This window comes from Xanthomonas sp. A1809, from assembly GCF_017746015.1.
Lineage (GTDB): Bacteria > Pseudomonadota > Gammaproteobacteria > Xanthomonadales > Xanthomonadaceae > Xanthomonas > Xanthomonas euvesicatoria.
Genome location: NZ_JAGHWZ010000004.1, coordinates 192,895 through 306,276 on the forward strand (window position 1 = coordinate 192,895; position 113,382 = coordinate 306,276).

Sequence of the window (113,382 nt, forward strand, 5' to 3'; positions counted from 1 at the left end):
GTCCTCCTGCAGTGGCACACCCGCTATTCATCAATCACACCACGCCTTAGCAGAATCGAATGAATGGCATGCGCATATTTATCGCGCTCGCCCGGCGTTTCGGAATGGTAGGCGCCTACTGCAGCCCAGGTATTTCCATATTTATTGGTCATCTCGCGCAACCTCCAAGCTGCCACATACACGCTGACGCACGGCTGCATCAACGCGTCCTTGGAGATTCCATAGCCGGATAGCCGCCGCAGGTGGATGGAGTTGATCTGCATCTTTCCGTAATCCACCGTACCGTTGTTGTTGCGATGGATCGCGTCGGCGCGACCGCGCGATTCCTGCCAGGCAATGGCCCGCAGCACCCAAGGGTTGACATGCTGATATCCGGCAGCTTCTTCGAAGCAATCCGCACGTGCGAAAGGCGCTGCGCATGCCAGCGCTGCCGCAAACAAAATGCGCTGCGGACCAGCCCCTGCCCGACGACCACGTCCGGACCATTGCGCGCGCATGCGCCGCTTTGGCGAAAGCCCGGACGAGGCCTCCCACTGCCAATTGGATGCTTTATCGACATACTTGCATGCGATCGTTGAATTGATCATGTGTCGTTACCTCGATCTCGATTGAATACAGGTCTCCAGGTGAGTAGAGCGCCGGCACACAACGACCCACGACGCTCGACGGCGGCAACATAACGCCACCTGTACGCGATTTACTCAGGACCGACGAAACACTTAACAGGCAAGCGAAAAAACCTTTTTTCAACAATGCCGCGCGGATTTACTTATCGATCCTAGAACATTTTTTCACTTGCGCTCTTCGCGCGGACAAGCGCGATTTCGCAAACTTTCTGACGATAATGGGTTGCCGCTTCTACTGTTCGATCGGGGCGCAAAACCCGCCCCGCAGCCACCGCCGTCTAGGCACGGCGGTTGATACAAAGACAAATCCCAGTTAATCAGAGAGGAATCGTCATGATGAATTCTTTGAACACACAGATCGGCGCCAACTCGTCCTTCTTGCAGGTCGATCCCAGCCAGAACTCGCAACCCGGTTCGAACCAGGGCCAAGGCATCTCGGAAAAGCAGCTGGACCAGCTGCTGACCCAGCTCATCATGGCCCTGCTTCAGCAGAGCAACAATGCCGACCAGGGTCAGGGCCAGGGTGGTGACTCTGGTGGTCAAGGCGGCAATTCGCAGCAGGCGGGGCAGCCCAATGGTTCCCCCTCGCCATACACCCAGATGCTCATGAATATCGTCGGAGACATTCTCCAGTCGCAGAATGGCGGTGGCTTCGGCGGCGGGTTCGGCGGTGGCTTTGGTGGCGGCCTCGGCACCAGCCTGGCCAGCGACACCGGATCGATGCAGTAAAAAACTGCTGGTCGCCCCTACCGGCCACGGCCTGCAGGTTGCCGCTTCATGCGTCAGCCTGCAGGTGCCTTGGTTGCTGTCACCGCAAACATTCGCTACCCACTTCAGGCGCGCTTGTCAGCTTTCGCGCCGCAGGTGCCTGACATATAGCCATCGGCATGCGAGCCGAGCCGTTCCGGCTTCAACGCAGACGAAATATCCGGATTTTCTTCCGGCACACGCCTTCTCAACTGGGTCTCCACTGCCGGCGTGACGTTGGTTGGATGTTCAACCGCACACCATCACGCCACGTCGCTCCACTAGAGCCTGCCGCGCCCACGTACCGGCCATGCACACTGCTGCCGGCCCAGCACTTCTTGACACGATTGCGCGCAACCGCCGCCCGCTGAAGGCTTGGATGCCGCTTCGCCCTCTTAGCGTCTACCGCAGATACCGAGCTGACTGCAAAAAACTTGTCTTTCGCACGCGACAAGGCTGCCATGTGATGGCCAGGTCAGGCTCCGGCAACGCATCAGAACCAGCATGTGCGAGTGACACATGCTGATTCCGGGCACCGCCCGATGATCATCCAGGCGGTGGCGTCAGGCGCTCCGGGTCAATACGCATACGCGCCAATTGCATGGCCCCGTTTGATGCTTTCCCAAACAATCCCGGCAGTATTGGGCCAATGGCATGCGCCGAATGTCAGGCGATCGCAGCAAGCCCCTCATCGCCTAGCGATGGCGTTCGCGAACCATCAGGGCGACACCACATGCGGGGTCAGCAGAAACAGCCGTTGCATGCGGGTCCCGCTTTTTTGGCGGTGCTTGAACAGATTACCGACCAATGGAATCTTCGACAGGCCCGGTACCGCATTCAGATCGGTCTCGTCGGCATCGTAGGCGTATCCTGCAATCAGCAGGCTTTGTCCTTCATTGACGAACGCCTGGGTCGTGATCTCGCTGGAGGTAATGACCGGAATGCCGTCCACGGTGTTAGATCCAAGCTGGCCATCCTCGATACGCACATCCAGACGCATCTGACCGTTCGGCGAGCCCGGCACCACGCTGGGCAGGACCCGCAACGACACCCCGGCGGAGAGGTTATAAAGATCGGCCGATGCGTATCCGCTGACCCGGACAAATGCCTGTTGCTTGTGGTCCATGACCGCTTCGACGTTGTCCAGCGTCGCAACCTGGGGCGAAGACACGATCTTGGCCTTGTTGGTTGTCTCCAACGCCGACACGCGCGTCATCAGGTAGCGTCCGGCGTCTCCCAGCACGGCCGTCAAGGTGCCCCCAGCCGGCGTGGTCGCGCCATCGGTGGCAGCGCCGCTCAATGCGCCGTTGAAGCCCAACTGACTGCCACTGCCGTTGCCGGTCTGTATGTCCGTGTGCTGGCTGTGGAAGCGCCAATCGACACCGAGATCCTGCATGGCGCCATCGCGGACCTCGATGATGGTGGCATCGATCTGCAGCAACTTGGGCCGGTTGTCCAGCTGTTGAATCAGGGTGCCATAGCTCTGCATCCGCTCCGGTCGATCGCGGATCAGGATGGCATTGGTACGCGGATCGGCTTCGATCACCGGCGCATCGGAGGCCAGCTCTGCGCCACCACCGACGTCGATCGGATTGGACTCGTCGCGCCGTGCCTTGCTGAGCTCCGGCCATACGCTGGCCGGCGACCCCACAGCCGCAGCAGCTCCACTGCCGGGCAACGGCGGGCTGACCGGCACGCGATCGGACGACGAGGCGCCCCCGAACCAGGACGAAGGCAGCCCGAGGATGCCGCTGGCTCCGCCACCTTGACCCTGTGCGGCATTGCCAAATGTGTTGGAGGACCCACCGCCGATGGGCTGTACCCGGCCAAAGTTGGCGCCAGGCCCGGGTATCGCCGCGACCGGGGCGCCGCGTGCGCCGTACATGCTGCGCAACAGGCTGGCCATGCCGGGAATCTGCACATCCTGGCCGCCGATGCGCGTCGTGTGGTCGGCCGCTTGCGCATAATGCAGCTGGAACACCTGCACTTCGGTGGCATCGCGCTGACGCGCGCCCTGCTCGACCTGCTTGGCAATCGCCGAAACGGTATCCACATACCCTGGCGGCCCGGAGACCACCGCCACATGCGCGGCCTCGTCGTAACGCACCGGGAAGCGCGGATCGTCCAGGCGCATGCGTGCAAGTGCGTCGCGCAGTGACTTCGTCGATGCAGTTCCCAGGCTCAAGGTCGCGCTCTTGGATTCGTTCGCACCCCAGATCCTGAGCACGGCACCGTCGTAGTACCAGACAAAGCCGTAGGTGGCCGCCAGATCGTCGAGGAATTTCTGCGGGGAGGTTTCGAATTTGCCGCTCAGGGTGCCGGTCACCTCTGGCGAGATCCAGGTGGCGATGGACTGGCTGGCGGACAGATCACGCAGCACTTCTTTGAGATCCTTGTTGTCGGCGACGTATTTGAACGTGCGCGAATGCCACGGGACCTGGGCGGCGTCGGCATGTGGCGACAACAGCGGCAGCAGGCTGAGCATCAGTACGGCGGCCAATGGAGCACGTCGGCGGTGGGCGGTGGTACAGGCAGGAGCCATGGCGTTCCCTCTGCTAGGCAAGTGAAAAAGTCGGTAGCGACCAGTGTAGGAAGTGCAAAGCCGGGAATGTCTCAATAAAGATCAGTGCGTCGCGCCTCCCTTGCCAGCCAGGTTGGCGGCATCGTGCAATTGCTGCTGGAAATGCAGGAAACCGAGTGCTTCGCCGAATTGCGCGATGAAGACGCTGGTCAGCAAGGCGAGCAGCAACAACGCCAGCACCCCACGGATTGGCTGACTCAAGTTCGACGGTTCGAGTTTGTCGGCCGCTCGCGCCACCAGGCCGATCGCAAGATCCACCAGCACAAGCACCAGCATCACCGGTGCGGACAGTTTGACGACGGCGGCCATCATGCTGTCGGATTGCTGGATCACGAACGATTCGGCAACCGCCCCCATGTTCGGCCCAAGCTGGGTCAGCGGCCACCAGCGAAACGATTCGAACAGCGCGCCGAGCAACATCAGCATGCCGCCCAATGCGTAGAACGACACGATGGCCAGTTGCAGCAGCACCGTGGACACCGGCGTGCTTTGCTGGCCGCTGAGCGGGTTGGTCATCTGCACGTTGTTGTAACCGGCAAGGTCGTCGATCAGCAGGCCAACGCTCTCGGCGATCCAGAACACCGTCGATGCGGCAAACCCGATCAGCAGACCGACGAACGCCTCCTTCAACGCCACCCCGACCAGGCCCGCCGCCTGGATCTTCGCCAGCGCATCGGCCGGCTGCCCATAGGCGATGAACGAGCTCAGGACGTAGATGACGCCATTGCGCGCGATTCCAGGAAGACTGTCCTGCGCTGTTGCCGGTAGCACGATGAACATCACGAACACCCGCACCCCGCACAGTGCCAGCAGGGTCAACAGCGACACGCCCTGCGAGGAAATGGCCAGCAAGGCATCGGTGGCGTCGTTCATCGGGCGCCCCCATGTGCGGCGCGGTGCGAACGCAGCGCGACCAGTGCCTCGATCGCGTCTTCTTCCTCCGCTGCGTCGCGTTGCGCCTGTCGGGCGCGGCGCGCACTGGCGGCCTTGTCTGCGTATACCTGCGCCTGTGCCTGCAGCTTGCTCAGTGCCTGCTGCACGGACGCGAGCTCATCGCGGGCGCTCTGCAATGACTGATCCGCCGCTGCCTGCGCCTGCTCGGCAGCACGACAGGCCTCCAGCAGCACGGTGCGGAAGCGTTCGTGCTGCAGGATCGTGTCGATATCGATCGAACCCCCCACGCCGGTTTTGTCCATCAGTGCGGCATCGCAGTTGGCCAAGCGTGTGGTGCAGGCCTCTGCCTCCTGTCTGCACCTGGCAAGTTCGCGGTCGCAGTGTTCCAACGCACGCCTGCAGTCACTCATGCGTTCCTGCATGCGCTCGCAGCGGCGTGCCTTGAGCTGGTGCAGCACCGACCAGGTGTGGGCAGGCTCACGCATCGTCGGTCACGCTGGCCAGCAGGTCCAGCGTACTTTCGTAGGCACTGAGCTGGTCGGTCGGTTGGCTGAGAAAGTCGCGGATCGCATCGATCCTGTCGATCGCTTCGTCGGCAACGGCATCGCTTCCCTGACGGTATTCGCCCACCTGCACCAGGGTTTCCACCTCGTTGTACTTGGCGAGCAGGCGCCGCAACCGGCCGGCGGCCTGGGAGTGGTCGGACGGGACGATCTGGCTCATCACCCGGCTCAGGCTGGCCAGCACGTCGATTGCCGGGTACTGGTTCTTGGCCGCGATCTCGCGAGAGAGAATCAGGTGCCCATCGAGGATGCCGCGCACTTCTTCGGCGATCGGATCGCTGCCGGTATCGTCCTCGGCCAGCACGGTGTAGAACGCGGTGATCGACCCGCTCTCGCCCATGCCCGCGCGTTCGAGCAGGCGCGGCAACTCGGCAAACACCGATGGCGGAAAGCCGCGGCGTGTGGGCGGCTCGCCGGCGGCCAGACCGATCTCGCGTTGCGCGCGGGCAAAGCGCGTCAGCGAGTCCATCATCAGCAGCACGCGCAGGCCCCGATCCCGGAAATACTCGGCGATGGCGGTGCCGACGTAGGCGGCCTTCGCGCGCTCGATCGATGAGCGATCGGAGGTTGCGCAGACCACGACGCTGCGTGCCAGACCATCGGCGCCGAGAATCAGCTCGATGAACTCCCGCACCTCGCGCCCGCGCTCGCCGATCAGCACGATCACGTTGACATCGCACTGCGTCCCGCGCGCGAACATTCCCATCAAGGTGCTCTTGCCGACGCCTGCTGCGGCGAAGATGCCCATGCGCTGGCCTTCGCCCAGCGTCATCAGGCCATCCACGATCCGCACGCCGGTCGGCATGGGGTGTTCGATCAGCCGCCGACGCATCGGGTCCGGTGCCTGCGCCTGGATCGGCACCCAGGTGTCGCAGGCGATGGCTCCTTGCCCGTCCGATGGCTCGCCCAGGCCGTCGAGCACGCGCCCCAGCAAGGCCGGTCCCACAGGCACCGCCAACGGGCGCCCCAATCCGATCACGCGCGTCTCGCGCGACAGCCCGATCAGTTCCCCGAACGGCGCCAGCAACGCCAGATCGCGACTGAAGCCCACCACTTCGGCCCGCTGCAACAAGCTGCCATCGCGTTGGCGCAACTCGCACACCTCGCCCAGGCTGACCTGCACGCCGGCCACCTTGAGCATGGTGCCGACGACTTCAACCACCTTGCCATAACGACGACCGACCGCGAGCGTGGCCAGTTCGCGTTCGAGGGTTGTCTCCAGCAGGGGCGTCTCAGCCAGCATCCGCCGGCTCCTGGGGTGCGGCCAACACGCGGCGAATGACGCGCCGCAGACTGCGCAGCTGATCGCGCAGATCGGTCTCGAACACGCCCGTATCCCATTCGCACACGCAGGCGCCCACGGCCAGGTCGGCATCGCCGCATAGCTCGACCTGCTGGGTCCAGCCCGCCTCGGTGGCGGCCGCAGCGAAGGCGCGCCGCGCAGCGTCCACCGCGTCGGGGTGCACGCTCACCCGCAGGGCCTTGGCCTCGTCCAGGGCACCTTCCAAGGCCTGCGCCGCACGCGCATACAGCGCCGCGGGATCGTGTCCGAGGATGATGTGCTCGCAGGTGCGCGCCACAATCTCGGCCAGACGCTCGCGTGACCGCTGCGCGGCCGCTTCGGCGGCAAAGGCATGGCGCAGGCCCGATTCGTTCCACTCATCGAGCTGACGTCGCAGGCCGGCTGCATATCCCAGGCGTGCGCTGCGCTCGGCCTTCTGGCGCGCATCGTGCAGGATCGCCTCGGCCTGCTGCTGGGCCTCGTCGACCAGCGCCTGTGCACGTGTCTGCGCCTGGCTCAGGGCCTGTTCGCAGCGTGCGTGTACCTCGGCAGTGGCAGCGTCCAGCGCCAACACCGAGGCCAGCGCCTCGCGCGGAATGACATCGCAATCCAGACCGATCGCATCGGGCGTTGACCTCAACCACAGACGCATGACGCCTCCGGTATCAGGGTGGGAAGCGCGGTCAGGAAGGCATCGCTCGCACCGTCTGCTGCGACGGTGGCCACCTGCGCGGCGCCCAACGGCAAGGACAGCGCCAGCAGCTTGGCAACAACCGGGTTGGACCAGACGCCATCGGCCTGCATCCGCCGCCAACCGTCGCCGACCCACGCCGCCTGATCGGCATCGCGTGGCAACAGGGGCACGGGGAGGCCGGCCGACGCGTTCTGGCGCACATGCTCAAGCACGGCCGGCCCCACACACTGTTCGAGCCAGTCCAGACGTTCGCGCTCGATACAACGACGCACCGCCAACCCGCGCGAGAACAACGCCCGCGCGATCAGGACCTTGGCCAATCGCGCGGGCATCAGCAGGGCAAGTTGGTTCGCATGCAGGCCGAGTGCAGACGGCGACAATTCCGACCATCCAGACCACGCCTGGATTACCCGCATACGACGGTGGACGGGCGCCGCTGCCCAGCCCGACGCTGCCACCGGGCCAAGCCAATGCGCCACCCGTGCGGCGTCCAAGGACTCTGCCAGTTGCGCCAACGCGTCCGTCCAGCGCTGAACACAGCGTGCCGCATTGTCGATCCGCGTGTCGTCCATCCCGCGCTCACCCGGCTTTGCCTTTCGTCAACTCGCGCAGGCGCTGCCAGCCGCCCCACCGGCCCGCCTGCGGGTTTGGCCACCAATACAGCGCCGCCGCACCCGCCAGGCACAACGCCAACGCACACCCGGCCAGCCACGGCCATGGCGAAGGTCTCGGCGGTGCCGATGCGGTGAACTGCGCATCGCTCTCCGCTCCGCCCGGCACCAGCGTGACGCTGACGTTTTCGTAGGTGAGTCCCTCCACGCTGTGCATGACCAACGTCTTGATGTTGGGCACCAGGCTGGTCAGATCGCTACCGACGCGAAACTTGATGAACACCGCAGCGCTGGACGGTTTTACCGAGGTGGACAGCGGGTCGTTGTTGGGCAGCACGATTTCCACATCGGCCGAGATCACCCCATCGATATTCGACAAGGTCTGCGATAGCTGCTGCGACACACCATAGATGAAACGTACGCGCTCTTCGGTGGGTGTCGAGATCAGCCCGTCCTTCTTGAACATCTCGCCGAGATTGGCGTGCCGCTCATGCGGCAAACCATGCGCGCGCAGCACCTCCAGCGAATAGGACACCTGATCGTGCGGTGCGTTCACCGCCCAGGTCTTGCCGTCGTCTGGCGTGACCTTGGACGCATCCACGCCCGCATGCAGCAACACCTCGAGCATGTCGTTGGCATCATTTTCGGTGAGCCCGGAGTACAGCTGCTGACTGCACGCAGACAGCAGCAGCGCCACCAGCAGCACCACCAGGCATCTCGGCGCGCGCATGCTACTGGTTCTTCACCAGCGTCTGCACGGCGTTCTTTCCCGATTGCGCCACGCCCACGCTGACATTGAGGTTGAAGCCGACCATGGTCAGCTCGTGCATCAACTTGATCTGCTGCGCTGCCATTTCCTGCAGCCCCATGGTCGGTGCCTGCATGCTGAAGGCATCGATATGCTCGGCGATGGTACGCACGCCATCGTTCTGCACATCGACCACCCGGCTCATCATGCTCGGGTTGCCTACGCGCTGCATGGCGGGCGGCAAGGGGCTGGAGGATTGCATCAGCGCTTGAAAGCGATTCACCAGCGCTTGGTTGGGCGTCGCTACCGGCGACAGCGCTTGGGTCGCGGCAGCACTGGTGCCGGCAATCGCTTGGACAGGAGGAATGAGCGTCATCACATACTCCTATGGGGTCGGGACTGGCGTCACTCAGGCGCGCAGGTACTGCGAATTCGGAACTTCCATCGGTGCTGAAGATTCGACCGGTACTTCCGCCGGCGCGGACGTTGGGGTGCTTCGCCCGGACAGCGCCTTGACCAGGGCCACCGCATCGGCATCGGCGTCTTCTTCGATCAGCCCGTCTGCAACGCCATGCCACGACGGGTCCCCCATCGCGAACAGGCAGCAGGCGTACAAGGCCCTGCACAGCGGCTTGGAGCCGGCGTCGCTCTCCAGTTCGCGCAACAGGCGCGCACCTTCGACGTAATTGCCGCGCTTGATCGAAATCCATGCATCGAAGGTGTCCAGCGCCTTCAGCTCCGGCCGCAGGACGCGGACTGCGGCCAGCACAGCGGCAGCGTCCTGAATCTTTTCATGGGTGAGTCCGACCGTGATCAGTTCGATGAGCCCACTCACGACCGACCCGGGACATTGAATCTTCTCCACACTGCACCTCGTTTTTAATGGCATGCGGACCGTACACGTGGGGAACGCTACGCGCGCCACGCCGGCCGGATCCTTTCGGAAGCGAATATCGGAATTCGCTGGCGAACAAATCATTCCGGCTTCGCCAGCCCATCCACACATTCGCCTGGAAAACGGATCGCTCCACCACAGCTGCCCACAATCGGGGGCGCAGCGATCGCGGAAGGAGAAGGCAATGTCGGAAGAAAAAACCGAGAAGCCGACCGAGAAGAAACTGCGGGATGCGCGCAAGGACGGGGAAGTTCCGGTCAGCCCGGACGTCACTGCAGCGGCGGTGCTCTTCGGCGCGTTATTGGTGATGAAATCGGCCGGCGATTACTTCTCCGATCACATGCGCGCATTGATGACGATCGGCTTCGATTTTTCAGAACATACACGCGATGCAGCGGCCATCAACCGCGCACTCGGCCATATCGGCATCCAGGGATTGCTGTTGATGCTGCCGTTCCTGGCTGCCTGCCTGTTGGCTGGTATGGCGGGCGGTGCGTTCCAGACTGGCCTGAATGCCTCGCTCAAGCCGGTGGCGCCCAAGTTCGATTCCCTCAATCCCGCAACCGGGGTCAAGAAACTCTTTTCGTTGCGAAGCCTCATCAACTTGCTGAAGTTGATCATCAAGGCCATCTTGATCGGCGTAGTGCTGTGGGTCGGTATCCGCGCCCTCATGCCGATGATCATTGGGCTTGCCTACGAGACACCGCTTGATGTTGCGCAAATTGCCTGGCGCACCCTGGGCATGCTCTTCGCACTGGGCGTGCTGCTGTTCGTCCTGGTCGGCGCTGCAGACTGGAGCGTGCAGCGCTGGCTGTTCATCCGCGACAAGCGAATGAGCAAGGACGAGCAGAAGCGCGAATTCAAGGAAAGCGAGGGCGACCCCGAAATCAAGGGCAAGCGCAAGGAATTCGCCAAGGAGCTGGTCTTCGGCGACCCGCGCGAGCGCGTGGCCAAGGCCAAGGTGATGGTGGTCAACCCGACCCATTACGCAGTGGCGCTGGCCTACGAGCCCGACGACTTCGGCTTGCCGCAGGTCGTTGCCAAGGGCGTGGACGACGGCGCACTGGAACTGCGCGCCTTCGCGCATAACCAGGGCATTCCGATCGTTGCCAATCCGCCACTGGCGCGTGCGCTGTATCAGGTTGAATTGGGCGATGCAATCCCCGAGCCACTGTTCGAAACGGTTGCGGTGGTGTTGCGCTGGGTCGATGAACTCGGTCGCGACCACGGCGACGGCGATGGAGCCCTGCCATGCTAGGAGACCGCGTGCGAGCGACAAGGTATTTCGCTTATAGCGGCGAAGTGGCCATCGCCGCCCTGGTGGTGGCGGTCATCGGGCTGATGATCCTGCCGCTGCCAACGCCCATGATCGATACGTTGCTGGGCATCAACATCACCCTGAGCGTGGTGCTGTTGATGGTCACGATGTATGTGCCCGACTCGATCTCGCTCTCGTCGTTTCCTTCCCTGCTGCTGTTCACCACGCTACTGCGGCTGTCATTGAATATCGCCTCGACGAAGTCGATCCTGCTGCATGCCGAGGCGGGCCATATCATCGAGAGCTTCGGCGAGCTGGTGGTCGGCGGCAATCTGGTGGTGGGCCTGGTGGTTTTCTTGATCATCACCACCGTGCAGTTCATCGTGATCGCAAAGGGTTCCGAACGCGTTGCCGAGGTCGGTGCGCGCTTCACGTTGGACGCAATGCCCGGCAAGCAGATGAGTATCGATGCCGACCTGCGTGGCGGCAACCTGACCGCAGATGAGGCACGCCGCAAACGCGCGCGGCTGGCCATGGAAAGCCAACTGCACGGCGGCATGGATGGCGCCATGAAATTCGTCAAGGGTGATGCGATCGCCGGCCTGGTGATCACCATGGTCAACATCCTGGCCGGTATCGTGGTCGGCGTGACCTACCACGGCATGACGGCCGGCGACGCCGCCAACCGCTTTGCGATCCTGTCGGTGGGCGATGCGATGGTGTCGCAGATCGCCTCACTGCTGATATCGGTGGCCGCCGGCGTCATGATCACCCGCGTGGCCAACGAGAACGAGACCAGGCTCAGCTCGCTCGGGCTCGATATCGGCCGTCAGCTCACCAGCAATGCGCGGGCCCTGATGGCAGCGAGCGTGCTGCTGGCCTGCTTTGCGTTCGTCCCCGGCTTTCCGGCCGTGCTGTTCCTGCTGCTGGCAGCGGCCGTCGGCGCCGGCGGCTATACGATCTGGCGCAAGCAACGCGACATCAGCGGCACCGATCAGCGCAAGTTGCCTTCGGCGAGCCGTAAAGGTGCCAAAGGCGAGGCGCCACATATCCGCAAAAACGCCCCGGATTTCGCCTCCCCTTTGTCGATGCGGCTGTCGCCGCAGCTGGCCGCTCTGCTCGACCCCGCGCGGCTGGATCAGGCGATCGAAAGCGAGCGGCGGCAATTGGTCGAACTGCTGGGCTTGCCGTTTCCCGGGATCGCGATATGGCAGACCGAGTCGCTGCAAGGCATGCAATACGAAGTGTTGATCCACGATGTCCCCGAGACACGCGCCGAACTGGAGAACACCGACGACATGCAGGCCGCACTGGCCCGGCAGGCCATCGCACCCCTGCATGCACGGGCGCACTTGTTCGTCGGCATCCAGGAGACGCAGTGGATGCTGGAGCAGGTGGCCGTGGACTATCCCGGGCTGGTTGCGGAGGTCAACAAGGCGATGCCCGCCCAGCGCATAGCCGATGTGTTGCGGCGTCTTCTGGAAGAAAGGATTCCGGTGCGCAATATCAAGAGCATCCTGGAGAGTCTGGTGGTCTGGGGGCCGAAGGAAAAAGATCTTCTGATGTTGACCGAATATGTGCGCTGCGATCTGGGCCGTTATCTGGCGCATACCGCAACCGCAGGCACCGGGCAGCTGCCCGCGGTAATGCTCGACCATGCTGTCGAACAACTGATCAGGCAATCGATTCGCGCGACCGCGGCCGGCAATTTCCTGGCACTTCCGCCCGAGCAGGCGAACCAGCTTGTCGAACAGGTGGAACGCATCGTCGGCGACCATGCGCAGCATCCGCTGGCGGTGGTCGCGTCGATGGACGTGCGCAGATATGTGCGCCGCATGATCGAAGCACGGCTGACCTGGCTGCAGGTCTATTCGTTCCAGGAGCTGGGTTCGGAGGTGCAGCTGCAGCCGATCGGTAGAGTGGTGGTGTGATGCGCAAGCCGCCCCTCCGCCATGTGCGCATCCTGCCGGTCAGCGGCGCACTGCAGCGGCCGGCGGCTCCAGCCACGCCGGCCCGGTCGGCGCTGCGCTCCAGCTTCCTGCAACTGCGCCAGCGCTTGCGCAGCGCACAGCTCGCGCTTCCCTGCATGGTGTTGCCACCGCAGTGCGACGAGGATCGGCCCCAGCCTGATGCCGAGGAGGGCTTCACCGAGGCGCATGACAGCGTGCCCGTGCAAACCGACCCGCCCTTACGTATCGAGGTGACGAAACACCAAGAGCCGTCCCAAGGCAACGACGATGGCGCAGTGGGGCGACAGATTGCGACCGAGTGGATACGCACGCAACGCGCCCAAATGGCGATCGACCGCATCGCGCTGCGGGTGGCCGAGTTCTGCAATGCCCAACCGGTGCGCAGCGCAGGGAGCTGGGAAGCGTGGCTGGATATCGACCAAGAGGTCGTCGCACAGACGACGTTGTTTTTGCGGCTTTCGCCGGACCAGCTATCGCTTCGCTTCAATACCAGTTCGCCAGATGCGCGCGAGGTACTTTGGTGCGGAAGGCAGCGCCTGGAGGCTGCACTGACGTCCACGCTGAGTAGCACGCTCCAGATCAGCATCGAGGTTGTCTAACGCGGCACTGGCGACAGAAAGCCATTTGGAGGAACTCCATCTTGCTAACCGAGCAGAGCCAGACTCCACCGGCACGTGCACTCTCTCAGGCATTGACGCGCGTTGCGGCCGAGCGCGCCCAGCTGGGCAGAGTGTTCGGCGACCCACGCGCAGCACGCCAATGCGGCTTTGCCACGCATTGCCGTCGCATCTGGCCCGACGATGCGGCCCGCCTGCGCCTGCAGCTGGATGCCGGCCAGATGGATTTGCGGATTGCCGCGCGCGACGGCCTGGCCCTGCTATTGAACGAGGACGACGACGCACTACGCGTTTCGATCGCGGGAATGCTGCTGGCCGATCGCCTGGGCGCATTTGCGCCGCTCGGCCTGGGCGCTGCCGAGGTGATTGCCTTCGAGCGCGATGCAGAGCCAGACGACTGCCACGGCATCGGCATGACACTGGGCGATCTCGATGCCGTTGCGCTGACGGCGAGCGCGTCGCTGCTGGCCACGTTGCAGGCCGCAGTCGGCGGACTTACGCCGCCCGCGCAGCTGCCAGCCTGGCTGGCCGCACTGCGCGTCAATACGCGCCTGCGCATCGGCGGGCGCACCGCATCGGCGGCATTGCTGCAGTCGCTGCGGCCTGGCGATGTCTTGCTGCATTGCACGGACTCGGCTGCGGTGACCAGCGGCGATGTGCTCTGGGGTATCGCCGGAGGCGTGGTATTGCGCGCGCCGGTGCGCTTGAACCTGCAACAGATGATCCTGGAGGCCAGCCCCACCATGCAGCACGATACGTTTGAGCCGGAAGTCGCGCCGTCCACCAGCAACGTGGCAGAACTGGAACTGCCGGTGCAGCTGGAAGTGGATCAACTTGCGCTGTCTCTATCGACCTTGTCGGGTTTACAGCCCGGGCAGATCCTGGAGTTGTCGGTGCCGGTCGATCAAGCCGACATCCGCCTGGTCGTTTACGGCCAGACCATCGGCACCGGCAGGCTGCTGGCAGTGGGCGAACATCTGGGTGTGCAGATCCTCAGCATGTCGGAGAGCACGCATGCAGATGCCTGACGTCGGCTCGCTGCTGCTGGTGGTCATCATGCTGGGCTTGCTGCCCTTCGCAGCGATGGTGGTCACCTCCTACACCAAGATCGTGGTCGTGCTCGGCCTGCTGCGCAATGCGATCGGGGTACAGCAGGTGCCGCCCAACATGGTCCTCAATGGCGTTGCATTGCTGGTGTCGTGCTTTGTGATGGCCCCGGTGGGCATGGAGGCGTTCAAGGCCGCACAGAACTACGGCGCCGGATCGGATAACAGCCGCGTGGTGGTGCTGCTCGACGCCTGCCGGGAGCCGTTTCGGCAATTCCTCCTCAAACACACACGCGAGCGCGAAAAGGCGTTTTTCATGCGTTCTGCACAGCAGATCTGGCCCAAGGACAAGGCCGCCACGCTCAAGTCGGACGATTTGCTGGTCTTGGCACCGGCATTCACGCTCAGCGAATTGACCGAAGCCTTCCGTATCGGCTTTCTGTTGTATCTGGTGTTTATCGTCATCGACCTGGTGGTGGCCAACGCGCTGATGGCGATGGGCCTTTCACAGGTCACCCCGACCAATGTGGCGATCCCGTTCAAGCTGCTGTTGTTTGTCGCCATGGACGGCTGGTCGATGCTGATTCACGGCCTGGTTCTGAGCTATCGGTGACGCCATGGACCATGACGATCTAGTGCGATTCACCTCCGAAGCCTTGCTGCTCTGCCTCAAGGTGTCCTTGCCGGTGGTCGGTGTCGCTGCGTTGGCCGGGCTGCTGATCGCCTTCGTCCAGGCGGTGATGTCGCTGCAGGATGCATCGATCTCGTTCGCGCTCAAGCTGGTGGTGGTGGTGGCCGCCATTGCCGTGACGGCGCCGTGGGGTGCCTCGGCCATCATGCAGTTCGGCCAGGCATTGATGCAGGCGGCGTTCCCATGATCCGTCGCATCTCGCCCGGCACCTTGCGGCCCTCGGTTTCCATCGAGCATGGCGGCTCGCATCACCATGGCGACCATCATGCCGATGCGGCAGGCACCAGCGCGGGATCGCCTACCGACATTGCGGCACGAGCACCGCGTCTGCGCCCTGCTCCACCGCGCAGGCGACGCCGCGGGATCCGGTCGCTGGACGGCCAGGAGGATGAATTCGACGCCAACGAGCAGGAAGAGATCGAAGCCAAGCGCGAGTGCGCACTGCGCGGACGGGTGAGCGTGGCGATCACGCCGGCCCAGAGCCGGGAGCATGGCCAGGGCGACCAGCACGGCGGTGACCGCAGCACGCATACCGACGATCCGCAGGCCGGTCCATGGCACAGCGCCGCTCCAGCGCAATTGAGCGACAGCATCCGCACGTGCATCGACGCGATTGTCGATCGCTACGTGACCAGGCGCGACGCCGATCCAGTGGCAAAGCGACACGCGCTGGCTGCTGCGCTTGTCGAGCTGCGCGCCGTCGGCGTTTCGCATCCTGCCGTCGCCCCCTTGACCGCAACGATCTGGAGGTTGATGCGCGAGCATCTACGCGCGTACGACAAGGCCAACGCGGCGGAAAACCTGCTGGCCTTGCGGACCCGATTGCTGGAGTTGATGCCATCGGAGTTGGAGCCGGTGCCAGCGCTACGCAATTTTCATCTCCTGCTTCCACTGATCCTGCTGAATGCGGAAAAACCGCGCAGACGCATCGACCGTACACATGCCATCACACGTCTGACCACACTGCTGATTGAGCAACCACAACAGGCGGCTCAGGAGGTTCGCCCATGACCATGCAGCTTCGCGTACTGACAGGAACCCACGCAGGCGCACGATTAGATTTGGCGCAAGGTCGCTACACCCTGGGGAGCGATCCACAAACCGATATCCGAATAGACGATTGGCCTGGTTGCTCACTCATTATCGAGGTAGACCAAGATGGTCAGATCCGCTATAGCAGCGACACGGTGCAAGAAACGTTCTTTGTTGCATTTCAGCCGGTCCGCTTCGGCCCGCTGGTGCTATGCGTTGGCGATGCTGCTGCCGATTGGCCGGACGATGTGGCGCTGCTGGAGCGGCTGCTTTCCCCAGCACCGCCGCCGGCGCCGCGCACGTCCAGGCGTAAAGTCCTGCGTACTGCGGTGGGCGCCGTGCTAGCGCTTGCCGCCGCAGCGTTGCTCCCCTCGTTGCAGCCGGCGTTTCTGTCCGATGCGGCCACCCGGCAACATCCGGAAAATGCCCTCAATCAGGCCAAAGCCTTATTGAAGCAGCTGGGCTTCCGCGAAGCGCACGCAGAACAGGTCGGCACGCGTGTGCTGATCGAAGGTCTGGTCCCCAGCAGCGCCGATGCCGCACGCTTGCGTGCGCAGGTGCATCGCTATCACCCAGGCGTTGCCGTCAACGTGGCGGTGGTGGACGAGGTCGTGGCGACGCTGCGCGACACCCTGGCCGATCCCGCCCTCACCGTCCGTTACGAGGGCAATGGCGTTTTCTCGGTTTCCGGCAGCAGCGACTACGCAGAACGCGCAAGCCGCCGGATTGCCGACGTCCGCAGCGACCTGGGCCCGGAGGTCCGCGCGCTGCACGTGGAGATCAGCCAGCAAGACCCGTCCATCAAACCACCGGACAATTACGACGCGGCATTGCTCGCCGATGGCCTGCACTATGTTGAAACGCCGGATGGCACCAAGCACATGACATCCCTGCCGCAGCAAGCGGCGCAATGAGAGATCACACCATGTTCGATGCAATGACCGATGCGGTCACTCAGGATATGAGCAAGATTCTGCAGACCAAGGCGATGGATCTGTCCGGCGAGCGGCTGCGCAACGTGGAGACAGCGCTCGATGCCACTGCGCAACAGATCCGCGTGCACTGGTCTGCAGCGAGCGACCAGGTCGCGCGCAACGACTTCAACACCTTGTATGACGGCATCACGGCCGCGCGCAACATCGTCGCGCACATCGCAAGCATGCCGTAAATCGATTTCTTGGTCGCTCGGACCAAGTAAAACGCGCCGATAGGCGCACCATTACATGCTCACTACGAAGGAGTACTGGTATGCAAATTTTACCTGAAGTAAGCTCGATCAGGTCGCGTTTTGGCCAAGGCATGGATGGCTTCACCGGAGGTGTGTCCGGTGGAATCTCCGGTGCTTCTGCACTCGCTGGTGCGAACGGACAGATGGGTTCGTTGATCAGCGACATGACCGCCTCGGACGAGGCGCAGAAGTCCATGAACAACAAGATCACGATGCTCAAAAACGATCTGGACTTCAACGTGGCACTCAACAAGTTCATCGGCAAGGCGGGCGACAACGCTAAGCAGCTCGTTGGCCAGTAATGGGCTCGGACATGCGCAGGGCTTGTAGGGGGTCCTGTGCATGTCTCACCACAGATGAGCAGCGCGCGATTCGAAACCATCGTTCGACAGATGTGCGAGGCACTGGACTTGCCGGATGTGGAGTCGGTGCTGAATCGGCGTGTGCTTTGGGTGGAGGGCTTTGAGGTCTATCTGCACCTGCCGACCCCACAGCCCGAAGACGACGTAAAGGAAGAAGCACTGTATCTGCGCATCGCCTACGGGTTACCACCTGCCGGGCGGACATTGACCGTTTTCAGGCTTCTGCTCGAAGCCAATCTCTCGGTGTATGCGCAGGACCAGGCACAGCTTGGACTGAACGATGACGGCGTTATCGTGCTGATTGTGCGGGTACCGCTGGACGACGACGTGGATGGGGCGTGGATCTGCGATCTGCTTGCCCACTACGCCGAGCATGGCCGCTACTGGAACAACAATATCTTCGTGGCGCACGACGAGATGTTCGAAGGAATCGCGACGGGTAACTATCTGTGGTTACGCGCCTGATACAGGCTTGTTGGCAGCTTGCCGAAGCCTCAATCACGGCCGCAGCGGCGCCCATCCGCCATGGCACAGCAACCTGGCTTGCCGGCCAATTCCGCCGGCCTGGCACTCCTCTGCCCGATGGCGCCGGTGGCGCTGAGTGAAACCCACTTGCCATGTCGAAGCCTGACACGCCTGCATCTGCGCTGGCTTGCTCCCCGATATAGGTTTGGCGGGAGATCGCAGGTCTGTCGTGCCAGCTCACCGCGATGGCCGACACTGCACAGAACAAAGGCAGGCGCAGACGCATGGTCTACACCGTGCACATCCGCGACGGCAGCTGATGCACCGGTGCTGTTGGCGCTGACGAGGGACACGACCGCCTTGCTGGCGAGTTCTTTCCGGTGTTTGACGTGCGCGTCAAGGTCGACGCGTTCCGGAGCGGCGACGCCATCGAGTCGCAGATGCAATGCCTGCCTCGTGCAGTGAGCGACCTGCGCAGGTCGAGGCATGAGGCCGTGGTGTTCCATGATTGCTGGTAATGGCTAAGCTGCCAGACACCACCAAGCCACAGACGCGACGACAGCGACGTCTGTGGCGGCGGTGTACAACACTCCTGAGTATCAACGCGGCAGCTGAGCGCTCATGCTCGCCCGCTCTGCCACTGACGAAGTGCTTCGCTGTCATGCAGGGCACGCTTGAGCGTTTGCAGCTGACCGTCCAGTGCCTGCGTGGCCGCGTCGCGGGGGACGCCGCTAAAGGTTTGACTCCACCCCTCGCGCAGTGCAGTGCGTACCGCATCGATGGTCGCGATCGAAACGGACTGCGTGCCGATCTCCGTACGCAATGTCTGCAGCGCAGTACGCAGTGTCTGGCCAAGCGGCCCAGGGCCAGGCGCGGCGCGCATCCCCTCCTCCATGGCACGCTCTGCCTCGGCAGGTGTCGGCCCCGAGAGCCTGGCGATCGCCTGGTCCACGGGCTCGGCCAGGGCCTCGAGGGTTCGTTCGATGGTGCGTTGATGCTCGGCTGCAAGCGCGGCACGCTCGTTGTCCAGGCGCGCCGCCTGGGAGGTATTGGCGCCGTTCTTGGCCTTGAGCGCATTCCAGAACGTATCGTTGAACAGGGTTTGCACGGCCTGCTGCACGACCACAGCCGTGGAATTGACGGCTTCGCCAGCAACACGGATGTGGCTCCCCCCACGCAACGGCGCTGTGATGATGCGCCCGGCCCCCATCGAGCCGAAGCTGGCCATGACGTTGCTCAGCATGTGGCGGGTCAACAGGTCGCGTGCCGTGGTGGCGACGGCGTTTGCGCTGTTGAAGCCCTGCCTTGCCAACGCCAACGCTTCCTTTCCGGTGTCCAGCAAATAGCTAGGCGGGAAATGCACGGCGTCGGACCATTGTGCAGGCCGGCGCGCTTTGTCGGGCAACGCCAACGCAAACAGGTTCAGCCGTTGCTCTCCGCCAACCAGATCCGGGACACGCATTTGGCCGGTCCGTGCCACGGCTTTGCCTGTTTCCAGCAGTGCCTTCTGCACGACCCCGGCGCCGCCAATGGCCAGCGCGCTCAACCCCCACTGGCCGACAGGCGTCAGTAAGCCCGGTTCACCACCAGTCCGGCGCGCGGCGTTGAACCCTGCGTTGATCACTGGCTTGAGCAACAAGGTATCCAGTGACTTGTCGTCCAGGGTCGATTGGCGCTGCGTGATGCCCAGGCGGCGGTCGTAGGTCTGCGCCTTGAGGTCGGCAAGCGTCGGCGCATTGTTCTCGCCCGGACGCGTGAAGCGCTTGCCCTCGGCAGTGATTTCCAGAATGACCGGTGGTGGATCGGGCACCAGGATTTTGGGGTCGATGGCCTGAAACCTCGGCAGGTTGGAAACGCGCGCGCGCCGGTCCATTGCCGGGATCAACAACGTATCGCTGGTATAGGACGCAGACCCCGCCGCGACACCTGCAACCATCGCCGTACTCAGCTCCTCCGCGTCGGCCGGGCGCCGGGACGCATAGGCCGCACCCGTGGCAAGACCGACCGGATTACGCATCGCACCGATAATGAACGACCGTAGGCATTCGTAGGCAATCGGCAATGCCGCTTTCGTGCCCGCTGTCTTCATGTCACCGACAGCCTGGTACCCGGCATCCGGCCCGAAGGCATTGATGCGTTCCTGCACGCGCGCGTCAGCCCATTCCAGATAGCTGGCCTGCAGGGCCGTCTGCTCTTCCGAGGGCGCAGCAAATGGCAGAGCGTCCAGACGGGCACGTAGCTGCGCTTTCACCTCGGCGGCCGCCGCCGTGCTGCGTTCGGCATAGGTCGCCGCGGCGGCAGGCACATCCGGTGTGTCGATTTCCCGGGCAGGGGACACGACCTGCGCGGTGTAAAACGTTGCGTCCGACGCTTGCGACGACTGCGACGAGTCGGACCGATGCGAGCCGCCGAGCATGGCCCCTTCTTCATCTGCATGAGGACTGGCGCGACCGGCCAATGATGCGCGACGACCACGCAGCGCCGCGCTGGAAGAGGCCAGGCCCGCAAGCGGGCCAGTGGGTGCGCGTTCTTCCCGCGGGGCAGCAACGTCTTCGGCCTGCGTTGGTTGGACGGGAGGATGCGAGGCTGCGCCGCGACTGGCAGCGGTGCCGATATCGCTGGAGAGTTTCATGAGGCCACCTCCTTGGCCGTATCGACCTGCGTCGCCAGCGCGTCCAGCACGACGCGGGCAACCACCTGCCCACGGTCCAGTGCAGCGGCCACCTCTTCAGGCGTGCGCACCAGCAACAGCGGGCAGACGCAGAGCAGGCCGAGATCCGACAGCGCGAGCCGCCAGCCATACTCGGTCAGCAGTTGCTCCTGCAGCGACAGCAGCATCACCACCTCCTCGCCTCCAAGCTCGCGTGCCGCCAGGGGCAAGATCACTTCCGGGAAGGCCATCAATGCGTCTGGCTGCGCCTGCGTGTGGACGCGGCACAGCATGCCGGCAGGGCCCAGAATGGTCTCGCCTTCGCCGATCCGCTGCGCAAGCTCACCAGGTAGCCCAAGGCATGCGCTCAGGCCGATAAAAAAAGCGGTATTCGCTGTTTGTTGATTGTGCGATTCCAACGTCATCTGAAGTACTCCGTGAGGAAATTCGATGGGTTGCTACGCGCCAGCAGCGCGCGGCACATTGTCTTGCCCACAAATGCGCGCCCAAGCGAAGTGGGGCGAACCACCTGCGCCATACACGAAGTGGGGTGCCGGTAAATTGCCCAACCAAAACCTGCGCCACACATTAATAAAACGGACACAATCAGAAGGACTGCGCCCCTGACCTGGCGAAGGAACCAAGGCTGATAAGTGCGCCTGCAGGCACCGCCGGCAATTTCGCGTCCAGGCGGGTCTACTGACGCAAGCGAATTACCGAGATATTAACTAACTGCGCACTTCATCCGTGTCAGCTCCAGCGTTGGCCAGCGCGGTGATTCGGTGCAAGCCCCATCTGGCGACCCAGATGATCCCAACACGTTCCATGGCCGTGATTCACGGCTCCAGCCGGGCAATAAAAGAAATGTCATGCAACCAGGTTCCATGACATCCCCTGGTTTCTCAGCAACTCCAGGGCTGTAGTCAGAACAGCCCTCAATTCCGATACTGGGGGGTTGGGCCGCCGCGCGACGGAACGCTGGTGATCGCTGCACACGCCGCCGGAACACCGCGATGATCTGCATCTCCAAGCACGTATCGTAGCGATGTACATGAGTGCGCCGGCCCACAGCAGGAACGATCGCCGCTCAACTATCGGCGCCAAGCAGCACCGGCAGGCAACGCATCGACGGGCCGATTTTTGCGCTTTTTTCGCCAAAATAGTTCGTCGGCCAGGGTGCACCTTGCGCAGATTGGCAACATACGTCTACACCGCATGGGCGCATCCGTGCGGCCGTATAAGAATCAACTTATACGAAGGTGCTCTGCCAATTCTGTCATTCGCGAGGCCGCCTCTATGTCGCTCAACACGCTTTCTACCGGGAGCAACCCCAGCCAACTGCTGGGCACCTCTTTCAACGAGTCGTCTTCATCGGAGCTGCTTGGGTCCGATTCGTCCAAGGACGGCTCCGACCTGCCATCGACGATGGACGACATCTTCCTGCTGATCTACCAGTTGCTGGCAGCCCTCCAAACCAACACGCCAACGAGTACAGCAAGCAATACGTCGGCCGATGCACCGGCAAACACGCCAAGCGGCGATGCCAGCACCCCGTCCTCCGCATCGGACGATCAAGCCACCCAGCCGATCGAAAAGCGCACCTCCTGGCCATCGCTGGGCTACGACTTCGATCCCAAGCACATCAAGGGGAAGGATGCGCCGCCGGCGCTGGAAGGTTCGACGGTGACCTGGAACGATGGCACCCTGACCAAGTCGGAGCTTCAGATCGTTTCGACGCTGAATGCGCACAAGGACCAGATGCCGCTCGAGTACAAGAATCTCGACGACAAGATCAACGACCCTTCCACACCCGCCGACCTGAAGGCTGCATTGCAGGGTCTGAAACAGGACCCGCGCTTGTTCTTTGCGATCGGTTCCCAGGGAGACGGCAAGTGCGGCGGCAAGATCAGCGCGCAGGATCTTTGGGATTTCTCTGATTCACATCCGCAGGTCAAGGAACTGGGCGGGAAGAACGACGAGTTCAACCCCAAGAACATCAAGGGATCCAACCCGCCGCCGCCGGCGGAGGGCTCGACGGTCACCTGGAACGAGGGCCAGCTCAATCAATCCGAACTGGAGATTGTTTCGGTTCTGGATCGGCACAAGGACCAGGTCGACTCGCTGTCCTTCGATCAGCTGGACGCCAAGATCAACGACCCGTCGACGCAGCCTGACTTGAAGAAAGCGCTGCAAGGATTGCAGAAGGATCCGCGGTTGTTCTTTGCCATCGGCTCGCAGAAGGACGGCAAGTGCGGCGGCAAGATCAAGGCGCAGGACCTCACAGACTTCTCGTACTACCATCCGCAGATTGCCGAATACAACGACAAGCAGGCAAAGAGCTACACGCAGAACTACATCGCATCCGATAGCCCCGACAAAACCAAGGCGTCGGTCATGACCAAAAGCGATGCCCTGCGCGAGTTGTATCGCTATTCCGACTATCTGCCCGGCAACCTGAGCGAGGACGAATTCGCCAAGATCGTCGATGGCGACAGCAAGACCGGCAAGTGCCCGCCGCAGGTGATCGCGGCTGCTCAATATTTTCGCGATCATCCGGACGAGTGGAAGGAATTTGCAGGGGATTCGGGCTCGATGAGCACGCCGGATTTCCTGCAGAAATCCACCTCCGAGATGCACCTGACCGCGGACGAGCAGAAGACGCTGGACACCATCAACAGTCATCAGGACGCGTTCTACGGCGACGGCAAGGAAATCACGCGCGACAAGCTCGACGCGATCTCCAAGGACGACAAGGCCGACCCGGCCGTCAAGCAGGCCGCGACGCAGTTGTTGGCCGACCCGCTGCTGTTCGGCTTGTTGAACAACTCCATCACCGGCTACAAGAAGCCCCATCACTTCTTCGGCGGCGGCCATGTCGTCGATTCGGGCAAGATCAGCCAGGACGATTTCCGGCAGTTCTATGACCACATGAGTGCAGCCAACAAGACCGTGGACACGCCGGCCACGCACGAGGCGAGCTCGCCCGATCAGCAAAAGGCTGTCGCGGACATGCTGGTGGGCAAGGACGATCCGCCCGCGATCAAGAAGCCCAAAAAGGACGTCGGCACCTTCCAACACGGCCTGCACGAGTTCCTCAAGTGGGACAGCAAGATCCTGGACTGGATGTCCGTGGGGCTCAGCGCATTGAACGGGATCCCCATCATCGGTGAAATTGCCGATGCGGCGTCGATTGCATTGGAGAGCGAGGCGCAGGCGGCGCAGGTGGTCGACACTGCGATTCAAGGTGGCGACATGTCGCTGGCCTTGAAGCTGGCCGGCATCAATATGGCCGGGGCGGTGGTTGGAGCAGTCGGCGGACCCACGGCTAGAATCGGAGCCAAGGGCGTGGCCAAGGGCGTCGCCGAAGCCGCGGCCAAGGAAGCAGCCGAGGGCGCGGCCAAGGGAGCTGCAAAGGGAACTGCCAAGAGCGTGGCCAAAGGTGGCGGTAAAACCGCGGCCGAACGGCCGAGCGCCGCTGAGTTCGCAAAAGGCTACGTGGGTGGCACCGCCATCAGTAAATCGACTGAAATTCTCAAGACGCCCGTCTTGGCGGGCTTGCATTACGAAGAATATCAACTGGACAAGCAGAAGGACGGAGAAATCCACCAGAAGATGGAAAATGCCGGCGGCGTCCCGGTGGGCAAGCAGATTATCCCCAAAGGCATCGCCGACAACTTCGAGGGCGACCTGCGGCAGAATCTGCGCAATGTCCGGATCCGTCGCAGATAACGCGCATGCCACAGCGAAGTTTCGTTTCGGCGCCTTGCCGCTGGCGTTGGTGCTCGAAGGCAGGCGTTGAGGCAACGCCGGTCGATGGGCCACGACGTGCGGCAGCATCGCGCTGATGCGTTGCGGTATCGCTCGGCGACCTTCGTATGAACGTGCCTCCAGATGCTTGGAGGCACGTTCCGGCGCCGCTGCAGCCATGTGCCTTGGCGAATAGGCGACGGGATACCGGAAGCTCTCCCGCGAGCATCGACATCCTGACAATGAAGACCGGCGATACGCGTGGAGACTGCGTCGCGAACGATGCGGCGCGTCACCTGATCGATCGCCCGTTGCCATCTTGTACATCGCGCCGACAGCCGATGACATCGAATGCCGAACAATCACCGCTGTCGGTGAGCAGGGATGCAGCACCGGCGCGCTTCTACAAAAACCGATTCGCCAGGCGATGCAGCCTCTTCGCGTTGATGCGGCGATGGCAGTCGCATCGCAGTAGCCTGCACGCTTGAACGCCGCAGCCAGCCGACCAAGCAGGGTGTATCTCCATGTTCAATGTCAATCGCCTACTCCGCTCTCGCCCGCGAACGGACAACGCCGATCAAGCGCCCGCGCAAGACAGTCCTTCACGGCAACCTTCGAACGCAGAGGGCTTGTTGAGCCCCCTGCTCGCGCGGCCGCGACGGCGCGAAAGCACGTCAGCGGCCGGCACGTCGACGCCTGGAAACCCAGTGCACGGGAGCCCTTTCCGTTCACCTCTGCGTCCGTCGGGCCAGCCGGCTGCACTTGCGGGTGCCTCTTCTGCGCCACCGCGCAGCATCGAGCACGACATCGATGATTGGCTTGCGCAAAGCCTACCGATGGCAGAGCGGGTTCGAACGGGCTACAACCTGCACGACGGGTCGAGAGATATGTCGCGGGAAGTACTGCAAAACGCCGCAGACGCCACCCGCCGTGCAGCGAGCCGCCGCAGCACCGAACTTGTCGTCGATTGCCTGCCTGCCACGACGCTACCTGACGCGATCGGCCGGCTCGACGCGCTACAGAAATTGACGCTGCTCCATACCGGGCTTCAGTCGCTGCCAGACAGCCTGGGGCAGCTGCGCCAGCTCCGCCATTTGCAGATCACTGGCGCGCCGGACCTGAAGACGCTGCCGCCCTCGTTGACGCGCCTGTCCAATCTCAGAACCCTTCAATTGGCGATGGTCCCGTTAGACGAATTACCCGCAGACCTTGGGCGCATGCAGGGTCTGCGCGGCCTCGCGCTAGGCCGCGGGCACTATGCGCGCCTGCCGGACAGCATCGTCGAACTGAGCCGGTTGAGCGAGTTGCGCGTGTCGCACTCGTCGCATTTTCGCCAGTTGCCTGAAAACATCGGCCTCATGCAGGGGCTCAGGTCACTGGAGGTGGCATCGAATTCCAAGCTGGAGCAGCTGCCAGGCAGCCTCACGCAGCTGCATCTGCTGGAAAAACTCGACCTCTCATCCAACCGCCGGCTGGCACACTTGCCTGAGGACATCGGGCAACTGCGCGGCTTGACGGAGCTGTCGCTGAGAAGTTGCACTGCGCTGCAGCAGCTGCCCGACAGCGTGGGGGATCTGGCCCAGCTGCAACTGCTGGACCTGCGCGACACGGGCCTGCAGACTCTTCCACAGTCGCTGGCACGACTGCCCGCTCAATGCGATATCAAGGTGCCGGATCATCTGGCAGACCGATTGCTGCAGATCCGCGACCCGGAGCGCGCGCAGCGCCAGGCACAGCGCGCGGCACAGCGGCTGGCCGAGCGGAGACGACGCGCGCCCGTGCCGGCGGCGCAACAGGCCGGGTCGTCGTGGAACCGCGTCCCCGAGTTCACGCGCGTGTTGCGCAGTGTCGATGCCGACCTGGGCGAGCGTTTCGAGAAATGGACGCAAGGCCTGATGCAAAATGCCAGGATCTTCGGCGCATCCATCACATCGGCCGACATGCCCCTGCTGGACCAGGTGGTAGCCGAGGCCATTCGGTCACCCGAATTCCGCAGCAGCTTCGGCCAATTCTTGAGCGACCACACCATCAAGACGCTCAACCTGGATGGCATGACGCAAGTGGGTGGGCGCGGGCCCGCCGTGCGAGGAGACGCCAAAACCGCGTTTGCCGAGATGCTCAAGCACAAGCTCATGCACACGCAGGACCACCAGACCGCACTGGGCCTGCTGCTGGAAGCACTGAGGAATTCCGACCTGGGGCTGTCCAGGGAGACGCTGCTGCGCAGCAGGAATGAACTCACCGGGCGTGTGGAAATGTGGCCGCCACTGAAGGCCTACATCTCCATGCACGATGTGGAAGGAAAAGCGGCGCAGGATGCGGCGATCACGTGGGCGATGGCTCAGTTTGACGAAGCGCATGAGGGTGTCATCGGGGAAGCGGAGGCCAAGCAGGAGTCCGAGCAGGCGCAGGCCAACGCGAACCGCTTCATCGAGCGGCGGGCGCGTGTACTGCTCCAGGAATGGGGCATCCATTAGACCCTGGCGCCCGGCGATGCTACTCCCGCAGTTGAGAATGGACAGGCATGCTGATGGTGTTGATCGCAGAACTCGGCGGGTGTTTGCCCGCCGCGTCCATGCAGTCGTTATCGGCTGCAGGCAACCAGCCAAGCGGCAGCGGTCTGTTTGCTCGCGTCGCTCAAACTGCGGAAGCCACGCATATCCAGGACGCCGCGTTGGTCGCTGTCGTTGCGGCGTTCCATGAAGCCGCTTGACTGCATGGGGCATCCATCTTCTGCGCTTCTGCGTTGAGGGCAGGTGCGCCCATCTATGCCCGATCAGCCTGGATGCCAATGGCTCCGGGTGGACCGTTCGCTGTGCAGGCAACAAAAAACCCCGATCTCTCGAGGGTTTTTTTTAATCCCAGCACAAGCTCTGGAACTGAACTGGTGCGCCCGGAGGGATTCGAACCCCCGACCAATGGCTTCGGAAGCCACTACTCTATCCGGCTGAGCTACGAGCGCCTGGCCGCGCATTATGCCAGAACAGCCGGCGTGCGCGTGATGGGGCCGGGCGACACGCGACCTGGCCAGCCACGGCGTCACTCCAGATGCAACGACACCGGCCTCTCGGCCCGGGCAGTCGTCGGGCGACACCGGACGCCCAGGTTCAAGCGCACAGGGTCCAGACGTGCAGCGGTGTGGCCATCTCAAGCGGCCGTCGCCAGAGGCAGCCTGCTCAACGTCCCCACCTGACCGTCAGCTTGGGCACGCGCCTGAGCGCGGTCACTGCCGAGCCTGCGTGGCAACCGCACCACCTGCCGCAGCCCACCCGCGCCAACGCCCGGCCCTGGCCGCTCGCAACCTTGATCGCTGCGGCCAGCCGCACCCCATGACAGCCGGCCATCATGGATGGCAGGGCATTGCCAGGATTGCCGCCCGCACAGCGCCCACCCCGCGCCCACATGACCACGGCCGAGCCGCGCTGCTACCCTTTGCCGCATGAGCAAGCATGGTGTCGAACAACTGCCCGCAGCGCGCGCGCTGACGTGGCCGCAGCGATTGGGCCAGTACTGGAAGCTGGTCCGTGGCGACCGCCCGATCGGGAGCCTGCTGCTGCTCTGGCCCACCTGGTGGGCGTTGTGGCTGGCTGCCGATGGCCTGCCGCCGCTGTGGACGCTGTTGGTGTTCACCGCCGGGGTGTGGCTGACCCGCTCGGCCGGCTGCGTGATCAACGATTACGCCGACCGCTGGCTGGATCCGCACGTGGAGCGCACCAAATCGCGTCCGCTGGCCACCGGCGCGGTCTCCGGGCGCGAGGCGCTGTGGGTCTTCGTGGTGCTGATGCTGGTGGCCTTCGCGCTGGTGCTCACGCTCAACTGGCTCACCGTGGCGCTGAGCGTGCCCGGCGTGTTCCTGGCCGCCAGCTACCCCTATCTCAAGCGCCATACCCACCTGCCGCAGGTCTATCTGGGCATGGCGTTCGGCTGGGGCATCCCGATGGCCTTCGCCGCCGTGCAAGGCCGCGTGCCGTTGCTGGGCTGGCTGCTGTATGCCGCCAACATCCTGTGGGCCACCGCCTACGACACCTGGTACGCCATGGTCGACCGCGACGACGATATCCGCATGGGCAGCAAATCCACCGCCATCCTGTTCGGCAGATTCGATCTGATCGCACAAGGCATCTTGTATGCGCTGATGGCCGCGACGCTGGTGCTGGTCGGCCTGCGCGCCGATCTCGGTGTGGCGTACTGGGCCGGTCTGGCCGTTGCGGCGCTGCTGGTCGCCTACGAATTCCGCATCGCCCGCCACCGCGAGCGTGGCCCCTGCTTCCGCGCCTTCCTGCACAACAACTGGGTCGGCCTGGCGATCTTCGTCGGCATCGCCGTGGCGGTGGCGGGGCGTTAGATTCGGGATTCGGGATTCGGGATTCGGGAATCCGTCGATTACAGACCAGATGTTGGGATGACGGGTGAGGGTTCGAAGCATGCGCGCATCTTTGACGGCTCTACTCCTCGTCTCGTCCTCCGCCGTCCACCCACCGAAGCCGCATCGCCATCCACCGCGCTGTCCTGTCAGGCAGCGAGCCCCTCTCCTGCGGGGCGAAAAGACACGGCTTGCGCGCCACTGGCGCGCGTGTCTTGGAGCGCCCGCGCCGCAAGCGTGGGCCGGGGCGCAGAGCGGGGGTTGGGGTGAGGGTAAGGGCGAAGCCTCGCGCACCTGACGCCGGCAGGCCAGATCACGGCACCCGCGCGCAGACCCACGCATCCACCCGTTGAACACCCGCCTTGCGCAAGGCCTTCGCCGCGGCGTGGAGTGTCGCGCCGGTCGTCATCACGTCGTCCACCAAGGCCACATGCGCCGGCAAGGCGCCGCGGGCCTCGAAGGCATCGCGCAGATTGCGCTGCCGCTCGACCGCGTCCAGTTCGGATTGCGGTGCGGTTGCGCGAACGCGTCGCAGCAACGGCAGGCACGGCAGCTGCAGCGCGCGGCCCAGCGGTCGGGCCAGCTCCAGCGCCTGGTCGTAACCGCGCTGGCGCAGACGCTGCCGGTGCAGGCTTACCGGCACCAACGCCTGCGGGCGCGGCAGCCCCACGCAGCGCCGGGCCATCAGTTCGCTGAGCAGGCGGCCTGCCGCCAGGTCCTGATGGAACTTGAACCGCCGCAGCAGCCCATCCACCGGCCAGCGATAGGTAAAACAGGCATGCACCCGCTGCAGCGGTGATGGGTGCTGCAGGCACTGCCCGCATAGCGCCACCGCGTCGGAGACGAACAGTTGCGTGGCGCAGCACAGGCAGGCATGGCCGTGATCGGGCAAGGCGGCGCGGCATGCGGGGCATAGATCGCCATCGGGCGTGCCGGCCTCCGCGCAGACCAGGCACAGGCTCGGCAGCAACAGCCGCAGCACCCGCTGCGGCCATCTGTAAACCGATCGAACCTGATTGAAGTTGACAGCCTCTTCCATGCTCACCAGACTGCCTGGCTTCCAAGCCGCTGACTGTCAGGAAACTCCGATGTCTGTTGTCGTCCGCCATGACTGGGATCGCAAAGAGCTGCAGGCGCTGTTCGATTTGCCGTTCCCGGAGCTGCTGCACCGCGCGGCCAGCGTGCATCGCGCGCACTTCGACCCGGCGCAAGTGCAGGTGTCCACCCTGCTCTCGGTCAAGACCGGCGGTTGCCCGGAAGACTGTGCGTACTGCCCGCAGGCGCAGCGTTACGACACCGGCGTGAGCGCGCAGAAGCTCATGGAGACCGAAGAGGTCGTGGCCAAGGCGCGCCAGGCCAAGGCCGCCGGCGCCTCGCGCTTCTGCATGGGCGCGGCCTGGCGCTCGCCCAAGGAGCGCGACATCCCCAAGGTCGCGGCGATGATCCGCGAGGTCAAGGCCATGGGCCTGGAAACCTGCGCCACGCTCGGCATGCTCGACGCCGGCCAGGCGCGTGCGCTCAAGGATGCCGGGCTGGACTACTACAACCACAATCTGGACACCGCGCCGGATTATTACGACTCGATCATCCACACCCGCCAGTACCAGGACCGCCTGAACACGCTGGAGCATGTGCGCGATGTCGGCCTGAAGACCTGCTGCGGCGGCATCGTCGGCATGGGCGAAACCCGCGAACACCGCGTCGGCCTGCTGCTGGCGCTGGCCACGCTGCCGGCGCATCCGGATTCGGTGCCGATCAACCAACTGGTGCAGGTACCCGGTACGCCGCTGCACGGCACCCAGCAGCTGGATCCGTTCGAGTTCGTGCGCATGATCGCCGTCGCCCGGATCGCCATGCCGAAATCGATGGTGCGCCTGTCCGCCGGCCGCGAGGCGATGAGCGACGAACTGCAGGCACTGTGCTTCCTGGCCGGTGCCAACTCGATTTTCTACGGCGAAAAACTGCTCACCACCGGCAACCCGGACACCGAGCGCGACCAGGCCCTGTTCCAGCGCCTGGGCCTGCGCCCGATGCAGATCACCGTGGATGCGGCCGAGCACGATCATCCCGGCACCGTCCATGCGGAGATCACCCGCAGCGCGGCCTGCGAGCACGCCGCCTGACCCGGCGCCGGGCGCCGGTCGTCGGTGGCGGCTGGGCGCCCCGAGCCCGGCACGCTACGCTAGCGGGCCTTCCCTGCCGTTGAACGCCCCCATGGCTCGCCCCGATCTGCACGAACGGATTTCGTCGCTGCGTAAATTGCGTGTGGCCCAGGAACGGGTGCGGGTGCGGCGACAGGTGGGGCGGCGCGATGGCGTGCGGCTGGAGATCGATGGCCGTTGGCTGACCGGTTTCTGTTCCAACGACTACCTGGGTCTGTCGCAACAGTTCGAAGTGGTCGCCGCGCTGCAGGATGCCGCTGCCCGCGATGGTGCCGGCGCCACCGCCTCGCATCTGATCTGCGGCCACCACACCGCGCACGAAACGCTCGAACGCGAAATCGCCGACTGGTTGGGTTATCCGTCGGCGTTGCTGTTCGGCAGCGGCTTCATCGCCAATCTGGCCGTGCAGCAAGCGTTACTCAGCGAAGAAGACGACGTCTGCGTGCAGGACCGGCTCAATCACGCCAGCCTGCTCGATGCCACGCGGCTGGCCGGTTGCCGGCTGCGGCGCTATCCGCACCTGGACGTGGAAGGCGCGATGCGCCAGCTCAAGGGCGCGCCCGAAGGCGCGGCGATGCTGGCCACCGACGGCGTTTTCAGCATGGATGGCGATGTCGCGCCGCTGCGCGCCTTGAGCCTGGTGGCACGCATGCAGCACGCGCTGTTCTATGTGGACGACGCGCACGGTGTCGGCGTGCTCGGTCCGCAGGGGCGCGGTTGCGTGGCCGATGCCGGGTTGGGCGTGGCCGAAGTGCCGTTGCAGTTGGTCACGCTGGGCAAGGCGCTCGGTGGCTACGGCGCGGTGGTGGTGGGCGAAGAGGCGTTGGTGCGCCATCTGGCCGAAACTGCGCGCCCCTACATCTACACCACTGCACTGCCGCCGGCGCAAGTGGCGGCCACCCTGGCGGCCGTGCGCCTGGCGCGTCGCGACGATTGGCGGCGTACGCGCCTGGTCGAATTGATCGGTGCCTTCCGCGATGGCGCGCGCAAGCACGGCTTCGAACTGATGGCCTCCGACACGCCGATCCAGCCGCTGCTATGCGGCGAGGAAGCAACCGTGATGGCGATGTCGGCTGCGCTCGAACACGCAGGTTTCATGGTTGGCGCCATTCGTCCGCCCACCGTGCCCGAAGGCAAGGCGCGCTTGCGCGTCACCTTGTCTGCGCTGCATACGCCGCAGCAGGTGCAGGCATTGATCGAGGCCATCGTGCAGGCGCGCGACGTGGTCAGTCGGCAGCCGCTGCGTGCCTCTGCCTGAGACACGCGGCAGTGCGTGGCTGGCCTGCATGCGAGCACGCGTTGGCCACTCAGCCAATGCAGCGATTGCACGACGCAGCTGCATGGCAGGCGACAACGGCGCGCTGACCGTGCATTGCGGGATGGATCGCCTGAATTGGACCCGCCGTGCAACCGGTGCGCGCCTGCATCCAATCGCACCCGGCCACTGACATGCCACTGGCGACACCTGGCACGGATACGGCGGCGCAACGTCGCGTGTGGGAAGCGTTGTCGCGGCTGTACCTGGACAGCGACAGTTGCGATGACGACGGCATCGCGCGCGTCCTGGCTGCCTCGCCCTTCACCCTGGACCAGTTGCGCACGATGTTGTTGTACGAAGTGCACCCGGTGCTGATCGGCAATCTGCGCAGCGTTGCCGGCGTCTGGGACGGCTTCGATCCCGACTGGCTGGCTGCGGCGATCCAGGCGCGGCGCGCACGGCGCCGACACTGGCCGGCGCGCTGGCACTGGTGCGGCCATGCGCGCGCGCAATGGGCACTGCTGGCTCCAAAGATCGTCGCACTGCGTGCAGCCGCCACGCATTGACGCCTGGGCGCTGCACCCACCATCGGATCTGCGTGCTTCCAATCGCCAGCGCGCATCCCACGATGCGTGCCGGCACGCCACAATCGGCGACAATGCGCGCATGCATATCGATGTCATCGGCCACGGGCCTGCGCTGGTTCTCCTGCACGGTTGGGCACTGCACGGCGGCGTGTTCGCACCGCTGGTGGAGCGCCTGGCGCCGCACTATCAATTGCATCTGGTCGACCTGCCCGGGCACGGCTTCAGTCGCGACGACAGCACGCCGCTGGCATTGCCCTATGTGGTTGCAGAAATTGCGGCCGCCACACCGCCGGCGGTCTGGCTCGGCTGGTCGCTGGGCGGGCTGTTTGCGCTGCATGCGGCCGCCACCCTGCCGCAGGTGCGTGGGTTGGCGATGATTGCCGCCACGCCGCGTTTCGTGCGTGGCAACGATTGGCCCAGTGCCGTCCAGCGCGAGGTGTTCGTGCAATTCGGGATCGAGTTGTCGCGCGACTACCGCGGCACGCTGGAGCGTTTTCTTGCGCTGGACACACTGGGCTCGGCGCATGCACGCAGCGAACTGCGCAGCCTGCGCGAGACGCTCACCGCGCGCGGCGAACCGGCACCGGAGGCGTTGCAGCAAGGGCTCGCCCTGCTCGAACGCACCGATCTGCGCCGCGCCGTGCCGCAACTCGCACGCCCCAGCCTGTGGATCGCCGGGCAACGCGATCGCCTGGTGCCTGCCGCCGGCATGCATGCCGCCGCCGCGCTCAGCCCACACGCGCAGGCGCTCACCATTGCCGGCGGTGGTCACGCGCCGTTTCTGGGTCATGCAGATCAGGTGAGCGAGGCGCTGCAACGCTTCGTTGCGTCCGTACCATGAGCCGATCGTCGATCATGCGACATCGCTGATCGAGGACACCTCGCATGGATCTGGGAATCGCTGGCCGCTGGGCGTTGGTCTGCGCCGCAAGCAAAGGGCTGGGTTTGGGCTGCGCACGTGCATTGGCCGGCGAAGGCGCCAATGTGGTGATCGCCGCGCGCGGCCGTGAGGCACTGGAGCACGCCGCCGACGCCTTGCGCGCACTGCCCGGCGCTGGCCAGGTGCGCAGCGTGGTTGCCGATATCGCCACGCCGGAAGGACGCAGCGCCGCACTTGCGGCCTGTCCGCAGGTCGACATCCTGATCAACAACGCGGGCGGCCCGCCGCCGGGCGATTTCCGCCAGTGGGAACGCGCCGACTGGTTGCGCGCGCTGGACGCCAACATGCTGGCGCCGATCGAACTGATCCGCGCCACCGTCGATGGCATGCGCGCACGCCGCTTCGGCCGCATCGTCAACATCACCTCCAGCGCGGTGAAGGCGCCGATCGACATCCTCGGCCTGTCCAATGGCGCGCGCGCCGGCCTGACCGGTTTCGTCGCCGGGCTCGCGCGCAGCACCGTGGCCGACAACGTCACCATCAACAACCTGCTGCCTGGGCAGTTCGCCACCGACCGTTTGCGCGGCAACTTCGCCGCCATCGCGCAGCAACAGGGCAGCAGTGCCGACGAGGTCGCCGAACGCAAGCGTGCGGGCATTCCGGCGGCGCGTTTTGGCCAGCCGGACGAGTTCGGCGCGGCCTGCGCCTTTCTGTGCAGCGCGCAGGCCGGCTATATCACCGGACAGAATCTGTTGATCGATGGCGGCAGCTATCCCGGCACGTTCTAGCGCGGCGCCTTGCACGCCCGATCGATTCCCTCCGCCCCTGCCAGGGGCGACAATAGCCTTGCCATGACCAGTACTTTCGATCCCCGCCACGTCCGGCGCGCCTTTGCGCGTGCCGCCAGCACCTATACCGCCGCCGCCGCGCTTCAACGCGAAGCGGAAGCCCGCCTGCTCGAATCCCTCGACTACCTGGGCGAGCAGGTGCCCAAGGTGGTGCTGGATGTCGGCGCCGGCCCCGGCCATGCCAGCGCTGCAATCAAGAAGCGCTGGCCCAAGGCACAGGTGATCGCGCTGGATCAGGCCATGCCGATGCTTCGCCAGGCGCGCAAGGCCGCAGGCTGGTGGAAGCCGTTCACGCAGGTGTGTGCCGATGCGCGCGCGCTACCGGTTGCCGACGGCAGCGTGGATGTGATCTTCAGCAATCTGTGCCTGCAGTGGGTGGAAGACCTGCCGGCCGTGTTCGCCGGTTTCCGTCGCGCGCTGCGCCCGGGCGGGTTGCTGCTGTGTTCCACCTTCGGCCCGGAAACGCTGATCGAATTGCGCGAGGCCTTTGCGCAGACCGACCCGGCCCCGCACGTCAGCCGCTTTCCGCCGATCGCCCAATTCGGCGATGCCCTGCTGATGTCCGGGTTCCGCGACCCGGTGCTGGACCGCGACCTGTTCACCCTGACCTACAACGACCTGCCCGCACTGATGCGCGAGCTGCGTGCGATGGGAGCAACCAATGCACTCAGCAACCGCCGCGCCACCCTGACCGGACGCGGTCGCTTCGCGGCCGCCAGCGCGGCCTACGAACCGCTGCGGCGACCGGACGGCACCCTGCCCAGCTCCTGGGAAGTGATCTACGCCCATGCCTGGGCACCGGCGCCGGGCGCGCCCATCCGCGAACACGGGCATGAGGTCGCCAGCGTGCCGGTCAGCGCCATCCCGATCCGCCGCCGCATCGACTGAACGGCGGTGCAGAACGCCGGTCCGCGCGCATCCACTGCCGGTGAGACACAGCGTATTGCGCCCATGCCACTGCTCAGCGGTCAGGCTCGGCGGTGACAGTTGCTAGAATTCTGAAGTGACCGGCCGCACTTCCTTCGTTGCGGCTTACCTTGTTCGATGGTGGCTACCGACACGACGCAGCAGTGCTGCGTGCGTTTCTTGGCAGCCACTCTCACGTTTGCGGCCCCCCGCCCCCAATCGGCCTCCCTCATGTTGAAGTGGCTCCTCATCGCGCTGTTCATCGCATCGGCGCTCTACATCCATTATCGCGGTCGCGTGCGGCACCGGCTCAGCCGGCAGTTGCTGGACCATTCCACCTTCATGGCCCCCATCAACACACTGATGTACCTGTGTTCGCGGGTGCCGACCACCCCGTTCATCGACCCGGGCAAGGAATTTCCCGAGCTGGCGCCGCTGCGCGCGAGCTGGCCACTGATCCGCGACGAAGCGGTGGCGTTGCAGCAGATGCAGAAGATCCGCGCTGCCGAAGGCTATACCGACATCGGCTTCAATTCGTTCTTCCGGCGTGGCTGGAAGCGCTTCTATCTGAAGTGGTACGGCACCGCGCATCCGTCTGCCGCCGAATTGTGTCCGCAGACCACCGCCTTGCTGAAATCCATTCCCACGGTCAAGGCCGCGATGTTCGCCGAGCTGCCGCCGGGCAGCGAACTTCGCCCGCACCGCGACCCGTTCGCCGGCTCCATGCGCCTGCACCTGGGCCTGGCCACACCGAACGACGACCGTTGCTTCATCGACGTCGACGGCCAGCGCCACAGCTGGCGCGATGGCGAGTGGACCATGTTCGACGAGACCTATATCCATTACGCGCGCAACGACACCGACCAGGACCGCATCATCCTGTTCTGCGATATCGAACGCCCGATGCGTTGGCGCTGGGCGGCGGCGGTGAACCGCTTCGTCGGCCGCAGCCTGCTCTCGGCCGGCGCCTCGCCCAATCAGGAAGGCGACAAGACCGGCGGCATCAATCGCGTGTTCCGCTATTTCTACGCCGCCCGCCTCAAGGCCAAGGCGCTGAAGGAACGCAACAACCCGCTGTACCAGGTGCTCAAGTGGAGCATCTTCATCCTGGTGGTGGTCGGGATCGTGTTGCTGTAATTCCCGCCTACCCGCGTAGAAGCGCACCCGGGCGCGAGCGTCGTCGTCGATAACGCTTCATCGCACCCAGGTGCGCTGTTACGCAGCGCTGGTCGATGCGCTCAGCGCGATACCTGCGCAATCCATTCCTGCAGGTTGTAGTAGTTGGTCACGCGGGTGATCTTGTCGCCGCGCACGTCGAAGAACGCACCGCCCACCAGCACATAGGTCTGCCCGTTGGCCTCCGGCAGGCCTTCGTCGGTGGTGTGATAGACGCCATGCACCACGTACTCGGCACCGACCCGGGTGCCATCGTCGTTGGCGATGACGACCACATCGCGCAATTGCTCGCGGTAGCTGTCGTTCATGCGCTGCAGGAACGCGGCGAATGCGTTGCGGCCGATTTCGCGCGGACCTTGATTGAGGTCGTGGGCGACGTCCTCGGCCAGAAACGCCAACATGCCGTCCCAATCGCCACGGTTGAATGCTGCGTAGTAGGCCTGCACCAGGCCAATGGCGTGTTGCCGATGGGTCTCGCTCATGCTCGAACCTGCCCGCTGGGAAAGCCGCATCATAGGCCTGCGGTCACGGCCCTTGCACCACCAGATCGCGGTGGAAGTAGTACACCTCCTGTAACAGGAAGCGCCAGCTGGTGTGGAAGCTGCGAAACCGCGTGCTCGGCGTGGACGAAGCCAGCGCGTCGATACCCAGTTCCTGGCTCAGCCGCAGCGCGCGCGCCATGTGCAGTGGGTCGCTGACGATGATCGCCCGATGCAGGCCGTGCCGCTCCATCAGCGTGCGCGCCTGTTCCAGGTTCTGCCGGGTGGTGCGCGAGGTGGTTTCGATCACGATGGCCTCCGGCGGAATGCCGTGGCGCAGCGCGTAGCGTCGGGCCACCTGCGATTCGGCAAAGCGTGCGCCGTTGCCGAAGCCGCCGGTGAACAACAGCCGCGGCGCGTAGCCCTGCGCGTACAGGTCCAATGCGTGCCGGATGCGTTCTTCGAACACCGGCGAAGGGCGCGCATCGTAGGCGGCCGCACCCAGCACGATGATCACATCGGCCGGTGCGGCCTGATCGCGGTCGCCGATCCACACGATCCAGCCTGCCACGGTCACCAGCCAGATCAGCGCCAGCATGCACAACCGCCAGCCCCAGCCCCACAGGCCGAGCCCGCGTGAGCGCCTGCTCACGCCACGGCCCAAGGCAAGGCATCCAGATCGACATTGCCGCCGGACAGGATCAGCCCCACCCGCTGCCCGGCAAACCGTGCCGGCTGGGCCAGGACCGCGGCCAGGGCGATCGCCGAAGACGGCTCGACCACTTGCTTGAGCAACTGCCAGACCAGCCGCATCGCCTGGACGACCGCCGCATCGTCCACCGTGATCACCTGTGCCCCGGCGCGCTGCAGCACTGCAAAGTTGGGCGCGCCCAAGGTGCCGCGCAGGCCGTCGCAAATGGTGTCCGGCACGAAATCGACCAGCCGCTGCCCGGCCGCCAGCGAACGCGCGGTGTCGGCTGCGCCGGCCGGCTCGGCCAGTACCAGCCCGCAGTCCGGCGAGGATTGCAGCGCCAGTGCGGCGCCGGCCGCCAGCCCACCACCGCCGACCGGCGCCACCAGCACATCCAGCCCGCCGCTTTGGTGCAGCAGCTCCAGCGTGGCGGTGCCCTGCCCGGCGATCACTGCACGATCGGTATACGGGTGCACCAGCGTGGCGCCGCTGCCGGCCTGCACCTCGGCGCACATCTGTTCCCGCGCCGCGATGGTCGGCGCGCAACGCCACAACGTGGCGCCGTTCCGGGAGATATTGGCCAGCTTGGCCGCCACCGCGCCCTCGGGCACCACCACATGGCAGCCGATGCCGCGCGTGCGTGCGGCAAGCGCCAGCGCCGCGCCGTGGTTGCCGGAGGAATGCGTGACCACACCATGCGCAGCCAGCTCATCCGGCAGCGACCACACGGCATTGCAGGCACCGCGGAACTTGAATGCGCCACTGCGCTGCAAATGCTCGGCCTTGAAGAACAACTGCGCACTGCTGAGCGCGTCCAGACTGTGCGATGTCAGCAACGGTGTCGGCGCGCAGTGCGGCGCAATCCGCGCAGCGGCCTGCAGGACGTCGGAATGGGCAAGGGGGACCGTCTCGATCATGCCTGCAAGATTAACGTATCGCCTCCTCTTCACGGGTCGCACGCAGTGCCGCCGCGCATGCTGGATCGATGACAAAGCGTCGCAATGCCGCACAATTAAGGACCGATTCAATGCATCGGTTCGACAGTGGCATCATGGTTGCAGGAGGGCACCATCCATGAAATTCCGTCTGATCTTCGCCGCCGGGCTCTTGGCCCTGGGCGGCTGCGCAACCTACGACTACACCGGCGGTGGGTCGGGCGGCTATTACCGTGGTGCGCCTGCCGTGCAGTATCGCTATCCGCCCGGCTACTCCCCGTACTTCTACGGCAATCCGTATGGTTTGCCATATGGGTATGGCGCCGGGTCGATCGGCCTGTACGACTACCCTGTGTATCCGGTCTATCGCGGTGGTGGCGGCTACTACTACCGGCAGTACGATCGCCGTCCGCAGTACCGTCCGCCGCGCCCGAACGGCTCGTTCAACAATGGGCAGCGCCCCGGCGGCTCGCGGCCCCAGCAACCCAATCGCCCGCCGGCAACCGGCGCGCCGCCGTCGCGGCCGCCACCGCGTATCGGCGCGCCGCCGCGCGTCATTCGCGAGATCCAGCGGCAAACCGCGCCGCGCAACACACGCGAACAGATTCCGTGAGAGGCTGACTGCGACCTGGCCCACACTTGGCGACATTGGGGGCTTGCGTTCAGCTGACGATTGGCCGCAAGCTAGGTGCTCTGTGTGACCCGCCACGTCATTTTTTGACCGGGCCAGCCCCACTGACGACTTATGTCGATGTCCGACAGGGAAATCTGGATCCCCCCTGTTCCGGCCCTGTCGGATATCGGCGCCTACAACACAGAAAGCCCCGGCATGCCGGGGCTTTCTGTTTTTGTTTCGATGGTTGCCAAGCAGGCTGCAGCGGAACGGGCGCGTGCTCCATTTCGCAGAAACCTTAAAAAATAAGGGTCGGCAGTCCCCCGACTACCGACCCTTACGCTACCCCATCGCACGCGCGGCTGGCCCCTGTTCCAATTCCAGCCTTTGCGCCCATGTCGCAATGCCACGACGGGTGCAGTAGGGATATCCGCACGAAACATGCCAACTTGAGGGTCACTTACGTAAATTGTGATTTTCATCACAATTTATAGCGAACGAGTGACCTCGCCCGCCCTTCAGCCGATACTTTCGCGGCCGTTTTCCTTTTCCCGCTCCTGGTCCACGCCCATGTCCGACTCCTTCTATCGCTACGACGTCATCGTGATCGGTGGCGGTCATGCCGGCACCGAGGCCGCCCTGGCGTCTGCACGCACAGGGGCGCGCACCTTGTTGCTCACCCACAACATCGAGACAGTGGGCGCGATGAGCTGTAACCCGGCCATCGGCGGAATCGGCAAGGGCCACCTGGTCAAGGAGATCGACGCACTCGGCGGGGCGATGGCACGCGCCGCGGATCTGGCCGGCATCCAGTGGCGCACGCTCAACGCCTCCAAGGGGCCGGCAGTGCGTGCCACGCGCTGCCAGGCCGATCGCAACCTGTACCGCACTGCGATCCGCTGCATCGTCGAGGCCCAGCCCAACCTGACCGTCTTCCAGGCGGCAGTGGACGACCTGATCATCCACAACGGCACGTCCGAAGCCGACAGCGTGCGCGGCGTCATCACCCAGACCGGGCTGCGTTTCCAAGCGCCTTCGGTGGTGCTGACCGCCGGTACGTTCCTGGCCGGCAAGATCCATGTCGGCGAAACCCAGTACGCGGCCGGGCGCATGGGCGACCCGCCGGCCACCACGCTGGCCGCGCGCCTGCGCGAGCGCCCGTTCGCGATCGACCGGCTCAAGACCGGCACCCCGCCGCGGATCGACGGGCGCACCCTCGATTACGGCGTGATGGCCGAGCAACCCGGCGACGACCCATTGCCGGTGATGTCGTTCATGGGCCAGGTCAGCGACCATCCGCGCCAGGTCAGCTGCTGGATCACCCAGACCACCGAACAGACCCACGAGATCATTCGCAACGCGCTGCACCGCTCGCCGCTGTATTCGGGGCAGATCGAAGGCATCGGCCCGCGCTACTGCCCGTCGATCGAAGACAAGGTGGTGCGTTTTGCCGAGAAGACCAGCCACCAGATCTTCGTCGAACCCGAAGGGCTGGAGGTGGCCGAGATTTATCCCAACGGTATTTCCACCTCGCTGCCGTTCGATGTGCAGCTGGCGCTGGTGCGCTCGATCCACGGCTTTGCGAACGCGCACATCACCCGCCCCGGCTACGCCATCGAATACGACTTCTTCGACCCGCGCGGGCTCAAGGCCTCGCTGGAGACCAAGGCGGTGGGCGGGCTGTTCTTCGCCGGGCAGATCAACGGCACCACCGGTTACGAAGAGGCCGCCGCCCAGGGTCTGCTGGCCGGACTCAATGCAGCGCGCCACGTGCAGGGGCTGCCGGCGTGGTCGCCGCGCCGCGACGAGGCCTACCTGGGCGTGCTGGTGGACGATCTCATTACCCACGGCACCACCGAGCCGTATCGCATGTTCACCAGCCGCGCCGAATACCGCTTGCAGCTTCGCGAGGACAATGCCGATGCGCGGCTGACCGGCGTCGGGCGTGCGATGGGCCTGGTGGACGACGCGCGCTGGGCGCGCTTTGCGGCCAAGCAGGAGGCCGTGCAACGCGAAACCGCGCGGTTGTCGACGCTGTGGGCCACACCGGGCAATGCGCTGGGCCGCGAGGTGGCCGACGCGCTGGGCGTGACGGTCAGCCGCGAAACCAACGTGCTGGATCTGATCAAGCGCCCGGAGCTCACCTACGCCACCTTGATGCGGGTGCCGACCCTGGGCCCGGGCGTGGACGATGCGCAGGTGGCCGAGCAGGTCGAGATCAGCGTCAAGTACGCCGGTTATCTGGATCGCCAGCGCGACGATATCGCGCGTCAGCAACGTCACGAAACCACGCCGATCCCGGAAGGCTTCGATTACGCCAGCGTGCGCGGCCTGTCGATCGAAGTGCAACAGAAACTCGAACGCGTGCGCCCCCAGCACATCGGCCAGGCACAACGGATTCCCGGCATGACGCCGGCGGCGATCTCGCTGCTGCTGGTGCATCTGGAGCGCGCGCGACGCAGCCAGGTGGCGTGATCGACGCGACGATCGCTGCCCGTCGGCAGCGATCGCCGGGCCATCCATCCCTCTGAAGGCAGCAGTGAGCGCGCCAGTCATCGCGAAACGATGGCGTGTGCCGATTAGCGAACATGCGGGCGAGCAAAGGCGACCTGAGCCGACCGAACGGTCGAAGCGGACTCAAGCGTTATTGCTATGATTTGCCAACGACGACACATTTCGACACATGAACGCATCTCGCACGTTACTGCCGGCGATGTTTCGCAGCGCCTGCGCCCTGCTGCTGTTGACCCTGGCATGCAGTTGGCCGGCGCATGCCAGGACCGAAGAAGACGGGCGTTACTGGCTGAGCGTCTATGCGCAAGGCAAGCTGCCGGTCGAAAACCTGTACTGGAGCATGGATGTCCATCCGCGCTGGCGCGAGGAAGGCGAACAGTTCGATCAACTGATCTTGCGCCCTGCCGTGTTCTATCGGCTCAATCCCAAAGCCAGTGTCTGGATGGGTTACGACACCATCATCAGCCATCCGGCCGGGCAGCCATCCAACCGCGAGAATCGCTGGTGGGGGCAATTTCAATATCAATTCGATCCGATCGCCGAGATCACCATTACCAGCCGCACGCGCCTGGAACAGCGTCACCGCGAAGGCTTCGGCGATGAAGGGTATCGCGTGCGGCAGATGATCCGCGCGGTGCGCCCCAGCGGGTTCAGTCCGCAATTGTCGTGGGTGGCGTTCAACGAAGTGTTCGTCAATCTGGATCAGACCCGATGGGGCGCACAACGCGGTCTCGATCAGAACCGGGTGTTTGTCGGCATCAACTGGAAATTCAATGCCATTGCCAACGCCGATGTCGGTTACCTGAATCAGTTCGTCAACGCGCGTACGGTGGATCGGGAAAACCACGTCCTGATGACCACGTTCCGCTTCAATTTTTGAGCATCACGTGCGCGTGGGCCAATGCAGGGCGAAGTTGAAAGCGCTGCGTTCAATCGACCCCGGCGACATGCTGACTGGTTTCGATAGGACCTGCGGGTTGCCGACGAGCCACCGATGACGACCGTGACGGTTCGCGTGGTGCACAGCGCCCTTGGCGCCCACACAGCTGCCGGCGCACGGCTGCACCCAGGTGTTCTTTTTGCGAGGCGAGCCCGCACGCGGTGACACACGCCCCGACGCTGCAGTGACACCGCCACAGGTGCGGCAGCGCGTGCCTCGGCACGGCTGCCGCAGGCTGTCAGGCGGCCCTGCGTTCGATCGCGGGCAGCAGGCGCTGGCGTAGCGTCAACGCCGCCAGGTCCAGCGTTTCACCGGCGGCACGCAAGACGCTGCCCATGTTGATGAAACCGTGGATCATACCCGGGAAACTATGCAGGGTGACCTCCACTCCCGCCGCACGCAGGCGCTCGGCATAGGCGCGGCCTTCGTCGTACAGCATGTCGCGGTCGCAGACCACGACCAGCGCAGGCGCAACGCCGGCGACATCCGGCGCCAGCATCGGCGAGACACGCCAGTCGTTGGCCACCGCCATATCCGGCAGCAGATGGCGGTTGAAGAATTCCACCGCTGCCGCAGTCAACGGTGGCAGGCCGGCATTGAGCGAGCGCGATGGATACACGCCGCTGTCCTGGCGCGCGTCGGTCAGCGGATAGACCAGCAGCTGGCAACGCAAGGCGATGCCGGCATCGCGCGCGGCCAGTGCGGCAACCGCGGCCATGGCGCCGCCGATACTGTCGCCGCAGACAGCAAGGCGCTGCACATCGGCGCCGACCATGTCCGGGTGCGCAGCCAGCCAATGCAACGTCGCGATGACATCTTCCACGCCGGCCGGCGCCGGATGCTCGGGGGCCAGACGGTAATGGATCGCCAGCACCTGACAGCCAGCACGCGCCGCCAGTTGCCGGCACACATCGTCATGCGATTCCAGATCGCCCACCAGACCGCCGCCGCCGTGCACGAACAGGCAGGTCGGGGCTGGGCCGGCCGCGAGCCCCGTGGGGCGGTACAAGCGCAAAGGCACTGCACCGGTGGCGGCGTCGGCCTGCAGATCGCGTACCTCGGCCATCTCGATGCGCGGGAAACCGAACTGCGCGCCCACCGCGCGCATCATCGCGCGCGCGCCTTCGATCGGCAGGGTTTCCATGGGCGGCTGCGCCGCCTCTTGAAGCTGGGCGAACAGACGCACGACATCAGGATCAAACGACATGACGAACTCTCCGATAAGCGATGGTCGAGCTTGCCAGATTGTTATGAACCATCACTATTCAAATCGTTAACCAGTACCGACGAAAAAGGCCGGCGGGCCGGGCACGCACGCAAAAAAGCCCAAAATTGCTGGAAAAGTGGCCGCACACGCGCAGATTGGCCGCTCGGCGATGTCGCAATGACTGCAGCGTGCGCGCTGAATTTGCTGCGCTGCATCGCAACCAATGCGCTGCTGCTGCGGCCTGGCGGCCGGCGCAGCGGCCTGTTGGCACTTCCTAGTCGTTGTCTTCGGCAGCCGCTTCGCGGCCTTGCTGGCGAATGAGGTTTTCCTGGCGCGCATCTTCGATCGAGGCACGGACGGCGCGTACATCGGCGCGGCGGGTGTCGAATTTGAAGCGACCGGTGAGCACGCTGTCCGGGCGCAGTTCGCCCTTTTCGAACAGCGCCCACATCTCTTCGCCGTAATGGGTGTCCAGCAGCTCGGGCGCGAAACGGCCCAGGCAGTCGCGCAGGTTGTGCACGTCGCGCAGCAGCATGTCGCGCGCGGCATTGTTGCCGGCGGCACTGACCACCTGCGGAAAGTCGATCACCACCGGGCCATCGGGCGAAACCAGCACGTTGTATTCGGACAGATCGCCGTGCACCAGGCCCAGCGACAGCATCTTGACCACATCGCCGATCAGGCTGGTGTGGAAGGCGCGCGCCTGCTCGGGTTCCAGGTCCACCTCGCCCAGCCGCGGTGCGCTGTGGCCGGCGTCATCGGTGACCAGATCCATCAGCAGCACGCCGTGGAAGTAACCGCGCGGTTTGGGCACATGCACCCCGGCATCCACCAGTTGATAGAGCGCGTCGGCTTCGGTGTTCTTCCAGGCGGTTTCGGCTTCCTTGCGGCCGAACTTGGTGGCCTTGCCCATCGCGCGGGCCTGACGGCTGCCACGCACCTTGCGGCCTTCCTGGTACTGCACGCGCGCCTGGAAACTGCGTTGCGCCATGTCCTTGTAGACCTTGGCGCACAGGATCTCGGCGCCTGCGCTCACGACGTAGACGGATGCTTCCTTGCCGCTCTTCAGTGGTCGCAACACTTCGTCGATGACGCCGTCGTCGATCAGCGGCTGCAGGCCGTTGGGGGTTTTCATGGACTAAGCGCACCGATCCGTCACAAACCAGCGGCGATTATGCGGCAAGCAGGGTGAAGCGCTTACATGCCCACGCACAGAGTGTGAGCCGGGGCATACCATGGCGCGAGCGCTTACCATGCACGGACCTGTCCGCTGCCGCACTCCTATGCCCGAGCCCGCCTCCAGCCGCCGCAAACGTCCCGCCACCGTGGTTGCGGCCGGCAGCGATCGCGGCCTGCCGCATGAGCTGATGCAGCAGATCGCCGCCGCCCAGGGCGATCCGGACTTCATGACCTCGCTGGGGCGCGGGCTGGTGGTGCTGAGCGTGTTCGCACAGCATGCGCGCGAAGTGACGATGTCGCAGATCAGCCTGGAAACCGGCATCTCGCGCGCAGCCGTCCGGCGCGTGCTGCATACGCTGGCCAAGCTGGGCTATGTGGGCGAGCAGGGACGTGGCTACGTGTTGCTGCCGCGCGTGCTGGGCATCGGTGGCGCGTACGCGGCGTCTTCATCGATGACCGCGGCCGCACAGCCGGTCCTGGACGGCCTGCGCGACCAACTGCACGAATCGTGTTCGCTGGGCGTGCTGGATGGCGACGATCTGCTGTACGTTGCGCGGTCGGAAACGGTGCGCATCATGTCGATCGGGCTGCGCCCGGGGACGCGGCTGCCGGCCTACTGCACATCGATGGGGCGGGTGTTGCTGGCTGCGCTGCCCGGCGACACCTTGCAGGCGTATCTGGAACGCACCACCTTGCGTCCGCGGACCGACCGCACGGTGACCCAGGCCTCGGCGCTGCTGGAGGTGCTGGCGCGCACGCGCCGCGAAGGCATGTGCCTGACCGATCAGGAACTGGAAATCGGCCTGCGCTCGATCGCCGTGCCGGTGCGCAACCTGCGCGGCGAGGTGATCGCCGCGCTCAACATTGGCGCCCAGGCCGGGCGGGTGAGCCTGCAGACGATGCAAACGCAGTTGCTGGAACCGCTGAAGCAGGCGGCGCAGCGGCTGGGAACCTTGCTGAGTTAGCGCAGCACCTTGCGTTGGCGCGGGCGTCGCCCGCGGGGCATCTGACCTGCCCCTGTGCTGCATAAGCGCTAGTGGCGCAGTGGTGGCTGGCAGAGGTCAAAAGCAATCGCGTCCACGCATTGCGCGCGTGCCCGACGTGCATGCGAGGCTGCACATCGCAAAGCGCCAGGCCAGGCCTGTTCGAATTGATCGCCACTTGCTGTTGCACGCGTCCCGACCCAGGCGGCAAACAAGACGTAGCGAGCAGTCGGCAGATGGATGCGGATGACGCACAGGAACCGCAATGCACGAGGTTGCAATGCCGCACCGGGCACCGACCACGCCCGCCTGACGGCCGCGCAGTCTTTTGTTGACGGCTCCTAGCGCGGCCGGCGCAGAAAGCTCACTACCGCATCCACCCACGCTGCGTGGCTGTCTTCGACCTGGGCCACGTGGTCGGCGTGCGGCAGGGTCACCCAGCTGCGATCTTCGCTGCGCAGGCGTGCGTAGAGATGCGCGTTGTCTGCCTGGGTGGCGATCGGGTCGTCGACGCCGCGCAACAGCAAGACCGGCACCGTCGCGACTTGCTCGGGATGGAAGGCGAACTGCTCCATGGCGCGCCAGTCGGTGCGCACCGGGTCCGCTGCCAGCGCCTGGGCGACGTAAGCCGCACGCACGCCCGGTGGTGCCGCATTGGCGGTGATGAAGTCCTCACCGGCCGCAGCGGCCGTGGTGGGTGCGCGCAAGGGCCGATCTGCCGGAACCGCCGGCGCAGGCGCTGCATCCACGTCATCGGGGAAGCCAAACAACACCAGGGCAGACATCGCCTGCGGTTGCTGCTGCGCGAGCAGCAACGCCACCCGCGCGCCGTTGGAATAGCCCAGCAATGCCGGCGGCGGCAGGCCGGGATGGGTCTGCGCGACCCAGGCCAGCACATTGCGGACATCGGCCACTGCACGGGCGGGCGTATTCCAGCCCGTGCGGTCGCGTGGGCTGCCACCGTAGCCGCGCAGATCCACCGCATACGCGGCAAACCCGGCTTGCGCGAGCGCTGCAAGGACAGAGCGCGCGTCACGCGGCTCGCCAGGCACCTGCAAATCGAAGTTGGGCAATGCGCTCCAGGTGCGGCCGTGCACCAGCACGATCGTGCCACGTGGCTGCGCGGGCACGCGCGACCACACCGCCAGCGTCTGGCCATCGTCGGTACGCACCTGCGCCAACACGGTGCCGGGGCCGGGCTGCGGTTGTGCGTGCAGCGCCGCGGTTGCCAATGACACCACCAGCAGGCAGACCAATCGATGCAGCATGCGATGTCTCCGGTTGCGGTGGGCTGAGCGCCGCCAATACGCGTGTGCGCGCAGTCGGCAGGCGATTTTGGACGGCGCGCCAGGCACCGCAGTGTACGAGTGGTCCACGCCGCACCGGGTACCGACCACGCGCGCCGGACGCTGAGCGCAGTCGGTTTGCCCGCCGCCCTGAGACCACTCTTACCGCGGTTGCGCCGCCGATGCTGCGCCAGCGTCTGCCGCCTGTTCTTCCAGGATCGGCCTGGCCAGCACGAACGCGTGGTTGGCGGCCGGCACGCCGCAGTAGATCGCCGCCTGCAGCAGCACTTCCTTGATCTGCGCAGGCGTGACGCCGTTGTTGCGCGCCGCACGCACGTGCAGCTTGAATTCTTCGTCGTGGCCTAGCGCGATCATCATCGACAGGGTGATCAGCGAACGGGTGTGGGCCGGCAGGCCGTCGCGGGTCCAGATGCTGCCCCAGGCATAGCGGGTGATCAGGTCCTGAAATTCTTCGGTGAATTCGCTACGCCCGGCCAGCGCACGGTCGACGTGCGCATCGCCAAGGACGCGTCGGCGTTCGCGCATGCCGGCTTGATAACGTTCGTCTTCGTGCATGGGGTGTCCTTGCAAGGTGGGAAAGCTCACTGGCCCTGAAGAAAGCCGAGTACCGCCTGGTTGAACGCGGCCGGCGATTCCAGGTTGCAGATGTGGCGGCCAGGCACCTGGGCGTAATGCCCGTCCGGCGCGGCATAGGCGATCTCGCGCAGGTCAGGCGGCGGGCACACCGGGTCGTCGTCGCCGGCCAGCGCCAGCAGCGGCAGGCTCAGCCCGTCCAATGCGCCGCGGAAGTCCGCATCGGCCACCGCCTGGCAGCAGGCGATGTAGCCGGCAGGCGAAGTGGACACGAAGGCAGCAGCGATCATGTCCAGCCGCTGCGCATGGCTGATGGCAAATTCGGGGGTAAACCAGCGCTGCAGCGTGGCATCGATCAGCGTCGGAAGGCCTTCGCTGCGCACCTGTTCGATGCGGGTTTCCCAGGTGGCGGCACTGCCGATCTTCTGCGCGGTGGCGCACACCACCAGCCGGCGCAAGCGCTGCGGTGCATGCAGGCCCAGCCACTGGCCGGTGAGCCCGCCGATCGACAGGCCGCAGAAATCGCTTTGCGCGATCTCCAGGGCGTCCCACAGTGCCAGCACGTCCTGACCCAGGTCGGCGACGCTGTACGGGCCGGGCGGCGTCTCCGAATACCCATGGCCGCGGCGGTCGTAGCGCAGGATGCGGTAGTGCGCAGCGAAGGCTTCGAGCTGCACGTCCCACATGTGCAGATCGGTGCCCAGCGAATTGCAGAAAGTCAGCCAGGGGCGTCCTTCGGTGCCGTCCAGGCGGTAGTGCAGGCGATGCGTGGGCAACTGGAGATAAGCCATCGAGGCACCGTCAACAGGAAGAAGATCCAGCCAGCACGCGGTCGATCCACACCGAGGACATGCCGCGCCAACTTGCGCTATCGAACACTGCCTGCAGTTGCGCGTGCGTGAGCACCGCGCTCACCTGCGCGTGCTCGCCAAGCACCTCGCGCAAATGCCGTTGCTGCGCCTGCGCGCGCAGCGCGGCCTGTTCCACCAGGGCGTGCGCCTGCGGCTTGCCCAGGTGTGGCGCAAGCGCGAACACGGCCGCCTCGGCGTAGAGCAGCCCGCCGTGGCTGTCTAGATGCGCCTGCATGCGTGGGCGATCCAGTTCCAGACCCGACAGGCACAGCTGCATCTGCGCCAGGCTGCCGGCGGTGAGGCAGACGATCTGCGGCAAGGTGTCCCACTCGGCATGCCATTGCCCGGCTGCGCGCTCGTGCGGCTGCGCCATGGCGCTGAACAAGGTGGCGACCAGGCCCGGTACGCGGGTGGCCGCAGCCACGGCTGCCACGCTGGAGACCGGATTGCGCTTGTGCGGCATCGCCGAGGAGCCACCTTTGCCGGCGGCGGCCGGCTCGAACGCTTCGCCCACCTCCGTTTGCATCAGCAACACCACATCGCCGCCGATCTTGCCCAGCGTGCCGGCCAGCAGACCGAAGGCGCAGCCGACCTCGACGATGCGGTCGCGCGCGGTATGCCAGGGCAGCGCGGGCAGCGGCAACGCCAGGGCGCTCGCCAGCGCCTGCGCCACTTCCAGGCCACGGCCCTGCAACGAGGCCAGGGTGCCGGCCGCGCCGCCGAACTGCAGCACCAAGGCATCGTGCCGCAAGGCGTGCAGGCGCCGCTGCGCACGCTGCAGGGCGTCCAGCCAACCGGCGACCTTGAGCCCGAAGGTGACCGGCACGGCCTGCTGCAGCAGGGTGCGACCGGGCAGGCCGGTGTTGCGCTCGCGTTCGGCCAGCACCGCCAGATCGGCGCACAGGGCGTGCAGACGCGGCAGCAGCAGATCGAGAGCGGCGCGCAGCTGCAGCACCATGCCGGTATCGATGACGTCCTGGCTGGTGGCGCCCCAGTGCACCCAGCGCGCGGCGGCGTTGTCGTGCGCGGCCACCTGCGCGGTCAACGCCTTGACCAGCGGAATGGCGGGATTGCCGGCCAGCGCCGTGGCCTGCGCCAGCGCGGCCAGGTCGTAGTGCTGCACATCGCAGGCAGCGGCAATGGCCTGCGCGGCCTCGGCGGGAATCACCCCGCACTGCGCCTGGGCGCGCGCCAGCGCCGATTCGAACTGCAGCATCGCCTGCACGCGCGCGGCATCGTCGAACAAGGCCTCGCACGCAGGCTCGCCGAACAAGGATCCCAACAACGAAGATGTCGCACTCATGCATTGCATCTCTAGGCGAGCCGGCAGCATCGCACCGATGTACCAAGGTGCCAACTAGACCAAAGGGCAATGCATCGTGCGCGCCTGGCACTGCCGGGATGAGGTGGATGAGGCCATGCGTGCTTGCGCTGCGTGCACGCGAGTGCACGTGTGCACCTGCCTGCCACGATGCGCGCTGCCCCGGATGCATGTGCGTGAGGCGTCACGGCGCATTGCTTGTCGCCGGAGATACCCTGGCGATGTTTCGGCAGCAGGCGCTCGTGCAGCGGCGCCTATGGCCCTGTGGACGTGGCCGCGTGCCGGCAGGATGCAGCGCTGTCCCTGTACGCATACGGCGTTTCAACATCGGCATGCGGATCAATAGCGGAAGAACACCGTTTCCGCGTCGCCCTGCATGTGGATGTCCCACGTGTACGCACCGCCTGGATGCGGCTGGGCCAGCAAGGTGGCGCGCCGCTCGGCCGGCACCAGCGCCAGGATCGGGTCGCTGCCCAGCTGTGGGTCGTCGGCGAAATACAGCCGCGTCGACACCCCGCGCAAGAGGCCGCGCATGAAGACCAGCACCGTCAGATGCGCCGCCTGCTGCTTGCCGTCCGGGCCCGCCACCCTGCCCGGCTTGATGGTGCTGAAGGTAAAACGCCCGTTGGCATCGGTGGGCACGCGGCCCCAGCCGTCGAAGCTGGGGTCGTGGGCCTCGCAGCGACCGTCGGCCACATGCGCATAGATGCCCGCAGCATCGGCTTGCCACACTTCCAGCACCGCATCGGCCACTGGCGCGCCGGCGCCATCGAAGATGCAACCGCTGATCTGCACATGCGTGCCCGCGGCCTGCGCAGGTGCGATCTGTTGGCGATACAGCGGCTCCAATCCCAGCCGGTAATACGGGCCGACGGTCTGCGACGGCGTTGCATGCAGGCTCATCGTGTCACTCCCAGACCGTTTGCTTGCGACCGCGCAAGACGATGTCGAAGCGGTAGGCCAACGCGTACTCGCTGACGGCGTTTTCCCAGTCGAAACTGGACACCATGCGTTCGCGCGCCAGCGCATCGTCGACACAGTTGAAGATGGGGTCGTGCGCCAGCAGCGGGTCGCCGGGGAAATACATCTGGGTGACCAGCCGCTGCCCGATGCCATCGCCGTGCAACGAAAAATGGATGTGCGCCGGCCGCCAGGCGTTGTAGTGATTGCGCCACGGATACGCGCCCGGCTTGATGGTCTTGAAACTGTAGCGGCCGTGCTCATCGGTCAGCACCTGGCCGGTGCCGCGGAAGTTGGGGTCCAGCGGTGCATCGTGCTGATCGCCAGCGTGCTGGTAGCGACCAGCCGCGTTGCATTGCCACACTTCCACCACGCTGTGGCGGACCGGCCTGCCGTTTTCGTCGAGCACGCGGCCGGAGACGATGATGCGCTCGCCCAGCGGCGCGCCACTGAACCCTGCAGTGAGATCGGCCGCGTGCGCGCCCAGCGTGAGCCGATCCAGGCGCGGGCCGGTGACTTCCGACAGCGTGACCGGCAGGTCGATCGGATCACGCGTAGGCCCTCGCAATGTGGTGGAAGCGTATGCCGGATGCAGGTACGCCGGCTGCGTACCGGGCCGGCTGCGGCGGTAGCCGAGCAGCGGGTCGGCGATGGCAGGTTGGTCAGCGGTGGGATCGCGCATCTTGAATCTCCGTCGGCAACAAGACGACCAGAACGACATGGGTGCAAGGGAAGGACGAGGGAGGTTGCAACAGCCGGTTCACAGGCGCTCGATCGCCAACGCCACGCCCTGCCCCACTCCGATGCACATGCTGGCCAGCCCGAGTCGCCCGTTGCCCGCCTCCAGCTGCCGCAGCAAGGTCAGCGCCAGCCGCGCACCGCTCATGCCGAGCGGATGCCCGAGCGCAATGGCGCCACCGTTGGCATTGACGTGTGCGGCATCGTCGGCCAGGCCCAATGCACGCGTGCAGGCCAGCGCCTGCGCAGCGAAGGCTTCATTGAATTCGATCGCATCGAACTGCGCGATGCGCAGGTGCAAGCGCGCCAGCAGGCGCTGGGTGGCCGGCACCGGGCCGATGCCCATGTACGCCGGCTCCACGCCCGCCGAGGCGAACCCCAGCACGCGCGCACGCGGCGTCAGCCGGTGAGCCTGCACGGCCTGCGCCGAGGCCAGCAGCAAGGCAGCGGCGCCATCGTTGAGACCGGAGGCATTGCCGGCCGTCACGGTGCCGGGCTGGCGGAACACCGGTTTGAGCTTGGCCAGCATGTCGGCGGTGGTGTTGGGTCGCGGCGCTTCATCGTGTTCGACCGTGGAGGCATCGCCGCCCTTGCGCGCTGCCACGGCCACCGGGGTGATTTCCGCATCGAAGAAACCGGCTGCCTGCGCCGCCGCCACGCGTTGCTGGCTGCGCAGTGCGAACGCATCCTGGTCTTCGCGCGCGATGGCGTACCGCTGCGCCACGTTTTCCGCCGTTTCCCCCATCAGTTCGGTGCCATAGACCGCCTGCAGGCGCGGATTGATGAAGCGCCAGCCCATGGTGGTGTCTTCCAGCTGCTGGGTGCGGGCGAAGGCGCTGTCGGCCTTGCCCATCACCCACGGCGCGCGCGACATCGATTCGACGCCGCCGGCAATGGCAAGATCCAGTTCGCCGGCACGGATGCCGCGCGCTACCGTGCCGATCGCGTCCAGGCCCGAGCCGCACAGGCGATTGAGCGTGCTGCCCGGCACCGAAGACGGCAGGCCGGCCAGCAACAGGCTCATACGCGCGACATTGCGATTGTCTTCGCCGGCCTGGTTGGCGCAGCCCAGGTACACATCGTCGATTGCGGCCGGCTCCAGCTGCGACTGCCGCGCCAGCAATGCGGCGATGGGCACTGCGCCCAGATCGTCGGCGCGCACGCTGGACAAGGCGCCACCGTAACGGCCGATCGGCGTGCGGATGCCATCGATCAGGTACACCTCGCTCATGCCTGGGCTCCCATTGCCTGCACACCATGCGCTGCATCGGTGCGTGCCTGCAGCGCGCGCAAGGCATCCAGCTCGGCGGTACTGGGCGGCGTGGTTTGTGCAAGGTCGGCGGCGAACCGGATCGGCCACCCGGTCGCCGCGCTGACCTGCTCGCGCGTGGCGCCGGGATGCAGCGAGGTCACGGTGAGTTCGCGGGTCACGGGGTCGGGTTCCATCACGCACAGGTCGGTGACGACCACGGTCGGGCCGGCGCCGGGGAGGCCGGCGCGCGCGCGCGCATCGCCACCGTCCAGATGCCCGACCGTGGTGATGAAGTCCAACCGCGACACGAAGCTGCGTTCGGATTGGCGCATGATGATGAACACCCGCTTGGCGCTGGCGGCAATTTCCGGCGCGCCACCGGCGCCGGGCAAGCGCGTTTTCGGCGCAGCGTAGGAGCCAATCACGGTGGTGTTGAGGTTGGCGTACCGATCGATCTGCGCCGCCCCCAGAAAGCCCACATCCACGCGCCCGCCCTGCAGCCAGTAGCGGAAGATCTCTGGCGTGGAGACCACGGTGGCGGCGGTTTCGGCCAGCTCGCCGTCGCCGATCGAGAGTGGCAACACCTGCGGGCGCGCACCGATCGGGCCGGATTCGTAAATCAAGGTGACGTCCGGTGCATGCGTCAGCCGAGCCAGGTTGGCGGCAGTGGACGGCAAGCCGATACCGACAAAACACACTGCGCCATCGGGCAGGCGGCGCGCGGCAGCCACCGTCATCATCTCGTTGGTGCTGTAGGCGCTCATGCGGCCACCTGCTGCTGGGACTGTGCATACACGCGCTGAAAACCGGCGAAATCGTCGGTGTCGAGAATATGCGTCTGGATCCAGGCCTGGAACTTCGCACGGTCGCGCGCGATCGTATCCCAGGCCAGATAGAACCGATTGTCGCGCGCGTAGTAGCCATGCGCATACGAGGGCGCCGCGCCACCAGGGACAACGCAGACCGCATCGACAACCCAACGCGGCAGGATGCAGGTATTGGGCGGCGCGTCCAGGCTGTCGACGATCTCTTCCACCGTCACGATCACCTTGCGCGCTGCCAGCACCGCTTCCTTCTGCACGCCCAGAATGCCCCAGAGCAACACGTTGCCGCGGCGGTCGGCCCGCTGGGCGTGGATCACCGTGACATCGGGGTTGACGGCCGGCGAGGTGGCCAGCGTTTGGCCGGTATACGGGCACTGCAGGAACTTGATGCTGTCGTTGACGCGCGGCAGATCCGAACCGACATACCCGCGCAGCACTGCAAACGGCAGCCCCGACGCACCGGCCACATAGGCATTGGCCATATCGGCGTGGCTGTGTTCGCGAATCTGCAGCGGCTGCGGCCAGGCGTGTTCCACTGCATCGCGCAGCCGGTGCAACGAACCGACGCCGGGATTGCCGCCCCAGGAAAACCGCAGCGCTGCCGCGCAACCGGCGCCGATCAGCTGGTCGTAGATCAGGTCGGGGGTCATGCGCACCAGCCGCAGCGCGCGCTTGTGCTGACGGATCACCTCGTGCCCGGCCGCATGCGGAATCAGATGGGTGAAGCCTTCCATCGCCACGCAATCGCCATCGGCGATCAGCTGCGACACCGCTTCCGCGAGAGCGACGATTTCGGCCATTGCGTTCCCTTCCAGCACAGCGAGCGTGGGCTCACGGTAGGCGCAGCCGGCAGGGTGGTCAATCCGATAATCGGTGATTCAAATCGATATTCGCACAATTTCGGCAGAGCCGTAACGCGCCCACATTGTCTCCGGTGTATACATAACTTCGCGCGCAAGCAGACGCCAGCGTTGCATTGCGCGCCCACTAGCTGCAGGCCGGCGCACGCCGCGTCGCATCCAGGTTGCCTACACACCCAGGAGTCACGGTCATGTCGCAGTCCAAGCCGCTGTTTCCCCTCAATGCGTGGTACGCCGTTGCCTGGGACCATGAGATCAAGCACGTGCTCAGCCCGCGCAAGCTCTGCAACCTGGACGTGGTGGTCTACCGCACCACCGCCGGTACGGTCGTCGCGCTCGAAGACGCCTGCTGGCATCGGCTGGTGCCCTTGTCGATGGGCAAGCTGCGCGGCGACGACGTGGTCTGCGGCTATCACGGGCTGGTCTACAACACGCAGGGGCGCTGCGTGCACATGCCCTCGCAGGACACCATCAATCCCTCGGCCTGCGTGCGCAGCTTTCCGGTGGCCGAAAAACACCGCTACGTATGGATCTGGCCGGGCGACCCGGCCAAGGCCGATACGCGCCTGATTCCCGACCTGCACTGGTCGCATGATCCGGCCTGGGCCGGCGATGGCCGCACCATCCATGCCAAGTGCGACTATCGGCTGGTGCTGGACAACCTGATGGACCTGACCCACGAGACCTTCGTGCACGGCTCCAGCATCGGCCAGGACGAGGTGGCCGAAACGCCCTTCGATGTAGTGCATGGCGATCGCAGCGTTGTCGTGTCGCGCTGGATGCGCAACATCGACCCACCGCCCTTCTGGGGCGGCCAGATCGCCCGCCATCTGGACTACCACGGCAAGGTCGATCGCTGGCAGATCATTCGCTTCGAAGCACCCGCCACCATCGCCATCGATGTCGGCGTGGCCATCGCCGGCACCGGCGCGCCGGAAGGCGATCGCAGCCAGGGCGTCAACGCCTATGTGCTCAATACCGTGACCCCGGAAACTGATCGCACGTGTCATTATTTCTGGGCCTTCATGCGCAACTATGCGCTGCACGATCAATCGACCACCACCACGCACACTAACACCATCGCCGGCATCTTCGGCGAGGACGAAGTGGTGCTGGAGGCGCAGCAACGCGCCATCGATGCGCATCCGGATCACACCTTCTACAACCTCAACGTCGATGCCGGCGGCATGTGGGCGCGACGCGTGATCGACCGCCTGATCGCGCAGGAACAACGCGCGCAGGATCTGTCGCTGCGCATGGTGGGCTGAGCACTTCGCATGCGGCCAGCCATGTCATCGCTCACAGCGCCGTATTGCGGTGCCATCACAGCCGGCGCCGGCCGGCAGACCTCATTGCCCGGAGCCCTCCATGCGTAAAGACACCCAGTGGCATCGTGCCCGCGTCGTCAGCATTGCCGACGCCTGCCCGGGCGTGCGCGAAATCGTGCTCGATCCCGGCACCGCTGCGCGCAGCTTCGAGGTGGGCAGCCATGTGGATTTTCGTGTGCAGCTGCATGGTCGCGACGATGTGCGCTCGTATTCGTTGGTGGGCGAACCGCGTGCCGATGGGTACTACCAGATCGCAGTGCGGCAAATGCCCGACAGCCGTGGCGGCTCGCTGCATATGTGGACGCTTGCGCCGGGCGATGTGGTGGAGATGTCGCCGCCCAGCAACAACTTCGCGCTGGATGAAAGCGGCGAGGAAATCCTGCTGATCGCCGGCGGCATCGGCATCACCCCGATCGTCGGCATGGCGCAGCGGCTGGCGCGTGGCCACCGCGCGTTTCGTCTGCTGTACGCCGGCCGCTCGCGCAGCGCAATGGCGTATGTCGACACGCTGGAAGCACTGCTGGGCGAACGTTTGCAACTGCAATGCGACGACAGCGCCGGCCCGCCGGATCTGGCTGCCGAACTGGCGCGCCTGTCGCCCAATGCCGAGGTGTATGTGTGCGGGCCGCTGGGCATGCTCGAGGCGGTACGCCAGCACTGGCACGCCGCCGGCCGGCCGCGTGCGCGCCTGCACTTCGAAACCTTCGGCAATAGCGGGCGGGTGCCGGCGCAGGCGTTCGTGGTGAAATTGCCGGGGCTGGGCCTGGAAGTGCCGGTCGCTGAAAACGAATCGATGCTGGACGCACTGGCCGACGCCGGGGTGGAGCTGATCGCCGAGTGCCGCCGTGGCGAATGCGGCCTGTGCGCGGTGGACGTGCTGGACAGCTCCGCCGATATCGATCACCGCGACGTGTTCTTCAGCGACGAGCAGCGCCGGGAGAATCGCAAGCTCTGTGCCTGCGTGTCGCGTGCGGTAGGCGGCAGCATCAGCATCGACACCGGCTATCGCAGCAAGCTGGGCTGAGCCGGCATCCGGCCGGCTGCGCATCGTCCGGCGGTTGCGGTCGATACTGGGCTTCAGCGAGCAACGCGTTTGCGGCGCCCGCGTTTCATCGGCACGACCCACTGCGTGTCCGCGCGTTGCTGGCCACCTTCTCGTTGGCGCTTCAGCACGCACACACCGAAGGCGGCGATCTTTACCGAGCCCTGACCGAGCCTGCCGGGTAATCGTATGCGTCCAGAACCGTGAAGCCTCAGCGCAGCGCGTCCGGCATGTCGCCTGGGGTGCACCGCTTCAGGCCGATGTTCGCCGGCAAGCCCTATCGCGCTCAGCGTGCACCCCGCCGTGTTTGCATCCTCACGCGTATGCGCGATCATCTGCGCATGGAGTCGACTCACTACAGGACGGTCCCGGCGCCGGCGTTGAACCCGCGCCAGGAGCAATTGGTGGCGCTGGTGCGGCAGCAGGGCTTTGCCGAGGTCGAAGGTTTGGCCACACGCTTTGAGGTGACGCCGCAGACCATCCGGCGCGATCTGACCTTGCTCTGCGATGCCGGCGTGCTGCGCCGCTATCACGGCGGCGTCAGCATGCCCTCCAGCGTGGAGAATCTGGCCTACACCGCACGCAAGGCGCTGCAGGCCCGCGAAAAGCAGCACATCGCCGCACGTGTGGCGCGTTTCATTCCCGACGATGCCTCGCTGTTCATCAACTTGGGTACCACCAACGAAGAAGTCGCACGCGCGTTGCTGCAGCACCGCGGGCTGCGCGTGATCACCAACAACCTCAACGTGGCGGTGATGCTCAGCGCCAACCCCAGTTTCGAGGTGATCGTGGCCGGCGGTGTGGTGCGCGGGCGCGACCAAGGCGTGACCGGCGAGGCGACGGTGGAGCTGATCCGCCAGTTCAAGGTGGACTTCGGGGTGATCGGCATTTCCGGTATCGATCTGGACGGCACCCTGCTGGATTTCGATTACCAGGAAGTGCGCGTGGCGCAGGCCATCATCGAGCACTCGCGGCACGTGCTGCTGGCCGCCGATCACAGCAAGTTCGGTCGCAACGCCATGGTGCGGCTGGGCGCTCTCGCCCAGGTGCACGACTGGTTCACCGACCGGCCGCCGCCGCAGGAGTTGGCAAGCGTCCTGGCCGAGGCCGGTACCCGGGTGCACTTGGCGGACGCGGACGGAACCGCCTGAGTTCGATGTTCGTTTTTGAGCGTTTTTACGCGATAGCCGCCGAAGACCATCGGGCCTGATAGGGACGCCATCTCTTAATCCGCTCTTACATAGCCGATTCGCGCTTACGTCACTGCTGATACTAAAGCTGTCCATCTTCACGCCCCCGCAAGGTTCTATGTTCGAATATGTTCGAACATGACAACTTGGGTTCGCTCATCAGCGCGCCCGGACGGAGGCACCGATGGGCGAGATATACGATCTTCTGGTAATCGGCGGCGGCATCAACGGGGTCGGCATTGCCCGTGATGCGGCCGGGCGCGGTCTGTCGGTGTGCCTGTGCGAGCAGGACGACCTGGCCGCGCATACCAGCAGCGCCAGTACCAAACTCATTCACGGCGGCCTGCGCTATCTGGAGCAGTACGAATTCGCGCTGGTCGGCAAGGCACTGGCCGAGCGCGAAGTGTTGCTGCGGCTGGCCCCGCACATCATCTGGCCGTTGCGCTTCCTGCTGCCCCACCAACCGCACCTGCGCCCGGCATGGATGATCCGCGCCGGGCTGTTCCTGTACGACCATCTGGGCGGCAGCAAGCGCAGCCTGCCACGCTCGCGGCGGCTGTCGCTGCGGACGCACCCGATCGGTGCGCCGCTGCAGGAATCGCTGCGCACCGGCTTCGTGTATTCGGACGCCTGGGTGCAGGACGCGCGGCTGGTGGTGCTCAACGCGATGGACGCCGCCAGGCGCGGCGCCAAGATCCACACGCGCACGCGCTGTGTCGGTGCCTGGCGCGATGCCGGCTTCTGGTATGCCGAGCTCGAAGACCGCGAGGGCCGCCGCCGCACGGTGCAGGCGCGCGCGCTCGCCAATGCGGCCGGCCCCTGGGCAGTGGCGTTCCTGGACACCGTGGCCTCGGTGCCGCACGAACACGCATTGCGGCTGGTCAAGGGCAGCCATATCGTGGTGCCCAAGCTGTTCGATCACGACCATGCTTACATCTTCCAGCAACCGGACCGGCGCATCGTGTTCGCCATCCCCTACGAGCACGACTTCACCTTGATCGGCACCACCGACGTGGACTACGAAGCCGACCCCGCCGCGCCGAAGATCGATGCGGCCGAAGTGCAATACCTGTGCGACGCGGTGAACCTGTATTTCCACCAGCAGATCTCCCCCGCCGATGTGGTGTGGAATTACAGCGGCGTGCGGCCGTTGCTGGACGATGCCGAAGACAACGCAGCCGAAGTGACCCGCGACTACCAGCTGGAAGTGGTCACCGAGGGTGCGCCATTGCTCAACGTGTTCGGCGGCAAGCTGACCACCTATCGCAAGCTCGCCGAAGAGGCAGTGGACCGGCTCACCCACGCGCTGGGCGCACGCAAGCCGGCGTGGACCGCACGTGGGGAGGCATTACCAGGCGGCGAGCAGCGCGATATCGCCAGCCTGCTGGAACGCGTCGGCCGCGCGCGCCCCTGGCTGCCGGCGGCGACTGCGCAGCGGCTGGTGCGCAACTACGGCACCTGCGCCGAACAACTGCTTGGCGATGCGCAGAGCCTGGCCGATCTGGGCACGCACTTCGGTGCGGACCTGTACCAGGCCGAGGTGGATTACCTGCGTCAACACGAATGGGCGGTGGCTGCCGACGATATCCTGTGGCGGCGCAGCAAGCTCGGCCTGCGGATTGATGCGGCTGGGCGGCAGCGCCTGGAAGACTATCTGCAGACGCAGCCGATCCGGCAACGCGATGCCGTTTCTGCTTGAACACACCGCGTTTCCGGCGAGGACGGGTCGCCCGGCAACGTATTCCGGCGCTTCAGCCAGCGTCACCCAAGTCACGTGGAGGGCACCCCAGATGAGCATCACCGACCACCGCTGCGCGCGAGCAAGCGCGCTGCACGCTGTTTTCTGCATCTTCGACCTTGCGGGCATGCACGCATGAGCCGGCAACTCGTAGGTGAGTTGATCTCCGAGGCGGTCGCGATGTTCATCATCATCGCGCTCGGCGATTCGGTGGCGGCGATGTACATCCTGTACGACCCCAGCCCTTATCAAAACGCCTATTGGGGCGTGTGTATCGCCTGGGGCCTGGCGGTGACACTGGCGATCTACGTGACCGGCTCGGTATCCGGGACGCACGCCAATCCGGCGGTCACGCTGGCGCTGGCACTGTTCCGCGGGTTTTCCTGGAAGAAGGTATTGCCCTACTGGTTTGCGCAGGTGGTCGGCGCATTCCTGGGCGCGGCCATCGTCTATCAGTTGTACGGGCCGGTGATCGATCACTTCAACCAGGTGCAGCAGCTCACCCGCGAAGCCGGCGGCGCAGCCGGGGTGTTCTTCACCGCACCGGGGCTGGCGGTCACGCCGATGCATGCGCTGGTCGACCAGATCATCATCACGGCGTTCCTGATCTTCGGCATCTTCGCCATCACCGAGCAGTTCAACGAGGCCGCACCCACTGCCAACTCCGGCGCGTTGATGATCGGCTTGCTGGTCGCCACGCTGGGCGCGTCGATGGGCTATCTGGAGGCCTGGGCGATGAACCCGGCGCGCGACTTCGGCCCGCGCCTGTTCGCGTATTTCGCCGGCTGGGGCGAGGCCGCGTTGCCGGCCAAGGACAACTATTGGTGGATCCCGATCGTTGGCCCGTTGATCGGTGGGCCGATCGGCGCGCTGGCCTACCAGTGGCTGATCCTGCCATTCCTGCCGGCGCGGGTGCGCCATCTGCAGGGCGGCGGCAAACCGCTCGATCCACTGTGATGGTGCTGCGCCAAGCCAACAATCACGCTGACGACGCGTGAGGTTACCTGTGGCCAAGCCCTGATGGCCACGCGGCGTCATCGCCTGCACCGACCTTTCTCGCCGTGCGCCAATGCCGGCATTGTTCGAGGAATCTTCGATGGAAAAGCAGTACGTCCTTGCGATCGATCAAGGCACCACCAGCTCACGCGCGATGTTGTTCGACCGCCAGGGCAAGGTGGCCGGCGTGGCGCAGCGCGAATTCGGCCAGATCTTTCCGCAGCCGGGCTGGGTGGAACACAACCCGCGCGAGATCATGACCAGCGTCTATACCACCATCACCGAACTGCTCAACAACGCGCAGATCGATGCGCGCGCGATCGCCGGGATCGGCATCACCAACCAGCGCGAGACCGCGGTGGTGTGGGACAAGGCCACCGGCCAGCCGATCTACAACGCCATCGTGTGGCAATCGCGGCAGACCAAGGACATCTGCACCCAGCTCAAGGAGGCCGGGCATGAGCAGATGGTGCGCGAGAAGACCGGCCTGCTGATCGATGCGTATTTTTCCGGAACCAAGGTCAAGTGGATTCTCGACCACGTCGAAGGCGCGCGCGAACGCGCGCAGAAAGGCGAACTGGCGTTCGGCACCATCGACAGTTGGCTGATCTGGAATCTCACCGGCGGCAAGGTGCACGTCACCGACTACACCAATGCCTCGCGCACCATGATGTTCAACATCCACACGCTTGAGTGGGATGCTGAACTGCTGGCCATGTTGGACGTGCCTGCGCAGATGCTGCCGGACGTGCGTTCGTCCAGCGAGATCTATGGCATGACCCAGACCCAGTACTTCTACGGCGAACAGGTGCCCATCGCCGGCATCGCCGGCGACCAGCAGGCCGCGTTGTTCGGCCAGGCCTGCTTCGAACCGGGCATGGCGAAAAACACCTATGGCACCGGCTGTTTCATGCTGATGAATACCGGCGACAAGGCGGTGGCGTCCAAGGCCGGTTTGCTGACCACGATTGCCTGGGGCATCGACGGCAAGGTCGAATACGCGCTGGAAGGCGCGATCTTCGTTGCCGGCTCGGTGGTGCAGTGGCTGCGCGATGGCTTGCGCATGCTGGGCAAGGCCAGCGACTCGCAAGCCTATGCCGAGCGTGCCGGCGACAACGATGGCGTGTACATCGTGCCGGCCTTCGTCGGCCTGGGCGCGCCGTACTGGCGCAGCGACATCCGCGGCGCGGTGTTCGGGCTGACGCGTGGTACCACCAAGGAACACTTCGTGCGTGCAGCAGTCGAATCGATGGCCTACCAGACCCGCGACGTGCTCACCGCGATGCAAAGCGATTCCGGCATCGAGCTGAAAGAACTGCGTGCCGACGGCGGTGCCATCGCCAACGACTTCATGGCGCAGTTCCAGAGTGACATTCTCAATGTGCCGGTACTCCGCCCGGAAGTCGCGGAAACCACTGCGCTCGGTGCGGCGTATCTGGCAGGGCTTGCAACTGGATTCTGGGGCAGCCGCGAAGAAATCGCCAAACAGTGGGCCGTGGATCGTCGCTTCGAGCCGGCCATGGCCGACGACAAGCGCCAAGCGCTCTACGCCGGCTGGCAGCAAGCAGTGGAAGCGACGATGGGATTTCGCATCAGCTGACACTGGGGCCGCCAACACGGCAGCGCCCACCGTGAGGTGGGCGCTGTGATGAGCTCATCTTCGAGCGTCGAGGACACACGCAGGGCCACGCAACGCAGCCTGGTGTGCAGCGGTGGTTACTGGCTGCCGGTGCTGGCACGTCCGGCGATGGTGTCCGGGTCCCAATGTTCCTTGATCAGGCCCTTCTCGATCCGGAACATGTCGAACCAGGTGGTGGTGTACGTGGTGCCGGGCTTATTGGGGTTGGGTAAGGTGCGCACCGACACCAAAGTGACCAGATCGCCATCGGCGGTAATGGCGACCAAGGGCAATCGCACCCGCGGCTGCACCGGCGTCGGCTTCACGAACGCGGTCAGGAAGGCGATAAACGCATCGCGCCCATTGGCCACGTTCGGATTGTGCTGGATGTAGTTCTTGTCCATGTACATCGGCGCGTACTGCACCTGGCCAGCTTCGAACACGGTGCGCCAGAAATCGTAGACCAGCCGCTTGTTGGCAGTTTCATACCAGGTGCTGCCGAGCAGCATCTTCTGATGATTGGGATTGGCCGTTACCGCGGTCTGCGCGAACGCAGCCATTGGTGCGATGAGCATGACCAGCAACAAGGCACGGGAGAGCAACTTCTTCATGGAGTACTCCTGGGTGGAGAGTGGCAGTGCGCTCATCGGGGACGCCAGCAACGTGTCCGTTGAGCGGGGGGAAGACGCGCGTGCGCACAGCTGCATTAACGCGTCATCGCCACCCTACCGGTGCCGTTCACCGGCCCGCTAGCCGCCTGAGCATGCACCTGGGCACTTGTGCAACCGTTGGTGAGAAAAACATCACCCATGCGGTGAGCGGCAGCGTGCTGCTGCACCGTGTACAGAATGGACCCGGGTGTCGCGGTCGAGTGGGCGATGACCGCAGTGGAAGCAATGCATGTGCGCTGACGCGCATCATTCAAGCCGGTTTGGGGAAGCGCTGTTGTGCGCACGCATCGCACTTGCGCAGCCAAGGCGACATCGAGCCAGGATATCCACCTAGAAATCCGCTCCGCGGCGTCTGCTATTACGCAATCACGAATGCGCCATCAGTCCGATAGCGCGGCCAACGGGAGACCTGCATAATTTTCCGCCAGCGTCGCGCGGCCCGCCTCGCTACCGAGCAGATAGTCCAGCTCCGCTCCGTGCAGCCGCGCAGTGAATGCGTCTTCGTCATCGAAGCGGTGCAACAGGGTGGTCATCCACCACGAGAACCGCTCGGCCTTCCACACACGCTGCAAGGCCAAGGTCGAATACTGTTCCAGCACACCGGCATCGCCGCTTGTCTTCCAACGCTCGAACAGCTGCGCCAACAAGCCGACATCGCCAAGCGCCAAGTTCAGGCCCTTGGCGCCGGTGGGCGGCACGATATGTGCAGCATCGCCAGCCAGGAACAAGCGGCCATACTGCATCGGCTCGGCGACGAAACTGCGCAGCGGTGCGATGCTCTTCTCGATCGATGCGCCGGTCACCAGTTGCGCCGCCAACGCAGGCGGGAGCCGTGCACGCAACTCGTCCCAGAACGCCTGATCGCTCCAGGCCTCCACCTGCGCGCTGGCCGGCACCTGGATGTAATAGCGCGTACGGGTGGGCGAGCGCATCGAACATAGTGCAAACCCGCGCCGGTGACGTGCGTAGACCAGTTCTTCGTGCACGGGTGGCGTATCGGCCAGCACCCCGAGCCAACCAAACGGGTACACACGCTCGAACAGGCGCAGCCGCTCGGCGGGGATGCTGGCACGGCTGACGCCGTGATACCCATCGCAGCCGACGATGTAGTCGCAGTCAAGACGCCTGCGCTGGCCGTCCTGCGTGAACTCCACTGCAGGCGTGGGGCCTTCCACATCGCACAGGGCCACGTCCTGCGCGTTGTAATGGGTAGGTGCCCCGCTGCGCTGGCGCGCATGCATCAGATCGGCGGTGACCTCGGTCTGCCCATAAACGGTGACGCCGCGGCCGCAGCCGCGCAGCAGATCGATACGCTCGCGCTGACCGTCCAGGGACAATTCGAAGCCGTGATGCAGCAAGCCTTCGCGCTGCAACCGCTCGCCGACGCCGGCGCGCTGCAGCAGTTCCACACTGCCCTGCTCCAATACCCCGGCGCGGATGCGCGCCAGCACATGCTGGGGCGTCTGCCGCTCGACGATGACGCAATCGATGCCGGCGAGCCGCAACAGTTCTCCCAGCAACAGGCCCGATGGCCCGGCGCCGATGATCGCAACCTGCGTTCGCATGCACTGCTCCTGGCCTGGATGGCGATGCGTGCAGTGTCGGTAGCCAAAGCACTGCGTTGAAGGGATGATTGCGTGCAGTCCTTGGACTTTTCGACGATGGCCACATCCGTGCCCGACACTGCCGCAGTCCCTGCCTTCGGCTTGTACGGCGAGCAACACGCCGATGCCGCCGAATTGCTGCATTGGGAATCGATTGCCGCACGCAGCCGGCTGCACGACTGGCAGATCGTGCCGCACCGACACGAGGATTTGGCGCAACTGGTCTATGTGCAGCGCGGACCGGCCACCCTGCAGCTGGATGGGCGCACCCAACGCCTGCGCGGTGCCAGCGTGGTGTGGCTTCCGCCGCTCTGCGTGCATGGCTTTGCCTTCGACCCGGCAGTGCGTGGCCACGTCATCACCATGTGCATGCCGCTGGTCAGGACGGCGCTGAACGCTGCGCCGTTACTGCAACAGGTCATGGCCGCGCCAGCCGTTGTGCACGCCCAGCATGCGCGCAAATGGCTGGATGTGTTGTTTGGCAGCATTGCGCAGGACCACGCACGCCGGTCGATCGGCGATGACCTCGCAGCGCAGGCCGCAGCGGCGCAGCTGGTCATCTGGATGGCGCGTACGGCACTGGAGCGGGCCCGGCATGCCGCAGCGATCAGCCCGCAGGCAGACCCGGCGCTGCGCCACCTGCGCGCCTATCAAGGCTTGATCGACCAGCACTACCGCGCCCACTGGCCGATTTCCCGCTACGCCGATCAACTCGGGTTGACGCCCGGTCACCTCAACGCGTTATGCCAGCGCCTGGCTGGCGCCTCCGCACTGCAGTTGTTGCAGCGCAGGATCATGCTGGAAGCACGCCGCACCCTGCGTTACACCAGCCTGAGCGTGCAACAGATTGCCGCCAGCCTTGGATTTTTCGACGCCGCCTATTTCAGTCGCTACTTCGCACGGCACGCCGGTTGCTCGCCGACGCGCTTTCGGGCCGGTCAGTAGGAGCGACCAGCAGAACGACTTCGCTCACTCGCTGCGCGCGTAGCAGGGAGAACGTTCTGCAGACCAGCTGCAGGGTCCTTGCCCGCCCACCATCGCAGGACACGCTGCACGTGGCGAGGGCACCGCGCGCTCGACCAGTGAAGCCTTTGCCTGCATCCAGAACTGATGCAACGCCGCACCAAAAATCCAAGGCAATGGCCGGGCACGTGACCGCCATCCATACAGCGATGGAGAGGCCGAGCCAGCCGCCCCATCCCCAACCCGTTGCGATCAGAACGGATACTGCGGTACTTCGCTCTTGATCGTCAGCCATTGCCAGTGCGTGTACTGCTCCCAATCGGCGGGGCCGCCGACGCTGGTGCCGTTGCCCGACGCACCGGTGCCGCCGAATGGATTGACGACTTCGTCGGCCACCGTCTGGTCGTTGATGTGCAGCAGGCCGGTGTGCAACTTCTCGCCCAGGGCCAGCGCGCGCGAGACCGATGCGGACAGGATGCCGGCCGCCAGCCCGTACTCGCCCTGGTTGGCCAACTCGGCAGCGTCGTCGTCGGTGTCGAACACGGTGATGTTGATCACCGGGCCGAACACTTCTTCGTCGAACGCGCGCATGCCAGGACGCACGTTGGACAATACGGTCGGCGCATAGAACAGGCCTTCATGGGTGGCGCCGGCCTCCACGACCGCGCCGGCTGCAACGCTATCGTTGACGATGTCGACGACGCGCTGCAGCTGGCGTTGATCGATAATCGGGCCCAATGCCACGGTGCCGCTGACCGGGTCGCCTACCGGCAAATGGCGCGCTTTTTCGGCCAGCCGTTGGGTCAGTGCCTGCGCCACGCTGCGGTGCACCAGCACACGCCCGGTCGCCATGCAGATCTGGCCCTGGTGCATGTAGGCGCCGAACGCGACCGCCGAGGCAGCCTTGTCCAGATCCGCGTCGTCGAGCACGATCACTGCGTTGTTGCCACCCAGTTCCAGCGAGACTTTCTTCAGATGGCGGCCGGCAATTTCGCCGATGCGGCGGCCGGCGGCCGTGGAGCCGGTGAACGCAATCATCGGGACATCCGGTGATTCCACCAGCGCCTGGCCAATCTGCGCATCGCCATGCAGCACGTGCAGCAGGCCCTTGGGCAGGCCGGCTTCTTCGAGCACCTGGGCGATGATCACGCCGCCGGTGTAGGGCGTGCGCGGGTCGGGTTTGAGAATGACCGCATTGCCCATCGCCAGCGCCGGCGCCACCGAGCGCAGCGACAGAATCAATGGGAAATTGAACGGCGAAATCACCCCGATCACGCCCAATGGCAGGCGGCGCGCAAGGCTGAGTTGGCCGGACGCGGTCGGCAACATCTGGCCGCTGGCCTGCAACGGCATTGCGGCAGCCTGCTGGTAGAACACCAACGATTCGTCCACCTCGCGCTGGGCCTTGGGCAGGATGCCGCCGGTTTCGCGCGCAATCAGCAACGTGGCTTCGGCACTGCGTGCCTGCATCGCCTGCGCAGCACGATGAAAGACGGCTGCGCGTTCGCGCGGCGGTGTTGCGGCCCAGGCACGCTGCGCCTGCTTGGCCTGTGCGATGGCAGCGGCGACATCGGCCAGGTCGGCCTTGCCCACTTCATGCAGCAAGGCGCCGGTTGCCGGCTCATGGATGGGCACGCTGCCACCGCGACCGGGCACCCAGTCGCCATTGAAGATGCAGCCATGCCACGCGGGCGTGTCGGTCGCAGCGGCGGTTGCGCTGGTAAGGGCATTCATGGTCTAGCCTCCTGCTAAAAACGTGTGGGGATTACAGCGTGGTGGAAGCCAGCCCGCCATCGATCGGCAGGGTGATGCCGTTGATCCAGCGGGCTGCGTCGGATGCCAGAAACACGATGCCCTCGGCCACTTCATCGGCATAGGCCGGGCGGGTCATGCGCTTGGCGTCTGCCTTGACACGTTCCTCGCCGAGCATGGCAGCAAAATCGCCCAGGATCGGGGTGAACACCGGGCCCGGAGAGACGTTGTTCACGCGCACGCCGTGGTCGGCGAACCAGGGCCGCGATTGCAGCAAGGTCCACACGATCAAGGCCTCTTTGAAGTATTGGTAGCAGGTGTCGTGCGCCACCGGATGCGCCGCCAGCCACGCGCGGCCGCTTTCGAAGCTGTCGGTTGCCGCCAGCTGCTTGTGCAGGTCCAGACGCTGCGGCCATTCGGCGCCCAGGATCGAGGCGACATTGATGATGGAACCGCCCGGCACGATGCGTGGCAGCAACCCCTGGGTCAGATGGCGCAAGCCCAGATAGTTCACCCGCGCCACCACATCCAGCGGCGCGGTGCCCGGCACGCCGGCAATGTTCGCCAGGGCATCGATGTGGTCCGGCAACGCCTTCACCAGGGCATCGATGGATGCCGGGTCGCCGAGATCGGCCTGGTGAAAGCCGTGCAGGGTCATCTGCACGGGCGTGCGATCGACCCCGATCACCTTGGCACCATGAAACCGCGCCAGCCGTGCGACCTCCGCGCCAATGCCCGACGCCACGCCGGTCACCACGATCGTCTTGTTCTGCAAATTCATCGCCATCCTCCAAAGGAGCCAGCCGTGCCGGCGCTAGAACACATGGACATACTCGAAATTGACATTGTTGCCGGACGCGGCATTGCGCACCTCCACCGGTAGATAGACGTTGGCGAACAGGATGTTGTTTGCATCAAAGCGCCACACGCCACCCGGCCCTGCATAGAACGCGCGTTGACGGCTGTCCGGCACGCGCTGGTCGTTGGTGCGGTTGTCGCGGAACTGGGTCAGGTAATACGCATTGATGCCCAGCCGCAGCTTCGGTGCCACCTCCCAGGAGGTGGCGAAGTTGATCCATCCCGCATCGCCTGCCTGACCATTGCGGAAGTCGAAGCCTGGCGGCAAGTTCGGACGGCGCTCGCTGTGAAAGTTGTAGATGTAGTTGATGCGTGCGCTAAGTTCCCAATTGGGCGTGGGCAGTACCGTGAATGCGTAGCTTGGAATGAGCGACCAGTAACCGGAGCTCTGGTTGAGATCGCGATTGCCGTCGTACTTGCCAATCGGTGCCACGGCGTCGAATTCGAAACGCTGCGAGAACACCGCTCGCCCGTTGCGTATCAAAGGTGGCATTTGCAGATACGGCCCGAACGTCACATCACCCACGCCGGCGCCATTGTCACGCAGCGTGGCAATGCTGTTGCGGCCGAAGGAGGCATCCAGATTGACCAGCGGCACCAGCGCAGTGATGCCGAGCGCGCCGCCGAATACGTGATAGGGCGTGACGTAAGCGAACTGGGTCAGCAACACGGTGGAATCGATCCGCGGGTTGTCGAACACCGGGATATCGTTGCCACGTGCGTCCTTGATGGCATCCAGCCCGTTGTGCCGCAGATAGGTGACCACCGCCAAGCCGGGCGTGGTGCTGGTAAAGCCATCCAGGAAACTGGTGCCCCCGGTATTGATGCCATTGGTCAGCGCCGCGCTCTGTGGCGCACTTTGCGCAGGCGCCGCACCCGCTGCCAGGCATGCCGCCAGGCCGAGCAACGCGCGCAGCCGCCAGCCTGCTGCCACACCCGCACCACGCATCACCGATGATCGAATCACTGCAGATATCTCCAGCGTTGGGAAGCAACAGCGGTGCGTGCCACATCAGCGACGGCAGGCAAGCGCGCGCGCCGCGCGACGCACAGCACGTGCAGTGGAAACGTTCGTTGGGAATGGCTGCCGGGCGGCAGGCCGCCGACCGAGGCGGGTTACGGCGTGTCCAGACGGTCCAGACGGTCCAGGGCGCGCAACAACGGTGCTTCGCTGGAACCGAGCACGGCACTGAGCTGCTGTTCCATGCGCAGCACTTCGGCCTCGGCGGCGGCCAGGAGCGCGGCACCGGCCGCGGTCAGCGAAAGGTGCTGCATGCGCCGGTCCTGCCGCCCACGCACCTGCCGCAGCAGGCGACGCTTGACCAGCCTGGCCACCACGATCGCCAGATTCGGCGGCGACACGTGCAGCACATCGCCGATCTGGCGCTGGTTGATGCCGGGGTTGCCATCCACCAGCATCAGCAGCGAGAAGTCGACCGGCTTGAGGTCGAAGGCGGCCACGCACTCCTGGAACATCCGCCGCACCATCAACTCGGTGCGGGTGATGCGATACCCCAGCAACCGCAGCAGCCGCGCCTGATCCACCGTGGTGACGGCATCGGGCAAGGGCGCAGCAAGGGCGGTGACGGGCATGGCGGTTCTCGCGACGAGGGCAGCGGGCGGACCGGTACGCGCAATGCGCCGCATCCGCAACGCCGATCCACGGCGTGCACCGCATTGTAGACGCCACCGGGCCTGCTGATGTGGACAGGCACGCCGCGGGCGCACGCGCCGCGGGTGCGTCAGCCCCGACGCCCTGCCACGCACGCAGCCTGCAGCGGCGGGCCAGCGCTGCGGCTGACGGGGGGCGACGGTGATCCGGGCAAGGCTGAGACATGGTTCCGGCCGGCAAGTGATTGCGTTCCGGAATAGTTATTGATCATAACTACATTGCCAAGCTGCAGCGCAGCATGGTCGCGTTCGCTAGCGGGGTGGCGCTTCTGTGCAAGGAGTGTCGCGGTGATCGGCGCGCATGACGCACCGCGCGCATTGCCGCGGCGGCTGCCGATTCAACGCCTGTATAGCCCGTCTAGGGCAGCCAGAGCTTTTCCAGATCGCGGAAGCCCCATTCGGCAGGGCTTTCCATCTGCGCAATGCGGTCATGGCAGTCCGGACGCGACAGGTCGATGTCCTGCACCAACACGTGGCTGCGCAACTTGGCCGAATAGAACACGCGCACCTTGGGCTTGAGCAGCGCATCGGGCGTCTGTTCGATCACCACCGCAAGTTTTTGCGACTCCAGCCGCACCAGCGAGCCGACCGGATAAATCCCCAGCCGGCGCACGAAAGCCTGGAACACCACCGGGTCGAAATGGCCCTTCCAGGACGCCATTTGCTTGAGCGATTCGGCCGGATCCCAACCGCGTTTGTAAGGGCGGTCCGAGCTGATGGCGTCGTAGACATCGCAGACCGCACCCATGCGCGACATCAACGAAATATTCTCGCCCACCAATTGATTCGGATAGCCGCTGCCATCCATCTTTTCGTGGTGATGCAGCGCGATTTCCAGCACCACCGCGTTCTGCACGCCGCCGGCCACCAGCAGCCGATGGCCATCCAGCGGATGCTGGCGCATGATCTCCATTTCGTCGTTGGTGAGCCGGCCGGGCTTGTTGAGAATTTCCAACGGTGTCACCGCCTTGCCCATGTCGTGCAGCAGGCCGCCCATCGCTGCTTCCACCACCTGCGATTCGGGCAGGCCGAGCTGGCGCGCCAAACCGCTCATCAGCCCGGCCACGGCCATCGAATGCAGATAGGTGTAGTCGTCGGCGGTCTTGAGCCGCGCCACGCTGATCAAGGCCTGCGGATGCCGCAGCACCGAGTCGTTGATGGCTTCCACCAGCGGCATGGCCGCTTCTGTGTCGACGGTGCGCCCCAGCCGCACATCGCGGAACATCGCCTCGACCATGTCGCGGCCGTCTTCGAAGATGCGGCGTGCGCGTACCACCTCCGCTTCGATGCCGACCTGGGCGGTCACGCTGTTGGTGCGCACGCTACGCGGCGCGGCGGCAGGCTCCGGCGGTTCGGGCGCAGCAGGCGCCGGGCTCGGCGGCGCGGCTGGTTCGGCGGACACGCCAGGGGGCGCGGGCGCCTCCACATCCAGCCCGCGCGCGGTATCGATCACCAACTGCTCGATGCGGCTGTCATGGATCTTCTCCACATCGTCGGAATCGACCAGAAACGACGTCTTCCAGAACGGATGGTGCACCCACGCGCCCAGCAGCTTGTAGACGTACATGCCGGGGCGGAGTTGATCTGAGTCGATGGTTCTGAGCATGCCGGCGCTGGTCTGCACAATGTCCAGGAAAAGTTCGCCACGACTTGGCGGTCTGCGGTGTTATCGGCACATGGCACGATTTCTTTGGCCCGCGGCCGGGTCGGGGAACGGCCCGGATGTGATGCCGGACGCGGCTGTAGGCGGGCCGCTCAGCGGTTGGGCAACCGCATCGCCAGCACGGCGACGATGGCCAACAGCAACGGCACGCTGCAGGCCAGATACAACATGGCCGGTGACCATCCGGCGTCCAGCAACACCCCGGCGCAGAACGGCGACAAGATCGCACCCAAGCGCCCCACCCCGATCGCCCAGCCCAGCGCAGTCGAACGCACCGCAGCGTTGAAGACGATCGGAACAATGGCGTACATGCCGCCCACCGCAGCAAACATCGCTGCCCCGGTGAGCAAGGCGACGGCGAACGCCCAGCTCAACTGCGTACTGCACAGGCCGGAGGCCAGCATCGCCAGGCCCATCAGCAACAGGGACCCGATCGTCAGGCGCGCCAGCCGCACGCACGATGCCAACCCGCTGAACAGCAAGCCGCCGCCGATGCCACCAAGATTCAACAGCACCCCGCCCGTGACGCCGTCCGTGGCCGACGCGCCGGCGGTCACCAGCAGCTTCGGCGTCCAGCTGATCACGAAGTAGAACGCAAACATCAGCGAGAAAAAGCCAAGCGCGATCAGCAGCGTGTGCCGCCGCATGGCAGCGTCAAACAGGGCCCGATAGCCTTGTGCCTGCGTGGCAGATTGCGGCGGCAGCGGCGGCAATGCGTCGTGCGGCGGCATTCCCATCCGCGCCAGCACGGCGTTGAAGCGCGCGACGGCATCGGGTGGCCGGCGCATGATCAGGAACTCCAGCGACTCGGGCAGGAATGCAAGCACCAACGGCACGCACAGCAACGATGCCACCGCCCCGAGCACGAACACCGCGGGCCACGACCACTGCTGCATCAACAGTTCGGCAATCATGCCACCCAGCGTGGCACCGACCGGGTAGCCGGTCACCTGCAGCACGATGGCAGTGTTGCGCCAACGGGGGCTGGAAAACTCCCCTGCCGTGACCGCAACGCAGGCCAACATACCGCCGATACCCAGACCGGTCAGCAGCCGTAGCGCCCCGAGCTGCCATGCAGTGCTGGCCACTGCCGAAATGCCCATGCCGACGGTCAGGATGGCCAGACATGCCAGCGTCAGCGCGCGACGGCCGATGCGGTCGGCCAGCGGCGCCAACCCCAATGCGCCAAGCGCCATGCCGATCAGGCCCGCGCTGAACAGCATGCCCAGCAGCTTGCCCGACAGCTGCCAGTCTGCCGACACGTGCGGTGCGGTGAACGCCATCGCCATCACGTCGAAGCCGTCGAGCATCGTCAGCAACACGCACACCGCCACGGCCCTCCACTGAAACGGCGTCATGCGCTCCAGCACGAAATGCCCAAACGATGCAGTGTGCTGAGGCATTGGCATGTCCTGTGGTGAGCGAGGGTTGAGGTGAAGGCACTGCAGTGGCCGTTGAACGGCGCAGTGTGCGAGACCGGCTACACCGCGGTGCAGCGATGCGTGCAATCGCCGATGCGCAGTGGCTTGCGACCGCCTGCACACGCTAGCCCATTGCGCTGCCGGTTCAAGGCCGATGACCGCAACGCTGTGCGCTTATCGGAAATGCGCCAACACACTTGGCCAGCGCTGCGATGTCTCCGGATGCACCGCGTCACGTGCTGCCCGCGGCTTTGGAATCTCTGGCGACGCGACACACTCCATTGCACGTCGGCCCACCCGGCCACCTCTGCCAGCCACCTCGCACACATTGCATCCGTGCGTTGGTGACTGCAGCCCGGTGCGCTGCCGCAGCGGCAACCGCAGCGCAGGTATCATCCGCAGCGTGTCCGCAGTGGGCGGCACGCTGACCTGACGGAGATGCCGTGACCCCGATTCGCTCCTTTTTGCACCACACCCCGCAACTGGGCGCCCGCGTTTACGTGGATCCTGCCTGCACCATCATCGGCGAGGTGAGCCTGGGCGATGACGTCTCGGTCTGGCCGGGCACCGTGATTCGCGGCGACGTCAATCATGTGCAGATCGGCGCGCGTACCAACGTGCAGGACGGCACCATCATCCACGTCAGTCACCACAGCCCGTTCAACAAGGCCGGCTACCCCACCGTGATCGGCGAGGACGTCACCGTGGGCCACGGCACCATCCTGCATGCCTGCACCATCGAAGACCTGTGCCTGATCGGCATGGGCGCCTGCGTGCTGGATGGCGCAACGGTCAAACGGTATGGCTTTGTGGGTGCCGGCGCAGTGGTGGGCCCGGGCAAGGTGGTGGGCGAAGCCGAGTTGTGGCTGGGCAATCCTGCACGCCTGGCGCGCACGCTCAGCGACAAGGAAATCGAAAGCCTGCATTACTCCGCGCAACATTACGTGCGGCTCAAGGATCAGTACCTGGGCGCCTCACCCGCCGGCTGAGCCGCAGCACCGGCGCACCTGTCTGGCGCGGGCGCGACGGTACCAGGCGCGCGCGGCTACGGCTGCGTGGCGTGCTCCAGTGCCGTCAACATGGCCAGCGCCTGGGCGCGCGATTCACCGCACATGTCCTGGGACGGGCGCAGGCTGGTGCAGACCGCCGGCCGCGTCGGCAGGCCGAACAGGCGGCAGCGGCCCTGCCCGTCCAGTTGCACGCACGGCACCCCCGCCGGCTTGCCGTGCGGCATGCCGGGAATCGCCGAACTGATGGATGGGGCGATACAGCAGGCCGCGCAGCCAGCGCGGCAGGGGATGTCCATGTGCATGCCGCAGTGTAAACCGCCGCCACCTCCCCGTAGCGGCGGCGATGCCCGCTAGCGGGGCGGAACGTAGCTGGACAGGCGCACGTCGAAAAACGCCTGCACGGCCGCCAGATTGGCCTTGGCCTGGATGTCCGCACCCACGTCGCGGCTCATGCCAAGCACGTCGTCGTCCGGCCACCCGGGGCCGAAGCACCACTGCGTGCTGGGAATGTTGTAGGCCTGCAAGTGCGCCAGCATGCGCGTGGTGGCGATCTCCGCGCTGCGATTGCCGGCCGGATAGCCGTGCTCGCCCAGATAACCGCGCTTGCCGGCCTGCTGCAGCGCTTCGATGAACGGGCTGACCATGTCGATGCCGGTATCCGGCTTGATCACCTCGTTGCGTCCACCGGGCCCGATCCAGTTACCGCCCCCGCTGCCATTGCTGTCGAGATAGTTGTGCGCCTCGTACACGATGCAATCGTATGGGTCCGGGATGTCGAACAGGCCCATCGAATCGTCCTGCCAGCGCCGGGCGCTGGCATAGCCGTTGCCGCACACGAACACGAAATGGTTTCGATCGCGGTCGATGATGGCCTTGGAGCAGGCGGTGGCGGTCTTCTGCCAATGTGCGGCCATCGACAGCACGCTGCCATCGGCGTTGCGCTCGGCGCCCTGGTACGGCTCGTTCATGACGCCCCAGCCGAACACCGCCGGGTGCTGCTTGAACCGGTTGACGAGACGCGCCCACAGATCCGGCAAGCCGGCGTCGTTGTAGAGCGTGCACCCCGGCGTGCCGATCACCCGGTATTCGTAGAGCTTGAGCAGTTGGTCGCGACTGTCCAGATAGCCCACGTAATTGAAGTTGCGCAGCGGGTAGGTGTCGGCCCACAACCCGGCCGCCGCCAGGTCGCCGACACGGTTGCCACGCGCATCGACCACTGCACCGCTGGCATCGCGCCGATAACCGCTTTTGGCCGCCACCCGCTGCGGCAGCCGCATGTAATCGTGCAACTCCACGATGGCGCGCTTGCCGCGCGCAGCAATGTTGTCCAGCGCGTCCTGCACCTGCCTGCAGTAGCTCTCGTTCAACGGCGCGCCCTGTCCACGCGTGAAGCGCGCGGCAGTGGTCGGCAGACGGAAGAGCGGGCAGCTCCCCGCCGCGGCCACATGCTGGGCAGTGATGGCGCGGTAATGCGTGCCGATCTCGGCGTTCTCCACATAGCTATTGGAGGCCAGACCGGACAGGTTGAGGCCAGCGAACGGCAGGCTGGCGCTTTGCGCGGCCGCATGGCCTGCCCAGCCGGTGGTGGCCACGACCGCAGCGCCGGCCGCGCCTTGCAGCACGCGACGGCGGCTGATGCCGCCGGCGACCGGTGGCGTGGTGGAGTGAGATGATGCCGCTGGTACGCGGCGTGGAGAGGGATGGTCGGACATCGGGGCGCCTCCTGCGGTGCCGTTGGAAAGATCCTCGCCGGCGCAGCTCCCCTCGGCCGCAGCGGTCCGGTTCGATGGTGGCCGCGCCCCAGCGCCCGGATCTGCGCGCCGGTTCGCACTCCTGCCACTGCATGCCCGGACGCATACGTTTACATCGCATTACATGACAGGCAGAGGCGCCGCGCACGTGCGGACCCCGCGAGGCGATGGCGCACGAGCGGTCACTGCACGGCATGCCGGCAGCGCCCGCCGCTGCACTGCAGGTGCACGCCGGCGTGCGTGCTACCGTGCGGACCCTGCGCGTGCGGTGACGGTTGCAGCAGCAACAGTCACGACGCGCTCTAATTGCCAGCCACCGCTCGCCAATCAGCCGTCGAATTCGCCATGCCCGAGTACCGTTCCAAAACCTCTACCCACGGCCGCAACATGGCCGGCGCCCGCGCCCTGTGGCGTGCCACCGGCATGCGCGATGGCGACTTCCACAAGCCCATCATCGCCATCGCCAACTCGTTCACGCAGTTCGTGCCCGGGCATGTGCATCTGAAGGATCTTGGTCAGCTGGTCGCGCGCGAGATCGAACGCGTCGGCGGCGTGGCCAAGGAGTTCGACACCATCGCCGTGGATGACGGCATCGCGATGGGCCACGACGGCATGCTGTATTCGTTGCCAAGCCGCGAGATCATCGCTGATTCGGTCGAATACATGGTCAATGCGCATTGCGCCGACGCGCTGGTGTGCATTTCCAATTGCGACAAGATCACCCCCGGCATGTTGATGGCCGCGCTACGGCTCAACATCCCCACCGTGTTCGTTTCCGGCGGCCCGATGGAAGCCGGCAAGACCAAGCTGACCGAGCACAAGCTCGACCTGATCGACGCGATGGTGATCGCCGCCGACGACAGCGCCTCCGACGAAAAGGTGGCAGAGTTCGAGCGCAGCGCCTGCCCCACCTGCGGCTCGTGCTCGGGCATGTTCACTGCCAACTCGATGAACTGCCTGACCGAAGCGCTGGGCCTGTCGCTGCCCGGCAACGGCACGGTTGTGGCCACGCACGCCGACCGCGAGCAACTGTTTCTGCGTGCCGGACGCGTGGCGGTGGAACTGTGTCACCGCTGGTACGGCGGCGAAGATCCCACTGCCCTGCCGCGCGGCATCGCCACCTTCGAAGCCTTCGAAAATGCGATGACGCTGGATATCGCCATGGGTGGCTCGACCAACACCATCCTGCATCTGCTCGCTGCCGCACAGGAGGGCGAGGTTGCATTCGGCATGCACGATATCGACCGCCTGTCCAAGCGCGTGCCGCAGCTGTGCAAGGTCGCGCCGAATACGCCCAAGTACCACATCGAAGACGTGCATCGCGCCGGCGGCATCATGGCCATTCTCGGCGAGCTGGCACGTGGTGGCCTGCTGCATACCAACGCCGCCACCGTGCACGCACGCACGCTGGCCGAGGCCATCGCGCAATGGGATGTCACCCAGACCGACGATGAAACAGTACACACGTTCTACAAAGCCGGCCCGGCCGGCATTCCCACGCAGATCGCCTTCAGCCAGGCCACGCGCTGGGACAGCCTGGATACCGACCGCAGCGACGGCTGCATCCGCGATGTCGCACACGCGTTCTCGCAGGAAGGCGGCCTGGCCGTGCTGTACGGCAATATCGCCCGCGACGGCTGCGTGGTGAAAACTGCAGGCGTGGACGAATCCATCCACGTATTCGAAGGCACGGCCCGCGTGTTCGAGAGCCAGGATGCGGCAGTCAAGGGCATCCTTGCCGATGAGGTGGTCGCAGGCGATGTGGTGGTCATCCGCTACGAGGGCCCCAAGGGCGGCCCCGGCATGCAGGAAATGCTCTACCCCACCAGCTATCTCAAATCCAAGGGCCTGGGCAAACAATGTGCCCTGCTCACCGACGGCCGCTTCTCCGGCGGCACCTCGGGGTTATCGATCGGCCACGCATCGCCGGAAGCCGCCGCAGGCGGCGCGATCGGCCTGGTGCGCGACGGCGACAGGATCCTGATCGACATTCCCAAGCGCTCGATCAACCTGCTGATCTCGGACGAGGACCTCGCCCTTCGTCGTGCCGAGCAAGACGCCAAGGGCTGGAAGCCTGTGGAAGTGCGCCCCCGCAAGGTCACTACTGCATTGAAGGCGTACGCGTTGCTGGCGACCAGTGCGGACAAGGGTGCGGTGCGGGACAAGGCGTTGTTGGACGGCTAGGGACAGCGAGCGCAGCGTGGCCAGCTGGTTTCGGATGGCCAGCGCGGTGCAACGCATTCGGTGGAACATGCTGATGCAACGCAGTCATCGCAACTTGCCTGCAGTCGAGTACTGAGTCGCTGCAAGCAAGTGCCGCGATTGGCCGCCCTCATCGCACGCTCTGGTGTGTCAGAACATGCGATTTCACTGGCGTGGTCGCAAGCATCCATTCATTGCATCGCGGCCCTGCGCGTTAGACGTCGCCACCAGAACCGCTGAGTCCGTCCAGCGGACTTCATACTGCCGACGCACCGCGTCCCAGCACATGCGCATAGATCTGCTTGGTTGTCACGTCCTTGTGGCCGAGCAGCTCCTGCACCGTGCGAATATCGTGGCCGGCCTCCAGCAAGTGTGTTGCGAACGAATGCCGCAGCGTGTGGCAGGTTGCAGGCTTGGCAATGCCAGCCTGGCGCCGTGCCGATTGCACCGCACGCTGCAGGACTTCTTCCGATACGTGATGCCGACCAACGCGGCCACTGCGCGGATCCACAGAGCGACGCGCGGCGAGGAAAAGATACTGCCAGCCGGGCTCGACATTGGCATTGGGATACTTGCGCGCCAGTGCATGTGGCAGGAATACCCGCCCTGCGCCCTCGGCGAGATCAGCGGCGTGCAATAGCAACGCCCGTTCGCGCTGCTGCATCAATTCTCCACGCAGGCTGTGCGGCGGCGGCACCCGCCGATCCTTGCCCCCTTTACCATCGCGCACCACAATCTCGCCGCGAACCACGTCCACGTCCTTGATCCGCAAGCGCAGGCATTCCAGCAGCCGCATCCCGCTGCCGTACAGCAGCCCCGCCATCAGCCGGCAAGACCCCTCCAGCATCGTCAGCAAGCGCGCGACCTCCTCCGCCGAGAGCACCACGGGAATGCGCCGCGGTCGCTTGGCGCGCACCAGATTCTCCATCCAGGGCAACTCCACGCCCAGAACCTCGCGATACAGGAACAGCAGCGCCGCCAGCACCTGATTCTGCGTGCCGGCCGACACCTGGCCCCGCGTCGCCAGGTCGGTGAGAAACGCCTCGACCTCTACTTGCCCCATCTGTCCTGGATGCCGTTTGCCATTGGCCAGAATGAAGCGCCGGATCCAGCCCACATACGCCTGCTCAGTCCGCAGGCTGTAATGGCGAAGCCGCAGCCGACCACGGACCTGATCCAACAGCTTGGGGGTCAGGCGCGTCATTGCGCCTGCAGCTTCACGGGTGTAATTCATACGCCTGCTCAAACGTCGGATAACGCCCCCAGCATCGATGCCGAGACTGTCGGTTGCCATTCGGCAAGTCATTGCTGCGGAATAGGAATTCCCCTTCCTAGTTATCCGGGCTTAGTCGATACTTGGCGCAACACCGCTTTTAGGCGGTCCAATAGTAGTTAGCCCATGACCCCAGATGATCGTTGGTCACACTTGGCAGCACTTGACGAGGAACTGCTTAAGGGTGGCGTCATCCTCTCCGAGTGGTGTAGCGTCATAGTCCGTGAGACAGACATTGCATTTGTGCATTCAGCTCATTTGGCATCGATTCTCACCGCGATGTCCGGCATTGAGACCTACCTTCGATCTGAGTATGCGCAGTCAAAAAAGGGTCGATTGGTAGACCTGATAGATTTGTCCCCAATTCCGAACACTTTGAAAGAAAACCTGCATACGCTACGCAAGTACCGCAATAAATGGGTGCACATCGACGAGCCATGGGATGACGCCATGCTCCTTGAGCAGCCTCAAACCACCGAGGCAGAGCTTGAGCAAATGGCATTTTTTGCGGCCCGATTACTGCGGGAGACTATCTATGAGAATCCGTGGGTGTAGCGTGGGGCTAACAAATCGTCCAAGTCGACGCCGCTTCGCGGCGAGGCTTAACTCAAGCGTTAGGCAGTGGGGGAACAAATCTAGGGGTGGGCAGCTTCGGTGAGTTTGCTGGTCGGCGTGTGATCGGCTACGTGGCGCAGTAATCGCCACTGCTCATGCCGGTAGGTTTGGTGCTTCGCCGTCAGACGTTGTTACCGCGCTGCGCTCATTTGCTTTTGACTTCGATGACATCACGCACCACTGCATCGCTGGGCAAGTTCCCTCCCACAAGCTATGGCACACTCGGTCCAGGCGGCAATGCTGGGGAGCATGGTTGCACCATCCAACCTTCGCGGCCACTCACTGCCTAACAACTCATTCAAGCCGAATTTGCTTCGCAACTCGGCTTAATTCAAGCGTTAGATATCATGAGACAAATAATCGCACTTCTCATAATTGCCCTAAGCGCCTGCACGCCCAAGCTTCATATTCGTGATGGTGGCCGCACTTTGATCGCTAACACAGAACCAGAGGTGCTCACCTTTCCATCGGTTCAATGCGACGTGCCCAGCAATGCCGGAAAAGAGATTGGCCCCGTATTCCTGATTTTTAGCCAAGCACCGTGGGAGTCTCCCCGCCACCTCTCGATTTCCAAGACGTCGGCTGATCGTGGCTGCGACATGAGTATCTATAAGTTCATCTCTGCACGTGACGCCCACAAGTTCAAACCAGGAGCGGTATTCAGATATATAGCGAAATGCCAGTGCAAGATATGATGTCTAAAAATTCATTCAAGCCGAACCCGCTGCGCGGGTCGGCTTAATTCACGCGTTAGGCGCCACATGGACCTATTAGAATACTTTGCGAACGATGACGGGTCACTTCCAGAAGTGCAGGTAGCCTTCTCGGACTCTTCGCTTGTTCCACTCGCTTTCAAGCATCTTTACGACAGAGGCGCTCGAAACGTCACAGTCAATGGTGGCCACCTCTGGATCAAGGCGTCTGATAGTGAAAAGCCATTCTCTGGTTATGAGGACGCGTTACTTGTCGCGTCGGGCGACGCGGAGGCATTCCACGTGGTCCTCGGCGGCATCGCTGGTTCTTCCTCTCCTATCCCGGATCTTGGAGTGTTCGTTTTGCGGATAGCCTCGACTTTGATTATAGGATGGGCGCCGTATGGGGCCAGAACGAGATCCAATCATTCCTTGCACTGCTAGACCAGCTCCGTGAGCTTGGCGGGCAAGTATCTGTTCCTTGGTGGGGTGCCGACGGCGAGCAGGATTTCCTTACTGCATTGGGTGGCGCCTAACAATTCATTCAATCCGAACCCGCTCCGCGGGCCGGCTTAATTCAGGCGTTAGGTGGCGGGGATAGATTTCCGCGTCAGACCCATGCGGCCGGTCGCTCTCTCTTGATCAGCGCAGCGACTAGATCGATCGTTTCAGAGCAGTAGCGCAAGAAGGCACTATCCACCTCCACGAGCGTCGCTAGCTCTGATACATCACCCTCATTAAAGAACTCATCGTCCCCTCGGACACGGAAAAGCAGCTGATCTCTACGAGCCATGAGCTCATTGTGGCTGCGGCCTGCACCATGCTTGAGCACGTTAACTGCGAGTTGGACGTCTTTAAACCTCACAAAGAGTTCGTCCTCTCCGGCCTGTTCGATGATGTTCAGTGCTTCCTTAAACCCATCCCCGCAATTCAAAGCATCTTGTAATGCGGCATCAAACATCGCGACCATCCCAACGGCCACAATTGCCCCTTGCAGCTCAATCGCCTGCAAAGCTTTGACACGAACAGTTGTGCCGTGCTCTTGCAGCTCAGCAAGCACATGTGCTCTATTTTCTTCCAACAGGCCATTGGTCAACGCGGCGCATCGCGTGGCTAGCTCGGAAAATGGGTGCATGGCAGTAATCCTAGCCGCCACCTAACAATTCATTCAAGCCGAACGCGCTTCGCGCGTCGGCTTAACTCAGGCGTTAGGCCCCACACTGAGCAATTGAACAACTGGAAACTGCAATGAGCGTCTCGCAGGAAACACTTACTCGGTGGGCTGACAACTGCCTTCACATGAACCACCTTGGCACTCTGGTGCGACTTGAACTCCAAGCCGGCAACATCCTCCGCGCGGGAGACTTGGCGGAACGCGCTCGAGTTCGGGCGTGGTCGATGCTCAATGAACTGTTTGAAGCAGGTGCTTCCAAGCCCGAGTCGTATGCAGAGCCGGGCGAAGGTGGGCCTAACAATTCGTCCAAGCCGACGCCGCTTCGCGGCCCGGCTTAACTCAGGTGTTAGGCTGTCATGGAAAGTGCAATGCAGTTTCAGCTAATGCGTCTCGCAATTCTCGGGCTGGGGCCGTTGGCTTCATTGCCATCACGCTAATTCCGCTGCGGGGTTATCTCGTCCTCCGTCACTACCGTCAACTCCTTAGCTCCAACTCTACGGGAACGAGCGTCTACCTGCTAATGATGGCGGTTGTTCTTTCTGCTATTGTCACAGCAGGATTTCCGTTTATGCGCGTCTCAGGGTGCTTGCTAGACTCTCAGGCATGCCATCCAAATCGGTCAGGAGGCTGGTTCTTCCTAGCCGCTATTGGCTTCGTATATCTTGTTTTTGAGCTACTTCTTTTTCTATTAGGCAGGCTGGGTCATCGGTCGCAGCCTAACAACTCATTCAAGCCGAAGTTGCTTCGCAACTCGGCTTAATTCAATCGTTAGGTAGCTATGCGAGATCCCGCAAGAATTGACGAGATGTTGGAGTTGCTCGGAGAGGTCTGGCGACTCGAGCCAGATCTGCGCCTTGGCCAGTTGGTCCAGAATGCGGCGCGCTTTCTAGATCCAGACCTTATCGACATACACTTGACTGAAGATGGGAATCTGAGGAGGGGGCTTGCGAGATACCTTGAGCTACTCAAGAGCCAGAGGCCTAGCGGTATTGCTTCTTAGCCACACGGCAGGGCCGCATCCAATTTCTCATCGGCTTCGTAGTGTCGTATGCTGTCTAACAACTCATTCAAGCCGAAGTTGCTTCGCAACTCGGCTTAATTCAAGCGTTAGGCACGCCAATGAAGCACCTTGACCTGATCGGAACGGCGTTGAAAAGCGATGTTCTCAGTGATCTGTTTGAAACCTACGAGATCGATGTCGTATACCGATACGACCGCATCCACGAGAACCAACCAGATCAGTACGTCGCTGAAGTTCCGCAGCTTGGACTGGAGTTCTTGTTCGATTCACAGCAGAGGCTATCAACCCTCTTCATAGAAGATACCGAGATCAATGGGTTCAATCCGTTCGAGGGTGACCCGGTAGGCCTACCCAGGTTTGGCTCGAAGGGCGATGCCATCACACATGCAAAGCGAAACGCAATTGAGCTTTCAGAGGGTCGCGCCAACTTCCTCGGAATCATTCGAGATTGGGTTCGGTTTGAGCACGAGAAATACTCAGTTCACTACGAATTCGTTGACTCAAAGCTGGAAAAGATTACGGTGCAGGCGCGCCATGCCTAACCCTTCCATCGAGAGGACCCGCCCCGGTAAGCCGGCTCGGGCTTCTCATGTCAAACATTAGGCCGTGGTGGAGCGAGCCAATTGGTGCGTCCGACTTCGGTCGGTTCGCTGGCATGCAAGCTTTCGGCTCAGAGCGGTAGTCATCACCGGCGTGGGTTGCGGCAAGTGTGGGGCCTCGTACTCGTCCGTTGTTACCGTACTTCGCTCATTGCGCTTAGCCTCTTTGGCATCCCGCGCCGCAGAGTCGCTTGGCCAGCCCCATCCCGCAAGCTGTGGCACACTGGGTCGAGGGGGGCAGTGCTGGGGATCATGGTTGCACAATCCAGCCTTGGCAGCCACTCACTGCCTAACAACTCATTCGAGCCAAGGTCGCCTAGCAACTCAGCTGAATGCAGGCGTTGGGCCGACACGCAACATCCTCGGGATATGCAGATGAAAACGTCCGATTCACTCGTAAGGATTCTTGCACCTGCCAGTAAAGTCTGGAGGGCGTTGACCGTGCCTGAGCTAGTCAAGCAATGGCAATATGGCTCTGATCTGCTGACCACGTGGGAAGTGGGCACCCCTATCATTTTTCGGAACGAGTGGAACGGGCAAGTCTTTGAACAGAAAGGCACGGTTCTTGAGTTCTTGCCGGAGTCGCGCCTTAAGTACTCGTTGTTCTTCCCGCGCCCCGATCTGCAAGACATTCCAGAGCACTACTTCTTCATGACCTATGAGCTGACCGAGCGTGACGGAAGCAGCTCTTTGCTTGTGCGTCAGGAAGACCCTCGCCCTTCCCCACCAAATAAGTCGTCAGGCGAAGATGCTGGGCCTGACGTATTTTCGTACTTGAAAGAACTTGTCGAAAGCAAAATGCCTTGATGGTAGTTTTTCCTAAAAATTCATCAAGGCCGATGTTGTTTCGCAACCTTGATTAACTGAGGCGTTGGGTGATGAGCAGATGCAAATGCATCAAAGACTCTTTAGGAGAACTATCAACTTTTTGCACCGCCCCCATGCCGCTCCGTTTCGACCGATGGCCGTACTGGTCGCTTAGAGATCTATTGCGGCTCGACACCGACTGGACTCTTGAGGCTCTTGATGAGTTCGATAACTCCACCGTCTGTGATGACCTATTCGCAACGGACCAGATCGCACGCGACGAGGCGTTGCGCACCATTCGGGATGAGGGCATTGACTCCCTCATAGGTCCACCCAGCGGTATGCATGAAAGTGTAGGCCGCCTAATGGCTCATTCATGCCGATGCCGCGTCGTGGCGCGGCCTAACTCAGGTACTAGATCCCGCAATGCCAATCTCTGAGTTCGACCTAGTTCGCGTTATCGCAAACATCCCCGACGCTCGGATAGACCATGACTTCAGCCAAAGGTCTCCCCAGATCGGTGACCTTGGAGCGGTCGTTCTGATGCATGCAGCTAAGCCAGGCGGTGAGGCCGCTTTCGCCGTCGAGTGTGTCGGCTCGGAGGGCCACACCATCTGGCTAGCGGATATATTTACGTCAGAGTTAGAGCAGGCTCCAGCTACTTCGGCTGGCGTCTAGAAATCCATTCAACCCAAGCCCGCATCGCGCGCGGCTTAATTCAAGCGTTAGGCGCTTCATGAGTCATACGACGGCTTGGGATTATCTCCACGACGTCTCCCTGGATCGAGCCGAGGGAACTGTGCCTGGCGATCTGGCTCTCTCCATCTCAATCCCTTACCTGCGCAGGGCTTTCCAGCCTGAGGGCGATGGGTTCGTGCTTCTGCTGAGAGGCTGCACCCTGTTTCAGCTCGAAGATCATGATGGCACGGTGCTTGCAGATCCACGCGAAATCGCTGAGCGCTCACCTGAGCTGCTCTCGATCGTGAGTGAGGAACCTCTGACCATATACACAACGCTATGCACGCTCACACTTGCCTATCGGGCACTGGAGCTCGCGCTCGACACCGGCCAGCCACTGGCAACTGCGTCCCTCGATCAGGCAAGCTCCACTTATTGGCAGGCGTGGTCCGAGGGGCGCGGCGGAAGTGCCTAGCACTTCGTACAAGCCGGCGTTGCCCCCAATGTGGCTCAACTCAGGGTTAGTTTCATGCCAAAATTCTGCAGCGAGTGTGGCTCGGAGCTGAGAGAGATTGGCGACTTTCGCCCTCACTGGTTCAGCGTGTACGAATGCGAGAGTGGTGCACCTCTACACGACTTCATCCAGATCGCAGACTCAAAGCATGTCTTTCCTCTGCTTCAGCTCAGCCTCGGAGTCAAGGAGCGGCTAGTCGGTGCAGAACAATCACTGGTAACGCTGGCCGCCTCACGAATCCAGACGATCGATCACAAGACCGTGTCCATTGTTCAGTTCGAGCATACGCTCTTGGGCTGCTACAAGAAGCCAAGTCCCTTCGGCGCAGCGCCGTAGATCCTAACCATGCGCTCATACAAATCTGCGTGGAGTAAACTGCCCGCTCGGTCACCACCCAGACCGCGCAGCCCGCTTAGCTTAGGCGTAGGTCATCCGGCATGAGCCAACCATCGGCCACGATCAAAGAAAAAGTCCTGCACGGGATGGCCGCAGCCATCGCCAACAATGATTGGCAGGCCACATACGATCTCGTTTGCCTTGCTCAAAGCATTGCGGATCAGGAACAGAGGGCTGAGGTTTTCAACAGGCTGTTGGTGATGCCCGGCCATGAGCTCCATCAAGAGATCACGCGGGAAATCCAGTTGCTTCGTCGCCCATCCAGCGTTACGTACATTCGACAGGTGCTTGCGAACGGGTTTCAGATGTTCGAGTACACGTGTTCTGAGCCAGGCGTCATCGCGAAATGGTTTAGCCATGCGCTCGCTGATATCGATACACCCGAGTCCATTGCGGTCATTGAAGAGTTTGCGAAATGCAGTGACCCGGAATCGCGGAAGAAATGACCTACCCCTTGAGGCGCATCAATGCCTGAAACCTCCGCCAAGGTGTCCTCGAACGTTCGCCGGCAGAGGGAGCCACGGTGCATTTAGACAGAAAGCAACGAGGCGTGGTCCTCGGCATGGCATCGGGCCTTTTTGCTTCTCTACTCGTTGTGTTCCTGCTATCACGAGCGTTCTTGCGCTGGGACACACCAGAGCGGACAGTTATCAGCTTGCTGTTGCCGGCCACGGCGATGTTTGTCGCTATCGCACGCATGGCCAAACACCGCTTCGTTACGCCTGCAGACATTGACGGCAGCGCGATGAGTGATGGGACCGTTCGTGCTAAAACGTTGCAATCTTTGCTTCAAAATACGACAGAGCAGCTAGCGTTTGCGCTGCCGGTCTACGTCGCCGCCCTCATGAACCCGCACCGCGGCATCCAAGCCGCAGTTCCGGCATGCGCTTGTGCGTTCTTGCTTGGAAGGCTGACGTTTTTTGCGACCTACAGTGGCGGTGCTGGCGCCAGAGCGCTGGGGTTCGCACTGACCTTCTATCCCACTGTGCTCCTGCTCATCTGGCAACTCGTGCTGCTTGCAGTTAGTGTTGCCGTCTAACAATTCATTGAGGCAGTGGGCCGTATGCAGACGTTTCTAGAACCTGTCGGCTCCGAGGTCCAATGGCATGAAGGCGCAGACGTTACCGAGATCATCAGCACCAGCTCTGGCCTGCGCATTGTTGTGGCGGCGCCGGCGGGAGTCGACCGCCACCTTGAGATCCACTTTCCTTTCGTTCGGGCATTCCAGGCGATGGACGAAGGGGACATGCTTGAGTACTGGGAAAGCCCGCTCACTACAGGCCACGTCCTCTACAAGGTCATTTCCGGCGGCTGGCGGGATCGCACCGCAGGTCACTTCCTGCACGTCACCGCATCGTTAGACTCGATGCAAGAGTGGCTCATAGTCTCCGAGTGCCTCTGTGTGTCTGTGCTCTCAGCGTATGTGCCGCATCTGCGCGAGTTCGGCGATGCGTCGTAACCATTCATTCAAGCCGAACCCGCTTTGCGGCTCGGCGTACCTCAAGCGTCAGGCCGTATGACCAGCTGCCCCATTTGCTCACTTCAACTGCAAGAGATTGATGTGGCCCCGTGCTTCGACTGCGGGCATGTGCCTGGCGAGCTAGACGAGTGCATTCGCGGAGAGCACGAGTACCACGCCTTTGAAATTTGGGGCCAAGAGATTGTCCTCTGCGACTTCTGTGATGCAGATTTTGGATCGTACTTTCCGGATTACTGGGGCCTGCCGGAGCGGCCACTGCCAGATTACCCGCTGCATCTTGTTCGCAAGGTTGAGCGCCCCGGCATCGGACGGGACCTATACTGCGCCAACTGCAATCACCGCCTGGAGTTTCTACTGTTCCGGTCGCGTGTGGCGGCGCAGAATGCGGCCTAACAACTCTTTCAAGCCAAGTCCGTCTCGCGGGCAGGCGGCAGCGTAATTCAAGCGCTGGCGCTCTTCAGGAATCGGTGCATGGATCAGTCACAAGCAGAGGCAATCGCGCAGGCCATACTTCAGCCGGACCTGGAAGCACGAGAAAAGATTCGTCGCAGGCGTGCCGCGAAAGATCGGGCCTTGGCGGGCCGTCGGATGGTTGCCTGGTTCTCGCTTTCCGGCTTCGTCATCGGTGCCGGTGTGGCACACCTTACTGGCTATCGCTTCACCGATGGCATCATTTGGGGTGGCATCGCTGGCGGCGGGGTTGGCTGGGCTGCACTGACGCTGTGTCGTGGCCGGCTGGCGCCCTGACACTTCATTCCATCCGACAGTACTTCACAGCGCGGCCTGACTCACGCGTCAGACCGCACATGAGAGAGATGCAAGCAGGGACACCACGAGTGCCTTCTGCAGTCACGGCCGACCGCCCAGCCGATGCGCACGCGGGAGCGCCGCTGCACCACCTCAGCGCATTGGCTTGAATCGCGGTGACGCAGCACTGCGCCTATGCCATCGCTTCGTCGGGATCCAACGCCACTGCTGCCTGCTGCGCGCGATCGAATCGCTCGCGCGCGGCGCGGATGCTGCCGTGGTTTTCGCCCGCCCACGTGAGCAGTTGCGAGACCGGGCCGAGGAGTGAAATTCCCAGCTTGGAGAGCGCGTATTCCACGCTCGGCGGCTTGGTGGCGTAGACCTTGCGGGTGATCATGCCGTTGCGCTCAAGATTGCGCAGCGTCTGGGTCAGCATGCGCTTGGAGATGTCCGGCACGGCGCGCTGGATGGCACTGAAGCGGGATGGGCCGGGGATCAGCGTCAGCAGGATCAGCAGGGTCCACTTGTCGCCGATCTGGTCGAGTACATCGCGCACCGGGCACTTGGTGGCGTCGAAGGGTCCTTCCAGGGACGGCGGCAGCGGGAACAGGGCAATCGCATTCACGTGGGGTATCTCACGGTAACCAGGGGGAGCGAAACTGCCTCCTTGCGGAGGCCGGGGCGGGGCTGACACTATGCGGGCGACCAATTAGGTCTAGATAGTAGACCAAATCTCTTATGCAAACCTACCGGAGCCCGTCATGACATCTACATCCCCCCTGATTCTTGTCACCGGCGCCAGCGGGCAGTTGGGTGCGCTGGTTGTCGAAGCGCTGCTTGGCCATCTGCCTGCCAACCGCATCGTAGCAACGGCCCGGGATACCGCGTCACTTGCCGAGTTCGCAAAACGCGACATCGCGGTACGTCAGGCCGACTATGCGAACCCGCAAAGCCTGGACACCGCCTTCGCCGGCGTGGGCCGCGTGTTGCTGGTCTCGTCCAATGCGGTCGGCCAGCGCGTGCCGCAACACCGCAACGTGATCGAGGCTGCAAAGCGCGCCGGGGTGGAGCTGCTGGCGTATACGAGCATCCTGCATGCCGATACCAGCACGCTGTCGCTGGCCGCCGAGCATGTGGCCACCGAGGCGCTGCTGCGCGAGAGCGGCGTGCCGCACGCGTTGTTGCGCAATGGCTGGTACACCGAGAACTACACCGGCTCGATCGCCGCAGAAGTCGCCCACGGCGCGGTGATCGGCAGTGCGGGCGACGGCAAAATCAGCGCCGCCACGCGCGCCGACTATGCTGCGGCGGCGGCTGCAGTACTGGCTTCGGACGCCCCACAGGCCGGCCAGGTGTACGAACTGGCAGGCGATGCCGCTTTCACGATGGCCGAGTACGCCGCCGAGGTGGCGCAGCAGTCGGGCAAGCCGGTGGCCTATCACGACCTGCCGGAAGCCGATTACGCGGCAGCGCTGGTGCAGATCGGCCTACCGGCCGGCTTTGCGCAGGTGCTGGCGCAGTGCTCGGCCGCCTCGCGCGACGGCGCCCTGTTCGATGAGAGCCAGACGCTGGGCCGGTTGATCGGCCGCCCCACCACGCCGTTGCGCGACGCGGTGGCGGCGGCACTCGCGGCGCGCTGAGTCACGGCGCGACCACTGCGCTGCCCAGCGGTTCGGCACGCAGTGGTTCGCGCAGCGTTGAGCAAGTGCGACGTGCCCCCTTGGAACCCGGCGAACTTCGTGGCGCTTCACCGCATGCAACCAGCGGCGGTGGCTGGCTGGTCGGCGTGGCTGCGTGTGTCGGGATGATCTCCAGTGCGTTGGACCAGTGGCACTGGTTCAGGCGATCGGGTGTGGCGCTGCTCTGAACGGCCGATCAGCAGCCGTGCGCGTCTCGGTTGGTCAACGCGTGGCGCGGTGAGCGCGCCGATGCGGCACTGGGTTGCTGCCAGCGCTGGAGACCTGCACAGCCTGGCGCTGCGCGACATAGTCCCCCGCGCAGCAGACGGCCGCGTGACCGGGCCGATGTCGCCGCCGGTGACACGTGCCTGCGGCTACCCAATGGTGGCGCAGACGCTGCCCACGCTGGCGAGTCCAGCAGAGCATGCCGCGCAGCCATCGGCGATGGGCCACGTCGAAAGCTTGGACGGCCCGTGCGCAATCTCCGCCATGCCCACGACCACACCTTCCGAATCCAGTTCTGTACGAGCGTCTGCACCCCATCGTGCGCAGCTGGGCCCGCCTCACGTTGGTCGCATAACTGCCATCGCCCCGACTCGACCGTGACACAAGGGCCACGACAGCGAGGTCTGCCAGTGTCACCAAACTGACATCAAATCTAAATATAACTGCTGCCATTGCCGCTACGTCAGGACGACCGGCGCCTGGCAGGCGCTTCCACGCCGTGCAGCCGCCTTCTTGGCAGCACCGGATCGACGCAGCCGCCGACCCGTTTCCCTTGCACGAGCCGGACCAATGAAAAAACGCAATTTCGCCACTGTTCTGTGCGCCCTCAGCGCGACCGCCAGCGGCAGCACGCTGGCCGCCGAGCTGGAGCTGTACGTCGACCGCAAGACCAAGCAGATCTTCGCCGAGCCGGCGCCAGGGCGCGACAAGCTGGGCACCTTCGTGCAGGTGGACGAAAACGGCAAGCTGCCGGCGTCGGCAATGCCGGCAAGGCCTGCGCAACCGCTCGCGCCCGCGCCGGGCGCCGCCACGCCCGCCGACACTGCCGTTGCCCAGGCCGCGCCTGCGCCGGCGCCGGCTGCAACGCCAGCGCCGGCCAAGTCCGGCGACGCCGGCAAGAAGTGGTACGACAAACTGAGCCTGCGCGGCTACACGCAGATCCGCTACAACCAGGGCATCGGCGGCGATGCGCAGGACCTGCGCGCGCCGGGCGACCGCTTTATCGGCAACGACCAGAGCCTGGGCATCCGCCGTGCGCGTCTGGTGCTGAGCGGCGATCTCAACGAGCACGTGTCGCTGTATTTCCAGCCGGATTTCGCCAGCACGCCCACCGGCTCCACCACCTCCAACTTTGCGCAGCTGCGCGATGCCTACGCCGATATCTTCTTCGACAAGAAGCGCGAATACCGCGTGCGTGTGGGTCAGTCGAAAATGCCGTACGGCTGGGAAAATCTGCAGTCCAGCCAGAACCGGCTCTCGCTGGATCGTGCCGATGCACTCAACTCCGGCCTGCGCGACGAACGCGATATCGGTGCGGTGTTCTATTACAGCCCCACCGTGGCCAAGGGCCGCTTCCAGGACCTGGTCAAGTCGGGGTTGAAGGGGTCCGGCGATTACGGCGTGATCGGTGCCGGTGTGTACAACGGCCAGGGCGCCAACCGCGCCGAGCGCAACGACAGCATGCACGCGGTGGTGCACGCCACCTACCCGTTCAAGTTCGCCAACGGCCAGTACCTGGAAGTGGGCGCCGACGCCTACGCCGGCCGCTTCGTGCCGACTTCGGCGGCAGTGAATATCGGCGGCCGCAGCTTTACCCCGGCCATCACCGAGCCCAATGGCTATACCGACCAGCGCGTGGCCGCGCACATCATCTACTACCCGCAGCCGTTCGGACTGCAGGCGGAGTGGACGGTGGGCCGTGGCCCGGAACTGGATGTGGCCCAACGCCGCATCCGCACCCGCTCGTTGAGCGGCGGCTACGTGCAGGCCATGTTCAAGCACGACTTCACCTACGGCACCTTGCTGCCCTACCTGAAATGGCAGACCTACCGCGGCGGCTCCAAGTTCGACACCAATGCCCCGCGCATGCGTCTGGACGAAGTGGAAGCCGGTGTCGAATGGCAGCCGATGGATGCGCTGGAACTGGTGTTCGCCTATTCGAAGATGAAGCGCACCGACGTCAGCACCGCGCCGTATCCGGTGGTGGAAGGCGATTTGCTGCGCCTGCAGTTGCAGGTCAATTACTGAGCAAGGTCGGCAGCGCCGGTCATGGCCGGCGCATTCGTGTGCGGCTGCGCACGTTCGCGCCGGGATCTTCATGCACGCAGGTGCCTGCGCGATGCTGCCAGCCCCGCGCGTGGTGACGCGCTCACTGGAACGCAGATGCACATCAAGGCCACGGTGGAGCGACTTCCCGGCGGGATGATGCTGGTCCCCCTGTTGCTTGGGGCGGTTTGCCACACGCTCTGGCCGCAGGCCGGCAGCACCTTGGGATCTTTCAGCAACGGGCTGATCAGCGGCACCGTTCCGATCCTGGCGGTGTGGTTTTTCTGCATGGGGGCAACCATCCAGCTGCGCGCCTCCGGACGAGTGCTGCGCCGTTCGGGCAGCCTGGTGCTGACCAAGATCGCAGTGGCCTGGCTGGTGGCAGTCCTGTGCGCACCGCTGCTTCCCATCGGCGGCGTGCCGAGCGGGCCGCTGGCCGGGCTGTCGGTCCTGGCGCTGGTGGCTGCGATGGACATGACCAACGGCGGGCTGTACGCCGCGTTGATGCAGCAATACGGCAGCAGCGAAGACGCAGGGGCGGTGGTGCTGATGTCGCTGGAATCGGGACCGCTGATCTCCATGCTGATCCTGGGTGCCAGCGGCCTGGCCAGCTTCGACCCACTGCTGTTCGTCGGTGCGGTGCTGCCGCTGTTGCTGGGCTTTGCGCTCGGCAACCTCGATGCGCAATTGCAGCAGTTCTTCGCGCAGGCGACCAAGACGCTGGTGCCCTTCTTCGGCTTCGCGCTCGGCAACACGCTGGATCTGTCGACCATCGCCCACACCGGCGCAAGCGGGGTGCTGCTGGGCGTGGCAGTCATCGTGATCACCGGGCTACCCCTGCTGCTGGCCGACCGTTGGATCGGCGGCGGCAACGGCACGGCCGGGGTGGCGGCCTCCAGCACCGCCGGTGCCGCCGTGGCCACTCCGGCGCTGATCGCCGGCATGGCACCGCAGTTCGCACCCGCCGCGCCGGCCGCGACGGCGCTGGTGGCCAGCGCGGTCATCGTCACCTCGTTGCTGGTGCCGTTGCTGACGGCCTTGTATGCACGCCGTGGCGGTGCACGCAGCGGCTGAGAGCGGGGCCGGTGTCATGCGGCCTGCGATGGGATGCGTGGGCCATGCGCGTTGCGCCATGCATGGCGCCGGCGCGATCAGGCGCCGGCGACGCCCGTGCGCAGCCGCTGGCGATGATATGGACGATGTCCACGAACCGGCATCTGCCGCGTTTGCGCGCACCCCGGGCCCGCCCGACGGCACGGGGCACACTGCTGTGGCAATGGGACTAGAAGCGGCTGACAAAACGTAGCGAGCAGCCGTGAGGTGGGCGCGGACGGCGCGCTCAGAACTGCAATGTACAAGCGGCACATGAGAATTCCGAGCACCGACCGCGACCGCCTGACGGCTGCGTAGGAGTGTTGTTAGTTGCCCTAAGCCGACAGCTCGTCACGCACGATCTGCGCGCCTGCACTGAGCGCACCGAGTTTGCCGCGCGCCACGTGCCGGGCGAGCGGCGCCATGCCGCAGTTGGTGGAGGGATAGAGCTTGTCGGCATCGACGAAGCGCAGCGCCTTTCGCAGCGTCTCGGCCACTTCCTGCGGTGTTTCGATGGTGGTGCTTGCCACGTCGATGGCACCGACCATCACCTTCTTGCCGCGAACGAGTTCGATCAGATCGATCGGCACGTGCGAGTTGTGGCATTCCAGCGAAATGATGTCGAGCGAGGACGTTTGCAGCTTGGGAAACGACTCTTCGTACTGGCGCCACTCCGAGCCCAGCGTCTGCTTCCAGTCGGTATTGGCCTTGATCCCGTAGCCATAGCAGATGTGGACGGCGGTCTCGCACTTCAGCCCTTCCACCGCGCGCTCCAGGGTGGCAACGCCCCAGTCGTTGACCTCGTCGAAGAAGACATTGAAGGCCGGTTCGTCGAACTGGATGATGTCCACGCCGGCCGCTTCGAGTTCCCTGGCTTCCTGATTGAGGATCTTGGCAAACTCCCATGCCAGTTTTTCGCGGCTTTTGTAGTGCGCATCGAAGAGGGTGTCGATCATCGTCATCGGGCCGGGCAGCGCCCACTTGATCGGCTGGCGGGTCTGCTGGCGCAGGAACCTGGCGTCGTCCACGAACACCGACTTTGGGCGGCTGACCGCGCCGACGACGGTCGGCACGCTGGCGTCGTAGCGGTCGCGAATCCTGACCGTCTGCCGCTTTTCGAAATCGACACCGCTGAGATGTTCGATAAACGTGGTGACGAAATGCTGACGGGTCTGTTCGCCGTCGCTGACGATATCGATGCCGGCGTGCTGCTGTTCCTGCAGCGACAAACGCAGCGCGTCCTGCTTGCCTTCGATCAAGTCGGCGTCCTGCAATTTCCAGGGCGACCAGAGCGTTTCGGGCTGGGCAAGCCAGGACGGCTTGGGCAGGCTACCGGCGGTTGAGGTGGGAAGCAGCTTTGTCATGATGAGTAATGGGATGTGTTCTGGTTGATTAGGAAGCGTGGCTGGACGCCCACTGCGCAAGAAGGTTGCCGTAGGGCCGGATGAAGTGCTCTTCGGTGAACTTTCCCTGCGTCACGGCGAGCTGGCTGCGCTCTTGGCGGTCGTAGACGATCTGGGTGGACGAATAGTCCTGATGCTTCAGGCTCGGCCGATAGGTCGGCCCTGCTGCAGCGTTGGCGTTGTAGATCTCTGGCCGGTAGATCTTCTGGAATGTCTCCATCGTGGCGATGGTGCCGATCAGCTCCAGGTTGGTGTAGTCGCCGAGCAGGTCGCCGAAGAAGTAGAACGCCAAGGGCGCAACGCTGTTGGGCGGCATGAAATAGCGCACCTGCAGGCCCATCTTTTCGAAATACTGGTCGGTCAACGAAAACGCGTCCTGGCGGTATTCGATGCCCAGGATGGGGTGCCGGTTCCCGGTGCGGTGATAGGTTCTGCTGGTGGAGACGCTGATGCAGATGACCGGCGGCTTCCGGAAGTGCGCGCAGTACGCGGGCGAATGCACGAAGTGCTTGAACAGTTTGCCGTGCAGCTCGCCAAAATCGTCCGGGACGTTGAAGCCGGACGCATCCTGGTTGTGCGCGGGCAGCAGCACGCTGAAATCGTAGTCGCGCACGTAGGAAGAGAAATTATTGCCGGCAATGCCGTCGATACGCGCGCCGGTGTGGCGATCGACGATGGTGGGCTTCAATATCTCGATCAACGGAAACGCATCGTCCAGCGCGCGTTCGCCGATGTGCATCTCGACGGAGATGATGTCCAGTTCCACCGCATAACGGTCGCGGTCGGGGTTATCCCAGTGCGCCAGCTCGTTGCAGCGGTTGTCGATCATCGCCAGCGTGTTACGCAGGTTTTCCTGACGTCGCTGCCCCCTGGCCAGGTTGGCGAAATTGGTCGTGTTGCGCGTCGTGGCCGAGGGACGGTAGTCCTCATCGAAGCGCAGGCTCTTGATGGTGAAATTCAATGCGTGAGTCATTGCGAACCGATGCCTTGTTTCTAAGATGGGAACGCGCGCATGCGCTGTGTAACGGGTCATGCCGGCGGCATGCAGGCCGGGAAGTGGATCAGCGCGCGCTTGCCGACCGATCCGGTTCCCTGGCTACCACGAGCTGGGCCATCAGGCCGCAGCCACGCCCGGCGCGGCGATGGACCGTGCATGCCCGGTCAGCTCGATCAACGGCAATGCCCGCTGCACCGCCAGCCTGGCCCGTTCGGCCAGCGCGTCGTTGTGCACGCGGTAGTCCAGAAAGTCGCGGTCGGTTGCGTAGACGCCCAGCGGCAGGGTGCGTGCCTGGAAGAAACTGAAAAGCGGGCGTAGCTGATGGTCGATCACCAACGCATGGCGGTCGCTGCCCCCGGTTGCGGCGAGCAGCACGGGCGTGTCGATCAAGGCATCCTGATCGATGAAATCAAAGAAATGCTTGAACAGTCCGGTGAAGGAGCCGCGGTAGACCGGTGTTGCCACCACCAGCACGTCGGCCTGCTCCACCAGGCAGAGCGCCTGCTCCACCGTGTCGGGCACTTGGGTACGCCAGAGCGCGCCCGCGAAGTGCGGCGCCAACGCTCCAAGTTCGACCAAATGGCGCTCGCACGGCACCTGATCGGCGATCAACTCCAGCAGGTGCTCTGCCAGGGCGACGGCCTTGGAGGGGCGTTGCATCCCGCCGGAGACCGCAACGACGCGGAGTGGGTGTTTGACAGTCATGCTGGGCAACCTTACGCAGTGGGGACGTCGTGCAGTGCGCCAGGACGCTTGCGGCCCGACCCATCGGCCGCGCCTTGGTCCGAACCCGTTCGCACGGCAGCGGCTGAACGACGAGTCCCGATGCTAGGGCTCGCATTCGATGAAGTAAAATGGTGTTATTTCAACAATCCATGAATTCGGATCATTGAATGCTTGAGCGCATCCATCTCACCATCGTCCAGCAGGTCGAGCAGCAAGGCTCGCTGACTGCCGCCGCAGGCGTGCTGAATCTGACCCAGTCGGCGCTGAGCCACAGCATGAAGAAGCTGGAACAGCAGCTGGGCACCGACATCTGGTTGCGCGAGGGGCGCAGCCTGCGCCTGACCCAGGCCGGCCAGTACCTGCTGGCGGTGGCGAACCGGGTGCTGCCGCAACTGGATCTGGCCGAAGAGCGGCTGGGGCAGTTTGCCCAGGGCGAGCGCGGTGCGCTACGCATCGGCATGGAATGCCATCCCTGCTACCAGTGGCTGCTCAAGCTGGTGGCGCCGTATCTGGCCACCTGGCCGGATGTGGATGTGGATGTGAAGCAGAAGTTCCAGTTCGGCGGCATCGGCGCGTTGTTCGGCTACGAGATCGATCTGCTGGTCACGCCCGACCCGCTGTTCAAGCCAGGGCTCAGGTTCGAGCCGGTGTTCGACTACGAGCAGGTACTGGTCGTGGCCAAGCGCCATGCGCTGGCGTCGGCGGCCTACGTCAAGCCACAGCAGCTCACACGCGAAGTGCTGATCAGCTACCCGGTGGATCTTGAGCGCCTGGATATCTACAGCCAGTTCCTGTTGCCGGCCGGCGTCACGCCGCGGCGCCACAAGGCCATCGAAACCACCGACATCATGATGCAGATGGTGGCCAGCGGCCGCGGCGTGGCCGCCATGCCGCGCTGGCTGGTGGAGGAATATGCGGCCAGGATGGACGTGGTGCCGGTGCGGCTGGGTGCGCGCGGCATCCCCAAGCAGATCTATCTGGGCGCGCGCGAGGCGGACATCGCGATCGATTACCTGCGCGCCTTCATCGAACTGGCGCGCGCGCCCGCCAATGCCACTGCCTACACGCAAGGACCCCACTGATGGATTCCACTGCCCAACGCATGCCACTTCCACTGCCTGATGGCCACGCCAAGGTCTTGCTGCATTCGTGCTGCGCGCCGTGCTCTGGCGAGGTCATGGAGGCGATGTTGGCCTCCGGCATCGACTACACCATCTTTTTCTACAACCCCAACATTCATCCGCGCAAGGAATACGAGCTGCGTAAGGATGAGAATGTGCGTTTTGCCGAACAATTCGGCGTGCCCTTCATCGATGCCGACTACGATCGGGACAACTGGTTCGAGCGGGCGCGCGGGATGGAAAACGAACCTGAGCGCGGCGTGCGTTGCACCATGTGCTTTGACATGCGCTTCGAACGCACCGCGCTGTATGCCCACGAGCACGGCTTTCCGGTGATCACCAGTTCGCTGGGCATCTCGCGCTGGAAAAACATGCAGCAGATCAACGACTGCGGCATTCGCGCCGCGTCCAGGTATCCCGGCTTGATGTATTGGGAGTACAACTGGCGCAAGGGCGGTGGCGCCTCGCGCATGATTCAGATCAGCAAGCGCGAGAACTTCTATCAACAGGAATACTGCGGCTGCGTCTATTCCCTGCGCGACACCAATCGGCATCGTGTGGACAGCGGCCGCAAGCGCATTCAACTCGGTGTGAAGTTCTACGGCGATGACGCGCCGGAAGACTGAGCCTTTCGCCAGTCCAGCGGAGACCACATGGGGATTTTGGCTCCTTTCCGCTGGATCAGTGCGTCGTGGCGATGCCACCCGATCATCATGACAAGACGGCAAGACCCGTGATTTCTACCGACACGCCGAACTTCGCGAGCACCGTGACCGAGGCCTATTCGCTGGAGGTCAGCGCCAAGGACATCGGCGCGCTGACCAATGCGGCCCCACGCATCCTGCCTGGCTGCGCCATGTTCATCCCCTACCTGCCAGGCCAAAACCAGGCGGTGCGGCTGGCCGCAGCACAGATGGTGCGTAGCCTTGGTTTCGAACCTGTGCCCCATCTTTCCGCGCGTCGCATCGGCTCGCTCGGGGAACTGCAGGCATGTATCGCGCGCCTGGTCGATGAGGCCGGCGTCACACGCTGCCTGGTGATTGCGGGCGATCCCTCCACTCCGAAGGGACCGTTTCCCGACAGCGTGTCGCTGATCGAGACGGGTGTGTTTGAACGCTCAGGCATCCGCACCATCGCCGTGGCGGGTCACCCGGAGGGGCATCCGATCCTGCGCACGACAGAACAATGGGAAGTGCTGGAACGCAAGTGTCGCAGCATCCAGGAGCGTGGCATGGCGCCCCTGATCGTGACGCAGTTCGGGTTCGACGCCGACATCGTGGTGACATGGCTGGAAGCGTTGCGCGCGCGTGGCATGACGCATCCGGTGCGGGTGGGCGTGCCTGGTCCTGCCAGTGTCGCCGTTCTCGCACGCTATGCGGCAAGCTGCGGTGTCGGCGCCTGCGCGTCGGTGCTCTCAAACTATGGCATTTCCATTGGCAAGTTATTCGGCAACGCGGGACCGGATCGCTTTGTCGATCGCCTCGTCAGCCGCCTGACAGAAGCCCATGGAGATGTCCGCCTGCACCTGTTTCCGTTCGGCGGCATCGCCCAGTCTGTGGAGTGGGTTGCGCACTATCGCTCGCGTGCTTCGCAGCAAGATCGCATGCGTTCCGTGCGCGCCGATCAGGCCTGACAGCAACCTGTCCGTGTGCCAATCGGCGCGGGCTTGAGACGGTCACACTGCTGCTGATCTGGCTATCCAGCCGTGGCAAGGCCGACGAGGATGAGAACAGCTGAATGCGCCGTATGTGTCATGGGTCAAGGCCATCTTGGCCGCTCCAGCTAAATCGCATGAGGTTGAAGAGAGAATTGCGTGTTCCTGCGCTGCACGCGCTTCTCTAAACAACACCGCGCCAGCGACCCCGATCACCATCAGCATTGCCTGATTTCTAACGACTTGCGCGCGGCACCGCGAGTGTTGCAGCGCACAGCAGACCTGTCACAAGAGCGCGGTATAACCGTCGACGAATCGCGGCGAGGGGGCGCTGCATCCGATGTCGTTGCCGTGCGCGATGGCATCGCTTCTGCAATGCTCACGGAGAGATCTGCCATGCCGAAGCCGTCGCCGTTGTCGCTGTTGTGCTCCCTCTCATTGCTCTGCGCGCCGCTTGCGGCAGCCGAGTTGCAGCCCAAACAATTGGCTGGCCCACCGGAAGAGTTCGCGCAGATGCGTGCGCCAGATCCGGCCGAGTCGGCGATCCTGTCCAAGAGTGCATTGCTGCCGGTGGAACTGGCACCGGCCGGTCAATCCGCGCGCTGGCAAGGCAGCTTGCCGGTGGAAAACGGGCACCTGCGCTTCATGGTGCTGTCCGGCGATCAGGCCTGGGAGGCGGCAGTGGCTGCACCTCAGCTTGCCGGCGCGCGCACCGCCGCCGTGGCGACGCCGCTGCAAGCGCAGCGCACGCTGCTGGGCAGCGCCGAGCACGGCACCAGCGGCATGCGCTACGCCGTGGATTCGGCGCGCAACGGCGCCTGGGCATTGACGCTGCAGTCGTCCTCGCCGGTGGCGCAGCGTGGCTACGTGCTGATGGAAGGCGATGCGCGCACGCAGCTTGCTTCGTACCTGCGCACACGTCAGCAGCAGGTTGGCCAGTCGCTCACGCTCAACGCGTTGCTGAGCGGCAACGATGTACGCGGCGCCACGCTGCTGACGGCACAAGCCGGAACGATCGACGAAGCAAGCCTGCGTGTGATCGATCCGCAAGGCGGTGTGCGCAGCCTGCCGATGGCCGACGACGGCAAGCACGACGATGGCGCCGCTGGCGATGGCGTGTACGGCGGCACATTCCAACCGACCAGCGAGGGTACCTGGATTGCCCAGGTCGTCGTGCATGGGCATGACCAGGCCGGCCAGCCGTTCGTGCGGACCAGCGAGCATGTGGTGCCGGTGGTGGCTACGTCGCTGCGTCTGCTCGGCAATGCCCTGGGCGCACGCGCTGCAGCCGGCACGCGGCTGACGATCGCGCTGCCAGTGGCTGCGCGAGGCAACGCGCCGTCGCATTACCGTGTGTTCGGCCAGGTCTGGGGCACCGATGCCAAGGGCAAGGACATCCCGGTGGCCTGGATCGGCGGCATGCTGACGCCGCAACAAGGCCAGCTCCCGCTAAGCCTGGACGAACGCTGGATTGCGCGCGCCGGTGCGCGTGCGCCGTTTACGCTGCGCAGCCTGCGCATCGAAGACCCGGACCATTACATCCCGCTGGTGCAGGCCGCCACGCTGCCGTTGCAAGTGCCTGCGCTACGCCGCGCCAGCATCGCGCGCGCCAGCACTGCAATCGATGAAAGCATGCGCATGGGCCCGCGCCCGACTGCGTTGGCGTCTGCGATGACAACGGCACAGCCTCAGGCTGCCGGTTCGCAGTTGGTGCTGGTGCACGGCTATTGCTCCAACGGCGTATGGCCACAGGCGCAATTCACCAACGCCTCGACCTTCCTGGATGCCAAGCAGAACCGCAGCAACGACCAGTTCGCGCAGCGAATCGCGCAGTTCGCCAGCCAATGGTCGTCGTTCTCCACGGTCGCGCACAGCCAGGGCGGCATGGCCGCGCTGCACCTGTATGCCTACTACTGGAGCGGGCTGGATAACGCCACCGGTGGGCGAGTGATGCAATCGGTGGGCACGCCGTATCAAGGCACCAATCTGTCTGGGGTGCTGGCCGCGGTGGGTTCGTGGTTCGGCGTGGGCTGCGGCACCAATAGCGACATGACCTACGACGGCGCCAAGGCCTGGCTGGCCGGCATCCCGGCCGATGCACGCGCCAAGGTCAACTACTACACCACCTCGTTCGCCAAGACCAACTGGTACACCAACGACTACTGCAACGCTGCCTCGGACCTGGTGTTGAACGACCCGGAAGACGGCACGGTGGAGCAGGTCAATGCGCAGCTGCCGGGTGGCGTGAATCGCGGCCACACCACCGGCCAATGCCACACCACCGGCATGCGCGACCCGGCGCAGTATCTGGATGCCAATCGCAACGCGGTGATGAATGCGAATGCGGCGCGTTGAGGGCCGGGATGATCAGCCATTCGGCTGCTGAAAAGCCAGGGAATCGGGATTAGGGATTGGGCAAGGCGCTGTCCCGGGCACGTCCCCGGTGCAGCGCCGATTTGACCAGGTGCCTAAGCTGACGCTGGTGCAGTTTGATCGGAATATGTTTGTTGTAGGAGCGGCTTCAGCCGCGACAGGCATGACCGACAATGTCTGTCGCGGCTGCGCCGCTCCTACGAGCGTGCGGGCAATACGCTAACGCGCCGCACCCGCCACAGACGCGCCGCTCTGCGCATCGGCGCCACCACCGAGTACCTTGTACAAGGTCACCCGATTGCTCGCCTCGGTCAGCCGCAAGCTAATCAATGTCTGTTGCGCGCTGTAGAGCGTGCGCTGCGCATCCAGCGTCACCAGGTAACTGTCCACGCCATGGCGATAGCGCGCATCCGACAGGCTAAAGCTGCGTTGTGCGGCGTCCGCCATCGCCTGCTGCGCATGCATGCGTTCTTCGAGCTGCGTGCGTTCGGCCAGTGCATCGGCCACTTCATTGAAGGCGGTCTGGATCGCCAATTCGTACTGCGCAATGGTGATGTCCTTTTCCAGCGTGGCCACATCCAGTTCGGCCTTCAACGCGCCGGCACGGAAGATCGGCAAGCTCACGCTGGGCGAGAACGACCATGTATGGTCGCCATCGAACAGGCTGGATAACGCATCGCTGCCGCGCCCGACATTGGCGGTCAACGAGATGGTGGGGAAGAAGGCCGCACGTGCCGCGCCGATATCTGCATTGGCGGCCTTGAGCGTGTGCTCGGCCGACAGCACGTCAGGGCGCTGCAACAACACCCGCGATTCCAGCTGGGCAGGCAACGGCGCAAGCGCCACGCCCGTCTCGATCGCATCGCTGGCAGGCAACAACGCAGCCGGCACCGGCGTGCCCACGACCAGATTCAAGGTATTGCGCGACTGCGCCAGCTGGGTGGTGTAGTTGGCCACATCAGCGCGCGCGCTTTCCACGCTGGTCTGGATCTGCGCCAGATCCAGACCGGAGACGATGCCGTTGTCGTGCTGCAGCTCGGTCAGACGCAAGGTCTTGCGTTGGCTGTCCAGGGTCTGCTGCGCGAGCGCCAGGCGCTGCTGATCGGCGGCAACGGTCAACCAGTCGTTGGCCACTTCAGCGACCAGACTCAGACGCGTGCTGCGCTGGGTTTGCTCGCTGGCAAGATAGGTTTCCAGGGCCTGGTTCTTGAGGCTGCGGATGCGGCCGAACAGGTCCAGCTCCCAGCTGCTGATGCCCACCTCGCCGCTGGCGCTGCGGATGATCTGCGGGGCGCCGGTGAAACTGGTCGCTGCCGCAGCGCGCTGCGCGGTATGCGAGACGGTGGCATCGACGGCGGGAAACAGGCTCGCACGTTGGATGCGGTACTGCGCGCGTGCCTGCTCGATATTGAGCACTGCCACACGCAGGTCGCGGTTGTTGTCCAACGCCAGCGCGACCACCTGCTGCAGACGCGCATCGGTCACCACCTGCCGCCAATCCACAGCGGCTGCATTCGGCATGCCGGTGCCTGCGTTGCCGGTGCTGCCGGTGTCGCCGATCACCCCGGGCACCGGCGCATCCGGGCGCGCGTAATGCGGTGCCATGCTGACGCAACCACTCAAGGCGATGGCGCAGGCCGCTGCCACACTTGCAAAGCTGAAGCGCATCACGGGGCCACCTCGGACGTCTCAGCGGCTGTCGCGTGATCAGACGCCTTGCCCGGAAACACGCTGCGCACCATCACGTAGAACAACGGCACGAAGAAGATGCCCAGCAGCGTAGAGACCAGGGTGCCACCGAGCACGCCGGTGCCCAGCGAATGGCGTCCACCGGAGCCGGCGCCGCTGCTGACCACCATCGGCAGCACGCCGAGCAGGAACGCCAGCGAGGTCATCACGATCGGGCGCAAGCGCATGCGCGCGGCATGCAAGGTCGCTTCGATCAGCGGCTGGCCCTTTTCTTCCAGTTCCTTGGCGAACTCCACGATCAGGATGCCGTTCTTGGCGGCCAGGCCCATCGTCGCCAGCAGGCCGACCTGGAAATAGATGTCGTTGGAGAGCCCGCGCAGCCACGTTGCCAGCAGTGCGCCGACGATGCCCACCGGCACCGCCAGCATCACCGAGATCGGGATCGACCAGCTCTCGTACAGCGCGGCCAGGCACAGGAACACGAACACCAGCGACACCGCGTACAGCATCCAGGTCTGCGCGCCGGCAGCCTGCTCCTGGTAGGACATGCCCGACCAGGCGTAACCCACGTCCTTGCCGATCTTGCCCACCAGCACGGCGATGCCGTTCATCGCTTCGCCGGAACTGATGCCACTGGCAGCGCTGCCGGTGATCTCCATCGACTCTACGCCGTTGAAGCGGCTCAGCACCTGCGGCGCATACGCCCACGCGCTGCTGGAGAACGCCGAGAACGGCACCATCTCCGAACTGCTGTTGCGCACGTACCAGCGGCCGATGTCGGCAGGCAGCATGCGCGCGCTCGGCTCGCCCTGCACGTAGACGCGCTTGACCCGGTTGTTGTTGAGGAAATCGTTGACGTAGCTGCCGCCCATCACCGTAGCCAGCGTGGTGTTGATGTCCGCCGCATCCAGGCCGAGCGCGCCAGCCTTGGCGTCGTCGATCTGCACGCGGTAGGTGGGCGCATCCTCCAGGCCGTTGAAGCGCACGGCGGTCAGGTCCTTGTCGGCGTTGGCCAGTTGCAGCAGTTGCTGCCTGGCGGTGACCAGCGCGTCGTGGCCCTTGCCGGCCACGTCCTGCAACTGCAGGGTGAAACCGGAACTGGTACCCAGGCCGTTGATCGCCGGCGGCGACAGTGCGAACACCTGCGCATCGGGCAGCGCGCCCATCATCGCGCCGGTGATGCGGTTGGCGATCTCCTGCGCAGGCGCATCGCGCTGCGCCCAATCCTTGAGCTTGATGAAACCCATGCCCGAGTTCTGGCTGCTGCCAGCAAAGCTGAAGCCGGAGATGGTCATCATCCCCGCCACTTCCGGTTGCTTGAGGATGAAGTCGGTGGCCCGATCGATCGACTGCTGCGTGCGCTGCTGCGTGGCGCCGGCCGGTGTGGTGAACATCACCATCAGCATGCCCTGGTCTTCGTCGGGCAGGAACGAACTGGGCAGGCGCCAGAACAACAGCGCCATCACCACCAGCAGCGCCAGGTAGACCAGCCCGCCGAGTTTGCGATGGCCGATCAACGTGCCCACGCCGCGGCCGTAACCCTCGGCGCTGCGGTCGAAGCGGGCGTTGAACCAGCCGAAGAAGCGCCCGAGCATGCCCTGGCGCGAGACGTGTCCGCCGCGCGCGATCGGCTTGAGCAGGCTGGCGCACAACGCCGGGCTCAGGGTCAGCGCCACCAGCAGCGACAGCAGCATTGCCGCGGCGATGGTCACCGAGAACTGGCGGTAGATCTCGCCAGTGGCGCCGCCGAAGAACGCCATCGGCAGGAACACCGCGGTCAGCACCAGCGCGATGCCCACCAGCGCGCCGGAGATCTGCCCCATCGAGGTGTAGGTGGCCTGCCGCGGCGACATGCCTTCCTCGCTCATCAGGCGCTCGACATTCTCCACCACCACGATGGCGTCATCGACCAGCAGGCCGATCGCCAGCACCATCGCGAACATGGTCAGCGTATTGATCGAATAGCCGAGCAAGGCGAGCACGCCGAAGGTGCCCAGCAGCACCACCGGCACCGCGATCACCGGCACCAGCGTGGCGCGCCAGTTCTGCAGGAACAGGTACATCACCAGCACCACCAGCGCGATCGCCTCGAGCAGGGTCTTGACCACTTCCTCGATGGAAATGCGCACGAACGGCGTGGTGTCGTAGGCGATCTCGTACTTCAGCCCGGTGGGGAAGTACGGCTTGAGCTGTTCCAGCTTGTCTTCCACCGCCTTGGCCGCGTTCAGCGCATTGGCGCCGGTCGCCAGCTCCAGTCCCATGCCCGAGGCTGACTTGCCGTTGTACTTGGAACTGGATGCATACGACTTGGAACCCAGCTCCACTCGCGCCACGTCGCGTAGATACACGGTGGCGCCGCCGGGCTGCGACTTCAGCACGATCGCTTCGAATTGCGCCGGGGTCTTGAGCTTGCTGCGCGAGGTGACCGTGGCGTTGAGCTGCTGACCCTGCACCGCCGGCAACGCGCCCAGCGCGCCGGAGGAGACGTCGGCGTTCTGCGCCGAAATCGCGTTGCTCACGTCCGCGGGCATCAGCGCATAGGTGCGCAGCTTGTCCGGATCCAGCCACACCCGCATCGAGTATTCGGAGCCGAACACGTTGACCCCGCCGACACCGTTGAGCCGGCTGATCGGGTCCTGCAGCGTGGACACCATGTAGTCGCCGATGTCGGTGCTGTCCATGCTGCCGTCTTCGGAGGTGAAGGCCAGCACCATGAACATGCTGCTGCCGGTGGACTTGGTGACGGTCACGCCATTGCTCTGCACCGCCTCCGGCAGCATCGACTCGCCTTGCGACACCTTGTTCTGCACCTGCACCTGGGCGGTGTCCGGGTCGGTGCCGGAATCGAAGGTCAGGGTGATCGAGGCGGTGCCGGCGGAACTGCTGCTGGAAGACATGTACAGCAGATGGTCCAACCCGGTCATCTGCTGCTCGAGGATCTGCGTGACCGAGTTCTGCACGGTCTGCGCCGAGGCACCGGTGTAGGTGGCGCTGACGTTGATCGTCGGCGGGGCGATGTTGGGATACTGCTCCAGCGGCAACGACAGGATCGAGAGCGCGCCGGCCAGGGTGATCACGATGGCGATGACCCAGGCGAAGATGGGACGGTCGATGAAGAAGCGGGCCATGGCGGTTCCTCAGTCGGCCTTGGGCGCCGCCGCGGCGGTGCCCTGCGTGGATGGCGACGCGTTGGCGGCCGAGTCGGCCGCAGCGGTCTGGCTCACTTCCACGGCCCTGACCTCGGCGCCGACCGACGCCTTCTGCAGGCCCTGCACGATGACCTTGTCGCCAGCCTTCAATCCCTGGCGCACCACCCACTTGTCGCCGATCGCATCGCCGGTGGTCAGCACCCGCTGCGCGACCTTGTTGTCGCTGCCGACCACCATCGCCACCGCCTGGCCCTTGCTGTTGCGGCTGATCGCCTGCTGCGGCACCAGGATGGCCTGCTCGTCCACCGCCATCGAGAACTTCGCGGTGACATACATGCCCGGCAGCAACACCCGCTCGGGATTGGGCACCACCGCGCGCAGCTTCACCGTGCCGGTGGCGGTATCGACCGCGGCATCCACCACCTCCAACGTGCCGCTGTGTGCGTAGGTGCTGCCGTCCTCCAGTTGCAGCGTCACCTCGGCCTTGCCATCCACTGCCTTGAGCTGGCCGGCGTCGAGCTGGCGGCGCAACTGCAGCAGCTGGGCGCTGGATTGGGTCACGTCCACATAGATCGGGTCGAGTTGGTTGATGGTGGCCAGCACCTCGCTCTGGCCGGCACTGACCAGCGCGCCCGGCGTGTAGCTGGAGGTGCCGATGCGGCCGGACACCGGCGCGGTGATGCGGGTGTAGTCGAGATTGATGCGCGCGGTCTGCAACGACGCCTTGGCCGCGACCACCGCCGCCTGGTTCGAGCGCAGCGTGGCCAACGCATCGTCGCCGTCCTGCTTGCTGACCGCATCCAGCCCGACCAGGGTCTGGTAGCGCTGCGCCTTGGGCCTGGCCGACAACACCGCCGCCTCGGCTTGCGCCAGATCGCCCTTGGCCGTGTCGTACGCGGCCTGGTAACTGGCCGGATCGATTTCATACAACACCTGCCCGGCCTGGACGTCCTGGCCTTCGGTGAACAGCCGCTTGCGCAAAATGCCGCCGACCTGCGGGCGCACGTCCGAGGTGACGTAGGCCACGGTGCGACCGGACAAGGTCTGGTCCACGGCCAGCCGCTGCGCCTTCAACGTCTGCACGCCGACCTGCGTCTGCGGCATCTGCGGCGGCTGCCTGGAAGAACACGCGGCCATGAGCGTGGTCGCGGCGGCGAGCAGCAGCAAGCGCACGGACGCAGTGCGAAAACGATGGGTAGCGACGGGCAACATGCGACGAACTCACGGTTTATCCGAATGTGGCCACGCTACGGCGCGAATGTGCAGCAAATTTGGAGATTGCCGGCCGCGGCGTCGATTCGCTTGATTTCCCCTGGCCCGACCCGGCTAATACGCAGCAGCTGCGGTTACCGCGCTTCGCATCACCTCTTCGATGAAACTGGGTATCACCGCCAAGCTGTTTCTCGCCATCCTCGCCGCGTGCGTGGCAGTGCTGCTGATCAACGGCATCGCGGTGCAGGCCTTCGTCAAACGCCAGTTCCTGGACTACCTCAACGAACAGGGCGTAGAGCGCATGCAAGAGACCTTGCCACGGGTCAGGGCCGAATACGCGCGGCACGGCAGCTGGGAGTTCGTGCGCGACAATCCCGATGCCTGGTTCGTCCTGATGCGCCCGGAGCGTGGCCCCGGCCCGCCGCGCGAGGCACCGCCGATTTCCGACCAGACCGGCGCGGTGTTTCGCTTCGCGCTGCTCGACCAGGACTACACGCCGGTGATTGGCAATCCGGATGTCGGCCGCCACGACATCCTGCGCCCGGTGGTGGTTGGCGGCCGCACCGTCGGCTGGATGGCGATGCTGCCGTTCCAGAAGGCGCTGGCGGCGGCGGACGCGCGCTTCTACGCCGCCCAGCAACGCGCGTGGTGGGCGATCGGCGGCGCCTGCCTGCTGGTCGCCGCGCTGCTCGGCTGGCTGTTGTCGCGCACCTTGCTGCGGCGCCTGCGTGGCCTGACCCAGGCCACCCACCTGCTCGCTGCGGGCGACTATGCCACCCGCATCGACGCTGCGGCGCGCGACGAACTGGGCCAGCTGGCGCGCGATTTCAACCTGCTGGCGCAAGCGTTGGAGCACAACGAACGCGCGCGGCGCGACTTCATGGCCGACATCTCGCACGAGCTGCGCACGCCGCTGGCGGTCCTGCGCGCCGAACTGGAAGCACTGCAGGACGGCATCCGGCCGATGACACCCAACTCGCTGGGGTCGCTGCACCAGCAGGTCGGCCAGTTGGGCAAGCTGATCGAGGACCTGTACGACGTGTCGCTGACCGATGTCGGTGCGCTGGCGTATCGGCGCGCTCCCGTCGATCTGGCGGTCATCCTGGCAACCGTGCTGGACGGCTTGCACGCGCGCTTTGCCGCCGCACAGCTGCAGGTGCAGGCGCAGATCGATGCCGGCCCGCTGCAGCTGGACGGCGACGAGCGCCGTCTGCAGCAACTGCTGGGCAACCTGCTGGAAAACACGCTGCGCTACACCGACGCCGGTGGCACGGTGCAGGTGCACTGCGTGCGCCGCGGCGCGGTGCTGGAGCTGGTGGTCGAAGACAGCGCGCCAGGCGTGGATGCAGACAAGCGCGCGCGGTTGTTCGAACGCTTCTACCGCACCGAGGCCTCACGCAATCGTGCCAGCGGCGGCAGCGGCCTGGGCCTGGCGATCTGCCGCAACATCGCCGAGGCACACGGCGGCTCGATCCACGCCGAGGCTTCCGCACTGGGCGGGCTGCGCATGGTGCTGCGCTTGCCGGCGCTGGCCGCATGAGCAGCGCGTCCCCGATCGGGCATGTGCTGATCGTCGAGGACGAACCGCGCCTGGCCGCGGTGTTGGGCGAGTACCTGCACGCGGCCGGCTATTCGCACGACTGGATCGCCGATGGCGCGCAAGCGTTGGGCGCATTCCGCGCGCAGCAGCCGGACCTGGTGTTGCTGGACCTGATGCTGCCCAACCGTGGCGGCCTGGACATCTGCCGCGACCTGCGCAGGGAAAGCGCGGTGCCGGTCATCATGGTCACCGCACGCGTGGAGGAAATCGACCGCCTGCTGGGCCTGGAGATCGGCGCGGACGACTACATCTGCAAGCCGTTCAGCCCGCGCGAAGTGGTGGCGCGTGTCCAGGCAGTGTTGCGCCGTCATCGCCACGACCCCCACGGCGCACCGGCACCGGGCCTGCATATCGACGAGGATGCCTGTCGCGCCAGCGTGGACGGCCGCGCCCTGGACCTGACCCAGGTCGAGTTCCGCCTGCTGCGCACCCTCGCCGCCGCCCCGAGGCGGGTGTACTCGCGCGAGCAACTGATGGGCCGGCTCTACGCCGACCACCGCATCGTCACCGACCGCACTGTCGACAGCCACGTCAAGAATCTACGCCGCAAGCTCGCCGACGCCGGCGGCGAGGACTGGGTCCGCTCGGTCTATGGCGCGGGGTATCGCTTCGAGCCGTGATTCGGGATTGGGGATTCGGGATTCGGGATTGGCAAGAGCGGTAGCGCCATGGCTGAAACGCAATCGGTCAAGCCGCTTTCGCGAATCCCCAATCCCGAATCCCGACTCCCCGCCTCAACGAAACACCACCGTGCGATGTCCATTGAGCACGATGCGGTGTTCGACGTGGCGGCGTACTGCGCGCGCCAGCACCAGCGATTCGGTGTCGCTGCCCAGGCGGATCAGGTCGCGCGGGGTCATGGCGTGGTCCACGCGGGCGACGTCCTGCTCGATGATCGGGCCTTCGTCCAGATCTTCGGTGACGTAGTGCGCGGTGGCGCCGATGATCTTGACCCCGCGCGCGTGCGCCTGGTGATACGGCTGCGCGCCCTTGAAACTGGGCAGGAAACTGTGATGGATATTGATCGCGCGCCCGGCCAGTGCCCGGCACAGCTGCGGCGACAGGATCTGCATGTAGCGCGCCAGCACCACCAGATCGATCTGCAGATCATCGACCAGGGCGAGCAGCTGCGCTTCCTGCGCGGCGCGCGTGTCGGCGCTCACGGGCAGATGGTGGAAGGCGATGCCGTAGGAGGCTGCCAACGGCGCGAAGTCGGTGTGGTTGGAGACCACCGCAGCGATGTCCACCGGCAATTGCCGGCTGTGCATGCGGAACAACAGGTCGTTGAGGCAATGGCCCTGCTTGCTCACCAGCACCAGCAGGCGCGCGCGGCGGCGTGCGTCATGCAGTTGCCATGTCATCTGAAATTCGCCAGCGAGCACGGCAAAGCGCTGCTCCAGCGCGGCAATGTCGGTCTTTGCCGGTTTGTGGAAATGCACGCGCAGAAAGAATCGCCCGCTTTCGTCGTCGCCGAATTGCTGTGCGTCGAGGATGTTGCAGGCCAGGTCGAACAGCAGCCCGGTCACGCGATAGACGATACCGGTGCGGTCGGGACAGGACAGGGTGAGGATGTAGTCGGAGCGCATCGGCGCAATGATAGCCAATGCGCGACATCACCGACGCAGTGCTTGCGTCGGTAACTTTTGCAGTGCGAACGGGTGCAAAAACCGGCGTGCCGTCCAGCCGATGTTTGACGCTCTGACCGTGGCGGCGTTGCGCTCGTACTGCAAGATGACGTGCAGCCAACATCACGTGTCGCCCGGCAGGGCCATGCATGCACCGATGCCGGATGCGCGGCACCGCCACGCACGTCCGGCATCGGCACTCAGCGCGGCGGCAAACGCAGCATCAGCCGCCGGTTGATCTCCTCCAGCTGCGCAAGCGATGCGTCCACCGATGTTTCCATGGCTTCCTGCGTGGTGATGTGTGCACGCAGATGCGCGGGGTCGGACAGCTCGCCACGCACCAGGAACACGTTCTCGCCGACTTCGCCCAGATGGCGGCTGAGCACCACGTAGTCCACCTGGTCGAAGCCATGCTGCTTGGCCAGCGGCAGCAGGCGCGCGGCCATGCGCTCGCTTGCCTGGTCCACGGGCTTGCCTAACTCGGCGTCCAGCACGCTGACCGCTTCGCGGATCTGTGCGAACAGGTAGTGGTCCGGGTGCTCGGGATGGTCGGGGCCCACCGGGCCCTGGTGGATGACCGGTGCGTCGGTCATCGCGTGCCACCGGCGCAAGCCCGTGCGCGCGGCGCGCGCGCGGCCAAGCCGAGCGTGATCTGCAGGTGTCGCATCGCATCCTCCCTGGAGCGGCGGCTGTAACGAGCCGGCATTTTAGAAGGTCCGCTGCATGTTTGGGTGAGCAAGCGGTGGGCCGTCGTGGCATGAAGCCAAGTGCCTTGCGCAGGGCTCAATCCGCGTTGCGCAAGGTGATCAGGCCACCTGCCCTGCCCGCCGCGCCGAGACGTCCGCCAGGACCGCCCAGTCTGCGTTGCCGTCGCCATGCGCAATGGCCTCGTCCAGCCCTGCGCGCAGCAGTTCGCCCAACGGCATCGGCACCTGCTTGTCGGCGCCGGCCTGGATGGCCAGGTCCACATCCTTGCGGCCCAGCGTGGCGGTGAAACCCGCCGGCAGGTATTGGCGCTGCATGATCAGCCGGCCATAGCCCTGGTAGGCGGGCGCGGCGAACAAGGTGCTGGTGAGCATGCCCAGAAATTGCGTGGCATCCACACCGTGACCGCGTGCCAGCGCACTGGCTTCGGCCATGGCGCCGATGGCGCTGGCCAGGCAGAAGTTGGCGGCCAGCTTCACTGCATTGGCCTGCTCCGGTGCGCGACCGATGTACCAGGTCTTCTGCCCCAGCGCATCGAACATCGGCTGCACCCGAGCCACGGCCGCTTCATCGCCGGCGGCCAGGATATTGAGCTTGCCGGCTTCGGCTACATCCACACGCCCAAGCACCGGCGCGGCCACGTAGGCCACGCCACGTTCGGCATGCAGCGCGGTCAACTCGTGTGCCAGCGCCACCGAAATGGTGGCCATGTTGACGTGCACGCTGCCCGCCGGCAGCGCGTCCAGTACGCCACGCTCCAGCACGGTCTGGCGCACTGCATCGTCGTCGGCCAGCATCGAAAACAGCAGCGGGCCGTGCGCGGTATCGTGCGGTTGCTCCACCACCGTGGCGCCAGCGTCGTGCAGCGGCTGGGCGCGTTCGGGCGAACGGTTCCACACGCTCAACGCGAACCCGCCACGCAGCAGGTTGTGCGCCATCGGCAGGCCCATCGTGCCCAAGCCCAGAAATCCTATCGGCATGCGGTGTCCTTGTTCGGTATGACGTCAGGTGAAGTCAGTTGGCGAACACGCCCCGCGCATCGCGCGGTTCGCAACGCAGGTATTGCGGTGCCGGCGTGACCGATGCGCCCAGTGCCGCGGCGGCATGCCACGGCCAGCGTGGGTCGTACAGGATGCCACGCGCCAGCGCGATCGCGTCGGCCTGGCCTTCCTGCAAAATCGCCTCGGCCTGCGCCGGCTCGGTGATCAAGCCTACGCCAATCACCGGCGTGTTCACCTGCGCGCGAATCTCCTGTGCGAACGGAATCTGATAGCCCGCCTGCAACGGAATCTGCTGGCGTGGATCAAGCCCGCCGCTGGAGACGTGGATGTAATGCGCGCCGCGTGCATCCAGCGCCTGCGACAAGGCAATGCTCTGCTGCACATCCCAACCGCCTTGGACCCAATCGGTGGCCGAGATGCGCACGCCAATGGCGATTTTTTCGGACACTGCCGCACGCACCGCATCGAAGATGCGTAGCGTCAGCCGCATGCGGTTT

Annotated in this window: 104 protein-coding genes, 1 tRNA gene, 2 other RNA genes and 2 pseudogenes (1 of these 109 only partly in view); 56 read left to right on the top strand and 53 right to left on the bottom strand. The window is 64.6% G+C overall.

The window, feature by feature from the left end:
* Nucleotides 1-23 precede the first annotated feature (23 nt).
* Nucleotides 24-587 (bottom strand): lytic transglycosylase domain-containing protein, encoded by a 564-nt coding sequence (locus J7396_RS04690; protein ID WP_031420808.1) that lies wholly within the window; start codon nt 585-587, stop codon nt 24-26.
* Between the two features lie 375 nt (nt 588-962).
* Here J7396_RS04690 and xopA point away from each other — a divergent pair, with 375 nt between their 5' ends.
* Nucleotides 963-1,355, top strand: a complete 393-nt coding sequence (xopA, locus tag J7396_RS04695; protein ID WP_122273602.1) for a XopA/Hpa1 family type III secretion system protein — start codon at nt 963-965, stop codon at nt 1,353-1,355.
* A gap of 736 nt (nt 1,356-2,091) precedes the next feature.
* On the opposite strand, the gene sctC is transcribed toward xopA, so the two are convergent.
* The 9 genes from sctC to J7396_RS04740 all read right to left on the bottom strand — a co-directional run bounded on the left by sctC (nt 2,092) and on the right by J7396_RS04740 (nt 9,611).
* A complete protein-coding gene (sctC, locus tag J7396_RS04700; RefSeq protein WP_209261071.1) occupies nt 2,092-3,915 on the bottom strand; it encodes a type III secretion system outer membrane ring subunit SctC in 1,824 nt (607 codons plus the stop codon).
* Nucleotides 3,916-3,996: 81 nt separating this feature from the next.
* Nucleotides 3,997-4,827 carry a type III secretion system export apparatus subunit SctT gene (sctT, locus tag J7396_RS04705; protein ID WP_029818425.1) on the bottom strand — a complete coding sequence of 277 codons (831 nt, stop codon included), beginning with the start codon at nt 4,825-4,827 and terminating at the stop codon, nt 3,997-3,999.
* Nucleotides 4,824-5,333, bottom strand: coding sequence for a type III secretion protein HrpB7 (locus J7396_RS04710; RefSeq protein WP_209261072.1), 510 nt, complete (start codon nt 5,331-5,333; stop codon nt 4,824-4,826). The genes sctT and J7396_RS04710 overlap by 4 nt, the downstream gene beginning before the upstream one ends.
* Complete coding sequence (gene sctN, locus J7396_RS04715) at nt 5,326-6,654, bottom strand: type III secretion system ATPase SctN (protein WP_057682066.1); 1,329 nt, start codon at nt 6,652-6,654, stop codon at nt 5,326-5,328. Before sctN ends, J7396_RS04710 begins: the two co-directional genes overlap by 8 nt.
* Nucleotides 6,644-7,345 (bottom strand): type III secretion system stator protein SctL, encoded by a 702-nt coding sequence (sctL, locus tag J7396_RS04720; RefSeq protein WP_209261073.1) that lies wholly within the window; start codon nt 7,343-7,345, stop codon nt 6,644-6,646. Before sctL ends, sctN begins: the two co-directional genes overlap by 11 nt.
* Nucleotides 7,330-7,959: a type III secretion protein HrpB4 gene (locus J7396_RS04725; RefSeq protein ID WP_031420806.1), complete on the bottom strand. Its 630-nt coding sequence runs from the start codon at nt 7,957-7,959 to the stop codon at nt 7,330-7,332. Before J7396_RS04725 ends, sctL begins: the two co-directional genes overlap by 16 nt.
* Before the next feature lie 7 nt (nt 7,960-7,966).
* Nucleotides 7,967-8,728, bottom strand: a complete 762-nt coding sequence (gene sctJ / locus J7396_RS04730; RefSeq protein WP_031420805.1) for a type III secretion inner membrane ring lipoprotein SctJ — start codon at nt 8,726-8,728, stop codon at nt 7,967-7,969.
* Nucleotide 8,729: 1 nt separating this feature from the next.
* Nucleotides 8,730-9,122: a type III secretion protein HrpB2 gene (locus J7396_RS04735; protein ID WP_008575450.1), complete on the bottom strand. Its 393-nt coding sequence runs from the start codon at nt 9,120-9,122 to the stop codon at nt 8,730-8,732.
* A 33-nt stretch (nt 9,123-9,155) separates the two neighbouring features.
* Complete coding sequence (locus J7396_RS04740) at nt 9,156-9,611, bottom strand: HrpB1 family type III secretion system apparatus protein (RefSeq protein ID WP_014089140.1); 456 nt, start codon at nt 9,609-9,611, stop codon at nt 9,156-9,158.
* Nucleotides 9,612-9,825: 214 nt separating this feature from the next.
* On the opposite strand from J7396_RS04740, the gene sctU reads away from it, so the two are divergent.
* The 11 genes from sctU to J7396_RS04795 all read left to right on the top strand — a co-directional run bounded on the left by sctU (nt 9,826) and on the right by J7396_RS04795 (nt 18,310).
* Nucleotides 9,826-10,899 carry a type III secretion system export apparatus subunit SctU gene (gene sctU, locus J7396_RS04745; protein ID WP_031420803.1) on the top strand — a complete coding sequence of 358 codons (1,074 nt, stop codon included), beginning with the start codon at nt 9,826-9,828 and terminating at the stop codon, nt 10,897-10,899.
* Nucleotides 10,893-12,830, top strand: a complete 1,938-nt coding sequence (locus J7396_RS04750; protein ID WP_052836253.1) for an FHIPEP family type III secretion protein — start codon at nt 10,893-10,895, stop codon at nt 12,828-12,830. The genes sctU and J7396_RS04750 overlap by 7 nt, the downstream gene beginning before the upstream one ends.
* Nucleotides 12,830-13,468: a type III secretion system protein SctP gene (gene sctP, locus J7396_RS04755; protein ID WP_014089137.1), complete on the top strand. Its 639-nt coding sequence runs from the start codon at nt 12,830-12,832 to the stop codon at nt 13,466-13,468. The genes J7396_RS04750 and sctP overlap by 1 nt, the downstream gene beginning before the upstream one ends.
* 92 nt (nt 13,469-13,560) lie before the next feature.
* Entirely contained in the window at nt 13,561-14,514 is a 954-nt protein-coding gene (sctQ, locus tag J7396_RS04760) for a type III secretion system cytoplasmic ring protein SctQ (RefSeq protein WP_209261178.1), read from the top strand.
* Complete coding sequence (sctR, locus tag J7396_RS04765) at nt 14,501-15,145, top strand: type III secretion system export apparatus subunit SctR (protein ID WP_003485742.1); 645 nt, start codon at nt 14,501-14,503, stop codon at nt 15,143-15,145. Before sctQ ends, sctR begins: the two co-directional genes overlap by 14 nt.
* 4 nt (nt 15,146-15,149) lie before the next feature.
* Complete coding sequence (gene sctS / locus J7396_RS04770) at nt 15,150-15,410, top strand: type III secretion system export apparatus subunit SctS (RefSeq protein WP_008575435.1); 261 nt, start codon at nt 15,150-15,152, stop codon at nt 15,408-15,410.
* Nucleotides 15,407-16,234: a 4-hydroxyphenylacetate catabolism regulator HpaA gene (locus J7396_RS04775; protein ID WP_209261179.1), complete on the top strand. Its 828-nt coding sequence runs from the start codon at nt 15,407-15,409 to the stop codon at nt 16,232-16,234. Before sctS ends, J7396_RS04775 begins: the two co-directional genes overlap by 4 nt.
* Entirely contained in the window at nt 16,231-17,169 is a 939-nt protein-coding gene (hrpD5, locus tag J7396_RS04780; protein ID WP_209261074.1) for an HrpD5 family protein, read from the top strand. The genes J7396_RS04775 and hrpD5 overlap by 4 nt, the downstream gene beginning before the upstream one ends.
* Before the next feature lie 11 nt (nt 17,170-17,180).
* On the top strand, nt 17,181-17,423 hold the full coding sequence (gene hrpD6, locus J7396_RS04785; RefSeq protein WP_057682072.1) for an HrpD6 family protein: 243 nt from the start codon (nt 17,181-17,183) through the stop codon (nt 17,421-17,423).
* 80 nt (nt 17,424-17,503) lie between these two features.
* Nucleotides 17,504-17,785 (top strand): HrpE family protein, encoded by a 282-nt coding sequence (gene hrpE / locus J7396_RS04790; RefSeq protein WP_136733337.1) that lies wholly within the window; start codon nt 17,504-17,506, stop codon nt 17,783-17,785.
* A gap of 54 nt (nt 17,786-17,839) precedes the next feature.
* Nucleotides 17,840-18,310: a CesT family type III secretion system chaperone gene (locus J7396_RS04795; protein ID WP_008575425.1), complete on the top strand. Its 471-nt coding sequence runs from the start codon at nt 17,840-17,842 to the stop codon at nt 18,308-18,310.
* A gap of 619 nt (nt 18,311-18,929) precedes the next feature.
* Here the strand turns inward: J7396_RS04795 and xopF1 are convergent.
* Nucleotides 18,930-20,942 carry a type III secretion system effector XopF1 gene (gene xopF1, locus J7396_RS04800; RefSeq protein WP_136733338.1) on the bottom strand — a complete coding sequence of 671 codons (2,013 nt, stop codon included), beginning with the start codon at nt 20,940-20,942 and terminating at the stop codon, nt 18,930-18,932.
* Nucleotides 20,939-21,385: an Hpa3 family type III secretion system protein gene (gene hap3, locus J7396_RS04805; protein ID WP_209261075.1), complete on the bottom strand. Its 447-nt coding sequence runs from the start codon at nt 21,383-21,385 to the stop codon at nt 20,939-20,941. The genes xopF1 and hap3 overlap by 4 nt, the downstream gene beginning before the upstream one ends.
* 871 nt (nt 21,386-22,256) lie before the next feature.
* Here hap3 and J7396_RS04810 point away from each other — a divergent pair.
* The 3 genes from J7396_RS04810 (at nt 22,257) to J7396_RS04820 (ending at nt 27,420) form a co-directional block, all read left to right on the top strand.
* A complete protein-coding gene (locus J7396_RS04810) occupies nt 22,257-24,689 on the top strand; it encodes an HrpF/NolX family T3SS translocon protein (RefSeq protein WP_209261180.1) in 2,433 nt (810 codons plus the stop codon).
* A gap of 1,043 nt (nt 24,690-25,732) precedes the next feature.
* Nucleotides 25,733-27,184 carry a type III secretion system effector XopAE gene (xopAE, locus tag J7396_RS04815; protein ID WP_209261181.1) on the top strand — a complete coding sequence of 484 codons (1,452 nt, stop codon included), beginning with the start codon at nt 25,733-25,735 and terminating at the stop codon, nt 27,182-27,184.
* A gap of 47 nt (nt 27,185-27,231) precedes the next feature.
* Nucleotides 27,232-27,420: a hypothetical protein gene (locus J7396_RS04820; RefSeq protein WP_209261191.1), complete on the top strand. Its 189-nt coding sequence runs from the start codon at nt 27,232-27,234 to the stop codon at nt 27,418-27,420.
* Between the two features lie 172 nt (nt 27,421-27,592).
* Here the strand turns inward: J7396_RS04820 and J7396_RS04825 are convergent.
* Nucleotides 27,593-27,669 (bottom strand) — tRNA-Arg (locus tag J7396_RS04825).
* 477 nt (nt 27,670-28,146) lie between these two features.
* On the opposite strand from J7396_RS04825, the gene ubiA reads away from it, so the two are divergent.
* A complete protein-coding gene (ubiA, locus tag J7396_RS04830) occupies nt 28,147-29,052 on the top strand; it encodes a 4-hydroxybenzoate octaprenyltransferase (protein WP_011346086.1) in 906 nt (301 codons plus the stop codon).
* Nucleotides 29,053-29,383: 331 nt separating this feature from the next.
* Here the strand turns inward: ubiA and J7396_RS04835 are convergent, their stop codons facing one another.
* Complete coding sequence (locus J7396_RS04835) at nt 29,384-30,109, bottom strand: ComF family protein (protein WP_011346085.1); 726 nt, start codon at nt 30,107-30,109, stop codon at nt 29,384-29,386.
* Between the two features lie 49 nt (nt 30,110-30,158).
* Between J7396_RS04835 and bioB the strand changes: the two genes are divergently transcribed.
* The 7 genes from bioB to lpxO all read left to right on the top strand — a co-directional run bounded on the left by bioB (nt 30,159) and on the right by lpxO (nt 36,848).
* Nucleotides 30,159-31,193, top strand: a complete 1,035-nt coding sequence (bioB, locus tag J7396_RS04840; RefSeq protein WP_005912728.1) for a biotin synthase BioB — start codon at nt 30,159-30,161, stop codon at nt 31,191-31,193.
* Nucleotides 31,117-32,490, top strand: coding sequence for an 8-amino-7-oxononanoate synthase (bioF, locus tag J7396_RS04845; RefSeq protein WP_031420792.1), 1,374 nt, complete (start codon nt 31,117-31,119; stop codon nt 32,488-32,490). Before bioB ends, bioF begins: the two co-directional genes overlap by 77 nt.
* A 191-nt stretch (nt 32,491-32,681) precedes the next feature.
* Nucleotides 32,682-33,056: a hypothetical protein gene (locus J7396_RS04850; RefSeq protein WP_209261076.1), complete on the top strand. Its 375-nt coding sequence runs from the start codon at nt 32,682-32,684 to the stop codon at nt 33,054-33,056.
* Nucleotides 33,057-33,156: 100 nt separating this feature from the next.
* Entirely contained in the window at nt 33,157-33,918 is a 762-nt protein-coding gene (gene bioH, locus J7396_RS04855) for a pimeloyl-ACP methyl ester esterase BioH (RefSeq protein WP_014089124.1), read from the top strand.
* A gap of 44 nt (nt 33,919-33,962) precedes the next feature.
* Nucleotides 33,963-34,745 (top strand): SDR family oxidoreductase, encoded by a 783-nt coding sequence (locus J7396_RS04860; RefSeq protein ID WP_209261077.1) that lies wholly within the window; start codon nt 33,963-33,965, stop codon nt 34,743-34,745.
* A gap of 63 nt (nt 34,746-34,808) precedes the next feature.
* Nucleotides 34,809-35,693 carry a malonyl-ACP O-methyltransferase BioC gene (gene bioC / locus J7396_RS04865; RefSeq protein WP_029818399.1) on the top strand — a complete coding sequence of 295 codons (885 nt, stop codon included), beginning with the start codon at nt 34,809-34,811 and terminating at the stop codon, nt 35,691-35,693.
* A gap of 249 nt (nt 35,694-35,942) precedes the next feature.
* Nucleotides 35,943-36,848 (top strand): lipid A hydroxylase LpxO, encoded by a 906-nt coding sequence (gene lpxO / locus J7396_RS04870; RefSeq protein WP_008578114.1) that lies wholly within the window; start codon nt 35,943-35,945, stop codon nt 36,846-36,848.
* Nucleotides 36,849-36,949: 101 nt separating this feature from the next.
* Here the strand turns inward: lpxO and J7396_RS04875 are convergent, their stop codons facing one another.
* The 3 genes from J7396_RS04875 to J7396_RS04885 are packed head-to-tail and all read right to left on the bottom strand — an operon-like array spanning nt 36,950 to nt 38,974.
* The gene (locus J7396_RS04875; RefSeq protein ID WP_008578113.1) at nt 36,950-37,369 is read right to left on the bottom strand and encodes a nuclear transport factor 2 family protein; all 420 of its coding nucleotides are present in this window, start codon (nt 37,367-37,369) and stop codon (nt 36,950-36,952) included.
* Between the two features lie 43 nt (nt 37,370-37,412).
* Nucleotides 37,413-38,030, bottom strand: coding sequence for a YdcF family protein (locus tag J7396_RS04880; RefSeq protein ID WP_209261078.1), 618 nt, complete (start codon nt 38,028-38,030; stop codon nt 37,413-37,415).
* Entirely contained in the window at nt 38,015-38,974 is a 960-nt protein-coding gene (locus tag J7396_RS04885; RefSeq protein WP_209261079.1) for a pyridoxal-phosphate dependent enzyme, read from the bottom strand. The genes J7396_RS04880 and J7396_RS04885 overlap by 16 nt, the downstream gene beginning before the upstream one ends.
* 157 nt (nt 38,975-39,131) lie before the next feature.
* Here J7396_RS04885 and J7396_RS04890 point away from each other — a divergent pair, with 157 nt between their 5' ends.
* The 4 genes from J7396_RS04890 to J7396_RS04905 all read left to right on the top strand — a co-directional run bounded on the left by J7396_RS04890 (nt 39,132) and on the right by J7396_RS04905 (nt 42,999).
* Nucleotides 39,132-39,605 carry a hypothetical protein gene (locus J7396_RS04890; protein ID WP_005912746.1) on the top strand — a complete coding sequence of 158 codons (474 nt, stop codon included), beginning with the start codon at nt 39,132-39,134 and terminating at the stop codon, nt 39,603-39,605.
* 132 nt (nt 39,606-39,737) lie between these two features.
* Complete coding sequence (locus J7396_RS04895) at nt 39,738-39,914, top strand: hypothetical protein (protein WP_011346080.1); 177 nt, start codon at nt 39,738-39,740, stop codon at nt 39,912-39,914.
* 261 nt (nt 39,915-40,175) lie between these two features.
* The gene (gene mnmG, locus J7396_RS04900; RefSeq protein WP_071118613.1) at nt 40,176-42,080 is read left to right on the top strand and encodes a tRNA uridine-5-carboxymethylaminomethyl(34) synthesis enzyme MnmG; all 1,905 of its coding nucleotides are present in this window, start codon (nt 40,176-40,178) and stop codon (nt 42,078-42,080) included.
* 238 nt (nt 42,081-42,318) lie between these two features.
* Nucleotides 42,319-42,999 carry a DUF2490 domain-containing protein gene (locus tag J7396_RS04905; RefSeq protein ID WP_014089118.1) on the top strand — a complete coding sequence of 227 codons (681 nt, stop codon included), beginning with the start codon at nt 42,319-42,321 and terminating at the stop codon, nt 42,997-42,999.
* A gap of 298 nt (nt 43,000-43,297) precedes the next feature.
* On the opposite strand, the gene J7396_RS04910 is transcribed toward J7396_RS04905, so the two are convergent.
* Nucleotides 43,298-44,266 carry an alpha/beta hydrolase gene (locus tag J7396_RS04910; protein WP_065628731.1) on the bottom strand — a complete coding sequence of 323 codons (969 nt, stop codon included), beginning with the start codon at nt 44,264-44,266 and terminating at the stop codon, nt 43,298-43,300.
* Nucleotides 44,267-44,540: 274 nt separating this feature from the next.
* Nucleotides 44,541-45,401, bottom strand: a complete 861-nt coding sequence (locus J7396_RS04915) for a PA4780 family RIO1-like protein kinase (RefSeq protein WP_008578107.1) — start codon at nt 45,399-45,401, stop codon at nt 44,541-44,543.
* A 148-nt stretch (nt 45,402-45,549) separates the two neighbouring features.
* Between J7396_RS04915 and J7396_RS04920 the strand changes: the two genes are divergently transcribed.
* On the top strand, nt 45,550-46,410 hold the full coding sequence (locus J7396_RS04920; protein WP_014089115.1) for an IclR family transcriptional regulator C-terminal domain-containing protein: 861 nt from the start codon (nt 45,550-45,552) through the stop codon (nt 46,408-46,410).
* Nucleotides 46,411-46,634: 224 nt separating this feature from the next.
* On the opposite strand, the gene J7396_RS04925 is transcribed toward J7396_RS04920, so the two are convergent.
* The 10 genes from J7396_RS04925 to J7396_RS04970 all read right to left on the bottom strand — a co-directional run bounded on the left by J7396_RS04925 (nt 46,635) and on the right by J7396_RS04970 (nt 55,054).
* Nucleotides 46,635-46,709: non-coding RNA, sX9 sRNA (locus J7396_RS04925), on the bottom strand.
* A gap of 60 nt (nt 46,710-46,769) precedes the next feature.
* The gene (locus J7396_RS04930; protein ID WP_008578105.1) at nt 46,770-47,696 is read right to left on the bottom strand and encodes an alpha/beta fold hydrolase; all 927 of its coding nucleotides are present in this window, start codon (nt 47,694-47,696) and stop codon (nt 46,770-46,772) included.
* 180 nt (nt 47,697-47,876) lie between these two features.
* Nucleotides 47,877-48,290, bottom strand: a complete 414-nt coding sequence (pcaC, locus tag J7396_RS04935) for a 4-carboxymuconolactone decarboxylase (protein WP_122273396.1) — start codon at nt 48,288-48,290, stop codon at nt 47,877-47,879.
* A gap of 26 nt (nt 48,291-48,316) precedes the next feature.
* Nucleotides 48,317-49,099, bottom strand: a complete 783-nt coding sequence (gene pcaD, locus J7396_RS04940; RefSeq protein ID WP_011346074.1) for a 3-oxoadipate enol-lactonase — start codon at nt 49,097-49,099, stop codon at nt 48,317-48,319.
* A gap of 10 nt (nt 49,100-49,109) precedes the next feature.
* Nucleotides 49,110-50,462 (bottom strand): 3-carboxy-cis,cis-muconate cycloisomerase, encoded by a 1,353-nt coding sequence (locus J7396_RS04945; protein ID WP_042773779.1) that lies wholly within the window; start codon nt 50,460-50,462, stop codon nt 49,110-49,112.
* A gap of 357 nt (nt 50,463-50,819) precedes the next feature.
* Entirely contained in the window at nt 50,820-51,383 is a 564-nt protein-coding gene (gene pcaG / locus J7396_RS04950; RefSeq protein WP_014089111.1) for a protocatechuate 3,4-dioxygenase subunit alpha, read from the bottom strand.
* 4 nt (nt 51,384-51,387) lie between these two features.
* Nucleotides 51,388-52,122: a protocatechuate 3,4-dioxygenase subunit beta gene (gene pcaH / locus J7396_RS04955; RefSeq protein WP_014089110.1), complete on the bottom strand. Its 735-nt coding sequence runs from the start codon at nt 52,120-52,122 to the stop codon at nt 51,388-51,390.
* A 78-nt stretch (nt 52,123-52,200) separates the two neighbouring features.
* Nucleotides 52,201-53,409, bottom strand: coding sequence for a 3-oxoadipyl-CoA thiolase (pcaF, locus tag J7396_RS04960; protein WP_029818388.1), 1,209 nt, complete (start codon nt 53,407-53,409; stop codon nt 52,201-52,203).
* Nucleotides 53,406-54,194, bottom strand: a complete 789-nt coding sequence (locus J7396_RS04965; RefSeq protein WP_011346070.1) for a CoA-transferase subunit beta — start codon at nt 54,192-54,194, stop codon at nt 53,406-53,408. The genes pcaF and J7396_RS04965 overlap by 4 nt, the downstream gene beginning before the upstream one ends.
* Complete coding sequence (locus tag J7396_RS04970; protein ID WP_209261080.1) at nt 54,191-55,054, bottom strand: CoA-transferase; 864 nt, start codon at nt 55,052-55,054, stop codon at nt 54,191-54,193. Before J7396_RS04970 ends, J7396_RS04965 begins: the two co-directional genes overlap by 4 nt.
* Nucleotides 55,055-55,305: 251 nt before the next feature.
* Between J7396_RS04970 and J7396_RS04975 the strand changes: the two genes are divergently transcribed.
* The 6 genes from J7396_RS04975 (at nt 55,306) to glpK (ending at nt 63,008) form a co-directional block, all read left to right on the top strand.
* The gene (locus J7396_RS04975) at nt 55,306-56,382 is read left to right on the top strand and encodes an aromatic ring-hydroxylating dioxygenase subunit alpha (protein ID WP_209261081.1); all 1,077 of its coding nucleotides are present in this window, start codon (nt 55,306-55,308) and stop codon (nt 56,380-56,382) included.
* 100 nt (nt 56,383-56,482) lie between these two features.
* Entirely contained in the window at nt 56,483-57,466 is a 984-nt protein-coding gene (locus J7396_RS04980) for a PDR/VanB family oxidoreductase (RefSeq protein WP_029818385.1), read from the top strand.
* Between the two features lie 341 nt (nt 57,467-57,807).
* Nucleotides 57,808-58,635, top strand: a complete 828-nt coding sequence (locus J7396_RS04985) for a DeoR family transcriptional regulator (RefSeq protein ID WP_008577964.1) — start codon at nt 57,808-57,810, stop codon at nt 58,633-58,635.
* Nucleotides 58,636-58,858: 223 nt separating this feature from the next.
* A complete protein-coding gene (glpD, locus tag J7396_RS04990; RefSeq protein WP_209261082.1) occupies nt 58,859-60,373 on the top strand; it encodes a glycerol-3-phosphate dehydrogenase in 1,515 nt (504 codons plus the stop codon).
* 174 nt (nt 60,374-60,547) lie between these two features.
* Nucleotides 60,548-61,369 (top strand): MIP/aquaporin family protein, encoded by an 822-nt coding sequence (locus J7396_RS04995; protein ID WP_014089103.1) that lies wholly within the window; start codon nt 60,548-60,550, stop codon nt 61,367-61,369.
* Nucleotides 61,370-61,508: 139 nt separating this feature from the next.
* The gene (gene glpK, locus J7396_RS05000) at nt 61,509-63,008 is read left to right on the top strand and encodes a glycerol kinase GlpK (RefSeq protein ID WP_057682097.1); all 1,500 of its coding nucleotides are present in this window, start codon (nt 61,509-61,511) and stop codon (nt 63,006-63,008) included.
* A 116-nt stretch (nt 63,009-63,124) separates the two neighbouring features.
* On the opposite strand, the gene J7396_RS05005 is transcribed toward glpK, so the two are convergent.
* Nucleotides 63,125-63,637, bottom strand: a complete 513-nt coding sequence (locus tag J7396_RS05005) for a nuclear transport factor 2 family protein (protein WP_209261083.1) — start codon at nt 63,635-63,637, stop codon at nt 63,125-63,127.
* A gap of 440 nt (nt 63,638-64,077) precedes the next feature.
* Entirely contained in the window at nt 64,078-65,262 is a 1,185-nt protein-coding gene (gene pobA, locus J7396_RS05010) for a 4-hydroxybenzoate 3-monooxygenase (RefSeq protein ID WP_136733349.1), read from the bottom strand.
* A gap of 96 nt (nt 65,263-65,358) precedes the next feature.
* On the opposite strand from pobA, the gene J7396_RS05015 reads away from it, so the two are divergent.
* A complete protein-coding gene (locus tag J7396_RS05015) occupies nt 65,359-66,246 on the top strand; it encodes a helix-turn-helix domain-containing protein (protein WP_014089100.1) in 888 nt (295 codons plus the stop codon).
* 270 nt (nt 66,247-66,516) lie between these two features.
* Here the strand turns inward: J7396_RS05015 and J7396_RS05020 are convergent, their stop codons facing one another.
* The 6 genes from J7396_RS05020 to J7396_RS05045 all read right to left on the bottom strand — a co-directional run bounded on the left by J7396_RS05020 (nt 66,517) and on the right by J7396_RS05045 (nt 73,611).
* A complete protein-coding gene (locus J7396_RS05020; RefSeq protein ID WP_209261084.1) occupies nt 66,517-67,998 on the bottom strand; it encodes a benzaldehyde dehydrogenase in 1,482 nt (493 codons plus the stop codon).
* A 31-nt stretch (nt 67,999-68,029) separates the two neighbouring features.
* The gene (locus J7396_RS05025; protein WP_014089098.1) at nt 68,030-68,797 is read right to left on the bottom strand and encodes a coniferyl-alcohol dehydrogenase; all 768 of its coding nucleotides are present in this window, start codon (nt 68,795-68,797) and stop codon (nt 68,030-68,032) included.
* Between the two features lie 33 nt (nt 68,798-68,830).
* Nucleotides 68,831-69,823, bottom strand: a complete 993-nt coding sequence (locus J7396_RS05030; protein ID WP_209261182.1) for a transporter — start codon at nt 69,821-69,823, stop codon at nt 68,831-68,833.
* Nucleotides 69,824-69,990: 167 nt separating this feature from the next.
* Nucleotides 69,991-70,521 carry a MarR family transcriptional regulator gene (locus tag J7396_RS05035; RefSeq protein ID WP_029818376.1) on the bottom strand — a complete coding sequence of 177 codons (531 nt, stop codon included), beginning with the start codon at nt 70,519-70,521 and terminating at the stop codon, nt 69,991-69,993.
* 382 nt (nt 70,522-70,903) lie between these two features.
* Nucleotides 70,904-72,151, bottom strand: coding sequence for an HD-GYP domain-containing protein (locus J7396_RS05040; RefSeq protein ID WP_057682098.1), 1,248 nt, complete (start codon nt 72,149-72,151; stop codon nt 70,904-70,906).
* A 149-nt stretch (nt 72,152-72,300) separates the two neighbouring features.
* Nucleotides 72,301-73,611 carry an MFS transporter gene (locus J7396_RS05045; RefSeq protein ID WP_209261085.1) on the bottom strand — a complete coding sequence of 437 codons (1,311 nt, stop codon included), beginning with the start codon at nt 73,609-73,611 and terminating at the stop codon, nt 72,301-72,303.
* A 240-nt stretch (nt 73,612-73,851) separates the two neighbouring features.
* Between J7396_RS05045 and J7396_RS05050 the strand changes: the two are divergent.
* A pseudogene (locus tag J7396_RS05050) lies at nt 73,852-74,076 on the top strand (hypothetical protein).
* Nucleotides 74,073-74,618 carry a gamma carbonic anhydrase family protein gene (locus J7396_RS05055; RefSeq protein WP_008577979.1) on the top strand — a complete coding sequence of 182 codons (546 nt, stop codon included), beginning with the start codon at nt 74,073-74,075 and terminating at the stop codon, nt 74,616-74,618. The pseudogene J7396_RS05050 and the gene J7396_RS05055 overlap by 4 nt, the downstream one beginning before the upstream one ends.
* A 56-nt stretch (nt 74,619-74,674) precedes the next feature.
* Here J7396_RS05055 and J7396_RS05060 read toward each other — a convergent pair whose 3' ends face one another.
* Both J7396_RS05060 and J7396_RS05065 read right to left on the bottom strand, forming a co-directional pair.
* Nucleotides 74,675-74,863, bottom strand: coding sequence for a hypothetical protein (locus J7396_RS05060; protein ID WP_029818374.1), 189 nt, complete (start codon nt 74,861-74,863; stop codon nt 74,675-74,677).
* A gap of 126 nt (nt 74,864-74,989) precedes the next feature.
* The gene (locus tag J7396_RS05065; RefSeq protein ID WP_055026836.1) at nt 74,990-76,351 is read right to left on the bottom strand and encodes a cellulase family glycosylhydrolase; all 1,362 of its coding nucleotides are present in this window, start codon (nt 76,349-76,351) and stop codon (nt 74,990-74,992) included.
* Nucleotides 76,352-76,735: 384 nt separating this feature from the next.
* Here J7396_RS05065 and ilvD point away from each other — a divergent pair, with 384 nt between their 5' ends.
* Nucleotides 76,736-78,574, top strand: coding sequence for a dihydroxy-acid dehydratase (gene ilvD, locus J7396_RS05070; protein WP_209261086.1), 1,839 nt, complete (start codon nt 76,736-76,738; stop codon nt 78,572-78,574).
* Between the two features lie 274 nt (nt 78,575-78,848).
* On the opposite strand, the gene J7396_RS05075 is transcribed toward ilvD, so the two are convergent.
* Nucleotides 78,849-79,796 (bottom strand): integron integrase, encoded by a 948-nt coding sequence (locus tag J7396_RS05075; protein ID WP_209261183.1) that lies wholly within the window; start codon nt 79,794-79,796, stop codon nt 78,849-78,851.
* Nucleotides 79,797-79,991: 195 nt separating this feature from the next.
* Here J7396_RS05075 and J7396_RS05080 point away from each other — a divergent pair, with 195 nt between their 5' ends.
* The gene (locus J7396_RS05080; RefSeq protein WP_127167983.1) at nt 79,992-80,420 is read left to right on the top strand and encodes a hypothetical protein; all 429 of its coding nucleotides are present in this window, start codon (nt 79,992-79,994) and stop codon (nt 80,418-80,420) included.
* Nucleotides 80,421-81,782: 1,362 nt separating this feature from the next.
* Here J7396_RS05080 and J7396_RS05085 read toward each other — a convergent pair.
* The gene (locus J7396_RS05085; protein ID WP_209261087.1) at nt 81,783-82,307 is read right to left on the bottom strand and encodes a hypothetical protein; all 525 of its coding nucleotides are present in this window, start codon (nt 82,305-82,307) and stop codon (nt 81,783-81,785) included.
* Nucleotides 82,308-83,465: 1,158 nt separating this feature from the next.
* Between J7396_RS05085 and J7396_RS05095 the strand changes: the two genes are divergently transcribed.
* From J7396_RS05095 to J7396_RS05130, 8 genes and pseudogenes are all read left to right on the top strand, one after another.
* A complete protein-coding gene (locus J7396_RS05095; RefSeq protein WP_136733354.1) occupies nt 83,466-83,909 on the top strand; it encodes a hypothetical protein in 444 nt (147 codons plus the stop codon).
* A gap of 432 nt (nt 83,910-84,341) precedes the next feature.
* Nucleotides 84,342-84,773: an SRPBCC family protein gene (locus J7396_RS05100; protein WP_209261089.1), complete on the top strand. Its 432-nt coding sequence runs from the start codon at nt 84,342-84,344 to the stop codon at nt 84,771-84,773.
* 736 nt (nt 84,774-85,509) lie between these two features.
* Nucleotides 85,510-85,926 (top strand): hypothetical protein, encoded by a 417-nt coding sequence (locus J7396_RS05105; protein WP_209261090.1) that lies wholly within the window; start codon nt 85,510-85,512, stop codon nt 85,924-85,926.
* Nucleotides 85,927-85,956: 30 nt separating this feature from the next.
* Nucleotides 85,957-86,301 carry a hypothetical protein gene (locus J7396_RS05110; protein WP_209261091.1) on the top strand — a complete coding sequence of 115 codons (345 nt, stop codon included), beginning with the start codon at nt 85,957-85,959 and terminating at the stop codon, nt 86,299-86,301.
* A gap of 101 nt (nt 86,302-86,402) precedes the next feature.
* Nucleotides 86,403-86,836 (top strand): annotated as a pseudogene (locus J7396_RS05115) (hypothetical protein).
* A gap of 201 nt (nt 86,837-87,037) precedes the next feature.
* Complete coding sequence (locus tag J7396_RS05120) at nt 87,038-87,400, top strand: MAPEG family protein (protein WP_057681371.1); 363 nt, start codon at nt 87,038-87,040, stop codon at nt 87,398-87,400.
* A gap of 24 nt (nt 87,401-87,424) precedes the next feature.
* A complete protein-coding gene (locus J7396_RS05125; RefSeq protein ID WP_029818361.1) occupies nt 87,425-87,820 on the top strand; it encodes a hypothetical protein in 396 nt (131 codons plus the stop codon).
* Between the two features lie 492 nt (nt 87,821-88,312).
* Complete coding sequence (locus J7396_RS05130) at nt 88,313-88,588, top strand: hypothetical protein (protein ID WP_008576184.1); 276 nt, start codon at nt 88,313-88,315, stop codon at nt 88,586-88,588.
* 193 nt (nt 88,589-88,781) lie between these two features.
* Here the strand turns inward: J7396_RS05130 and J7396_RS05135 are convergent, their stop codons facing one another.
* Entirely contained in the window at nt 88,782-89,213 is a 432-nt protein-coding gene (locus J7396_RS05135) for a helix-turn-helix domain-containing protein (protein WP_008576183.1), read from the bottom strand.
* Nucleotides 89,214-89,349: 136 nt separating this feature from the next.
* On the opposite strand from J7396_RS05135, the gene J7396_RS05140 reads away from it, so the two are divergent.
* The 3 genes from J7396_RS05140 (at nt 89,350) to kdgT (ending at nt 93,612) form a co-directional block, all read left to right on the top strand.
* Nucleotides 89,350-90,228: an SDR family oxidoreductase gene (locus J7396_RS05140; RefSeq protein WP_014089089.1), complete on the top strand. Its 879-nt coding sequence runs from the start codon at nt 89,350-89,352 to the stop codon at nt 90,226-90,228.
* Between the two features lie 834 nt (nt 90,229-91,062).
* Complete coding sequence (locus J7396_RS05145; protein ID WP_209261092.1) at nt 91,063-92,520, top strand: OprO/OprP family phosphate-selective porin; 1,458 nt, start codon at nt 91,063-91,065, stop codon at nt 92,518-92,520.
* 135 nt (nt 92,521-92,655) lie between these two features.
* Nucleotides 92,656-93,612, top strand: coding sequence for a 2-keto-3-deoxygluconate transporter (gene kdgT, locus J7396_RS05150; protein WP_209261093.1), 957 nt, complete (start codon nt 92,656-92,658; stop codon nt 93,610-93,612).
* A gap of 216 nt (nt 93,613-93,828) precedes the next feature.
* On the opposite strand, the gene J7396_RS05155 is transcribed toward kdgT, so the two are convergent.
* The 4 genes from J7396_RS05155 to msuE all read right to left on the bottom strand — a co-directional run bounded on the left by J7396_RS05155 (nt 93,829) and on the right by msuE (nt 96,735).
* Nucleotides 93,829-93,905, bottom strand: a non-coding RNA gene (locus tag J7396_RS05155) — sX9 sRNA.
* A 60-nt stretch (nt 93,906-93,965) separates the two neighbouring features.
* Entirely contained in the window at nt 93,966-94,994 is a 1,029-nt protein-coding gene (locus tag J7396_RS05160) for a methionine synthase (protein WP_011346040.1), read from the bottom strand.
* Nucleotides 94,995-95,022: 28 nt separating this feature from the next.
* The gene (locus tag J7396_RS05165) at nt 95,023-96,006 is read right to left on the bottom strand and encodes a DUF1852 domain-containing protein (RefSeq protein ID WP_008574901.1); all 984 of its coding nucleotides are present in this window, start codon (nt 96,004-96,006) and stop codon (nt 95,023-95,025) included.
* 141 nt (nt 96,007-96,147) lie between these two features.
* Nucleotides 96,148-96,735: an FMN reductase gene (gene msuE, locus J7396_RS05170; RefSeq protein ID WP_008574899.1), complete on the bottom strand. Its 588-nt coding sequence runs from the start codon at nt 96,733-96,735 to the stop codon at nt 96,148-96,150.
* Between the two features lie 188 nt (nt 96,736-96,923).
* On the opposite strand from msuE, the gene J7396_RS05175 reads away from it, so the two are divergent.
* From J7396_RS05175 to J7396_RS05190, 4 genes are all read left to right on the top strand, one after another.
* Nucleotides 96,924-97,838: a LysR family transcriptional regulator gene (locus J7396_RS05175; RefSeq protein ID WP_008574897.1), complete on the top strand. Its 915-nt coding sequence runs from the start codon at nt 96,924-96,926 to the stop codon at nt 97,836-97,838.
* Complete coding sequence (locus J7396_RS05180; protein ID WP_014089082.1) at nt 97,838-98,503, top strand: epoxyqueuosine reductase QueH; 666 nt, start codon at nt 97,838-97,840, stop codon at nt 98,501-98,503. The genes J7396_RS05175 and J7396_RS05180 overlap by 1 nt, the downstream gene beginning before the upstream one ends.
* Nucleotides 98,504-98,610: 107 nt before the next feature.
* Nucleotides 98,611-99,510 carry a methylenetetrahydrofolate reductase gene (locus J7396_RS05185; RefSeq protein ID WP_209261184.1) on the top strand — a complete coding sequence of 300 codons (900 nt, stop codon included), beginning with the start codon at nt 98,611-98,613 and terminating at the stop codon, nt 99,508-99,510.
* Nucleotides 99,511-99,927: 417 nt separating this feature from the next.
* Nucleotides 99,928-101,886, top strand: a complete 1,959-nt coding sequence (locus tag J7396_RS05190; protein WP_209261094.1) for a choice-of-anchor X domain-containing protein — start codon at nt 99,928-99,930, stop codon at nt 101,884-101,886.
* 237 nt (nt 101,887-102,123) lie between these two features.
* On the opposite strand, the gene J7396_RS05195 is transcribed toward J7396_RS05190, so the two are convergent.
* Genes J7396_RS05195 through J7396_RS05205 form a run of 3 tightly spaced genes read right to left on the bottom strand, consistent with a single transcriptional unit; the run spans nt 102,124 to nt 107,954 of the window.
* A complete protein-coding gene (locus J7396_RS05195; protein WP_209261095.1) occupies nt 102,124-103,572 on the bottom strand; it encodes an efflux transporter outer membrane subunit in 1,449 nt (482 codons plus the stop codon).
* On the bottom strand, nt 103,572-106,721 hold the full coding sequence (locus J7396_RS05200; RefSeq protein WP_209261096.1) for an efflux RND transporter permease subunit: 3,150 nt from the start codon (nt 106,719-106,721) through the stop codon (nt 103,572-103,574). The genes J7396_RS05195 and J7396_RS05200 overlap by 1 nt, the downstream gene beginning before the upstream one ends.
* Nucleotides 106,722-106,730: 9 nt before the next feature.
* A complete protein-coding gene (locus tag J7396_RS05205; protein WP_046935104.1) occupies nt 106,731-107,954 on the bottom strand; it encodes an efflux RND transporter periplasmic adaptor subunit in 1,224 nt (407 codons plus the stop codon).
* Between the two features lie 160 nt (nt 107,955-108,114).
* Here J7396_RS05205 and baeS point away from each other — a divergent pair, with 160 nt between their 5' ends.
* Nucleotides 108,115-109,494 (top strand): sensor histidine kinase efflux regulator BaeS, encoded by a 1,380-nt coding sequence (gene baeS / locus J7396_RS05210; protein ID WP_008574883.1) that lies wholly within the window; start codon nt 108,115-108,117, stop codon nt 109,492-109,494.
* Nucleotides 109,491-110,174, top strand: coding sequence for a response regulator (locus J7396_RS05215; RefSeq protein WP_209261097.1), 684 nt, complete (start codon nt 109,491-109,493; stop codon nt 110,172-110,174). Before baeS ends, J7396_RS05215 begins: the two co-directional genes overlap by 4 nt.
* A gap of 114 nt (nt 110,175-110,288) precedes the next feature.
* Here J7396_RS05215 and purU read toward each other — a convergent pair whose 3' ends face one another.
* The 4 genes from purU to J7396_RS05235 form a co-directional block, all read right to left on the bottom strand.
* Nucleotides 110,289-111,140: a formyltetrahydrofolate deformylase gene (purU, locus tag J7396_RS05220; RefSeq protein WP_014089076.1), complete on the bottom strand. Its 852-nt coding sequence runs from the start codon at nt 111,138-111,140 to the stop codon at nt 110,289-110,291.
* Between the two features lie 239 nt (nt 111,141-111,379).
* Entirely contained in the window at nt 111,380-111,772 is a 393-nt protein-coding gene (locus J7396_RS05225; protein WP_008574877.1) for an XVIPCD domain-containing protein, read from the bottom strand.
* Between the two features lie 213 nt (nt 111,773-111,985).
* Nucleotides 111,986-112,864 (bottom strand): NAD(P)-dependent oxidoreductase, encoded by an 879-nt coding sequence (locus tag J7396_RS05230; protein WP_014089075.1) that lies wholly within the window; start codon nt 112,862-112,864, stop codon nt 111,986-111,988.
* A gap of 34 nt (nt 112,865-112,898) precedes the next feature.
* On the bottom strand, nt 112,899-113,382 hold the end of the coding sequence (locus tag J7396_RS05235) for an NADH:flavin oxidoreductase/NADH oxidase (protein WP_209261098.1). Its footprint extends 635 nt past the window's final position; 484 of the gene's 1,119 nt are visible here — the last part of the coding sequence; its start codon lies beyond the right edge, outside the window; the stop codon is at nt 112,899-112,901.

What these genes read in the sequence shown, in the direction of transcription:
- J7396_RS05100 (WP_209261089.1), top strand. Translation starts at nt 84,342, where the DNA reads ATGAAAACGTCCGATTCACTCGTAAGGATTCTTGCACCTGCCAGTAAA.
- J7396_RS05130 (WP_008576184.1), top strand. Translation starts at nt 88,313, where the DNA reads ATGGATCAGTCACAAGCAGAGGCAATCGCGCAGGCCATACTTCAGCCG.
- ilvD (WP_209261086.1), top strand. Translation starts at nt 76,736, where the DNA reads ATGCCCGAGTACCGTTCCAAAACCTCTACCCACGGCCGCAACATGGCC.
- J7396_RS05190 (WP_209261094.1), top strand. Translation starts at nt 99,928, where the DNA reads ATGCCGAAGCCGTCGCCGTTGTCGCTGTTGTGCTCCCTCTCATTGCTC.
- J7396_RS05160 (WP_011346040.1), bottom strand. Translation starts at nt 94,994, where the DNA reads ATGACAAAGCTGCTTCCCACCTCAACCGCCGGTAGCCTGCCCAAGCCG.
- sctS (WP_008575435.1), top strand. Translation starts at nt 15,150, where the DNA reads ATGGACCATGACGATCTAGTGCGATTCACCTCCGAAGCCTTGCTGCTC.
- J7396_RS05005 (WP_209261083.1), bottom strand. Translation starts at nt 63,637, where the DNA reads ATGAAGAAGTTGCTCTCCCGTGCCTTGTTGCTGGTCATGCTCATCGCA.
- J7396_RS04965 (WP_011346070.1), bottom strand. Translation starts at nt 54,194, where the DNA reads ATGAGCGCCTACAGCACCAACGAGATGATGACGGTGGCTGCCGCGCGC.
- J7396_RS05105 (WP_209261090.1), top strand. Translation starts at nt 85,510, where the DNA reads ATGAGTCATACGACGGCTTGGGATTATCTCCACGACGTCTCCCTGGAT.
- hrpD6 (WP_057682072.1), top strand. Translation starts at nt 17,181, where the DNA reads ATGTTCGATGCAATGACCGATGCGGTCACTCAGGATATGAGCAAGATT.
- J7396_RS05205 (WP_046935104.1), bottom strand. Translation starts at nt 107,954, where the DNA reads ATGTTGCCCGTCGCTACCCATCGTTTTCGCACTGCGTCCGTGCGCTTG.
- bioB (WP_005912728.1), top strand. Translation starts at nt 30,159, where the DNA reads ATGTCTGTTGTCGTCCGCCATGACTGGGATCGCAAAGAGCTGCAGGCG.
- J7396_RS04850 (WP_209261076.1), top strand. Translation starts at nt 32,682, where the DNA reads ATGCCACTGGCGACACCTGGCACGGATACGGCGGCGCAACGTCGCGTG.
- bioH (WP_014089124.1), top strand. Translation starts at nt 33,157, where the DNA reads ATGCATATCGATGTCATCGGCCACGGGCCTGCGCTGGTTCTCCTGCAC.
- hap3 (WP_209261075.1), bottom strand. Translation starts at nt 21,385, where the DNA reads ATGACGTTGGAATCGCACAATCAACAAACAGCGAATACCGCTTTTTTT.
- mnmG (WP_071118613.1), top strand. Translation starts at nt 40,176, where the DNA reads ATGTCCGACTCCTTCTATCGCTACGACGTCATCGTGATCGGTGGCGGT.
- bioF (WP_031420792.1), top strand. Translation starts at nt 31,117, where the DNA reads ATGCGGCCGAGCACGATCATCCCGGCACCGTCCATGCGGAGATCACCC.
- J7396_RS04930 (WP_008578105.1), bottom strand. Translation starts at nt 47,696, where the DNA reads ATGCTGCATCGATTGGTCTGCCTGCTGGTGGTGTCATTGGCAACCGCG.
- pcaF (WP_029818388.1), bottom strand. Translation starts at nt 53,409, where the DNA reads ATGAGCGAGGTGTACCTGATCGATGGCATCCGCACGCCGATCGGCCGT.
- J7396_RS05040 (WP_057682098.1), bottom strand. Translation starts at nt 72,151, where the DNA reads ATGCTCAGAACCATCGACTCAGATCAACTCCGCCCCGGCATGTACGTC.
- pcaC (WP_122273396.1), bottom strand. Translation starts at nt 48,290, where the DNA reads ATGCACGAAGACGAACGTTATCAAGCCGGCATGCGCGAACGCCGACGC.
- purU (WP_014089076.1), bottom strand. Translation starts at nt 111,140, where the DNA reads ATGCGCTCCGACTACATCCTCACCCTGTCCTGTCCCGACCGCACCGGT.
- sctU (WP_031420803.1), top strand. Translation starts at nt 9,826, where the DNA reads ATGTCGGAAGAAAAAACCGAGAAGCCGACCGAGAAGAAACTGCGGGAT.
- J7396_RS05140 (WP_014089089.1), top strand. Translation starts at nt 89,350, where the DNA reads ATGACATCTACATCCCCCCTGATTCTTGTCACCGGCGCCAGCGGGCAG.
- J7396_RS05030 (WP_209261182.1), bottom strand. Translation starts at nt 69,823, where the DNA reads ATGCGTGGTGCGGGTGTGGCAGCAGGCTGGCGGCTGCGCGCGTTGCTC.
- sctN (WP_057682066.1), bottom strand. Translation starts at nt 6,654, where the DNA reads ATGCTGGCTGAGACGCCCCTGCTGGAGACAACCCTCGAACGCGAACTG.
- J7396_RS04885 (WP_209261079.1), bottom strand. Translation starts at nt 38,974, where the DNA reads ATGATCGAGACGGTCCCCCTTGCCCATTCCGACGTCCTGCAGGCCGCT.
- J7396_RS05195 (WP_209261095.1), bottom strand. Translation starts at nt 103,572, where the DNA reads ATGCGCTTCAGCTTTGCAAGTGTGGCAGCGGCCTGCGCCATCGCCTTG.
- J7396_RS04980 (WP_029818385.1), top strand. Translation starts at nt 56,483, where the DNA reads ATGCGTAAAGACACCCAGTGGCATCGTGCCCGCGTCGTCAGCATTGCC.
- J7396_RS05095 (WP_136733354.1), top strand. Translation starts at nt 83,466, where the DNA reads ATGAAGCACCTTGACCTGATCGGAACGGCGTTGAAAAGCGATGTTCTC.
- baeS (WP_008574883.1), top strand. Translation starts at nt 108,115, where the DNA reads ATGAAACTGGGTATCACCGCCAAGCTGTTTCTCGCCATCCTCGCCGCG.
- J7396_RS04860 (WP_209261077.1), top strand. Translation starts at nt 33,963, where the DNA reads ATGGATCTGGGAATCGCTGGCCGCTGGGCGTTGGTCTGCGCCGCAAGC.
- J7396_RS04975 (WP_209261081.1), top strand. Translation starts at nt 55,306, where the DNA reads ATGTCGCAGTCCAAGCCGCTGTTTCCCCTCAATGCGTGGTACGCCGTT.
- J7396_RS04735 (WP_008575450.1), bottom strand. Translation starts at nt 9,122, where the DNA reads ATGACGCTCATTCCTCCTGTCCAAGCGATTGCCGGCACCAGTGCTGCC.
- J7396_RS05215 (WP_209261097.1), top strand. Translation starts at nt 109,491, where the DNA reads ATGAGCAGCGCGTCCCCGATCGGGCATGTGCTGATCGTCGAGGACGAA.
- sctT (WP_029818425.1), bottom strand. Translation starts at nt 4,827, where the DNA reads ATGAACGACGCCACCGATGCCTTGCTGGCCATTTCCTCGCAGGGCGTG.
- pobA (WP_136733349.1), bottom strand. Translation starts at nt 65,262, where the DNA reads ATGCGAACGCAGGTTGCGATCATCGGCGCCGGGCCATCGGGCCTGTTG.
- xopF1 (WP_136733338.1), bottom strand. Translation starts at nt 20,942, where the DNA reads ATGAAACTCTCCAGCGATATCGGCACCGCTGCCAGTCGCGGCGCAGCC.
- ubiA (WP_011346086.1), top strand. Translation starts at nt 28,147, where the DNA reads ATGAGCAAGCATGGTGTCGAACAACTGCCCGCAGCGCGCGCGCTGACG.
- J7396_RS05200 (WP_209261096.1), bottom strand. Translation starts at nt 106,721, where the DNA reads ATGGCCCGCTTCTTCATCGACCGTCCCATCTTCGCCTGGGTCATCGCC.
- J7396_RS04710 (WP_209261072.1), bottom strand. Translation starts at nt 5,333, where the DNA reads ATGCGTGAGCCTGCCCACACCTGGTCGGTGCTGCACCAGCTCAAGGCA.
- J7396_RS04985 (WP_008577964.1), top strand. Translation starts at nt 57,808, where the DNA reads ATGCGCGATCATCTGCGCATGGAGTCGACTCACTACAGGACGGTCCCG.
- J7396_RS04810 (WP_209261180.1), top strand. Translation starts at nt 22,257, where the DNA reads ATGTCGCTCAACACGCTTTCTACCGGGAGCAACCCCAGCCAACTGCTG.
- J7396_RS05060 (WP_029818374.1), bottom strand. Translation starts at nt 74,863, where the DNA reads ATGCCGCACGGCAAGCCGGCGGGGGTGCCGTGCGTGCAACTGGACGGG.
- J7396_RS05020 (WP_209261084.1), bottom strand. Translation starts at nt 67,998, where the DNA reads ATGAATGCCCTTACCAGCGCAACCGCCGCTGCGACCGACACGCCCGCG.
- J7396_RS04910 (WP_065628731.1), bottom strand. Translation starts at nt 44,266, where the DNA reads ATGTCGTTTGATCCTGATGTCGTGCGTCTGTTCGCCCAGCTTCAAGAG.
- J7396_RS05120 (WP_057681371.1), top strand. Translation starts at nt 87,038, where the DNA reads ATGTTTGTCGCTATCGCACGCATGGCCAAACACCGCTTCGTTACGCCT.
- J7396_RS04895 (WP_011346080.1), top strand. Translation starts at nt 39,738, where the DNA reads ATGTCGATGTCCGACAGGGAAATCTGGATCCCCCCTGTTCCGGCCCTG.
- J7396_RS05065 (WP_055026836.1), bottom strand. Translation starts at nt 76,351, where the DNA reads ATGTCCGACCATCCCTCTCCACGCCGCGTACCAGCGGCATCATCTCAC.
- bioC (WP_029818399.1), top strand. Translation starts at nt 34,809, where the DNA reads ATGACCAGTACTTTCGATCCCCGCCACGTCCGGCGCGCCTTTGCGCGT.
- msuE (WP_008574899.1), bottom strand. Translation starts at nt 96,735, where the DNA reads ATGACTGTCAAACACCCACTCCGCGTCGTTGCGGTCTCCGGCGGGATG.
- hrpD5 (WP_209261074.1), top strand. Translation starts at nt 16,231, where the DNA reads ATGACCATGCAGCTTCGCGTACTGACAGGAACCCACGCAGGCGCACGA.
- pcaH (WP_014089110.1), bottom strand. Translation starts at nt 52,122, where the DNA reads ATGCGCGATCCCACCGCTGACCAACCTGCCATCGCCGACCCGCTGCTC.
- xopA (WP_122273602.1), top strand. Translation starts at nt 963, where the DNA reads ATGAATTCTTTGAACACACAGATCGGCGCCAACTCGTCCTTCTTGCAG.
- J7396_RS04995 (WP_014089103.1), top strand. Translation starts at nt 60,548, where the DNA reads ATGAGCCGGCAACTCGTAGGTGAGTTGATCTCCGAGGCGGTCGCGATG.
- sctR (WP_003485742.1), top strand. Translation starts at nt 14,501, where the DNA reads ATGCAGATGCCTGACGTCGGCTCGCTGCTGCTGGTGGTCATCATGCTG.
- glpD (WP_209261082.1), top strand. Translation starts at nt 58,859, where the DNA reads ATGGGCGAGATATACGATCTTCTGGTAATCGGCGGCGGCATCAACGGG.
- J7396_RS04795 (WP_008575425.1), top strand. Translation starts at nt 17,840, where the DNA reads ATGAGCAGCGCGCGATTCGAAACCATCGTTCGACAGATGTGCGAGGCA.
- J7396_RS05045 (WP_209261085.1), bottom strand. Translation starts at nt 73,611, where the DNA reads ATGCCTCAGCACACTGCATCGTTTGGGCATTTCGTGCTGGAGCGCATG.
- kdgT (WP_209261093.1), top strand. Translation starts at nt 92,656, where the DNA reads ATGCACATCAAGGCCACGGTGGAGCGACTTCCCGGCGGGATGATGCTG.
- J7396_RS04750 (WP_052836253.1), top strand. Translation starts at nt 10,893, where the DNA reads ATGCTAGGAGACCGCGTGCGAGCGACAAGGTATTTCGCTTATAGCGGC.
- J7396_RS05035 (WP_029818376.1), bottom strand. Translation starts at nt 70,521, where the DNA reads ATGCGGCGCATTGCGCGTACCGGTCCGCCCGCTGCCCTCGTCGCGAGA.
- lpxO (WP_008578114.1), top strand. Translation starts at nt 35,943, where the DNA reads ATGTTGAAGTGGCTCCTCATCGCGCTGTTCATCGCATCGGCGCTCTAC.
- J7396_RS05125 (WP_029818361.1), top strand. Translation starts at nt 87,425, where the DNA reads ATGCAGACGTTTCTAGAACCTGTCGGCTCCGAGGTCCAATGGCATGAA.
- J7396_RS04725 (WP_031420806.1), bottom strand. Translation starts at nt 7,959, where the DNA reads ATGGACGACACGCGGATCGACAATGCGGCACGCTGTGTTCAGCGCTGG.
- J7396_RS05165 (WP_008574901.1), bottom strand. Translation starts at nt 96,006, where the DNA reads ATGACTCACGCATTGAATTTCACCATCAAGAGCCTGCGCTTCGATGAG.
- J7396_RS05230 (WP_014089075.1), bottom strand. Translation starts at nt 112,864, where the DNA reads ATGCCGATAGGATTTCTGGGCTTGGGCACGATGGGCCTGCCGATGGCG.
- J7396_RS05175 (WP_008574897.1), top strand. Translation starts at nt 96,924, where the DNA reads ATGCTTGAGCGCATCCATCTCACCATCGTCCAGCAGGTCGAGCAGCAA.
- J7396_RS05015 (WP_014089100.1), top strand. Translation starts at nt 65,359, where the DNA reads ATGGCCACATCCGTGCCCGACACTGCCGCAGTCCCTGCCTTCGGCTTG.
- pcaD (WP_011346074.1), bottom strand. Translation starts at nt 49,099, where the DNA reads ATGGCTTATCTCCAGTTGCCCACGCATCGCCTGCACTACCGCCTGGAC.
- J7396_RS04905 (WP_014089118.1), top strand. Translation starts at nt 42,319, where the DNA reads ATGTTTCGCAGCGCCTGCGCCCTGCTGCTGTTGACCCTGGCATGCAGT.
- J7396_RS05075 (WP_209261183.1), bottom strand. Translation starts at nt 79,796, where the DNA reads ATGACGCGCCTGACCCCCAAGCTGTTGGATCAGGTCCGTGGTCGGCTG.
- J7396_RS04690 (WP_031420808.1), bottom strand. Translation starts at nt 587, where the DNA reads ATGATCAATTCAACGATCGCATGCAAGTATGTCGATAAAGCATCCAAT.
- J7396_RS04920 (WP_014089115.1), top strand. Translation starts at nt 45,550, where the DNA reads ATGCCCGAGCCCGCCTCCAGCCGCCGCAAACGTCCCGCCACCGTGGTT.
- J7396_RS04820 (WP_209261191.1), top strand. Translation starts at nt 27,232, where the DNA reads ATGCTGATGGTGTTGATCGCAGAACTCGGCGGGTGTTTGCCCGCCGCG.
- J7396_RS04875 (WP_008578113.1), bottom strand. Translation starts at nt 37,369, where the DNA reads ATGAGCGAGACCCATCGGCAACACGCCATTGGCCTGGTGCAGGCCTAC.
- pcaG (WP_014089111.1), bottom strand. Translation starts at nt 51,383, where the DNA reads ATGAGCCTGCATGCAACGCCGTCGCAGACCGTCGGCCCGTATTACCGG.
- glpK (WP_057682097.1), top strand. Translation starts at nt 61,509, where the DNA reads ATGGAAAAGCAGTACGTCCTTGCGATCGATCAAGGCACCACCAGCTCA.
- J7396_RS04835 (WP_011346085.1), bottom strand. Translation starts at nt 30,109, where the DNA reads ATGGAAGAGGCTGTCAACTTCAATCAGGTTCGATCGGTTTACAGATGG.
- J7396_RS04915 (WP_008578107.1), bottom strand. Translation starts at nt 45,401, where the DNA reads ATGAAAACCCCCAACGGCCTGCAGCCGCTGATCGACGACGGCGTCATC.
- J7396_RS04775 (WP_209261179.1), top strand. Translation starts at nt 15,407, where the DNA reads ATGATCCGTCGCATCTCGCCCGGCACCTTGCGGCCCTCGGTTTCCATC.
- J7396_RS04970 (WP_209261080.1), bottom strand. Translation starts at nt 55,054, where the DNA reads ATGGCCGAAATCGTCGCTCTCGCGGAAGCGGTGTCGCAGCTGATCGCC.
- hrpE (WP_136733337.1), top strand. Translation starts at nt 17,504, where the DNA reads ATGCAAATTTTACCTGAAGTAAGCTCGATCAGGTCGCGTTTTGGCCAA.
- J7396_RS04890 (WP_005912746.1), top strand. Translation starts at nt 39,132, where the DNA reads ATGAAATTCCGTCTGATCTTCGCCGCCGGGCTCTTGGCCCTGGGCGGC.
- sctJ (WP_031420805.1), bottom strand. Translation starts at nt 8,728, where the DNA reads ATGCGCGCGCCGAGATGCCTGGTGGTGCTGCTGGTGGCGCTGCTGCTG.
- J7396_RS04945 (WP_042773779.1), bottom strand. Translation starts at nt 50,462, where the DNA reads ATGAGTGCGACATCTTCGTTGTTGGGATCCTTGTTCGGCGAGCCTGCG.
- J7396_RS05085 (WP_209261087.1), bottom strand. Translation starts at nt 82,307, where the DNA reads ATGCACCCATTTTCCGAGCTAGCCACGCGATGCGCCGCGTTGACCAAT.
- J7396_RS05025 (WP_014089098.1), bottom strand. Translation starts at nt 68,797, where the DNA reads ATGAATTTGCAGAACAAGACGATCGTGGTGACCGGCGTGGCGTCGGGC.
- sctC (WP_209261071.1), bottom strand. Translation starts at nt 3,915, where the DNA reads ATGGCTCCTGCCTGTACCACCGCCCACCGCCGACGTGCTCCATTGGCC.
- J7396_RS05225 (WP_008574877.1), bottom strand. Translation starts at nt 111,772, where the DNA reads ATGACCGACGCACCGGTCATCCACCAGGGCCCGGTGGGCCCCGACCAT.
- sctL (WP_209261073.1), bottom strand. Translation starts at nt 7,345, where the DNA reads ATGCGTCTGTGGTTGAGGTCAACGCCCGATGCGATCGGTCTGGATTGC.
- J7396_RS05080 (WP_127167983.1), top strand. Translation starts at nt 79,992, where the DNA reads ATGACCCCAGATGATCGTTGGTCACACTTGGCAGCACTTGACGAGGAA.
- J7396_RS05145 (WP_209261092.1), top strand. Translation starts at nt 91,063, where the DNA reads ATGAAAAAACGCAATTTCGCCACTGTTCTGTGCGCCCTCAGCGCGACC.
- J7396_RS05180 (WP_014089082.1), top strand. Translation starts at nt 97,838, where the DNA reads ATGGATTCCACTGCCCAACGCATGCCACTTCCACTGCCTGATGGCCAC.
- sctP (WP_014089137.1), top strand. Translation starts at nt 12,830, where the DNA reads ATGCGCAAGCCGCCCCTCCGCCATGTGCGCATCCTGCCGGTCAGCGGC.